This window comes from Sphingobacterium puteale (genome assembly GCF_050986225.1).
Lineage (GTDB): Bacteria > Bacteroidota > Bacteroidia > Sphingobacteriales > Sphingobacteriaceae > Sphingobacterium > Sphingobacterium puteale.
On the sequence record NZ_CP158959.1, the window covers coordinates 1845482 to 1960824 of the forward strand.

The window sequence follows — 115343 nt, forward strand, 5'->3', positions numbered from 1 at the left end:
TATCTATGGGAAGGATTATAAAGAGATCCACCAGCAATATATCGCATTGACTGGGAAACCGATCATGCCACCAAGGTGGGCGTTTGGTTTTGCGCAGAGTCGTGGACTTTATACACGGGAAGACCAGGCTTTGGAGATCGCTTCCGAATTTCGAAAGCGGGAAATTCCCTGTGATATCATCTATCAGGATATAGGCTGGACACAGGAACTGCAAGATTTCAACTGGCGTAAAGGAAATTATAAAGATCCCAAAGGAATGCTCAAAAAGCTGAATGATCAAGGATTTAAGATGATTCTCTCACAAGATCCAGTGGTGTCGCAAGCAAATAAAAGTCAGTGGCAGGAGGCCCATCAAAAAGGATATTTTGTCAAGGACCGCCGTACGGGTACATCTTATGATATGCCTTGGCCATGGGGTGGTAATTGTGGGGTCGTTGATTTTACAAATCCATCTGTGGCCGACTGGTGGGGGCAACTCCAGCAGAAACCTCTAGCCGATGGTGCGGGTGGTTTCTGGACAGATATGGGGGAGCCTGCCTGGAGCAATGAAGAGGATGTTGATCGGCTTCATATGCAACACCAGTTAGGCATGCATGCCGAGATCCACAACGTATACGGTCTTACCTGGGATAAGGTGGTGAAAGAGCAGTTTGACAAGCATAATCCCAACAAGCGGATCTTTCAGATGACACGCGCATCTTATGCCGGACTTCAGCGCTATACCTTTGGCTGGTCTGGCGATAGCGGCAGTGGGACCGAGGTGACCGAAGGCTGGAGCCAATTGGCCAATCAGGTTGCGGTCGGATTATCGGCGGGTCTTGGCGGTATTCCGTTTTGGACGACAGATATTTCAGGTTACTGTGGAGATATTACAGATTACCCTGCTATGGCAGAGCTGTATACACGTTGGATGCAATTTGGTATTTTTAATCCATTGAGCCGCGCCCATCACGAGGGCAACAATGCGGTCGAACCCTGGTTATTTGGTGAGGTCGCCGAAAAAAATGCCAAGACAGCCATTGAACTCAAATATCAACTGTTTCCATATCTCTATTCCTATGCGCACAAAGCGCATCAGACTGGTCTACCTATATTAAGGGGCTTGTTTATGGAATTTCCACAAGACGACCAGGTTATTGGGATCAATGATCAGTTTATGTTTGGACAGGAAATCCTTGTGGCCCCTGTGCTGAAAAAAGGCGAACGGGTCAAAAAACTCTATCTGCCCGATGGCGAATGGATTGATTTTAATGACAAAAAGACGGTATACCTTGGGGGGCAGCAGATTGCCTACCGCGCACCTCTAAACCGAATCCCGATGTTTGTCAAAAGAGGTGCTATCGTACCCATGATGCCGATCATGCAATATATCGGCCAGGATCCAATGCATCCGCTTTATATCCATATCTTCCCCAATTATGAGGGTGAGTCCGCTACATTTGAACTTTATGAAGACGATGGAGAGACACAGAATTATCTCAAAGGTATTGGTTCTACGACACGCTTTACCTGCACAACCCTGGCTGAAGGCGATTTTGAAACAGCTATTCAACCCCGGGATAAAGGATACACACCTGCCAAAGGAAGGCAGCTCTACTTATGCTATCATCTTGAAAGCAGGCCCAATGACGTCACCATTGATGGGAAGACCATATCCTATGCTGTTGTGGGCAATAATCGAACGTCAACGATAAAAAACAATGAACCGAGCTGGACATGGGATGCCCATCAGGGAAGCTGCATCATTAAACTGACGGATGATCGAAATGCGAAAAATATAAAAATCCACTAATTATCATAAAAAATGAAGAAAACTACACTCTTGATGAGTTTATTTTTAATCACTTTGGGACTTCGGGCCCAAGAGCTGCTTTCGCCTTCGGGAAAATTGAAACTTCAGTTTTCACTGGATGCATCAGGTGCGCCGACATATAGCTTGAGTTATAAAGGCCAAGCTGTCATCAAACCCAGCAAGTTAGGGTTGGAATTGACCGGCAATACCAAGAAAGTTGAATTTTCAGGGGCGGGAGAAGGTGATAGAGAATCGTTATCCAGTTCATTGTATGACCAGTTTGAACAGACGGCACAAGAAAGTAAACAGGTTGATGAACGCTGGAATCCTGTTTGGGGCGAAGAAAGTGAGATTCGAAACCATTACAACGAACTAACCGTTAGCTTGCAACAGAAAACGTCCAAAAGAAAACTTGTGGTCCGTTTCAGATTATTTGATCAAGGTTTAGGATTTCGCTACGAATTTCCCGAACAAAAAGAGATGACTTATCTCGTTGTAAAGGAGGAAAAAACACAATTTGCAATGAATGGCGATCATACAGCTTTTTGGATTCCCGGAGATTACGATACCCAGGAGTATGATTACACCAAGTCTCGTCTGTCTGAAATCAGAAGATTGATGGCCAAAGCGATTACGCCCAATGCCTCGCAGACCCCATTTTCGCCTACAGGGGTACAGACGGCTTTGATGATGAAAAGTGACGACGGGCTATATATCAATATCCACGAAGCGGCTTTAATCAATTATGCCTGTATGCATCTTCATCTGGATGACAAAAATTTTGTGTTTCAATCTTGGCTTACACCCGATGCCAATGGGACCAAAGGCAATTTGCAGACACCTGCCCGGAGCCCCTGGCGCACAATTATGGTGAGTGATGATGCCAGAGATATTTTGGCTTCCCGTATGACGCTCAACCTCAACGAACCCACTAAAATTAAAGATCCTTCGTGGATAAAGCCTACCAAATATGTAGGTGTATGGTGGGAGATGATTACCGGAAAGAGCGAGTGGTCCTATACCTATGACCTTCCTAGTGTACATCTAGGTGAAACTGACTATAGCAAAGTGAAGCCTCATGGCAAACATGGTGCTACGACGGCGAATGTAAAACGTTACATTGATTTCGCAGCAAAACACGGGTTTGATGGCGTGTTGGTTGAAGGCTGGAATATTGGCTGGGAAGATTGGTTTGGCAATGCCAAAGATCATGTGTTTGATTTTGTCACACCCTATCCCGATTTTGATCTGGTGAGCATCCGGGATTATGCCAAGCACAAGGGCGTCAAGATGATTATGCATCACGAGACCTCGGGAGCAGTCCGCAATTATGAGCGCTATTTGGATAGCGCTTATAGATTTATGAAAGATAATGGTTATGATGCTGTCAAAAGTGGGTATGTAGGCAATATTATTCCCAGAGGCGAATATCATTATAGTCAGTGGATCAATAACCATTATCAATATGCCTTGGAGAAAGCTGCTAAGTATAAGATCATGGTCAATGCGCATGAAGCCGTACGTCCGACAGGTTTATCGCGTACTTGGCCCAATCTGATCGGTAATGAGTCTGCACGTGGCACAGAGTATCAGGCATTCGGGGGGAACCATGCAAACCATGTTACCATTTTACCTTTTACACGGCTTATCGGAGGACCGATGGACTATACACCGGGCATCTTTGAGATGGACATCCAAAAGATCAATCCTAAGAATACATCCCATGTCAATTCTACCTTGGCCAACCAGCTGGCCTTGTATGTGACCATGTACAGTCCATTGCAGATGGCAGCCGACCTCCCTGAGAATTATGAGCGTTTTATGGATGCTTTTCAGTTTATCAAAGATGTTGCTGTAGATTGGGACAGTAGCCAATATATCGAAGCAGAACCGGGAGAATACCTAACGATAGCCCGTAAATCAAAAGGTAAAAATGAATGGTTTGTCGGGAATGTCAGCGGGGAGAAAGGACATGAATCTATCTTGGATTTTGGTTTTTTAACAACGGGCAAAAAATATGAAGCTACGATCTACGCTGATGCTCCAGATGCTCATTACAAAACCAATCCCCAGGCTTATGTGATAAAAAAGCTTAAAATAAATAATAAAAGTAAATTAAAACAAAGGTCTGCACCTGGCGGTGGCTTTGCTATTCGGATTGTGGAATTATAAAAATCAATGATCTAAAAACTAAAAGTTGTAGGTGGCAACTTGGTTATGGATTGTATGTAAGCGCCCCTTAATCAGTAATGATTAGGGGCGTACAAGTTAGGACTGAAATCAAAATCAAGGCTGGGATTACAGCTATCATTAAACCCCGCTTTCGAAACTCGCTTACGAGAAAACCCTGACCTCCCCCTTCAAAACAGGACATTTTAAAAATAGAGTTTCGGACGTATCGTTAAATATGCTTCGGCCAGTGCAACTAGTTTGATTTAAAAATCAAACCCCAATTCGGATAGCATTCGTTTGTGATTATTCATAAAATATTTCATCAGTTTATATTGTTCGGTATCCTGATATGCAATTAGCTTTATTCCATTTTCAGATACCTGCCATAGAACGAACCCCTTATAACGCCTGACCCATGTAGCGGTTTCGTGGCTTTTTGGGTTACGCTCCAAACTGCTTTAAATGGTGGTTGCAATGTTTGTATATGAACTGACCTAATTGCGCTCTGGACATTCTACCAAAGAACCAATGTACAAATGTATCTTTTTCAAATGTTCCATATTTCTCGATTAATAATTTCCAATTTCGTTTCTCCATTTCTAAATCATGTATGTCTTCATTTACGATAAATACAGCGGATGTGGGGGCGTTTTTGCCAAAACTTGTTGTTTCATCTTTCAATATCCCCTTTATCGCATTTTGACCAAACATTCGCCCTAAAAATGAACGCTTAACCTTTATGGATCCTTGGTAATATTGTTCACATAATATACAATGCCTGACCATTTGCGTTACTGTCATTTTCCCCCAAAGAGCATCGCTGTCCTCGTGTAATAAATTAATTCTTTCGATGACAGCTTCTCTTATTTTTTTCTCAAATATTGATTTCATATTAGGAACATTTATCCATTCTATCTGGATTTTGATGATTTGCAGTCTTACAAATCTAGGAGTTTTGTTCTTTGATCGACTTGACATAGGATAAGAAATAATCCATTCTTTTACAGAAACTTGAAAATTTATTTTTGCTCCACATACAGATGAATTAGGGGCTGTTGACAGCAGTTGACTCGTTGTGAGAACAAGATATATGAGTCGATTTTATTAATTTATTGAATAACTATTGATGAAAAAAATAGCTATCTTTTAAGCAAATACCAAATGGAATATTAAAAGTGAAAAGATGAGTTATCTCGAAACACTAAAATATTGGCGCAATTCATTGGCAGATGCGACCAGACCAGCTATTAGACTTGACGAAGGGAAAGTAAGTTATATTATAGAAGGAATAGAAGCTATTGATCTTTCAATCGGGAAGCTATTGCCTGACCTGGCCGAAAAGATCATTAACCGTGAGAGTGTCAAGCTAAATGATCAAAATGGCATAAAGGATCGCAAAGATTCTGAATGGGTTCAACTCAATCAAATATCAGTACTGATTAGTCCTTTCGTTATCAATAGTAAAGTGGGGCATGGTAAGAGTATTCAGGACGAAAATCTGATGCTCCCTTTTTTGATAAGAGCCAATTTGGATAACACTGGCGGTTTGTCCATACCAGACGAAACGATGCCATATGTTTGCCGGGACTATTTGGAGCCACTTCCTCCCCAGTCTCTGGATTATGTATTTTCCTCGGTCGATCAAGTGGATCAAGCATTTTCAGATGTTTTTGTCGGGACAGATTGGAAACAATATTACCGATATATTGCTGATCAGTTTTCTGCAATGACCGATCAGAATATCAATAGTTATATGGCTATTGATTATGAGAAATTTGAACGTTGTGTTCTGATCGTTGACGAATCGATCCAAATGGCGGCAGATGGTATTGTCAAGCTTTACGACCATCTTATTCATCTGAATATAGAGAAGCTCCCACTTTTAACAAATTTGACGCGGTTTGATTCCACCAGTCTCAGGCCGTTGATTCCTTATTCAGAATTCGTCCAGAGGAGTATCTCCCATCTCGGTCAAATGGGGTACGAATATCCACTTTCCGTTACGCAACGACAAAGTTTATACGAGATCAATCGGATGGAAGATGGAGAAGTTATTGCTGTAAATGGTCCTCCGGGAACGGGCAAGACAACGTTATTGCAGAGTGTGGTCGCCAACGAAATTGTGAAATCGGCGCTAAGGGGAGAAGAGCCTACGGTAATTTTAGCTTGTTCGACCAATAATCAGGCTGTTACGAATATTGTGGATAGTTTTCAGCATGTAAAAACAAAAAATGAACCGTTATATTCAAGATGGATTCCAGGTATCAACAGCTTCGCACTATATCTTCCCGGTAAAAAGAAAGAGGTGTCAGAGCAGATACCTTTTCAGAAATTAAATGGAGGAATAGCAGATCGTATTGAAAATGAGAATTTCTTATATAAGGCAAACCATACATTTATAGGCAATTTCCATCAACATTTTCCCAATCAGAACTTTATTAAAGCGCCCGAGGAAGTAGCTCGATTCCTGCGAACAGAACTTTTAGCTCGTGAAGATGCACTTAAGCAGGGAAGTAATTATTGGAAAGCATATATAGACATCCGGCAACTGTTGGGTGAATTAAAGTATAAAGAGGAAATTGATCTTGGACAGAAAGATTTTCATGCCCAAATCAGTAATATCGCCGATGAGCTTAAAGAAGGGGAGAAGATTAAAAATGATTATTTTTTAAGAGAAGCTTGGTGGATTAAAATTTTTATCTTTTTACCCTTTGTTGCTAGGATCCGGGAACAACAGCTTAAGGCTCTATTCCGTGGTTTTACATTTGATTTATCTACGGTTGATATGAAAAGGATTAAGGATATCGATCAGTTTTTTGAATCAAAGTTCGAGCTCCTGCGAAAAATAGAAGACCGGCTTCGCCAATGGAAAGCTTGGAAAGAGAAGAATAATATTTATTCAGATCCGCCTTTAAGTGAAAGTGATTATTTAGCTGTTGGAAATGATAAAAGATCATTTTTCTTTGACGAATTGGAAACGGGGCTGAAGAATGAAATGTTTTTCCTGGCAGTTCATTATTGGGAGGCGCGTTGGCTGTCCGAGATTGAACAGGCCCTTGATGAGAAAAGCCACTGGAAAACTGTGGATCACTTTGCTCTGGCGCGCTGGCGACGCTTTAGTATGCTTTTTCCATGTTTTGTATCTACTTTTTATATGGCCCCCAAATTTTTTCAGAAATTAAAGTTTGAGGGAATGGATGGCGATGGGAGGAAAAAATGGGATAGTGAGCCTTTGTATTCTGGTATCGATTATTTGATTGTCGATGAAGCCGGTCAAGTAACTCCTGAAGTAGGTGCTGCGACTTTTTCTCTCGCAAAGAGAAGTATAGTTGTCGGGGACATTCTTCAGATAGATCCCGTATGGAGCGTCAGCAAACCGGTTGATAAAGCAAATCTGTACAAGCATACATTGTTAAAAAATGAAGGTGACTATAGCGTATTGAGCGATGCAGGCTTTTTATGTAGCACGGGGTCGCTCATGAAATTGGCACAAAAGACTACACCTCATCACGAGAGAAAAAAGCTGTCGCGAGGTTTATGGTTGACAGAGCACCGTCGTTGTTATGATGAAATTATAGACTATTGTAATCAGTTGGCTTATAAAGGGCTTTTAGAGCCTAAGAAAGGAGCTGCACCAAGTAGTTTAGTACTACCACCGATGGCGTTTATCCATCATGATTTTGATACAGATCCATCTCCGGTCAGCAAGGCAAATCGAGAAGAGGCGTCGCTTGTAGCGAGATGGATTTCCGAGCACAGTATACAGATTCTGTCTTATTATCAACAATTGGAGGAAGCTGCCGCAGTCAAGGAGGATCGGAAGGTCAAACAATTGATTATAGGCGATCTGATTGCAGTGATCACACCGTTTGCAAGGCAAAAATCGGTTCTTAAATCAGTCTTACAAAAAGCAAATATTCCAATGAAGAATTTGACCATCGGTACTGTCCATGCATTGCAGGGCGCGGAAAGACCGATCATTCTATTTTCATCGGTTTATGGTCCAAATATGAAAAATACCAGCTTTTTCTTTGATATGGGACCTAATATGTTAAATGTTGCGGTATCAAGGGCAAAGGATTCATTTATTACGTTCGGTCACGATAATTTATACAAAAATAATGCGAATCGTAGCCCTTCATCCCTGTTATATAAGTATATGAATAGAGAAACAAGTTAACTTTCAATTCCTTACTTTTAAACGTGTCACTCTAGAAACTGATGTTAACTATAATCAAGTTGATGTAGTGTTTATTGATGCCTTTATGGATACTTGCCTATTGGTTTTTGACGAAGATGTTTCCAATGAATTTAGAACTATTGATTGCCTTGGCTCATCATGGCGACGTACTATTTCAATTTTTTAACGGCCTTACTTTCTACGAGCGACTTCATTTGTGTTACCGCTACTTTATTCAGTTGCATAAGCCGTTCATTTTGTGGTACTCCTTGGTGAATTAATAACGCGTTTATACTTTCCATGTTGCTTAGTACGACCAACTGTTCTATAAACGAGTAGTCTCGAATATTGCCCTTTTTATCAGGATTAGTATCTCGCCATTGTTTGGCTGTTATTCCAAATAGTGCGATATTCAGTATATCGGCTTCGTTGGCATAAACGGAATTTGACTGTTGTTTGGTGATTTCTGGCGGAATAAGATTTTCTTTGATAGCATCTGTATGGATTTGATAATTCACCTTAGCTAGCGTTCTATTTAAATCCCAATTTAATTTCAAACGATTGTTTTCATCGTCTTTTAAACGTTGAAACTCCTTTATTATATAAAGTTTAAACTCGATTGAAATCCAGGAAGCGAATTCTAGTGCTATGTCCTTATGAGCAAAAGTACCCCCGTACCTTCCAGCTTTAGAAATTATACCAATTGCGTTGGTATTTTCTATCCAACGTTTTGGGGTCATCACAAAACTATTGAGACCAGCTTGTTTTCTAAACCCCTCGAATTCGAGGGGTTTAAAATTAGGGTTGTAAATACTTTCCCAAAAACCTAAGAGTTCAATGGTATTGCGATTTCTCATCCAATTTTGGATAATGCTATCTATATGTGTCGAATCTTTGTGTCTTGCAATATCCGTAAGTGATATGTAATCACTTTGATGTTCTTGATATAGGAGAATATCTACTCCTTGTACATTAATTTTTTTATTCTTAGTCATGCTTTTAGATTTGATAAGTTCTTCCCGTCAGCTCGAGAAAACTAGACGGCATATTGGCTATTACAATTTTATTTTACTTTTTATGAAGATAAATATACTAAAAAAAATAGCAATATATGGATAGATATATAAAGATTTAGAATAAAACCTCAAGCCCTTCTTTATTTTACTTCGAATCCCCTGGTTTGATTGCTTGAATTGTTCCTATATAAAAAATGTTTTTATCTAAATTTTTGTCCGATACCAGACGGATGATGTTGAGTAATGAACATTCGGTATATTTATCAATAATATAGATTTAGTTCACAAATGAAAGCCTTATTAATTATAGATATGCAACTGGGCAGTTTTAGACCCTATACGCTACGACATGACACCAAAGGTGTCATTGATCGGATCAACGAACTTTCTCAACAGTTCAGAAAGAGCGGTGACCCGGTTATTTTTATACAACATGATGGCACAAAGGAGAACTGTTTCCTTCCTGGTACAGAAGATTGGTCTTTATTGCCTGAATTGATCAGAGGCCCTGAGGATATATTTCTTTCTAAGACAGCGAATGATTCATTTTATAAAACTGATCTTCAGACGATATTACAGCGTAGGGGAGTGAAGGAACTGATCGTGACGGGATGCGCTACCGATTTCTGTGTGGATGCTACGATAAAATCAGCTTTGACGAGAGACTATTCTATTACCGTGGTTGCTGATGGACATACCACCGCTGATCGACCCATGATCCCAGCTCGGCAAGTGATTCAGTATTTTAACTGGCTATGGTCAGAGATGACACCGATAGAAGGGGGGATTAAAGTCGAAACGTGTGATGCAATTTTATAATTTATATCAAAACAAGATAACACGTCTAACATATAGAGAAGACAACAACCCTTCAGTTATGGATTATATAGCAACAGGAATTGATACCGATATATTTTATTTAATTTTGAAATTTTTACAACAAAATAAGTGGAGATTAGATTTTGAATATGATGAAAAGATGTTTGATAAAGGAATAGATTTTGATCTTTATCAATTTAGTAAAGATGGCGAAATAATCCTACTGGCCTGGGACAACTGGTTTGAAGGAGAAATTAAAGCCAGCAAAAAAAGATTAGAAGAATTATCTGTTCATTTTAATTTTGAACTTTTTGATAAAGGAACAGCTTACCTTCATCAAACTGACTTAATGCAGAACATGAGCAAGCTAATTAAATTCTATTGATAAGTATTGTTACTGTTATAAATCTGATTAATCAAGCTTAAAAGTGTTATCCAAGTCATCACAGAGATCAAAGTAGGATGAACATCTTATGAAAAGAAGAATCATGCAAATGTTAAGGGGTGAGTCCGGTTTTTTAAAGTTTTGCTTTTCTAGTATTCTTTATTGTCTGCTTGCCTTGTTGCTTGTTAGCTTTATGGGAGGCTTAATTGCCCTTTTGCTAATTTGTTGCTAAGAAGAAAGCAATTTGTACCCTGTCTACTAATGGATTGAAAAGCTAAAATTGTTCAATTGGAGTGCGTAAACCTGTTCATGGTCGTTGAAATCTTGGATCGGTTAAAAAGTCTTTGTCTGTTAACGTTTTTAAAAAAGCTATAATTTTGCTTCTTTCACCAGCAGAAAGCGTAATGCCTATTTTGCCATTTTGCTGTAATTCTCCATCCAGATTAGAATTCTGCTTTATGCCTTCAGTATAATGGTCTAGCACCTCTTCCAGTGTCCCGAGTCTCCCATCATGCATGTAGGGCGCCGTGACTTCAATATTTCGGAGTGAGGGCACACGAAACTTTCCAATATCACTTGCCAAATGGGTCGAACTACTTTTTCCAGGGTCTCGCGATATGAGGTCTAGTCCGTTATTACGGTAACTCATATCTGTGAATAATGGCTCCTGATGGCATACGCTGCAATTTTTTTTAAATAAAGTATACCCTTGTTTCTCCGTATCCGTAAAGATGCCACCATTTTCATGTCTGGTATATTTGTCGTACCTTGAATTAGCAGATACGAGCATAGTCATGAACTGTGCAAGTGCGTTCAGCATTTTTGTCGAATCTATAGCTGTTGAACCAAAAGCAGCTTTAAAAAATCTCTTATAATTACTGTTCGATCGAAGTTTGTCAACTGCATCCGCCATGCTGTTGGCGATTTCACAAGGATTGGTAATGGCGTTGTGAGACGATAGTTGCAATTCTTTGATGCGTCCATCCCACATAAATTCCTTTTGCCAAGCAAGATTAAATAGTGCCGGAGCATTTCTTGTTCCGGTACATTGTTTCATACCTTGACTCAACGCCTTATTTTCGTCTGAAAAAGCTGCAGCTGCATGATGGCAGCTTGCGCACGAAATGGAATTGTTTAGGGAGAGCACCCGATCATAGAAGAGAAGCCTTCCAAGTTGGAACCCGGCTGGGGTTATCTGTTGTTGACCGAACGGAGCTTTTGGGGTAGGAAAGTTGGGCGGTACAGTAAAGTCTAGCTTTACGGATGCTGTATCATAATTTAAAGGAGAAGGTCGGATATGGTATCCCACAAAAATAATGATCAAATTTATGAAAGCTATACTAGCTACGATTATCGTTTTCTTATTCATTTAGCCTCCATGATAGGTTTAAGAATACGCCTGTCGATATAAAATGTACCAAATGGGATAAGGCACGCAAGTAATACTTTCCAAGTTATTTGTCTGAATTTCCAGTGCCTTTCGACCCCCACACTAAGTGTTGATATAACAAACCATAAAAAGAGCATACCATGGATTGGTCCAAGCGCTTTAACTAGCATGGGCTGTTGTCCCCAATATTTTAGTGGTACCGCAATAAAGACAAGGATAAGGAGCGAAATACCTTCCAGATAACTGAGCAGCCGCAGGCGGCCCAGCGATGTTTTAAAAATTTGACTTAACATTTGTACGTTGAAAATTAGTAGCGTATAACGAATTGATTTAGAATATGCGTAGATAGGGACGTGCTGCCAGGGGAGAAAACGGCCATGGAATCGCGATTAGTATAATAAGTAATGCTGCGGAAAACCACCATAGCATGGTTTGATATTTGGCTTGGTCTTCCTGCATACGTTTGGCTTTAGCTGAGCCGATCGTAATCAACACGATTGCCACTACCGCAAGCGAAATATGGATATATTTGAAGAAAACATGCGGATTAGCCATCGAACCCAACCCGTCAGTCGTTTTAGCTAGGACAATAGGGCTTTGGATATAAAGTGCCATTCCGATCAATAACTGAATATGGGCAATGGTTGCAGTCCAGTGACGAACAGCATTGGTCTTGGTACTGAATTTTTTTTTCAATCTCAATCCCCTGAACGCGGTAAATATGGCATAAACTAGGCTACCTAAGACAAACCATCGAATAGCTGAATGACAAACAAGAAAAAAGTAATACATAACATTTTTTATGGATAATAGATAAAAGATCAAGGGTTCTTATTTTGCTGACCGATGTTTATGGTCTTCTAGTCGTGTGACCAGATCCTCCCAGGATCCGCCGTTGTAAACATGCTTTAAACCTCTAGATTTCAATAAACCTACAGCTCTGATGCTCCTCACACCGTGTGAACAATAGGTTATGATGAGACGTGTAGAATCGAATTTATTCAAGGGGACAAATTCAATACTATCTATCGGTATATTGATCGCTTCCTCCATATGCCCTTTTTGAAATTCTGTAGGGCTGCGAACGTCCAGTATGATGGGATTACTAAGAAGTACGCGGTCTAATGTGCTGTCGGTTCTTGATGAACTGAATAACTTATAAAGGCCCAATAGGGCTACAAATAATAAGAGAAAAAAAATGCGGTATATCATATCAAAACAATACTTTATAAAAAGTACTAACTAGTATGTTTTTATCTAAATGCCTAAATGATGAAATTTCTAACTTAAAAATTGCTTCAATGTTGGGTAAATAAAATTACATACTAACTAGTATGTTTGCAAACATATTAAAAGAATCTAGTGTTTTGATTTTAATAGGGTCATTTTACCGTCAAAAACATTTTATATCCAATTAGCCCCGAATAGCTAAAGAATAAAGATGAAATGACTACTTCCTTTAATTTTTCAGTTTTACTTAAGAATGACAAGTGGGGGGGACAAGTGGTGCATTTGCTGTGTATATTTGCGACATACTAATTGGTATGTTTATGTCAAAAGCACAGGCAACAAGATCAGATATTCTCAGAAGAGCAATGGAGTTGATATACAAGCAGGGTTTTCAATCGACAAGTATTGATGACATCTTGGCTACAACACAAGTGACCAAAGGAGCCTTTTACTATCATTTCAAAAATAAAGAAGAGATGGGTATAGCGTTGATAGAAGAAGCTATGCATACGGAGATTTGGCCAGACATTCAAAATTCACTTTCATCAAGCTCAAATTTTCGAGATAACATCTATAAAATGATGGATAAACTTCTCTTTAAACATCCGTTTATGACGGTTGAGCATGGTTGTCCGGCTGTAAATCTTATTCAGGAGATGGCTCCGCTGAATGACGCATTTCGGTTAGCATTGAAAAAATCGTTGAATAAATGGGAGAGAGCGATCGAAGCTGAGATCATACGGGGGCAGGAGACAGGCCAGTTAGCGCGTTCGCATGATGCCAAACAGATAGCGCTTCATATCATAACATTATACCATGGTGTCAGAAATATGGGCAAGTTATTAGGTAAACCCTATTACGTATCATTTCTAATCGAATTTCGACAATACCTCGATTCATTGAAGTAAATTTTTTTTGATAAAAACATACTTATAGTATGTTTTGGTTGACTTATTAAAATTTAATTTTTACGTATTAAAACATACTAATTAGTATGTTTGAAAAATATCACACGCGATGAAAACTTTTTTATACTCAAAAACATACCGCTTAGTATGTTTTAATTGTTGGAATAAATGTTTATCCGTGCTTGCACGAATAACAGCTCAGTCATCAATCACAAAATATCTATAAAATAATGCCATACAAAAATTCTATATTACTTATCTGGGTACTCACCATTGTTATCAATGGTTTAATCCTGCTTACTTTTTTCATGCCAAAAGTAAGCTTGGTAGCAGGCTGTGATTATTCCAGCCTGCCCATGCTCAATGCAATTTTAAATGGTTTAACCTTCTTTTCGTTGCTATTTGCATTGTTTGCAGTTCGTCGTAAAGACATACTCCTGCATCGAAGTTCAATATTTCTTGCCTTCTCCTTTACCTCCTTATTCCTGTTTTCTTATTTGCTTTATCATTTCTCTATGCCCTCTACCAGTTATAAAGAAGATGGCATATTGCGAGAGGTTTACTATTTTATTTTGGTCACGCACGTTTTGCTGGCAGCCATTATTGTGCCCCTTGGCCTCTTAGCCATGGCTTTTGCGCTAAATAATCGAATTAACCAGCACCGCAAGATTGCCCGGTGGACTATGCCGATCTGGTTGTATGTCAGTTTTACTGGAGTGGTCGTATACTTACTGATTAATCCGTACTACCAGCACTGAATAACTCAAGAAATTCAGCATTCACTCATATTCTTACACATTTCTATTATATCAAATCAAATTTTTATGAAAAAAAATCTGTTACTCGGAATTGCAATTCCAGTTATCATATTTTCTTCCTGCAAACCAGGTCATCAACCTGTTCAGGAGCCCAGTGTTCCTGAGGTTCCAGTGCTGGTTTTAAACAAGACCGATACGGTGGTTTATACAGAATACCCGGCACAGCTGGAGGGGCTTACTGACGTCGAGATCCGCCCCCAGGTGAATGGAATCCTGGAAAGGGTTTTGGTTCAGGAAGGCGCCTATGTGGAAAAGGGCCAAGCACTCTTCCTGATCGATTCACGTCCATACCGGGAAGCATATAACGATGCGAAAGCACAGCTATCCATAGCGCAGGCAGAAGTACAGACCGCAAAAATTGAAGTCGAAAAGCTAAAAGCACTCGTGGATAATCGAGTTGTATCAAACTATCAGCTGAAAACAGCACAGGCTAGCTACGACGCAGCAGTAGCGGGTGAGCGAAAAGCGATGGCACAAATAGAAAATGCCAAAATCACCTTAAATTTTGCCACCATTAAAGCTCCTGTAAGTGGTTATATCGGCCGTATCGGAAAGAAAACAGGTAGTCTTGTTGCTCCATCCGATGCCCAGTCATTGACTTATCTTTCCGACAATAGGGAGGTTCACGCTTATTTTTCTGTTGGAGAAGCTGATTTTGTCGCTTTTAAGGATGGTCTGCAAGGTCTTTCAATCGACGAAAAATTAAAGAACAGCGCTGAGGTAAATCTGGTGCTTTCTGGTGGAGCTGATTATCCCGTAACAGGTCGGCTTGATATGGTTGATGCAGCATTCGATAGGTCTACTGGAGCAATCACCCTAAGGGCTACCTTTCCCAATAGGCAAGGTTTGCTTCGTTCAGGCAACTCAGGCCGTATTAGACTTGGCCTGAGGCAGCATGGTGTAGTTGCTGTACCCCAGGCAGCGACATTCGAAATGCAGGACAAGCTCTTTGCTTATGTCGTTGACCAGCAAAACAAAACCCGGCAGGTCGCATTAACGGTTACCGGAGCTGCCGGAAATAGCTATTACATTTCCAACGGCCTGGCTAGTGGGGACAGACTTATTTTAAAAGGTCTGGAGTCCCTTAAAGATGGAATGGCTGTTAAGCCCGAGATATCATCCGATAAAATGGCGAGCAACTAGTCACCTTATTTTACTTATGCTAAAGACTATTATACCATGTTAAAAATTTTTATTGATAAGCCAGTTATCGCTACTGTGGTTTCCATCATGCTGGTCATTCTTGGCGCAGTAGGTCTGATGGATCTACCTATACAACAGTTTCCGGATATAGCACCTCCAGTGGTTCAGGTTTCGGCCAATTATCCCGGTGCCAATGCCGAAACGATGGTGCGTGCGGTAGCACCACCGCTGGAGGAAGCCATTAATGGGGTTGAAAATATGACCTATATGAGTTCCACTTCGAGCAACGACGGTACACTCATCATATCCGTATACTTTAAGTTGGGCACAGATCCCGACCAGGCCGCTGTAAATGTACAGAATCGAGTTTCATCTGCTACGGGATTGCTTCCTCCAGAAGTTGTCCAGGCCGGTACTACCACCCAAAAGGTACAAAATTCGCTTATTATGGCGATTAATTTGATGAGTGATAAGCCCGAACTATACGATGCAACATATCTGACCAATTATGCTCAGATTAACATCATTCCGGAGTTAAAACGTATACAGGGCGTTGGCCAGGTCACTTTTTACGGCAGTAATAGAGATTATTCGATGCGGATATGGCTCAATCCGGCGCAAATGGCCGCTTATAACATTACACCGACAGAAGTGATGGCCGCTGTCAAAAGTAAAAATCAAGAAGCAGCACCGGGAAGGTTTGGTGAATCAAGCGATAGATCTTTCGAATATGTACTCAAATATGCGGGTAAGTATACCAGACCCGAGGACTATGGGAATATGATCATAAGAACGAATGGAGATGGCAGTATGCTCAAACTTAAAGATGTCGCCAAAGTGGAACTGGGCAGTTACACCTACAATTCATTAAATACCGTGCACGATAAAAAAAGTGTGCTATTCCAGGTGATACAGCTTCCTGGCACCAATTCGAGAGAAATACAGACGAAGGTGGCCGAATTTTTGAAAAAAGCTGAAAAAGATTTTCCTCCAGGGATCAAGCAGCAGATACTCTACAATACCAAGGATATGCTTGATCAATCCATTGATCAGGTAGAGCATACACTTCTGGAAGCCTTTATTCTTGTTTTTATAGTCGTATATCTATTCCTGCAGGATTTCCGGTCCACACTGATTCCGGCCATTGCAGTTCCCGTGGCGGTTATAGGTACGTTTTTCTTTATGTCTGTCTTCGGGTTCTCTATTAACCTGCTCACCCTATTTGCACTCGTACTGGCCATAGGTATAGTCGTAGACGATGCCATTGTCGTTGTTGAGGCTGTACATTCCAAACTGGAAAATAAAAATATGACAGCCAAAAAAGCAACGATGTCCGCGATGCACGAGATTACTGGTGCCATCATCTCGATTACTTTGGTCATGGCAGCAGTATTTCTTCCCGTTGGCTTTATGAAAGGGTCCGCAGGTGTGTTTTACCGTCAGTTTGCCTTTACTTTAGCTATTGCAATTGTTATTTCTGCATTGAATGCTTTGACCCTCAGTCCCGCATTATGTGCCTTATTGTTGAAAGATGTGAATCATGGTCATGCTGAAGGGCCTACTAATTTTAAACAGCGTTTTTTCTACGCTTTCAATAAAGGCTTTGAAAATGTAACAGCTAAGTATGTTGTCGCAGTGAAAAAGCTGATCAAGTTTAAATGGGCAAGTCTCACTGGGTTAGCGCTTGTTGTTGTAATTACTGGCTGGCTTATTCGTCGGACTCCGACAGGTTTTATCCCGTCAGAAGACCTGGGTTTTATTGCAATTTCGGTCAATCTTCCCCCGGGTTCCTCCATGAATAGGACGCAGGCAGTCCTTGATGAGGCGGCCGATAAGGTGCGGGATATGAAAGCGAAATTTGCATTCAATGAAGTAGCAGGTTTCAATGTGTTGACAAATTCCACCAGTCCCTCATCCGGAGTAGCTTTTTTCAGGATGAAAAAGGATGGTGAGCGCGGAGCGATGAACGATGTCACCGCTAACATTGCTGAAATTCAAAGACGGCTCAATACAATTAAGGGAGCCCAATGCTTTGTATTTTCTTTTCCTACCGTTCCTGGGTTCAGCAATGTGGATGCGCTGGATCTGGTCCTCGAAGACAAAGCCGGCGGCAAGCTGGATAAATTTGGTGGAATTGCCAACAGATTTATCGCCGAGTTGAGCAAACGCAAAGAAATAGCTGTTGCATTTACCACATTCCGCGCAGATTATCCACAATACGAGATGATTCTTGACCACGAAAAAATCGAACAATTGGAGGTGGATGAAAAAGATGTTTTAGCAACAATGCAGTCTTTCTTTGGTAGCGCGCAAGTTTCCGATTTCAATCGCTTTGGTAAGTATTATCGGGTTATGGTACAGGCTGACAAACAGGAACGTGCAGATCCGGCTTCGATGAACGAAGTCTATGTCAAGAACAGATCTGGCAAGATGGTTCCCATAAAAACAATGGTCAGTTTGAAAAGAGTCTTTGGCCCAGAGGTGATTACACGGTATAACCTTTTCAACTCGATCGGTGTCAATGCTGTGCCCAAAGCGGGCTTTAGTACCGGTGATGCTATCCTCGCTGTCCGGGAAGTCGCAGCTGATGTATTGCCATCAGGTTACTCGTATGAATTTTCGGGAATGACTAGGGAAGAGATCTCGTCCGGGGGCCAGTCCGTGATTATTTTTTCGCTCTCTCTACTGTTTGTTTACTTCCTGCTGTGTGCACAGTACAACAGCTATATACTTCCTTTGGCTGTGGTTTTTTCAGTTCCAACAGGTATCATTGGCGTTTTTGCAGCTATTGGCATGGCAGGTATTGACAATAATATCTATATCCAAGTAGCACTGATTATGCTGATCGGGCTACTGGCCAAAAATGCAATCCTGATCGTCGAATTTGCCGTACAGCGCAGACATGCAGGGCGCACATTACTGCAGTCGGCATTGGAGGCTGCCAAACTGCGTATCCGGCCCATTATTATGACCTCAATCGCATTCGTTGCTGGTATTACCCCTATGATGCGGGCCACTGGCCCATCAGCCATGGGAAACCATTCCATCAGTATAGGTGCTGCAGGCGGAATGATCAGTGGTGTCATTCTGGGATTGTTTATCATACCGGTGCTGTTCGTTGTGTTTCAGGCCCTGCAGGAGAAAATATCGGGTAGGAAAACGCAACCAAGACCAGCGATCCAACCTGCTATAGAAGCTTAAGACAAATAAAAGAGACAATTTATGAGCTATTTAACTAAAAACTATCGTCAAATTATTCTTATGACTGCATTACTAGGCACCTTGGTTGGCTGTGCAATCACTAAAGACGCCCAGTTGCCCAAGCCAGAACTTCCTGCGGCTTTCCGTGGAGAGACCGATAAAGATACGCTTGGTATCGCTATGCTGCCTTGGAAGAGTTTTTTCACGGATAAAGTGTTGCAGGTAATGATCGATAGTACCCTGAAGAAAAACTTGGACATGCAGGTCGCGCTGAAAAATATCGAATCGGCACATCTGCTTGTACGGCAGTCAAAATGGAACAATCTACCTGTTGTCAGTCTCAATGCAACGGGAAATACAAGTAATCCTTCTAATTACAGCCTCAACGGGATGACGGCAAGTCAGTTTTTAGGGGCCAATCATATCGAGGATTATTCCTTAGGAGCCAGTTTGACTTGGGAAGCTGATGTCTGGGGAAAGATCCGTAATTCCAACAAAGCCGTGCTTGCCGCTTATTTGCAAAGCGACGAGGCTCGTAAAACCTTGCAAACTGATCTTATTATAAGTGTTTCAAAAGGCTATTATAATCTTCTTATGCTAGATCAGCAGCGTCGTGTCGCAGTAGCGAATATGGCATTAAATGATAGTACTTTGCGTATTACAAATGTGCAGTATAGAATGGGGCAGGCAACCTATTTGGCGGTTCAGCAAGCTGAGGCACAGCGACTGGCAGTAGCGGAGCTGATCCCGCAACTCGAAAAGGAAATCATATTGCAGGAGAATGCGCTACATGTGCTTGCTGGTGAATTGCCCGGTATACAGCAGGGACGTACTATGCTCGAAGAGATTAAATTTCCAGAGCAGCTGTCGACTGGTGTTCCAATTGATATGGTCCGGCGACGGCCAGATGTTCGGAGCCGCGAGCTGGACCTGGTGATTGCGAATGCAAAAGTGGGCATCAGTAAAGCACAGATGTATCCTGCATTTCGCATTACTGCCACAGGGGGAGTGGGAGCACTGAAAGCAAGCGATTGGTTCAATATTCCCGGGGCACTCTTTGGTACTGTGGGTGGAACTATCTTACAGCCATTACTCCAGCATAAGGAACTTAGCACACAGTATAAGATAGCTGCTATTGAACGAGAGAAAACAATTGTTGCATTTCGAAAAACAGTCTTGGGAGCGGTTGGAGAGGTCTCCGATGCCATAGTAAAGATCGAGAAGCTGAAACAGCAGCAGTACATTACAGCCCAACGTGTCAATACACTGCAGCAGGCAACAGCAAACGCCAATACCCTTTTCGTAAATGGCATGGCAAACTATCTCGAAGTGATTACAGCACAGGTTAATGTATTGCAGAGCGAACTTGACCTCGCATCTGTCCGGCGTCAGAAGCTGTCTGCCATTGCCGACCTGTATCGCAGTCTGGGTGGCGGAGTAGAATGATAGGACAAAAATCACCTTTTTACAATAAAAAACAATAATGATGATACAAGAAGAATTAAGAAAACAAACCGCCTCACCGCACCAACAGCTAGAGAAATTGGTTGTCGCCAGATTAAAGTCGATCCGTAGCAATGCGGAATACGCAGATCTGTTAAAAATATTTTATGGCTATTTCAAGAATTTAGAAGAAGTCATTGCTCCATATATCACTGAGAATATATTGGCAGATTATCCCGAAAGGCGACATGCCGTTAGTCTCGCTGAGGATATCGTGGACTTAGGTGGAGACCTGAACGAACTTCCAGAAGTACATGTCCCTAACATCGACAGTACAGCAAAGGCGCTGGGGGCACTTTACGTCATGGAGGGGTCCGCGATGGGCGGGATGGTCATTGTTCAAATGCTTGGGAAATACGGAATAACTGAAGGAGTATCGTTCTTCTCCGGTTATGGTTCAGAAACAAGTCAGAAATGGAATGTCTTTATTGATGTTTTGCGTGCAAATATTTCGGAAGAACATGCTGCAGATGCCATTTATGCGGCACGAGAAACGTTTGCCCGATTTGCTGATGCATTTCAAATCTGATTATCTATGGTGTCCCCGTTGTTTTTTGGTGTCAGCGGGGCTCCATTTAAGTATTCTAAAAATATGTGTTATGATTGTTATGATTTTTTTCCAAAAGAGATTAAGCTTAAAAATAGAAACCCTTGGAAGCCTTGGTCATCTTTTCGACTGTTTTATTCTCGTTGGGAGTGATGTTGAGGTACTCGATGAGTTTGCTCTTTATCTGGAAAAGATGGATAAAACTGTTTATATCTGCTCCGAGATAGGTGAAGTGGCGCAACTAATCACAAAAGATGTAAAAAGCCTTATTTCTTAACAAATGGTAATGGTAGCTTGATGAGATCATCCGAACTTTATAAATAAAAGAAAATGAAAAATCAGCAAGTATTACTGACCGGAGTTACCGGTTTTTTAGGTGCACATACGGCCATTCAATTGCTCAATAAAGGCTATGAGGTGATAGGCACACTACGGAACAGAGATCGCATATCATCTATAAAAGAGGTGATTGGCCAGCATACCGATCATTTGGATAAGCTGCACTTTGCAGTCGCAGATTTAAGCGATTCAAGTATCTGGAACGATCTTGCAAAAGGAGTGGACTTTATCCAGCATGTTGCATCACCTTTCCCGGCAACACTGCCCAAGAATGAGGATGAATTAATCGTACCCGCAAAAAACGGTACGTTAAATATTTTGAGAGCCACCGTAGACAACAACGTTAAGCGGGTTGTGATGACCTCTTCTTTAGCCGCTGTAGCCTATGGCCAGCCAGCGAAAGATCCGAACCGAATTTTTACTGAAAACGATTGGACGGATATAGGCAGTAAGAGCGATCTGACACCCTATTATAAAAGTAAAACCATCGCCGAAAAAGCAGCCTGGGATTTTATCCAAAAGGACGCTAGCTCGCTGGAATTGGTTACGGTATGTCCCGGGGCTATTTTGGGGCCGGTGATCGAAAAAGATTATGGTACTTCTGCAGAGATCGTTGTCGCTTTGATGAACGGTAGTTATCCTGCTTTACCCAAGATCGGTTTTGATCTTGTCGATGTCCGTTCTGTTGCAGATCTCCTTATTTTGGCGATGGAAAGCCCTGTTGCAGCCGGCAATAGGTATATCGCTGCGACAGGTTATTTAACGCTCAAGGCTGTTGCGCTCATACTTAAAGATCATTTTCCGGGACATAAAATTCCTACAGCAGAATTTCCTAACTTTATAACAAGGATGCTGGCGCAATTTCGCCCCGAGCTCAAACCGGTTTTGTTGGAGATGGCTCGGAGGAAAACAGATATCAGTAAAGCACAGAGAGAACTGGGATGGAAGCCCATTCCTGTTAAAGAAGCTGTGATCTCCTGCGCAAACAGTCTATTGGAACTACAAATCGTAAAATAATGGAAAAACTTAAGGCTGCACTTGCTTTTGGAGGAATACTTGCGGCAAGCGATATTGATCTGCTTGCTGCGAGTTTTAAATTACGCCAGGTAAAAGCGGGTACCTATATCGAAGAACTCCATGAAGTAGCGTCTGAGATTCTCTTTGTTGAAAGCGGTATCTTACGTTTGCTGGGGGCGGATATATCAGGCAACGATGTTACGAAGTATTTTATCAAGGAGCACCAATTTTTTGCAAATCTTGAAAGTTACTATACTAGGCAGCCGGCGACAGAGGCTATTCAGACAGTTGTTGCCAGCAAGATCTATACGATAGCTTTTTCCGCTTTTGAACGTTATTTTCAGACTATTCCAAATCTATATGTTTATTTCAAAACCCTTAGTGAGGCCTCATTGCTTCAAAAAATAAAAGATAATGATTTTCTGAATTATGGCGATGCGAAAACGAAATACCTTGAGCTATTGAGACGTTACCCAGCGATCGTGCAACAGGTTCCACAGCAATATATCGCTTCTTATCTCAAGATAACCCCGCAGTCTTTGAGCAGAATAAGGAAAGAGCTCGCTTGAATATGATTAAACAATTTCATCCGTGCGATTTCTTAGAACAAGCCAGTCGAAATGTCGATTGCCAGCATTCGGTTTCTTGTTCTGGTATACGAATTGCTAACATGAGAAAATCGAGCAGCTTGAATTGGGAATGTCTAAATTGGTTGTAAATATTCTTGGATCATCTTATTCAATTGCGCAAAAGGAAGCAGACGCTACGGATACCATAAAAGTTATTTCCTAAAGGAATGTTCTCTTAAATAATTAGTAACATATAGCGAAGCATTTTTATAACTGGAAAACCCATGATAAAGTATATAAAAGAACAGCGAGTACCATTTTTTATTGCTTTGGCCTATGTCGGAATAGGTACCTTGTCTGTATGTTCGATTTTTCCTGATGATCCGTTTTATAACGAATGGTTTGTTGTCGGTACGGTATTTACATTTCCGGTATCGATTGTAAGTTTTGGATATCGTTATGCCGAAGGAGATCTACTTTACCCTGTATTTATCATTCAGGCAATTATGTTTGTGCTTACTTTTTTTATACTGAGTCATCTATTAAAGGTAAAAAACAAATAAAAAAGAGCGGTTGAAAATGAGGATGAAAAAGCGCTGATAATTCCTATAATAATACAATGTTTTTAATCTTAATGTATTGTTGGTGAGTTTTTTATGTTATTCCAGAAAGATCGTTTAATAAATAATTATGCAAACTTTCTCTAACAATACGTATACACGTATGATTTTCTATTTCAATTTTTTAACAGCCTTATTTTCTACGAGCGACTTCATTTGGGTTACCGCTACTTTGTTCAGTTGTATAAGTCTTTCATTTTGTGGTAGGCCTTGTTGGATCAGCAACGCATTTATACTTTCCATGTTGCTTAGCACGACCAACTGTTCTATAATCGCGTAGTCTCGAATATTGCCCTTTTTATCAGGATTAGTATCTCTCCACTGTTTGGCTATCATACCAAATAGTGCGACATTCAGTATATCGGCTTCGCTGGCATAAACGGAATTCGCTTGTTGCTTTTTGTCCATCCTTCGATAGTGGATGATGGTATCTGTATATTTTCCCTGGCGAACATCTGCTTCTGGCGGTAGAGCGGAAGGTGATCCATATATTTTGCAGTCAGGATCATCGCTAGTAGCCCCGCTCCGGGTATCCCTTTATCGATGACGCGCTCGGGAAGCCCTGCGATGGATACACCATCTCCGTTTTTAGCCGCATATTTATAACGGATGTAACGTTTGATATAGAACTTTGCAGGCTCGCACTCAAGCTCTTCGGTAATCTCTTTTCCAATACATACCATTTCCGATAGGTCTCCTTCGGGGTGGATCTCGACCTCTTCTACCGGTAGATGTTCAGGTAACTTCGCACGTCCTTTATGGTGAGGACGTTTACGGACATACTCGATCTTTTCCTTGATTTCCTCCTGTTGCTGTACAACTTCGGCCGGCTCTGCTTCAAAGGGGAGCATGGTCTGGTTTGGGTCTCCTTCGAAGCGTTCGCGACTCTGTCCGAACTGCATGCGCTTGTACATGGCAAGCTGTGACTTTAGATAATCTATCTCTTGATCACGGCTGGAAACAACCTTGATAAGGTCTTCTTTCGAGAGGTTTTCCAGCGCTTTTTCTATGCCATAAATATACGCATTTATTGCCTTAATACCATTAAAAAAGCTGTTTTTGAGGTAATAAATAACGTTTTTTCTGTATACTCTTCACAACATGTATACCCTCGACCATCAGTACCAGATCGCTCCAGGACAGCTCACCTTTCTTAAGTTCAGATGCACCAAAAGTTCCCTGCTCCAGACGTTTGTAGTAAAGTACAAAGCCACCACTTTCCCAGTGTAATAGTTTTATATGAGTGCGGCTACGGTTTAGAAATACAAAGACCTCTCCGCTGGTAGGCTTGCGTTGCATCACAGAAAGCACCAGTCCGCAAAGTCCATCAAAACTTTTTCGCATATCGCAGTAGCCGTCGTAAAGGTAGAATCTGTGGGAAGACCCAAGCGAAAACATATTAGTAAAGACGGATCAGCTGAGACAGAAGACCCAGATCGCTTTCCACTTTCAGAACAACCCCGTTGGGATAGATGATCTCTATCTCCTTACGGACAGATTTGTCAATCGGTGTGAAACTTCCACTAGCACCATCTTGCTCCCTGCTCCGAGAAAACCAATAATAAAACTTCGCCTCATTGATCCCCCTTGAATCACAGTACTGCTTCTTGCTCATACCGCTCTGCTGCCAATCTGCTATCATCGACAGCATCTGATCTCTTTTTTCCTTTGAACTCATTAAGCAAACCTCGGAATTATAAAGCGTTCATAAAATATGCACTTGGTCGGGCGGATACATAAATAATAGGATCACTTGGCTAGAATAACATAGATTACTATAACTTTAATAAAAGATGCCAATGTAAATACAGTCTTTTCTTGGTAGATGAGGCAATCAACGATGACATATAAAAATATTTTTATATGTCATCGTTGATTGATATAGGTTTTGCCCCATTTTTCTAAAGCTGTAAAAATCTCTTCTAATGATCTACCTAGATCTGTTAAACAATATTCGACTCTAGGTGGAATTTCTGGAAAAACTTCTCTTAAGATAAGATTGTCTTCCTCCATTTCACGCAGCTGAGCTGTTAATGTTTTATCTGATATGGGCTCCAATCTTTCTTTTATTTCAGTAAACCTTAGAGGCTGACCAGGCCTTAATACCTTATAGATTTTCAATTTCCATTTTCCTCCTAAAATTGATAAAGAGGCTTCAATAGTGCAATCAACATCTGGGTTATTTTCACAATTTATTGTTGTTCTTCTGCTGTAGCTCATTTTTTTTATTTTATTTTTTTGATTTAATGTGCTTTAAATCAATGATGCAAACCTTGGTTTTAGTTACTTACCTTTGTGTAAGTTATTGTTATTCAGATTTTTGTATATTAATTTTGTGCTGTCAAATTTAAATGTTATAACAATGAATAGTAAGATTTTAATTGCCGGTGGTTCATCCGGTATTGGCTATGGTATAGCCAAGCACTTTTATGAAAAAGGATGGGACGTCCTGATTACCGGTCGTAACAAAGATAAACTAAATTCGGTAAAAGTAGAGATGCCGCGTATTCAAACCTTGGTATATGATAGTGCGAACGAAAATCATCTAGTAGATCTGATCAATTTTATAGAGAACGATTGGGATGGGAAACTGAATATCCTCGTCAACAGCGCAGGGCATGTAGAGTTGGGAGGTTTAAAAGATATTTCAAAATCGTCATTGGAAGAAATGTATCAGGCACATTTGATCGGCCCCTCTTTACTTAGCTCAAAATGTTTGAAATTCTTGGCTATAACCAAAGGGCATATTTTAAATATCACGAGCAGTCATGGAATTAAAGTTTATGCTGACTTGAGTGCTTATGGTTCGGCAAAGGCCGGATTAAATATGTTAACAAAGATTTGGGCACTCGAATTGGCTGCTATGGGGATAAAAGTTAATGCTATTGCTCCCGGACCTACGAATACAGATATATTGAGATCAGCTGGATACGATGACCAGACTATTTTGGCCATTCAAGAGAGCGAAAAGAAACAAATTCCTTTACAACGTAGGGGAAATGTTGGAGATATTGTATCTGTTGCGGTATCCATTTTGGATTCTGAATGGACTACAGGGGTTATTTTGCCCGTAGATGGGGGAATTTCTATTTCTTAAACCAGTTTAAGTTTCTTTATTGATTTCATTATCAAATTTGTACAACAAATTAAACAAAACGAAGATGCAAAAAAGAATTAATATCAATTCAACTGAATCTGAAGTTTTGAAAACCATGATGGGTCTCGAAATCCTCCATTCCAGAGTAGAAATAGATTAAAAAGGGGGGGGGCAATTTTTTGCAAATGAATATTTATGCTTCAAGGGAGATTTTAAGATTAACTACATTGTACTTTTACTATATATGGTGATAAGTATAGCGGAATCATTTTATTTAGGGAGTTGTGGTAAAATGGATTTGTTTTATGTGTCTTATTTTCAGTTAATTGTAATTAATGGCATCTGAATTGAATTTATATGATCTGTACAAAAATGTTAAATTTAAACAAAACAAAAATGCAAAAACGAATTAATATCAATTCAGCTGAACCTGAAGCTTTGAAAGCTATGATGGGTCTGGAAACCTACCTTTCCAAAGTAGAAATTTCTAAATCCTTAAAAGAACTAATTAAAATCAGAGCGTCACAGATTAATGGTTGTGCTTATTGTATTGATATGCATACCAAAGATGCTTTGAAGAACGGGGAAACTGATCAACGTATTTTCCTTTTAAATGCTTGGCGTGAGGCGGGAACGATATTTTCAGAGGAAGAAAGGATCGTGTTGTCCGTTACAGAGGAAGTAACGCTTATCCATCAGCAGGGTTTAAGCGATGAGACCTACAGCAATGCGCTTAATTATTTCACGGAAAATCAAATTGCCCAAATTGTTGTTGCCGTTGTGACAATAAATGCATGGAACCGAATAGCTTTGAGCAGCCATCTTCAGGTGGGGAGCGCATTTGCCTAAACCGAGGAAAAGGATCAAGGAGTAGAATTTTCGATCCTTTTTCTATTAATCGTTGATGAGTGTATTAATACGATCAATATAAATATTATATCTCCCTGTTTTAAACTGATTGCAAATTTATTAACATTAATATATTCAATGACAATGTTTGATTTCATACAATATAGGACTTTATAATAAACAATATTTGGACTTCACAAAATAACGGGCAGCGTTTTGATCGACTAATTTTGTGTTTTATTTAAATTTTATCTTCTATGTGGACAAAAGACAATATTCCGGATTTATCGGGGCAGGTTGCTGTTGTGACTGGAGCAAACAGCGGCATTGGATATGAAACAGCAAAAGCGCTGTACGAAAAAGGAGCTGAAGTCGTCATTGCAGCAAGAAATTTGGAAAAGGCAAATAACGCTATAAGAAAAATCAAGCTTGAAAGCAAAGTTGAAGGAAGGCTGAGAGTTTGTCGGTTAGATCTTGCAAGTCTCAGCCAAATCAGTGAGTTTTCTAAAATATTTTTTAACGAATATGACCATTTAGATATCCTTATTAATAATGCTGGCGTAATGTGTCCTCCTGCGTCGAAAACACTGGACGGATTTGAACTTCAATTTGGTGTTAATTATTTGGGGCATTATGCACTAACTGGACACCTTTTACCTTTGCTTCGAAATTCAGATCAGGCAAGAATCGTTACGCTATCAAGTGGTGCAGCCACTTTGGTGGATGGAATCGATTTTGGGAACCTTCGTTTAGAAAAAAACTATGATCAATGGCGTGAATATGCGACGAGTAAATTAGCTAATATTCTTTTTACTTACGAACTCGACAGAAAATTGAAGAATACTAATTCTCCTATTATTTCTATAGCATCTCATCCCGGGGTTACGCGCACTGATTTACAGCGATATATACCTAGAGAGCAATTGGAAAATATGTTAAGCGAATTTGATCATGTGATGGAACCTTGGCAAGGGGCTCTGACTACGTTATTTGCTGCAACAGATAAGAACGTTAAGGGGGGACAATTTTTCGGACCAGATGGGGAAAAAGAATATACAGGTTTCCCGACGCTTTCTATGCACAGCTCAGCAGCAATGGAGAGTACTTATTTAGCCGAAGAATTATGGGGTTACGCTGAAAAGGTCACAAATGTAAAATTTAACTTTTAAAAGATGGTAGTTGTAGTAGGTGAAAAAACTAAAATAAATACAATTGAATTCGACTACTTATGCAAATAAATAGAATAACGGTTTTCTGTGGATCAAGTTCCGGATTTGAGATAATTTATGAGCGGCACGCGCAACTGTTAGGCGAAAAATTGGTCGCTCAAAAAATTGAGCTGATATACGGAGGTGCTGATGTTGGACTAATGGGAGTATTAGCTACCAGTGTCGTTAACAACGGAGGCAAAGTTATAGGTGTTTTGCCCCACTTTTTGAAAGATAAAGAAATCGCACATCGGAGATTGACAGAACTTATTTATGTCGATACCATGCATCAGCGGAAATTAATGATGAATGAGCTTTCTGATGGCATTATTGCTTTACCAGGAGGGTTTGGTACATTGGATGAACTCTTCGAGATGTTAACTTGGGCACAGTTAGGCTTACATCAAAAACCCATCGCTATTTTAAATATCGATGGGTTTTTTGATGATTTATTATTATTTATAGATACCATGATAAGAAAGGGCTTTCTCAAACAAATTAATAAGGAGTTATTATTGGTTGCAAATGATATTGACACTTTGTTTGAAAAATTATGTAACTATCAAGTGCCAAAGACTGATAAATGGATTAAAAAGGGGGATGTTTAGCTTTTTGTAAATGAATATTTCTGTTTCAAGTAAGATTTTAAGATTAACTACATTATACTTTTACTATATATGGTGACAGGTGTAGCGGAATCATTTTATTTAGGGAATTGTGATGATGGTGTTTTGTTTTATGTAGCTTATTTTCAGTCAATTGTGATTGATGGCATCTAGATTGAGTTTCTATGATTTATACAAAAATGTTAAATATAAAATATAAAAACATGAAAATTTTAATTATTGGAGGTACAGGATTGATCGGAACGAAAACTGTTGGTAAATTAAGAGCATTGGGACATGAGGTTATCGCAGCCTCGCCAAATACCGGTGTCAATACTATTACGGGCGAAGGCTTAGCGGAAGCTGTAGATGGAGCTGAAGTTGTGATTGATCTAGCCAATTCACCATCATTTGCAGATAAGGATGTCATGGAGTTTTTTGAGACTTCTGGAAAAAATTTGTTAGCCGCTGAGATAAATGCTGGAGTCAAGCATCATATTGCTTTGTCTGTTGTAGGAACAAGTCGTCTGCAGGCAAGCGGGTATTTTAGGGCAAAACAAGTACAAGAAGATCTTATTGTCAAATCAGGTATTCCTTACACAATCATTCATTCCACGCAATTTTTGGAATTTTTAGGAGGTATTGTTGCATCTGCACAAGATGGAAACGTTATTAATGTGTCGACAGCTAAGATACAACCTATTGCTGCAGAAGACGTTTCTTCATTTGTTGCTGAATTCGCACTTGGTCAACCAATCAACGGAATTGTAGAAATTGGGGGTCCCGAACAATTTGAACTAGCGGTTTTAGTAAAACAATATTTGATTAAAACGAAAAATTCCAAGGAAGTTGTTGGTGATAAGCACGCCTTATATTTTGGTTCGCCGTTAGATGAATTTACATTAGTGCCTGCTGAGGATGCGAAATTGGGTAAGCTGACTTTCGAAGAATGGTTTAGCCTGGGTATTCAAAAATAAATAAGCAGAATCTGATCCAAGGGTATGATTGACCCTTGGATCTCGAATCAAATTTTTTATTGATCCTATTTAAAGATTATAATTATGAACAGTTTCTATAAAACTTTTACGAGTTCTTTGGGCCGAAAATTTACCATGGCATTGAGCGGACTGTTCCTCATCAGTTTTTTGCTCGTACATATGTCTGTCAATGCACTCATATTCTATAATGATGGTGGAGTAACCTTTACCATCGGAGCGCATTTTATGGCCACAAATCCCGTGATCAGGACTTTGGAAATCGTTCTTATAGCTGGATTTGTGCTTCATATTGTACAAGGGCTTCTATTGTGGAAAAAAAACAGAGACGCGCGCCCCATAAAATATGCTTATCCACTAGCAACACCCAAAATAAAATGGTATAGTAAGAGCATGACTCTTTTAGGGACACTTTTGCTTCTTTTTTTAGTGATACACACGTCCAATTTTTGGATACCCAATCGTATTCACCAGTTTCGTTATGATGAGGAGCTGCCTCTTTATGATCTGATGCTGGAGAAATTTAGTAACCCTTTTGAAGTTTTGGTTTATTTATTTGGCTGTGTTTCCTTGTTTTGGCATCTATTGCATGGGTTTACTAGCGCATTTACTTCGCTAGGTATATCGCACCGACGATATAATGGTTTTATAAAATGGATGGGCACCAGCTTTTCAGTTATTGTGCCGCTTGTATTGTTCTTAATGCCACTGTCCATTTATTTTAAGTGGATAAATTGATTAACAGATTGTGTATATTCGAAGGATAGCCTAATTGTCAGTACATTAGTAATAATTGTAACCGTACCGCTGTACTATTATGTATAACATGAAAGCAAATAAAACAACCAATTCTAAAAATGATGTGTCCCAGCAGGGGATCGCATATTACCAAAAAGAACGAGAGATCTTGTTGGCATTGGGCAATGATTTGACTAAAGTTCGTGACAAGAATGATCTTATTCGGCTTTTTAAGAATGGTATAAAAGGCTTATATTTTATTACGCATACTATTGTCACCACTATCGATTATAAGGATGATACCTATCGTCCTTTCCTCCTTGACAATGATGGTTCTCCAATCCGGAACCACCCGCGTTACAGCGAAATGATAAAGGCACGTTTTCCCCTTAATGAACCATTTATTCAGGCTGTTTTGGATGCTGCGGAGCCTGTTTCATTTGTGTTATCGGATATCATGGACGATCCCAAAAGCCCAGAATTTCTACGCGTCAATTATGAAAAAGGCGTTCGGGAAATTTTAATGGCCAAATTGATGCGAGAGGGACGTGCTATTGGCTTCCTTCACATTTATACTGATCAAATAAATGGCTTTAGCCAAAATTTCAGAGATGTCATTGTCGGTATTATTCCCCAAATATCGAGTGCAGTTTCCAATATTGTAAAAAACGAAGAGCTACTTAAAAGGGAAAAGGAAAAGACTTTTTTACTCGAATTCAGTAGCCGAATGGCTGCTGTCCGAACAAAGGAAGAACTAACGGAGACTGTTCGGGATGTATTGAAGCAACTTAGTCCAAAGGGAAGTTTTGTTATTCGGCGAATCTCTGGCGATACGAAATCTCTCACAGAGCCCTACATTTATGATTTCGGTACCCATCCTGTACCGAAGGCCAAAGTGGATTGGTTTCAACAATTGCCCCTCAATGATGGTTTACAGAATCGTATTTTAGCGAGTGCTATTCCGTTGTTATTTAATGTAGACCGGGAGGTGCAGCGTGGTATTACTTCAGGTTATCTCCATTATTGGAGGTCATTGGGGATAGCGACATTTACAGGGATACGGTTGCGGAATGGTGAGACCAATCTAGGCCTGTTGCTATTGGAGACCGCCGAAATCAATATTCCTTTACTTCAGAGCATTTGTGCGCAGATCTCAACGGCTATTTCAAATACGCTGGCTAATGAACAGCTCGTTAAAAAGCAACAAGAGCAATCTTTTTTATTGGATTTCAGCAATGATATTACCCAGCTTAAAACAAAGCAGGACCTTCAGTCGGCTATTAGCAAGGTTTTGGATAAAACCCTATTCACGAGATTGTCTATGATCCGCGTGATCGAGGCAGATGGAATCCACTTATCTCCTTATATGTATGATGCAGCACTGTTTGCCAATGCACAAAACGATTTTAATAAATTGGCAAGCAACCTTATTACAATCGATGAATTATATACTGCTCAGGTGTTGTCCAGCAAGGAGGGACTTGTATTTAATGTTGAGGAGGAAATAAAAAAGGGAAACGATTATGCCCGATTATGGAAGACCACAGGGCGAAGAAACATGTATGGTCTGCCTTTGCGGATCGGTGATAAAAATATTGGTACGATATGGTTACTAGCAGATCAACTCAACAAAATGCTTATTAAAGGCATTTGTTCCCAGATTTCAATTGCCATCGATAATATTCGGGCAAACGAGCAATTATTAGCTTATAAAAAGAATCTAGAGATAGAGAATAATTATTTAAAAGAGCAAATCAAGACCATTTACAATTTTTCTGAAATTATTGGCAGTGGAGAGCCTATGCAGCAAGTGTATCACCTGATGTCGCTCGTGGCAAGTACTGGTACTAGCGTTTTGATTACAGGTGAAACCGGAACTGGAAAAGAATTGGTCGCCAGGGGCATACATACATCTTCGGATCGAAAAGATAAAGTCATGGTAAAAGTGAATTGTGCCGCTTTGCCCACCCACCTGATCGAAAGCGAATTATTTGGACATGAAAAAGGCGCATTTACAGGCGCCGTAGAACGCCGTATCGGCAAATTTGAATTGGCACACCAAAGTACACTTTTTTTGGATGAGATTGGTGAACTTCCGTTAGAAGCGCAATCGAAATTGTTGCGAATCATTCAAGAACGCGAGCTAGAAAGAATCGGTGGTCAGCAGACCATCAAAATTGATGTACGACTCATTGCTGCTACCAATCGAAATTTGGAAGAAGAGGTAAAAGCGGGACGTTTTCGGGCTGATCTATATTTCAGGCTGAATGTGTTTCCGATACATATACCGCCACTGCGTGAACGTCTCGAAGATATCGCACAACTTACCGATTTTTTTATACAAAAATATAGTCGCAATACGGGGCGTAAGATTAAGAAAATAATGCCGAAAGTAATTCTACAGTTGCGTGGTTATAGCTGGCCGGGAAACGTGCGTGAGCTGGAACACCTGATCGAACGATCTATTCTTTTGACCACAACAGAGATAATTGACCATATCGATCTTCCAAAGCCACATGTTGAGTCTGGGCAGGACGATCTACAGTTTCTAAACTGCTCACTTGACGAGCTGGAGCGCAATTATATTATTCAGGTGCTAAGGCGCTGTTCGGGGAAGATCTCCGGTCCGGGAAGCGCATCTGAAGTTCTTAAAATTCCCGGCAATACCTTGCACTCGAAAATTAAAAAACTACAAATTAACAAAAGCGAGTATTTTGCTTAAGATATTTTAAGTTTTATAAGACATGAAAGTATCTTAAACTATTGAAATCGTTGAGTTTGAGACATTGTAATTGAAATGAACTATTCTACCGAAGATAAGGATATTAAAAATGGAATTATTATTATCCCTGATATTAGTGGTTACACCCGCTTCGTCCACAATGTTGATCAGACAACAGGGAGGATAATAACTTATGAATTATTGTCCGCAATTATTTCAAATAATGAATTGTCGTTAAACGTATCTGAAATTGAAGGCGATGCCGTTCTTTTTTATAGATATGGGAACCAGCCCGTTCTCGAAGAATTGGTTAATCAATTTGAACGGATGCTTAATAGCTTTAATAAAAAAGTCCAAGAAATTTCTTTAAGGATGGGCAAGGGACTAAGTCTATCATTGAAAATGATTGTGCATTACGGCTCTTTTTCCGAATATAATATTAATGGTTTTACAAAGCTTTATGGTGAAACAGTGATTGAAGCTCATCGATTACTTAAAAATTCCATAAATAGCGATTGCTATTTATTGATAACAGATAAGCTCTTCGATAATTGTAATTTTTCGAAAGGCTTACATCCCAATGGGCTTCAAGCGATGCAACTTTGTGAAGTTTACGGTGAGCTTAGAAATATTTGCTATTGCTATTACGATTATCAAAATGATAGCATTCTACCAGAATAGCAGATCCTCAGTCATAATACCTCTAGCTTTTAACATCCTTTTTTTTGGCATTTTTCATGTCGAGGGTTATTGTTTAGTTTCTACCATTAGTATTTCCCAGTTTATAAAAGCTTTCAACCAACGGTTCCATTTAACGTTCTGGTAGGCTAGAATATTTATAAAATTTGAAATTGACAAAAATGTGTACCATGATAGGTACCAATAATAGGGGATGGTTGTATTATAGTTATCTAATGGATGTACCCTATAACACTGTAATTACATTATTAGCTTATGGAGATATCCAAAAGTTGACAGATTAAAATTAAATACATGAAATTAAAACATATCTTTTATCTATTATTATCATCATTGTTAATAATTAAGCCTTTTTTCTATATTAATGCTCAAACACTCAAATCTAGTCCGGACCTTATTCATGGTAAGCTTCCAAACGGCTTCAAGTACTATATTCATAAAAACACTAGGCCTCAAGCCCGTGCGACAATTTATCTAGTTGTTAAAGCGGGCTCAATATTAGAGAGCGAAAGAGAGCGCGGATTCGCTCACTTTATTGAACATATGAGTTTTAATGGGACAAAGAATTTTACAAAGGATAACTTGTTAGATTATATTAAGAAATGTGGTGTACGTTTCGGGTCGGATCTAAATGCTTATACGGGCTTTGAGGAAACGGTTTATCAATTACCAATACCAACAGACGACCCCGCATTTCTTGAGTTAGGTCTGAAAATCACGAGAGATTGGGCCGGAGAAGCGACATTGTCACCCAAAGAAACCAAGTCCGAGCGAGGTGTTGTAATTGAAGAAATGCGGCAGCGATTGAATGCATCCCAACGGCTTCAAGAACAGCGCTTCCCGATTTTATTGAATGGATCAAAATATGCCTCACGTCTGCCTATTGGAACTAAAAAAGTGATTGAGAACTTTTCACAGTCTGATCTCAGAGGATTTTACAATAAATGGTACAGGCCTAATTTGGAATCGGTTATCGTGGTGGGCGATATAGATGTAACTCAAACCCGTAAAATGATCATCTCACTATTTAGTTCGTTACGCAATCCTCCTTATACAGAAAAGCGGCCATCATATCATGTCGTTCTAGACGGGAAAAATCGGTTTCAAACTCTAGCTGATCCTGAACAGCCTCAAATAACTATTGATATAACAAGAAAACACTATTTGGCCAATGTTCGAAGTGAGCAAGATCTCGAAAAAAAAATTCAGCGGATGTTGTTTTCGACAATGCTATCAACGAGATTGGAAAATGACGGGCAAAATACTGAACGTCCATTGAGTCATATTGTTGGAGGATTCTCTCCTTTGATGGGCGGCATAGAAGCATTTTCTGTCCAGTTTTCTACGCATGACAATCAAATTGAATCGGGCTTTAAATATGCCTGGCATCTAATTTGGCAGATCAAGGAGAAAGGTTTTAGTGAAGATGAGTTAGCAAACGCAAAGAAAAAGCTCCGAGCTCAACTTTTAAGCTCACAGCGAGAAGGGTTTTCCAGAACTTCAAGTTACCTTGCCGACCGGTATAAACAGCAATTCCTGACAGGCGAGGTTTTTCCCGGAGTGAGTGTAGAAGATAGTATCTATAATTCTGCTCTTTCTACTACCGTTCTCGCTGATGTAAATAAAATAGCTGTAGAGACTCTAAGTGATTACAACCGGGATATTTATATTAGTGCACCTTCTAAATTTAGCAATAAACTGCCTCTATCAAGCGAAGTGGAAGATTGGATTGCCATGGCTCAAAAGATGGAAGTTAAAAGTCCGCAAACTGTTTTATTTCCACAGCATATTCAGTCTTCATTTTCCAATGCTGGCCAGATCGATTCCATTAAGAACTTAGGTTACCTCGGAGTATCAGAATGGTATCTCAGCAATGGTGCAAAAGTGGTTATTAAGCAAACATCTGATCCAAGTGACAAAATGTATTTTATGGCGATTAGTCCGGGCGGGACATCCCTATATAGTGATAAAGATTTTCAATCTGCGGCGAATAGCGCTAGCATCGTATCTAGTTTTGGCACTAAAAATCTGTCGGCGCCCTTATTGAAACAATTTATGGACGAACGACAGCTTAACCTTCAATCTTTTATTTCCGAACATCATGAAGGAATGCAAGGGAGTGCCCCAATATCGCAAATTTCTGATTTTCTTGAGCTCATTCATCAGCGATTTACCTCACCTGAAAAGGATCAATCAATTTTCAATAAGATTATTGATGATACGCGGCAGGGGATTTCTTTTCGGCATAGCAATCCCGATATTGTTTTTTCAGATACTATTTCGGCATACATAAGTGGAGGAAATAGTAGAAGAACAGCGCCGGATCTTCGAAAAGTTGGTGAGATAGATCTCGAGCGGGTTATGGATATCTATCGTGAGCGATTCGCAAATGCGGGTGATTTTACATTTATTTTCGTGGGTCGAATGGACACGCTCAAACTACGAAGTCTCTGCGAAAGATATTTAGCCTCGTTACCTGACCACGGTATACGTGAAAATGTAGTAGACATAGGTATACGCACACCTAAAGGACAAATAAGTCGTCTCGTGCGTGCTGGAATCACCCCAAAAGCTACTGTCAGGCTTATTTTGGGTGGGGATTATCAATATACGTTAAATGAAAGAATGAATGTTACTGCCCTACAGGAAATTCTTCAGTACCGTTTGCTGCGAAAGTTGAGGGAAGAGCAGGGAGGTGTTTATACACCACAAGTGATATCTAGTCAGCGTAAATATCCCAGTCCCAGATATAGCTTTACAATTAATTTTGGATGTGACCCTTCGCGAGTTGACGAACTTATATACCTCACTCAAGCAGAAATCCGGTCAATGTCCGAATCAATATCCCAAGATGATTTAGATCGGTTCAAAGCAGAACAACGGCGCCAAAATGAGCTAGCGTTACAGGATAATGGATTCTATCTAGGATATCTGAGCCTAGTTTATCAGGATAAGGAGAATTTAGATGTTTTTGAAAAACTTGTTGCAGAAATGGAATCGCTAAAAACTAGTACGCTTCAGGATGCAGCTGCGAGATTACTATCAGGTGAAAACTATTTACGTTTTGTTTTGCTTCCAGCTTCTTAAAAATATTTTTTATAAAAGGAGAATATGATAGGTACGTTTCATTTTGGTAGTTGTCTTTCCGAAAGATGAATGCTCATTACACCTATGAAAAGGAACCACTCGGGATGAACAAAGAAAATGTGTTTAAACAGGTCTTTGATCTTCTATTTGCTCCACTATGTTTTTATGCACAAAAAATCGTAGGATCGGTTGCGGAGGCAGAAGATCTTGTAGAAGATGTGTTTTTGCAGTGCTGGCAACGCTCTCAAGTATTTGAAGATACCGAACACGCTCGATTCTTTCTTTATCGAGCAGTTCGTAATGCAGCTTTGAATGTTGTCAAAGCGAAATTGCGCTTGGAACAAAAGCATCACCTGGCTGGAATGCTTCAAGAAAAAAATGAACAAAGTCATTTAGAAAGCATTATTCATACCGAGCTTATCAGCGAAATTTATAACGAGATAGCAACGCTGCCTAAACAGCAGCGCAAAGTAATGCTAATGAGCTTAGAGGAGGGAAAAAAGCTTCAGGACATAGCGGATGAATTGAATCTCTCCCTTCAAACTGTTAAAAACTGCAAGTCTAGAGCTATGGCCCGATTGCGTATTCAATTAAGTAAGGAAAATTGGGTCTTGTTACTTGCATTAATAGAACTCATTCTTTCAGATTGAATAAAAAACATACAACGGAATAGGTACCATTTCAATCCCTAGGTGTATTACAAATAATGATGGACCAAAATAGTTATGAAAGTGAAAAGCAAGCGCGCCGTATGGCTTTTTTGCTTGCAGCGTATTTACGGAAAGAGGCTAGTGAAGTTGAAATTCAAGAACTTCTAACTTGGCGCAAGGAGAGCGAAAGAAACGAAACACTTTTTGAAGCACTATCTGATAGCAAAAATATCAAAAAGGATTTATTTGAATATGCCGGATATGGCTCGGCCTTAAGCTATAGGAGGTTGGCCCAGCGAATAACGGCAGAAAAATATAATAAGAATAGAAATAGCGAAAGCTTGTTAAAACGGAAAATTATTGTGGTAGCCGCCATCTTTATTGCTTTGCTAGGTATTATCTTCTTTGTTTATCAACAGACATCCCCTGATGCTGTCCGCACACGATCCGATCAAGTAAGGCTTGTACTTTCTGGTGGGGCTACGATCATGTTGGACAGTATTAATGGAACACTTAATGTTCAAAAAAATAATATTGTAGATCAACAAGGAAGGGAGCTTTTTGCCAATACGGGAGAGACTTCTGATCTGGTGTATTTGGAAGTTCCTGCAGGTCGTCGGCAAGAGATTATCCTCTCCGATGGATCGTGTGTTTGGTTGAATTCTTTATCATCCTTAAAATTTCCAATCGAATTTGCTAAGAATGTCCGAAAAGTAGAATTGAAAGGTGAAGGATATTTCAAAATAAAACACGAAAAAGATAGATCATTTGAAGTAAATAGCCGATCGCAACGTATCGTCGTATTAGGTACAGAATTCAATCTTCGTGCATTTCCGGGAGAAGAAATGCGTACAACACTAGTTAGGGGAAGGGTGAGTATAGAGAACAACAAGAAAAATAAATCTCTTTTTCTTGATCCTGGAGAGCAAAGTATAATGAGAGAAGATGGGACAACCTATAAAAGGTCAGTTGATGTTGATGCTGAGATTGCATGGAAATATGGTGCTATCAGCTTTAATGGAAAAACCTTCGCTCAGAATATGGACGAGATTGCTAGGGCTTATGGTCTTGAATTACAGTATTACGGGCCAATTCCAAATCATAACCTGTCAGGAAGCATTCATACTGGTGCAAATCCGGCAGTCATAGAAGCTTTATTACGTTCCATTGGTGTTGACTTTACCATCAATGGGAAGCGACTTATTATCAGCAATAGAAAGGAGGTAGATACAAGCGAATAGCATATACTATGAAAAGAAAAAAACAAATAAATGTTACTTGGATATTTCAGTGAGAATATCACTGTTATCAAAACATAACAAACCAAACTAACTATGAATTATCAAATTAAATTACCCAGCACATGCCTAAGCTTAAATTATTAATATTGATAATGCTGATAAGTAATGCAGCCTTTTCGCAACGCATTACCTTAAAGACTGATAGTCTTTCAGTTTCAGAGGTATTTTTCGCTGTACAAAAACAGACAGGTTTTCGGACTTCAGGCAAACTTGAACTTTTCGATTTATCTAAGCCAGTAAAAGTTAATGTAAAGGACATGCCGCTTTCCGACTTTCTAAAAACAATTTCAAATGATCAACCATTTGTTTGCACAATAGTCGACCGGAACATAATTATTTCTGCTAAAGTAAAGGCTCCAAAAAATGAGAAGGCATCGGTAGTACAGATGCAATCTGCCCGCATTGGTACAGCGATTTTTAAAGGGAAAATAATCGATGAAGAAGGGAAGCCTATTAGTGGTGTAAATATATCATTGATTCACAACAACAAAATTATAAGCTTCAGTGATACATATGGTAAGTTTTCTATAGCTGGAGATAAAGGCACCCTACTACGGATCAGTCACGTTTCATTTGTTCCACGTGAGCTTGCAATAACAACTGATTTAATACAAGATCCCAATATACGTTTAATTAGACAAGAGCAAAAGCTTTCTGAAGTACCGGTCAACAAGGGATATTATTCAACTACGCGGACGCTCAATACCGGTAATGTGGTATCTGTCACCGCACAGGATATTGAAAAACAGCCCGTTTCTAATCTGTTGGAAGCACTTCAAAGCAGGGTTCCGGGGCTTACCATTGTTCAGCAGAGCGGTAACCCTGGTAGCAATTTTACAATTGAACTAAGGGGCAGGAATAGTCTAAACCAAAGCAATCCTTTGTTTATTATAGATGGCATTCCATTCAGTGCGGCCTCTATGGGGCAGATTGCAGGCAATGTCAATGGCTTTTTGGGTGGTATAGGGACAACAGGAGAATCTTCGGCAGCCGGCGCTGGTGGACTAAGTCCACTTAATAGTATCAGCCCTGGAGATATCGAGCGTATTGATATTTTAAAGGATGCAGATGCTACTGCAATTTACGGATCTCTGGGTGCAAATGGAGTTATTCTCATCACGACTAAAAGAGGAAAAGCAGGTCCGATGCAAATCAATGGGCGTTTTAGTGTAGGCTTTAGTAACCCCTCGCGGATGCCAAAATTTCTTAATACGAGAGAATATCTACGGTATCGTAAAACTGTATTTAAGAACGACGCAAAAAATCCCGGACCAACTGATTACGATCTTAATGGGACTTGGGATACATCAAGATATACACAATGGGGTAGAGAACTCATCGGTCGCAAAACTGTCAATACAAATAGCTCCATTTCACTATCGGGGGGGAGCAACCAGCTGAGTTATAGTTTAAATCTAGCACACAGTGAGATCAGTCCCCCATATGATGGAGATTTTGCTGATAAAAGAACCACCCTTGGCTTTAACATTAACTCATCTTCCGTTGATAACCGCTTCCGACTAGTTTTTAGTGGAAATTATGGGCACGATTCAAATACTCTTCCAGGATTGGATATATCAAGCTTTTTAAGTTTACCTCCAAATGCTCCCGAACTTTTAACAGAGGATGGGAGACTCAATTGGTGGAATCCAACTGCAACAAATCCATATGCATCTCTTAGGCAACGGTACGATGCGCTCACAAGAAATATATTATTTAATGCGAATCTTTCATATGAACTTTTTAAAAATTTATATCTAAGGGCTAGTTTTGGTTACTCCGATATTGCTTTCAATGAACAACGTCTTAATCCGCTTTCCAGCTTCAATCCCGGTATTGCTGGGCTTTCCGCAAATTCCTTAAATGGTAACAACAAAAATAATTCTTGGATAATTGAACCACAGATAGAGTATAATAAAGAAATTGGTGAGGGAAAGATTACGTTTTTGGCTGGTACCACTTTCCAACAGTTAGAGTCCACTGGCACTACAATTAACGCCCTTGGATTTGCAAGTGATGCTATGCTTGGAGATCTAAGTGCAGCAGCCAGGTTTAGTACGCGTAATCGTTATAGTAAGTATAGGTATAATGCTGTATTTGGCCGCTTCAATTATGTTATTTTGGACCGTTATGTGATTAATTTAACTGGACGCCGGGATGGGAGTAGCCGTTTTGCCCCTGGAAAACAATTTGGAAATTTTGGGGCATTGGGTGTAGCTTGGGTATTTGGAAAAGAACCTTGGATTACACAAAAGTTACCAGCAATTAGTTTCGGAAAATTACGAATGTCTTATGGCATTACAGGTAACGACCAGATCGGAGATTATCGATACCTGGATTCCTACCTGGCCAATAATGGTATAACGTATTTAGGTATGACCGGCTTGTTTCCAAGCAGGGTGTTTAATGACGAATACCATTGGGAGAGCAACCATAAGCTTGAAGCGGCAGTCGAACTAGGATTTTTTGATGATCGGCTTATGTTAAATACAGCGTGGTACAGAAATCGCTCTTCCAATCAGTTGGTAAATCTACCTTTAGCACCAACTACTGGGAATACCAATGTACAGGCGAATCTAGCGGCCTTAATTCAAAATAAAGGATTTGAATTTGAGATTTCCAGTACAAACTTCAAGATGAATGATTTTGCTTGGAGAACATCATTAAACCTGACAATTGATCGCAATAAACTTTTAGATTTTCCGGATTTAGCCCTTTCACCTTACCGTACGCAATACGTAGTGGGAAAAGCTATAAATATCAGCGAGCCCCTTTTTCAATTAAATGGTGTCAATCCACAGACTGGGCTTTACGAATTCATTGCTGCCGATGGTCAGATCACTTCATCTCCTAACCATGTAAACGATGTAACTCAACGCAAAGAATTGAGACCATTGTATTATGGAGGGCTGGGCAATAACTTTCGGTATCGTAATTTAGAATTGGATTTTCAGCTGCAGTTTGTAAAGCAAGAGGGTAGAAATATGTTGTTTAACACTTTAGGCAGCCTACCTTTTTCCACCCCCACCAATTTACCTGAATATTTTTTGGATAATATTTGGCTCCAACCAGGGGATAATGCCAGTCTACAGCGACTCAGTGCGGGAGGTTTAGCACCAGGAGCGGCAGCAGTCATCACCGCATACAATGCCGCGAAACAGAGCGATGGAGCATATTCAGATGCTTCTTATCTAAGATTGAAAAATGTTTCATTTTCGTACAAATTTGGAGATCATTTTTTGCAGAAAATAAAGATGAAACAATTTCGAATTTTTGTTCAGGCACAGAATCTTTTGACAATTACTAATTATAAAGGATTTGATCCAGAAAGTCAAGGATCTATGCTCCCTCCATTGCGTACTGTTGTGATAGGTACACAAATTACCCTATAAAAATCAAAAAAATGAAAAGCCTATTTTTTATACGTTTCTATTTATCATTGATCATGATTACACTAGTTGTGAGCTGTAAAAAATTTCTAGATGTGGGTAGTCCACTTACAGAGACATCTTCAAAAGATATTTTTGCCAGTGATAATAGTGCCACAGCGGCTATGCTCGGCGTTTACGGCGAATTTATGAAAACAGCAAATTTGAGTATTGGAGCTTCAATGTTTCTCGGACAGTCTGCCGACGAATTCAAAAGCTATGCCGTAGCACCGTATTCTAATTATTATACCAATAACTTAAATGCAATAGATAACAACGATTTCTGGACTGCCTATTACGGAAGTATATATCGTTGTAATGCTGTTTTGGAAGGAGTGTCAAGATCGTCCGCAATAAGTTCAGAAGTCAGCAAACAACTTCGAGGAGAAGCACTTTTCATGAGAGCTTTTCTCCATTTCTACTTAGTCAATATTTTTGGCGATGTACCCTATGTTGAAACAACTAATTACAGAGAAAACAACCTTGCTCCTAGAGAATCCATCGAGGCGGTTTACAAAAAGATGATTGCGGATCTTCAAGAAGCTAAAACATTATTGAGTGATACATTTCCTGATGCGACAAATAAGCCTTCAGCAGAACGGGTTAGACCAAATAGGACTGCTGCTGAGTCCATGCTCGCTCGTGTTTATCTTTATATTGGCGAGTGGGAAAAGTCGGAGGAGGCAGCCAATGCCGTTCTTTTGAAAGAGAATGATTATGAGTTAGTTAATAATCTTAATGATGTTTTTAAGAAAAATAGTAGAGAAGCTATTTGGCAGATGATGCCAAGTGATGCCATAAATACGAATGGTTTTGAAGGATACACTTATATTCTTCTTTCTCCACCAGGGGCTTTAGGGAGATTTACTTTTGCGCTCAATGAACCTTTGCTGGATGCGTTTGAAAATGGAGACAAGCGCAGGAATAATTGGATTGGAACATTTCTTTCATTTTTTTATCCATTTAAATATAAGATTGGAGCCCTTTCGCAACCCACTTCTGAGTATTCTATGGTTATTCGGCTCGCCGAGGTCCTATTAATTCGGGCCGAAGCCAGAGCTATGCAGGGAAAATTGGAGGAAAGTATTTCAGATTTAGATAATATTAGACGGCGAGCAGGCTTGCCGATGATTGCTCACATAAGTCCTATGATCAATAAACAGAAATTGTTAGAAACGATCTGGCACGAACGCCAGGTAGAGCTTTTCAGCGAATGGGGACATCGTTGGTTTGATCTCAAGAGAACCGGAAGGGTCGATGCTATTTTGGCTCCAATCAAAGGCGATAATTGGCAGTCTACTGATAAGCTTTTTCCTATTCCTAAAATACAGATTGATTATTCTCCGGCGTATATTGACGCACAAAATCCTGGATACAATTAATTATTATAAAAAATAAAATTTGTCATATGAATAAAATATTATTAATACTAGTCTATTTGATACCATTCGTAAGCCTAGCACAAGGGAGTTTTCATATTAGTGGTCATTTTAAAAATGACAAATCCCAAGGCAGGGTCTATGTTGCGTATTCAACTCCTCAGTTTGAAATAGATTCTGTTGATGTCACAAACGGTCATTTTCGACTTGATAGCAAAGAAGTGCCAGAGTTTCCTGTTATGGTTACCTTGAGTTACTCGAAATATAGTAAAGGAGCGCGGAGTATGGGAAATTCAACGATGTTTCTATTTTTGGATGATGAAAAATTGCAGATGGAAATTGACGAAGATTTCAAAAAGGCAAAAATTACTGGATCAAAAATATATGATCAGATGTGCCAATATGTCGATTATATCAAAGTACCCGGAGAACCGTTGGGTATTTTACCGGTAAATGGTATTATTACTTTTGGGGCTTTGCGTTCGGGGTCAATAAATCCTCCTGGCCAACAAATTGAATCAGCCCCATTGACTAAAGCCGATAGCGTTTTGGCGGAACGAGGACGGATGGAACGTATCGCTAATGAAGATAGAAACACCAGGCTCGAAGTAAGAAAGATGCTTCAGATAAAATATATAGAAAATTTTCCTGATTCCTATTTCTGTTTAGTTGCACTCAAAGAGATTGCCGGTGTATATATGAATGTGGATGAAGTGGAACCGTTATTTCTTAAGCTTTCACCGCGCTTACGTAATACTCCAAGTGGATTGGCATTTGCAGCACGTATTGAAGCCGAAAAAGTAAACCCTACCCCCAGAGTGGATATAGGAGCTGAAATAAGGAAAGCACTTTCAAAAAGTAAAGAGGGACCTCGTACTAAATTCAATATAGGTGAAGTAGCTCCTGATTTTAGCCTGCCAAATACCGATTCTAAAATGATAAAACTCAGCGATTTTCGTGGAAAGTACGTTTTGGTAGATTTTTGGGCAAGTTGGTGTGTTCCTTGCAGAAAGGAAAATCCAAATCTAGTTGAGGCGTATAAAAGGTATAAGAAAAAAGGATTCGAGGTGCTTGGTATTGCTTTGGAACGACCAGAAGACAAACAAAAATGGTTTGATGCGATAAAGGAAGATAAATTGAAGTGGACACAGCTGTCCGATTTAAACACCTTTGAATCACCTGTGGTTAAACTCTATGGAATTCAGGCGATTCCACAAAATTACCTCATTAATCCTGAAGGGAAGATTGTTGCTGTAAATTTGCGTGCAGAATCATTACTAGAAAAACTTGCAGAAATATTTGCCAGAAAGTAGTTTATGAAATTAAAATCTAAAATTGCAATTATAATGTTGTTTGTGGTTACTGTTGGTGCTTTAAGGGCACAACAGGCCACATCATTCGCTTTTGAGAAAAATCGAGAGCTACTAAAAAACGTTATTAATATTGTTAAATCCGAACACTACGCTCCGAAATCTATTGATGATAATTTTTCTTTGAAGCTGTATCAGGCAACTATTGAAAACTTAGATCCTCTGGGTCAATTATTTTTAAAATCAGACCTTAAAAAACTAGACAGGTATAAATATATGCTTGATGAGGAGATTAATGAGTTCAAAGCTTTTGCATTCTTACCTCAGCTTTTAGCTATCTATATGAACAGATTAAATGATCTAGAAAAGGACTATGCTGAAATCCTTGCGCAGCCTATGGATTTTATGATCAATGAAGATACTGGACCAATGGGACGGACGACGATAGGCATAGCCAAAAATCTACTACAGATAAAAGAGTCTAGAAGAAAACGTATTAAATATCTCATCATACAACAGTATTATGCACTTAGGCAAAATAACCCTACAAACCGAGATCTTGCCGGTCTAGAAATACGTGCGAGGTCTACAGTAAAGTTGCGTATACAAAGATCAATCGAACGTATGAGACTCTTATCAAATCCGACACAACAGTTTGAAGCTTATGTAGATCGTATACTCAAGATAATGGATCCGCATAGTAGCTATCTATCTGCTCGGGCAGAACGTGAATTCTCAGAATTGATGGACAATAACTATGGTGGATTAGGTCTTACGCTTGATGGCGAAACTTCTCCTCTTGGTGTCAGAATTAGTGGTTTAGATATAAATGGTAGTGCTTATAGGAGTGGTCAAGTAATGATTGGCGATATTATTCTAGCGATTGGTGAAGGGGCAAAAGGAGATTTCAGAGAGGTAGCAGGCATGACAAGTGGAGAAGTCGCTGCTTTGATCCGTGGCCAGCTTGGCACTTCTTTGCAGCTGATATTGCTACGAGGAGCTGAAGATAATCGACATACTGTAACGCTAACTCGAGAGGCTAACCAGGGGAATGGCTCTCAGACCAGAACTGCAATTATCGAATATGGAGGAATTCAAACGGGCTATATTACTTTTCCGTTTTTTTATGAATCTCTCAATAATCTAAGTAGCAGACACTGCTCATTAGATGTTGAACAAGCTATCTTTGATCTTCAAAAAGAACAGGTACAGGGGATTATTGTTGATCTAAGGGGTAATGGCGGTGGTTCTTTAAGAGAAGCCGTCAGGATGGCCACACTTTTTTTAGGCCAAAGCCCTATTGTACATATTAAAGACAACAAAGGTTATCCGATTGCGAGGACTGCCAATGATATGGATATGATGATGCCTACAGGTAAACCTTTTTTTCAACAGGTTTACCAAGGCCCTCTAATTGTTTTAGTAGACGAGTTAAGTGCATCGGCCTCTGAAATTTTTTCCGCTGCAATGCAAGACTATGGTCGTGGTTTGATCATTGGAAGTAGTACAAGTTTTGGAAAGGGAAGTGTACAGAAACTTATAAGGCTAGCTCCCCCCCTGGAAGGTTCTCTCCAATTGACCTATGCACAGTTTTATAGGGTTAGTGGCTCATCCACTCAGCTCAAAGGTGTTACTCCTGATATCGTGATACCAGATCTGAACGAATATGCCGGCATCCGCGAGAGAGATCTTCCCGATCCATTACCATGGGATATGATTTCACCTTCGCATGAGATTTTGGAGAAAGATCTTTCGCTTAAAAAACTCATTGCAGATGCACAATACCGTATTTCTGCAGATAGCTCCTTAATGGACATATATGACCGATCAAAAGAAATCTCTTTTCTTAAAAAATCAAAGGTGAGCTTACAATACGACTCTTACAATATTATGGCCAAGCGACTCAATAAGCTTTCTCGTCTATCACCAACTAAAGTCAATAATGATAAATTAAGGATACGTTCGATGTTTGAGGAAAAAGACGATTACAATCTCAGATTTATAGAAAAATTACAGTCAGATAATGTTATTAATCAAGCTATCTTAACGATGAATGACTTAGCAAAATAGGGACTTTAAAGAGTTATTATTAGCCACGCCAGGCCGATATTATCGGCCTGGCGTAATAAAGGCGGCAGATCTACCAACTCCCGCAAAGATAAAGGCCAATCCCGTAATCGTTGTTAATGGCAGCCATTTTAAAATAGGAGTACAGATTAAAATGAGTGCCAAAATTAAACTTATAACATTGGCAACGAATAAACTTTGTCTTTTTATGCTACTACTAGAATTGAAAAAATATGAAAAATTGATCGCTCGTAAAGCTTGTATCGAAAGAATGAAGCCAATTATAAACGGTAATGTAGGAACAACTATTTCTGCCCGAGATAAAAGAATTGAGCCGATAAGAGTGTTGATAAGACCACTTATAATCATGTAAATCAGATCTTTTTCCTGAATTTTATTCTTAATTGAAAAACAAATTTCAAAAATACCGCATACTAAAAATGAAATAGCTATTAAAGAGCAAAATTCTCCGTAGATCTCAGTAGGTATTATAATAATGTAAGAGCCAATCAATATCGAGGTAATGCTTGGTATCACCTCCGTAATCCTCAGTCTTACATCCGCAATGCATTTTTTTAAAAACAGGTTCATAATATAGCTGCTTCGTGTTTTTTTAATTAATCACTATTAATTGTCTATTTTTTATCTAGGTTATGGTTAAAAAAACTAAACTTAATGGATAATGTAACATTTAAGGATGATATCGTGTATTTTTTTATCAATTGTTTTATAATAAATTTGAAATTATATACATTACGGAGCAAAAAGTTAGGATGCACGAGATTCAAGTTTAGTTTTCTCTGGCTGTTTTAAATTTTATGATAACTGCAAAACAGCATAATAGAATTATTACTATTGCGGCTACTATTGCACCTATCATAAATATTGAGCGTATGGCAAGTAATTGACTTTGCATTGCGGAGGATTTTGAAAGTAGCATATTGGAAATCCCTATTGCTTCACTTTTCCCTAAACCCTTTGAAGAAAGTAAGTTTTGATATAGACTTTGGCGCTGTGCCAATGTTTCATTATCTATTGTAAGTTTGCCTAGAAATTGGTACTTATAATTTTGGGTATAATAGAGTTGTAAGGTATATAAACCACTCATCGAAATTAATGTCGAACAGAACCTTGTATAAGCGCAGATAATTATCGCCGTCATTCCCGTGCTTTTTGGTACACTTGCCGAGCAGAATATAGTGATAGGAACAAATAGGAAACCACAGGCAAGCCCCTGGACGAAAATAGGCAAGCATAGCTCATTAAAGGAGAGGTCCGGCGTCAGGTGAAAATAAAGCCAGAGGTGATAAAGGCACAATAACGAAAAACCTACGAGTAGTAGTTTCGGTAAATTTTCTTTTTTTCTTAATATTAACCCTATGGCGATAAGTGTTGCTACGATGACCCCCAATATATTAAATAGTCCAGATTGGACAACATCAACAGCGTCCCAGCCAAGTACGGAAGCTGCATATCCATAGATCAGATTTATACTATCTTTCACACACCAGAATACAAGCATCAGACCAATGGCAAAAATAAACTTCGGATATTTAAAAACATTCATATCAATCAGTGGATGCCTGATTGTTGTCTTTCGATAAAAATATAAAGATAAAGCTGAAATAGAAAAAAAGGAAGCATACTGTACTGTTTGGTCTGACAACCAATATCTTTTAGGGCCATAAATAAAAATATATACCGCCGTCACTACTCCAAACGCAAATAATAGGCCGCCGATCCAGTCTATTTGATACAGAGGTAATGGTTTGCGGTCTATTGTGAGTTTAAAGAGAAGAATACAAATAACCATTGCAACTATTTGCAGCCCAATCAGCGCATAATAAAAAACGGTCCAATCCCATCTTACCACGATCCACGAAGCGCCTATTCCGACAATAATGCCACAGGTTAACACCAATGAGAAAAAGATAGATACCCCGATCAAGGTGGCTTTTTCGATTGGCAGTGTAGAGAATAGAATAATCAATATACAGGCAGCTATTGTACAGGTAACTGCCCCCATAAAAAAACGTAGGACGGAAAATAATACGAGATTCTGCGTTACCATGCATCCAAGGTTCAAAAATATTCCTATTAAAAATGCAATGATAAGGTAGTTTCTTGTATTAAAGTATCGTTGCGTCCTGAATTGTATTGGTAAAAACGAAATGATACCTGCGTAAGATATCTGAAAGGCGAACGAAATATCCTCGGACTGTGCTCCATAGAAAGATATGACATGAGCCTGTATGAGTCCGAAAGAGGCAAATTGTGCCATTCCAGCAAATAAAATCAAAATCAAACAAATTCTTGTCAATCCAGGGTATTTGTTAATCCATGTTTTAAAATAAATATTTGACCTCATGAGTTATAAAGTTCTAATTTTTTGCCTTCACCCTTACCTTGACATTCATACCTGCTTTAAGTACATCTGTATCCTGATCAGGTGCAAATTTTATTTTTACAGGAATTCGTTGGATAATCTTTACAAAATTTCCCGTTGAATTGTCTGCAGGCAATAAAGAAAACTTTGAACCAGTGGATGCCGATATGGCTTCGATTTTTCCTTTGAATATCTTGTTGCCTATCGCATCTACTTCAATTTCGACAGTCTGCCCCACATACATTCCGTTAACTTGAGTTTCTTTAAAATTAGCGATTATCCATTTATCGTGCGTATTTACGATAGATACCAGCGGTTGTCCAGCTTGTACCTGTTGTCCTTCTAAAATATTTTTTCTTCCGGTGTATCCGCTATATGGAGATGTAATGACCGTATAGCTCATATTGAGTTTGGCCAGATCTAACAATGCCTCGGCACGCTTCTTTGCAGCGAAAAGAGAACTGTATTTTGCTTGCAATTCGTTTACTTTCATATGACCTGTTTTTAGCCCGTTTACTGTGGCATTATAACTATTCTCGGCTACATCATATCGCGTTTTAACTTGCTCATAATCCGCCACCGTTACAGCATCTTCATTCAATAAATTTCTAAAACGTTTGACGTCCTGTTCTTGCTGCCACAGGGTAGCTTTTGCTACTTTGATCTGGTCCTGATTGATTAAAGTCGATGCTTGGGCTGAATTAATGCTAGCGGCTAAGATTTCCTGTTGTGCCTTGGTATCTTCCAACATTGCCTCTGCCTCTTTAACTTTTTGTGCGTATTCTCTGTCATCCAGTATTACAAGTGTATCTCCCTTTTCAACCTTCTGATGTTCTTCGAAGAGTACATTTTTTATAAATCCTCCCGCCCTCGCAGATACAGGATTAATAAATGATTCTATCTGCGCATCATTTGTATCTTCGTAGCGATTCGAGTACGTGATGTATTTTATGAAATAGACCACAGCAACGACTGATAAGATTAATACAGTGCAAGTAGTCATGATACCCATTATGGTAGCCGTTCTTGAATTTTTATTTTTTGGTTTCACGATTTTTTCTGTTTTAAATTTTTCCTGTTAAAAAAAGTAATCTGTAGTATATCGAAAGCGCGGCAATATTTGCCTGTATATGATTAAATTTAGCCTCATATAAGAGGTTGTCGGCTTCAAGTAGATCCGTCAGCAAACTTAGCTGATTGGAATATTTTGCATTTTGTATTTTATAATTAGCTTCGGCCTGTATAATAGATTTTTCGATAACTGATATCCTGTCAATGGATTCAGTATATTTAATAAATAAAGTTGCTGCCTCTTGTTTTACATTCTCTTCAATCCATTCTTTCTGTTGTTTAAGCCCGTTTTCTCTCGTCATCGATGCGTACACTTTATTTTTGTTTTGATATAATGAAGATATATTATAGGATGCTTTTATGCCAACAAGTCCTACCGCCACAGTCTGTGGTTTAGGTGGAAACACAAAGGTATTGGGATAATTTAATCCGTAACCACCGAATAGACTAACGTTCGGAAGGTTGAATGATTTTACAATTTTGGTGCGGTTCCCCTGCAATTGAATGTTTTTCTGTATCTTCAAAATAGAGAATGCTTCTGCATAATTGCCGGTCATTTTTTTTACATCAATCAAATCAGGAAGCTCGAGAGAGGCTGTATCTGTAATTAAGACATTTGCAGTGTCTTCCAAATTGAGTAAAAGTTTTAGCCGTTTTATCCCGATTTGGTAATCATTTTTATTTGTCTTTTGACTCAAATGTATATTCGATAATGCCACATCTGCACGCAGTAAATCACTTCTTGTTACTTTTCCGTTGGCATAGAAGGCATTAATATTTTTAAATCGGGTCTGGGCTCTTATCGTTTGTTCCTTTAATAATTTTTCCTGATAATAATTACGTATTAAATCCAAATACTGTAGAGCAGTTTGTAAGCCAATTGATGCCTTCTGTTCATTGTGGTTTATAGCGGCTAGCTCATTTTTATGCTGTGCGTCATGAATGGTGAATGTTTGCCGCCCGCCGGTATATAGGTTAAATGAAGCTTCGATGCCTAGGGTGCCAGCATTGGCATTTGGAGGTTTTGGAATTGAGGTTGATTCGCCTAGCACTCCATCAAAAACGGTGATATCGCTATACCGCTGGTAGGATGCATTTGTAGCGACATGAGGCAATATTGCTATTTTTGCATCTTTTAAGTCAGCTAGACTAGCGGTTATTTCATTTTTGGACACCCCTAATAGTTTGTTAAAATCCTTCGACCTGTTCACAGCTTCAACAAATGATAATCTGATCATTGTACTGTCTAAAACCTGTGATTTAAGAACTCTTGGGATACATATCAAAAAGAAGAGTAGTATCGTGAATTTTGATTGTTTTACTTTGTGTATCATTTTTAGTTTCTATTTCCGTATGCCAGCTAGGGAGTTATCCCAAAATCATTGCTAAAAAAATCTTGACAAATTTACCTGCAGTTAATGTTAAAAAAGTATATATTTCCCCTTATTTGGTGGACAAAACACTTTTATGTTTATGGGAATTGAAAATTGGGGTTTGAGTAAAATCAGTATATCACTATTTTTAAGTACTGATATTATCAGTGCTAGATTTTATAGTGTTGTAGGAACTTGGAATTTTTGAGCAAGGTCTATTCTGTGAAGGCTATTTTAAGGAATGCTTTGTTAGATCGATTTCAGTGGGGGTGGAGGAGACAGATTATTCCATAGCCTTCAATTTTATTCTGCTTGTTTACCGAAAGCTTTAAAGTCCTTTCGAAATTGGCCGGGTGAGATCTTGGCCAACTTGCTAAAAATTCTGTTGAAATATTTAGGATCATCATAGCCCATCTCAATGGATATTTCTTTGATTGTGAGATCTGTATAACAAAGTAGGCGCTGGCTTTCCCTCAGTATTTCCTGCTGGATAAAGTAAGTCGCTTTGAAACCTGTCACCGCTTTTATCGTATCACTTAGGTAGGTAGTTGAATAATTCATTAATTCGGCATATTCGCTGGTTTTTTTTAGATCATGGTAATGTTTCCTTACCAGTCTTTTATACTTTTTTGTTAATTCCGATTTTCCTCGTGAGTGCTGTTTTGAAAAATATTCCGCAGTAGCCTGAAAGGAAGCAGCAATCTTATATATTCCAGGTCGTATTAAAGAATCGACTGCAGCCTTGTGAAAGCTCCTTAATGTACAGTCATTGTAAGTTGTAAAAAGGAGCTGGAAATAACGCTGATACCACTCAAAATCAGTCGATGAGAGGGAGAGTACAGGTTCCGAAAAAGAGGCGTCTTCAATTGTAAGGCGCACATGTTCATCAATGATCTTATTGTCCACAAAAAGTAACCAGCCCTGGCTATCGCTGTCAAAACTTATTGCACGTTGAATCTGACCGGGAAAGAGAAAAGCCAATTTTGTTTGTGTGACTTCTATTTTTTTAAAATCAATTAAAAGTTTCGCTTGGCCCCTCGTCAAAAAAAGGCATACAAAATGGTCATTACGGTGCAGCTTACTTATACTTTCTATAAATGACGAAATAAAAGCGTTATTGATCATCTCAATGCGTACGCCAGATATATTGTCTTTTAATTGCCATACAGGAATAGTACGTTTCATAGACTACTAATTTGATGTCACAAAATAATCAGTTTTTCAATATAAATCAATTGTTGCTTGCATATTGGAGATTTCGGACAATGATGGCACAAAGGAGAACTGTTTTCTTCCCGGTACAGAAGATTGGGCTTTATTGCCCGAATTGGTCAGAGGTTCTGAAGATATATTTGTTTCTAAGACAGCGAATGATTCATTTTATAAAACTGATCTTCAGATGATATTACAGCGTAAGGGAGAGAAGGAACTGATTGTGACTGGATGTGCTACAGATTTCTGTGTGGATGCTACGATAAAATCAGCGATAACAAGAGATTATTGTATCACCATAGTTTCGGATGGGCATACCACAGCTGACAGACCAATGATCCCTGCTAAGCAGGTGATAACCTATTTCAATTGGTTATGGTCTGAAATGACAGCGACGCAAGGGATGATCAACGTTGAACCCTGTCAAGCTATTTTAGAGACTTAAGTATTGAGTGAAGATAGGTCCTGATTTTTTCAAGTTTTTCTTTTCTTGCGTCCTTTATTGCCTGCTTGCATTATTGCTTGTTAGCTTTATCGGTGGATTAATTGTTATTTTACTAATTTGTTGTTATACTGTATGTTTTGATGCTATTGACCATCCGGATTCGAAAACGGATGACCAGTAGATAGGGAAGATTATTTAATCGTACTAAGCTTGCCAAGTACCCTCATATTTAACCACCTTCCATTTGCCTTTTGTTTTTTCGAGAATAAAATACCATCCTTCGCCACACCATCCACCACATAGATAATCCAGGGATACAAATGCTTTTTGGCGGTCATGCGTCAGGATCGGTAAGTGGAAAACCATCTTTGTGAAAAAACGTTCCTCAGCGATCAATTTATTGCTGTCTTTGACTCTGAATTTGCGGGCTATCGCCGAAGGAATATAGACTGTATCCCTGTCTCTTGTCTGATTTAGGAAACCAATAAAGTCCTGTGGGCTATCGCCGAGATGGTGAAATAATTCCCTGATTCCAATTTCATCTCCTGGGGGGGGATCCCCCTTATAAGACGTGCTTATGGAATCTTTGGTAAATATGGATTCGATATACGTTTTAGGTTCTTCAGATTTGATCGTTCCATTTATATAAGAGTTATAGGTAAGTATTGCTTCTAGTATTTCCGCATAGTCTTTTTCAACTTTAGAATAATCAAAGCGTTTTTCTGGCATTCTTGCTTTAGGTGCTTTTTTAGTGGAGCTTTGACAAGCTACAACAAGAAATAAGAAGGGTATTAAGAAGTATACTTTCATAAAATAGGGCGAATGATTTTAAAAATGATTTCAAAAAGTCTTCTTTTCCATAATGCAATTTACTAAATTCATACATCACGTTTTTATTTATGATACTGTTGGAGGAGAAATTCAAAATTGTATCTTTTTAGATTGAGGTTAAGATCGTAAGATCTCAGTGAAGTAACTAACACTTCTAACATATAGAGAAGACAATCTTAAATTATGGATTATAGAGCGACAGGAATTGATACTGTTATATTTTATTCAATGATCCACCGTCAACTAATTGGTAAGTTCATTCCATTGGGGTATACCAATAAACATATCATTTACAAATTTTTCTGTATACCGCTGCATTCCAGTTTCCTCCTTATCAAAGTAGGTCTTTATTTTTGAACAGACTTTAGGATTGTAGCATAACTTGACCCGGAAGTTTTCGATCCACTCAGCCCGTATAACAATAGTAATTAATCTTTTCGTATCTCTGGACATGCCGATTACGGTGATAGCTTGGCACATACCGGCATACCAATCGATAATATACACTTTGGTGCCCGGGCTAAACTGTTTCGTGCTATAGCGAGTTTCTATTTTCCCTTGCCCACAGCTAATTTCCTGTTTGATGTTAGCTACCAATGTCCATAATGGTATAGGTTCTAAATGATCCATATTTATTCAGCGCTATTGTAGATATGACGCCATCGGTGTCTGTCGAAATGTTTTAGTTTTCAATGATAGTGACGTCAAGTCATCAATAATGATTTCATCTATTTGAAAATCGGTGATTATTTTTTCTTGAATGTTTGCATAATCTAGGGAGTCAATTATTTCGCCTGAGAGGATATCGAAAATATATAATGTACCTCCTGCGTACGCATTTTGGTCACTTTCAGGCATAAATCCATGAATACAACCCAAATTGCTCTTAGTTGTTATGATATTGTAACACCAAATTCTATTATCTTTTTTAAATTTGGAAAAATTTATTGACCATATCGGTTTCACCATGTTGTCGTGTGTAAAGCAGTGCAATGAATTTTTTTTGTCACTTATCAATAAACAGGCTTGGGTATTATCAAATTTGATCCAACTCGTACCGCCTACATTTTCAAGTTTTATTTCATCGAAATAGTGATTGTCAAAGTGATACCTCAAAATAGATTTTTTCTCTGTTGGAATATAAATAATATTGCTTTTAAGGTGTAAATCTGCATTGTACAGACTTTTGTCGACTTTATCTTTTTTGAAAACTACCTCACCGTTTTTAATATTTAGACAACATAATCCACGATAATATTCAAGTAAAAAAAAGTTAGATGATTTATCTATTATGCTTCTATATCCCAGGAACTTTTCTGTAGAAAAGAGTTGTTGTTTAGTCTCAATGTCAAAAGCTGTAATTGTCGTTTTATTTGCATTTCGTATTGTTAGCCAATTTTTGGAATTCAAAAGTATAATATGGCCATTAGGGGCAAAATCTAAGAGGCGGAATTCTTCGAAACCAAGATTATTTAAAATATTTAGGTTTGAATCTGTCAAGATTAAACCTTTTTTATCATCCTCTATAATAGCCTTATTAATCTGTCTTCTATTAATAACTCTTTTATTTTCGATTCTCATATTGTAATGCGCTAAGAGCCCTTTTTGTTATATTTTTAATATTTGAGATTCTTACATGACATGTTTTGTCAATTCCTGATTTGAACTTATTAGTTTGGTATAACTAGATTAGCTTGTGAAAAGTCAATGGCTTTGTACCTATCTTTCATTTTCTTGTCGAGTATGACCTTGTCATCCGTGAATGAAACAGGAGGGGTTTTAAAATGCCAGGTTCCTAGATAGTTTAATGAGTTTTCTGTAATCTTAAAAGTAAAGCGTTCTAATTCATCTATATTTATCAGGCCAGCATTTACTTTATCTTCAAAACCATCCGTTGTATCCGTATTCTTAAAAATATACTCTGTATACATTTTGCCACCATACCACTTACTATTGGTCCACCAATAATTTAGAATAGCGTAGTTACCCGGCTCAATGGTATATATGAAGATATTTTCCTTTGATGATTTGAATGTCGGCTTCACTCTAAATGAAAAAATCTCCTTTGTTTCTGTATTGATCAAACGTATGTCCTGCGGAAAACCTCCACTGCTGAATCCTAATCGCTGGATGAAATTACCATAGATAATTGCTTTTCCACGAGGTATGCCGTCGTTACTTGCGACATCATCAAGGTGTTTAAGATCTTGTGCATTAATCTGCATTGATAAAAAAACTAAGAATACTGTTATTATACGTTTCATTTCTAAAGCTGATATTGGCTAAAAAATATTTCTTGCCGACTTTAATTTAGATTAACTAGCTAGCCATAAAACTATAATAAATACCCCATATTTTATGTATCAATTATGAAATTAACGATTATATAACACACCTATTTTCCCAAGGAGTTCTTTGCATTTACTTTTGTCATCCATTTAGTTTGATTTAAAAATCGAATCCCAATTCGGATAAAATCCGTTCGTGATTATTCATAAAATACTTCATCAATTTATATTGTTCAGTATCCTGGTATGCAATTAACTTTGTTCCATTTTCTCCGACGATAAAGGTCACAGGGTTCCGAAATTTTAGTTCGTCAAACTCTTCTACGGTAAAATCAAGCGTAATTATGTTCGTGTCAACTTTTACGTTTGGTTGTGGATGTCCTGCATAAAAGCCATCTTTTCCATTTGCAAGTTTTTCCCAATAATGGATGTCTGAAAGATCACCACAACATTGTGGAAAATATTTGTCCTGATGGTCAATTCGAAGAACATAACCTCCAAAAAACGCACTTGCTTGTTCTCGTTCGTATGTTCCTGCCCTCATTTCGTGTGTATGGTCAACTACAAGCTTTAAATTGCTCTCTGTGATTTCAGAAATTCTGTAAAATGATGATCCTGCTAGATAGGGATTTAAATCGTCTTTAAAACCCGCTTTTTTATAGCTTTCAGCATGATATTTATCCCATAAATAGGTCAGCTTAATGAAATTATTTCTTAAATTAGCTATATGGAGAATAATTTAATAGCCATTTTAAGTCTTTTAATTGTGGTATTATCTTCTTGTTCTGGTACACGAATTGCCACAATGAGAAAATCGAAAATGGAGCAGCTTGAATTGGGAATGTCTAAATTGCAAGTTGTTAATACTCTTGGATCATCCTATTCAATTGCGCAAAAGGAAGTAAACGCTACGGATACTATAGAAGTTATTTCCTACAGGAATGTTCCTTTTGATGATGAATTCTATTTATTTAGGTTTAAGAATAATAAATTGGAGAAATGGCATCGCGAATTCCAGCCAATATACAAAGAAGTAAAGCCGTAGATTTAATTGATAGCTGATTGGCCACAGAGCGGAAAGAGCAAGAAAGCCACCTTTCTTTATTGGTTTTCGCGCAGTAACGAAAATGAAACTACCCGTGGTAACTTTATAACAATCAATAAGACGACCAGAAGGAACGATGTTGAGATAATTTATCGATTAGATCTCCGTTTGTTAATTCTTTTTGAAGCCGATGATAGGATTTAAGACTTTAACAGCGAGAACATTTTTTCCATTTATGCTGATTTGCGGTCTGGTTCAACGATTTTCAGGTTTATTTCTATTACGTATCTTATTGGCATTGAACCGCGTTCTTATATTTTTAATCAAGCTAATTAGGTATTTAATGATACGGTAAACACCATATCCAAGCAATATGAGGATTGAAATTGTCAAAGTATAGTCCAACCATTTTGGTAAGGATCCCCTCAGTACAAAATAGCATGTTAACAATATATATATGCCAATGTATAGTAATATCCTAAATGCTCTTTTCCAGCCAAACCAGACTGCTAGATAAAGATAGCTGCTTAAGACTCCAATACAAGGAAATATATACACGAGATTGGTTCCTTGCAGTTTTGGCTCATAGGGTGCATAAAATAACCTGCCGATTACAACGAGGATCGCTAGGTTAAACAATAGCTTAAAAATCCAACGGATATCAATTATGAACATAATTTGCGGTTTTATTCCATGTAATCAATTGAAGCAAAATACACCTGCCTATTAAATGATTAATATGCATAGAAATTTAATGATCAATCAGTTAAATGATTTGGTCTATTACTTTACAGTAAAGATAATAATAAAATTTGAAGTTGCTATATTTGACTGGATATGCCCACTTTATTCCCAACCTGTTAAACTATTCGGATTTTCCGAACAGTTGACTCAACTTAAAAAAAATCTTTTTCAATTCGGCGTTGCGTTCACTCCGAAATCATAAATATCTAAGTTGATAGGTGGCTCTGCCGTCATTACAAGAGGGGACACTTTTCATCTGACGTTAGTTACCACAAATAGGCCGACAAGCTTAAACTATCAACGGCTTGTCAGGCTCAGCTTATTTCCCATATCTTTTATCTCCCATATTCAAAATTGCGTTGAAAATTGTACCCTCCTTGGGAGTTTAGCTAAGTTTTGCCTCTCTTGTTAGTTTACTTTTGTCTATCCCTAAATCATTACTGAATAAATCAACCAGTATTTTTTCAATTTCGCTTTTATTAAAAGTGCTCGGGTTGCGCCTAGATTTGAAATAACTTTCACTTGTCATTTTTTTTGCTAATTGTCCAACTGTTTGCAGGGTAAGTATGTTGCCGAATTTTTTTGCAAACCAAAGTCCGGCATTTGAAAAAGCAAGTCCTGCAAGTCCGATCTGCCAATTAAAGAATAGTGCAGCGCAAGATGTAACTAGTAAAATCGCAAGTGTCACGGATGCCCAGTAGGGCGGTCGTAGGATATGAAGTTTAAAACCCAAATGCACTTCCAATTTTTTTACCAGAGAACGTCTGCTTTGTTTTGGCAGAAGGCCTAAGAGAGCAGAGCTGGTCGTGATTGTTTTGTAGTCTATTTGAAGTATCGATGCCATTGCATCACGCAGTTTATAAAAAGCCTGTTGGCTTGTGCAGTCGTTCGAATGCTCCAGTTGGATTTTATTGGCGATGTGATCACATAATTCACCAAAAGTGATAATGTTCATCAGTTCGGTGCTCTCAAACTTCATGTCAAATGACCTTTCAACTTTAACGAGTAAATCGCTAATGTCGTCTGGATCTACATTCTCTAGTTCGTCGTCTGCCATCATATTACTATTAACAGTTGGTTACAAAATACGAATATGCTGTAAAAATAGCATTTAGTATTATTTTTTTAATTTTTTAATACACAATTGAAAATACTCTTTTCATTTAAAAATCCGATAATCTATTCAAGCCGTGTTGGCGACTACTTCATGTTGCTATTGATATTAAGCTATCCAAGTGCCCTCATATTTTACAACCTTCCATTTGCCTTTTATTTTTTCAAGAATAAAATACCATCCCTGGCCACACAATCCACCACATATATGATCTACGGACACAAATGCTTTTTGGCCGTCATATGTCAGAATAGGTAAGTGGAAGACCAGCTTTGTTAAAAAACGTTCTTCCATAGTCAATCTATTGCTGTCTTTAACCATATACTTATGAACGATTGCTTGCGGAATATGAACCGTATCCCTGGCTCTTGTCTGATTGAGAAAACCGATGGAATCCTGCTTGCTATAATTAAGATGCCTAAACAATTCCCTGATTCCAATAGCATCTCCCAGAGGATAATCCTCCTTGTAAGTCGTATGTATCAGATCTTTGATAAATTTGTTTTCAATATAAGTTTCAGGTTTTTCAGTTATGATCAATCGACTGATATAAGTGTCATGGGTAATTATTGCATCCAGTATTTCTGCATAGTCTTTTTGAAAGGCAGAATAATTAAAAGTTTTTTCCGGCGTTTTTGCCTTAGGTGTTTTTTTAGCAGCGTTTTGACAAGCTACGATAAGAAATAAAATTGGGACTAGGAGAAATACTTTCATAAAATAGAGCGAATGATTTAAAGGATGATGCCAAAATGTTTTCTTTTCCATAATTCAATTCACCATATTCATGTATTAAGTTATTATTTGTCGTTCAGTATCTAATGGATGATTAAATCAAAACTAGACTCGACTAGGGAAGTCTGTGGAAGCTGCTACTAATTTAAGATTCCACAAAGGTTGCATCGTATTTCCATTCATTTAAGTAAATTATTAAATAAGAAAGCAGCAATTTTTTGATTATGTTACTAGTCTTTTGTAGCTACTCTAGTAGCGAAATGATAGGAACTTATTGCCCTTCTGCCCATTATTTCGTTTTAAAGTCCGTAAACCTATTTCCATTATAACGATGCACTCCATTTAAAGTACCAAACCATATGCTGCCATCATTAGCTTCGGTTATTCCAAAAATCAGGGCTTCCCCCGATCTGATTATCTCAGGAGGCGTAGAGGGATCCGATAACGATTTAGAATTGTAACGGGAGAGAATCCAGCTTTTTGTTTGGGTGGGAGGTTGTGAGACATGTTTGAAATCCCTATTGACAACACTATCCGAACTAGTCCAGATATTCCCATTTTTATCTTCGTAGATATAGCCAACAAACTGACTTGTATAATTTCTAAATATAGTACCGTCATAGCGCCATAGTCCGTCATTTCCTCCAAGCCAGATATTCCCATTTTTATCCGCTATTATAGAGCGGACATTTTTGAAAGGTTTACCTTCATGCCTGAGGATCGTATATTTTTTGCCATCATAGACACAGGCATAATCAGCTGTCCCAAACCATAGCTTTCCTGTTTTGTCCTCTGTAATCGAGTTGACACTGTTGCTGGAAAGTCCGTCTTTTGTTGTAAAATTTTTAAAAGACTTTCCATCATAGCGGCTCACCCCAGCATCTGTGCAGAACCAAATATGACCCGCCTTATCCGCATAGATTTCAGTGACCTGGTTACCTGCAAGGCCGTCTTTTGTTGTAAAATTGTGAAAGGATTTTCCATCATAATAATACACGCCTGAACCGATCGAGGCCAACCAAAAGTTTCCTTTTTTATCTTCCAATACTCCGAAAAAACGGGCAGTACTGACTTCAGCTGTTACATTGCTGAACGATTTTCCATCGTATCGGAAAACGCCCTTCCATGAAGCAATCCAAATATTGCCCTTTCGGTCTTGCTTTACCGTACGGACGATTCCACTAGGGCCATGTGCGGCGCTTGGATAATGGGATAAAACTATTGGATTGTTTAACCGCTGTTGCTTATGGTTATTATCGCCGCAGGAATTGATTAAAAAAGAGAGCAGCAGTAAAATGGAAATGTTCATTGTATTGTTCATATGCTATCAAAGTTGGTTGAGCGAAAATACTTTGATATCTTTATAGTTGACCGTTCAGGATTGTAAATTAAATTGTAAACTTTGTAAATAATGTCCGCTTATGCGATTTGATTTCAAAAATCTTCCTAGTAGAAAACGTAGATACATTATTGGACTAACATTGGTATTTCTATCTATAACATTGATCGGCCTGGCATTCGGTAGGGAGGAGAGGAGTAGCTTTGATGCAGCCAAAACAGAAATTTTACTCCGTAAACTTGGCCACCAACTGCTTTTACAGTCGGGAGATAGTTCATCGAGGGTGCTCCCTATAGAAAGGATTACAGCAGATGAATATCGGATTAGGTTTGAACAGCATCTTACCTTTCAACCTGATTCTCTCTTAAATACGACGAAAGATCTGTTGGCCAAAGATCCGTTCAATCGCGATTATATTGTCAACGTCCTAAACTGTGGTACCAGTACTGTAGCTTATGGATTTGCTATCGCTGGAGAAAAAGAAGATGATATTGTACCCTGCTTAGGAAGAGAGCAACCTAGTGAGTGTTATATCATTGACATCAAATTCAAACCCATAGAACATGAAGCCAAAAATGTCTATATCTTGGGGAGTCTGTCCGCATTGGCTTTTATCTGTTTTGCTGTTTTTAGACCACGTGCATTACAAAGAGCGCCCAAAGTGGATCAGCCTGCAGAAGTATTCCATTTTGGTTCGGTCCAGTTTGATCCCCATGAAAAGCAATTGAGGATAAATAATGAATGTATAGATTTGACTCTGACCGAAGCAAGACTAATGAATATTTTTGCACTGTCCCCTAATGAGACAATAACTAGGAGTCGGTTGCAAAAAGAGATATGGGAAGATGAGGGGGTGATTGTGGGGCGCAGTTTGGATATGTTTATTTCGAAACTCAGGAAAAAATTGGAAACAGTTCCCGATATCAACATTATTGTGGTTCGAGGCAAGGGCTATAAGCTTGAAGTTAGGGGTTAAAGAAAGTTTTTTTACACTTGATTATACGTAGATCAATCCAGAATCCTGCATTATTTTTTCGAATAGTAATATCGTTAGTTATAGGTCGGTTTTAAAGCGATAAGAGTAGCTATTCGCCTAATATGTTAGAAAACTTCTGAGGGTTTCTTTATTTATATTTTTAGACAAGGCTTTGATTAATTTTCCTTTGCTATCCAATAATATAAATGCAGGTATATCTTTCGAGCTCAGATATCGCTGCTGAATTTTTTGGCTACGTTGACCTATGGTTATATTGCCAGTGCTGTATTCGTCCTTTTTAAGATTTGGTATTTCATCCATCCTGGTTTTGTCATCAATGTACAAAATGACAAACAAGAATTCATGAAGAAGTTTTGTATTGAGTTTCTTATCGTCAAACAAAGAAACTTCGAGTTTTCTGCTATCTATATGGTTCCAGCCCGTAAAATAGATAACAACATTCCTATTGAGGCTGTCAGCTTCCAGAAAAATTTCCGCTAACGTCATAGTATTATACTTCCCCCTGAATAGTGCATCTTCAATATTGCGTGGCGAATCGTTTTTCTTTCCTTCCATCCCCAAATCTTTGCTTGTTTGTTGCTGTTTCGTTGCAAGACTTTTAAAAATTCCCCAGGCATCAAAATAAGTATAATCTTTCGAGGGATTGGCCTTTAGGTAGTTATAAAAGTCTTCTACCTCGTTAGAATCTAGTGGGATTTGCAAGAGCAACTTGCTATCTGCTACCCAATTTTTAAGGTCTACGTTTTTATTTTTAAGCGCTTTGGTTGCATCATGTGACCGTTTTAAGAAGGGAAACTCGTCTGAATTTTGAAATTCTATAATTTTGTCAAAGATATGCTGGTAAGTTACATTTTTTTCTTGCCATAATCCATGAACGGTATAATTAACGTCGCAAAAAGTGGGGGATCACTGATTATTTCAAGTGCATTGCTGTCGAGACCGCATGCTTTTAACTGTGTAAAATCTTTAAAAATACGCTCAATTTTGCCACTATCTAAATCTTGAAAGCTTATTTTCTTTTTCAGAAGTTGTTTGCAATTTACCTGCGCATTCACAAAGTTGATGCTGGAGATTGCTATCAGAATTGCTAGGGTAATAATGTGGTATATTTTTTCCATTTATTAAAATAGAGGGCTCTATCAAATATAAGAATTTGGAACTGAAATTACATCCAAATAGTGCAACATTCAATATATCGGCTTCGCTGGCATAAATAGAATTTGATTGTTATCGTCGCCTTTTTGCAACCATTGCCCATCATGATCCTTGATAAAGGAAGTATGCTCATCTTTTTAGACCAAGAAATTTCCTTTCTCTCTATCATATGCAATTAGCTTTATTCCATTTTCAGATACCTGCCATAGAACGAACCCCTTATAACGCCTGATCCATGTAGCGGTTTCGTGGCTTTTTGGGTTACGCTCCAAACTGCTTTAAATGGTGGTTGCAATGCTTGTATATGAACTGACCTAATTGGGCTCTGGACATTCTACCAAAGAACCAATGTACAAATGTATCTTTTTCAAATGTTTCATATTTCTCGATTAATAATTTCCAATTTCGTTTCTCCATTTCTAAATCATGTATGTCTTCATTTACGATAAATACAGAGGATGTGGGTGCGTTTTTGCCAAAACTTGTTGTTTCATCTTTCAATATCCCCTTTATCGCATTTTGACCAAACATTCGCCCTAAAAATGAACGCTTAAGCTATTTGTACAAGAGTAACTGAGAATATTAAAAATAATAAATGATAGAAATTTGAAAGGTGGCATGCATTGAATTAATAAAAAAGATAAATATAAAAAAATACCAGATTAAGATAGTTTAACTGGCATTCTTTTGAATTGGGCCATCAACTATTTGTGTTGTTTAACTGTCAGATTAAGTCTTAACTTTTACACTTTATAACTTAAAAGTTCCTTTCAAAGTTGTTCTGCTGCCATTTTCATTAGCGATCGAGAATTCTATTGTTCCAGAACCTTTGATATTTTCTTTCAAACCGCTATCATCAAAATGTGTAAATGAAATATATCCAGTACCGTAATGATAAGTTTTGTAATCTTCGGTATACCGAATATAAGCCAAATCTTTTTCATGTTCCCAGATCTTTCCATCTTTCTCGATGTTAAATATCTCCTTTCCATTAATTGGCTTAATTTCATATTTTTTGTTTAAGCTAACACCACCCTCGACAGGAAAGTATATAGAGAAGGTGAATGCTGTATTATTTCGATTTCCTTTTTTGTAAGGCGAGGATGTAAATCGGATGCTTTCTTTAATTCCACTTGGATTAGTCGTAGATGGAGTGTTATATATAAGTCTGGGGCCATCATATGCTCCTGGTGGAAGAATAATTGATCTTTCATCGACATAGTTTACGCCATCTTTTTGAATCTCTAGTTTTTTGTCACTCGGTATTGGCCCTCCTTCTTTGTCACAAGAAAAAAATAGAAAGGACATTACCCCTAATAGTAGTAATGCTTTTTTCATAATTATAGTGTTGTATTGTTTATTAAACGCTATACTGCAACAGGATGCTACAGTTATTAATTTATTGATTAATTAATTGTTTTTTTGCATTAGCGAGTTCCTATCGTACTTCGCGATAATAAGATACAAAATTATATAAGGATATAGAGTGTTGTGTAGAAAACATCAAAGTCAAAAATACCACTTGGGATAATCACCAATAATACTTTTCACCCATTCACAAAATATTTATTATTTTTAAATTATTGTTAAGCCCATTTATGAAATATATCCTTGTATTTTTGATAAACCTGATGATCATATTGACAGCCTCAGGTGACAATGATCAGTCGTCGGATGTTAATTTCCAACATCAAGAAAATAATGAGGTTTCCAGCGCTGATCAGGATACAATTCTTCCCACTGGTTGGTACTTTGTTCTGGAAGAGGGTGCCCCGAATGCTATCGCAAAGCAGCTGGATAAATCCACCGCAATCTTATTTCTACACCCCGTTCCTATTCTGACAGTTTCAAATTTTGAATCTGTCACGATAAGTGAAAATGCTACAAAAGATAAAACCATTGCTATGCAATTTGATGAAATTGGGACTCTGAAATGGGCGGCGGCAACAGAAAAAGCGAGTCGAAACAGGGGCCGTATAGCTTTTATCGCGGATAATGTACTTTTAGACGCACCATTTGTAAATGCGCGGATACCCAATGGTGTATCAGCAGTCAGTTGTGGTGGATACTATTCTGAAAATGAACTCGAACAATTTAAAAAAAGAATCGAGAATGAGATGTCAGCAAAAAGTAATCGAAATACTAATTTATCAGAAATAGATAATGAAGATACCAATTAAATTAGGAACATACTTTGTTATCAATTTAGGCGATTATTATGTATTTGGACGAATCATCGAAGGTTATATTTTTGTTTTCATCAAAGGAAGATATTGACTTGGATATGCTATTAGAACAGAATATTCTTTTTTCAATTCATGTTGGTTGGGCTGCTATTACCTCTAAAAGATGGAAGGTTTTGGCAATAAAGCCTCTCGAAGAAAAATTTAGAGCTGTAGTCCCTTTTTTCGTACAGGAAATAGGCAATGATGACTTATGTTGGATCGATTATGATGGTGAAAGAATTCAAGTTTCTAAAATTGAATGTATTGGGTTTGAAAGATTGGCGACTTGGAATGCGATCCATGTTGAGCAACGTATCAGGGATCATTACGATGGAAAACCTAATATGTATCTTTTGGGGTTGAGGTTGAGATAGGATTTATTTTCCTTATATGGAGAGTACAAATACCTATGTTATATTTAGAAGACTGGGCTCTATTTAAAGATTCCAGAAGAAATTACATATGTAAAATATTTAAAGATGAGATTCAAAATTATTAGACCTATTTTATTTGTTGCTATCGGCAGCGCTGTATTGATGGCATGCCAGTCACCGTCAGTAAAAGATAAAATTGAAAATGATGAAGTCATTGGTTTCCGCTCTGACGATGAAGCTATGAATGCAGCTATAGCAAAGGCAAAAAACTCGCTCGATCTATTTGTGCAGGCGTTTCAGAAACCACAAGAAGGATATGAAGGTTTTGCCCTCAAACTAGCATATCATACACCTGACCAAAGTTTGGAGCACATTTGGATTGGTAATCTCACTTATATAAATAACCAATTTACAGGTGTTGTCCATAATAGCCCTGTCTCAACGAAAGAGGTCGCCCTTGGTGACACCGTACTGATCGATAAACAAAAAATATCAGATTGGATGTATTTGGATAAAGGTATATTGAGAGGTGGTTATACGATTCGTGCGATGCGTGATCAGCTGTCGGAACCGGAAAAAGAAGAATTTAACAAATCGATCGATTTTACGATAGAAGATTAGGTCTTAATTCAGGTCCGATAACATCAAAAATGCAGATTGGACAATGATCTTCTGTTATTTATTCAAAAATAGCCATATATTATAATTATATTAAAGACTAATCAAGCTTGCAATGAACCAAGAACTGTTGGATTCTCTGAAAACTCACCTAGATTTAGAAGAATCTTTGGATAATGGGCAGTTTGCTATTTATTCTGACTACAGGGAAAGGGATGATGTATACTTCATTAAAGCGAATAAAGAAGGACTAAAACTGTTCGCCTATCAGCTATTATGCGCCGCCAAAGATTTAGAGGACCAGGAGAAAAAGCAGGTATTTCAAAAGATTATATTGGATGAAACTCCATGGGTGCTTAAAGATTCAGAAATTGTTTTAAAACATATTGAAGATCCTTCGATGATTAATGTCAGTGAAACGGGAATCGCTCAATCGAGCTGAAAAGATCGATCTGTGACCATAGGCTGCTTTATTGTACTTGCTTTTCTTTTGATTTCTCTGGTGGTGGGTGTTTACACCGTTATTGATTCTATTTTATAAGTTATACATACTTTTTCTTTAATTTCTGAAGCGTTGGGATTTGCAGAAGCGACCTACAAAGCGTCTCCTCACAAATATACTGCTGCAGGAATGATTCAGGAAGAGTATAGAGATGATATAAATCGATAATTTTTATATTTGAATTCAAGATATGTGGAATTGGCAGAGGGGGGAAAATGATTAAGTTGTCCTAATATAAAAGTATGAAAGGTAAAAATCTGTTTATTAATGAGTTGGTTGAGTTGTTTCCAAGCTTAGAGGAGGAACTTTTAGATGAAGACAATAGCGATTCTATTACATTTCAAATGGGGACTTTCAGACGGTTTATGCAGGCGGCTATAGATGAAAATGACCGGAGCAAGTTTAATTCCATGGTATATTTTTTAACGAAGAATTTGCCTTTGGTTGATAAGCGAATTCAGAATGCCATTTATATAAACTTTTTAGGCAAATTAGATTTTTCTAAAAACCCCAGTTTAAGAAAGTTGTTAGGGGGGAGTTTAGGGAAAGCCTATTCTGATATTGAAAATTATCATAATTATCGCCCATATTGACTTTTCGGTATCTCTCCGATACCGCTTAAATATAGCTTCTTTTCCTCAGATACCGCTATTGACAAACCTACTTTTGCTATACACTTTAAAAGAAAAAGAAATATGGCAAATCAATTTTTAATTAAGAACAGCATGCAAGAGATGAGGGAACTCTCCGCAAGTGAGATCGCAGGATTGCAGGGAGAAAATCCAGTCTATTCTGGAATACAATTAATGGGGTATTACAAGCAAGGGGATACTCCAGCCCCGATTATCTATTATCCAACCATCAGATCTTTAGTGGATAATGGTGGGTCATTTATTGTAATTCAGAATATCAAGTTAGAATCAATATTTAAGGAAGGTATTGACGCTTCTTATTTTGGCTATAAGTGTGATTATATTAATGGGGTAGGGACAGATAATGTTGTTGTACTCGCTAAACTTTATGAGGCGTGCAAACTTTATAAATGTAAAATGATCATTCCTGTAGGCGATTCACTTACAAGTAGATTTGGAAGGTTCAATGATATCGATGTGGAGGGATACGGTGCACATGTCCATCTTAAAAATGTAAATACACCCACGATGGTGCAATTTGGTTCGAATTCAAAAGTAGAAGGGATTAAATTCCACTCTACCGAACCTGATCTTAATTTTAGCAGAAGTGGTATAGAACAAGCCGAAAATTCCTACATCCGCCATTGCGGGTTTTATAATTTTAAGAATCCTACCAATTCCAATTCCTGGGGTATTTTTGTAAATAATGTGATTAATGTAACAATCGACTCCTGTGATTTTTCAAATAATACACAATCTGATATTGCAATCGTTGACAATTGTGAAAATGTCACTATTATCAGTCCTACTAATCTAACCGAAGACGGAGTCTATTTAAATATAGAACCAAATGGTAATTTAACCAATCGTGGCATTAACGTGATAGGAGGTATATATAGGAAAATGAGCCTTTTGTTAAATACATTTACAGCAGATACAATAAAATCTTGTAATGTTGTTGGTGCAGTTATTCGCAGACTTAGGTATAAGGGGGCAGATGTAATTTTTAATAATACCATCATTAATACTATTGAAACTGCGGGAGCAGAGATGCTAGGAAGCTTAAGTATAAGTCTGAATATGGGAGATAATTTATTGGCTGATCCTTATATCTATGATACCCACGTTGCTGATACCACAAGACATTGGGTTTCCGCTTTCGGAACCTATCGGGTAGATCGGGTCGGAAAAGATTATTCCACAATTAACTTTGAAAATGCAGCACAAACCTCCAATTTGACAACCCCATATTATCTTAGTGGAACTGATACTGAACTTTTTCTTATTTCCATACATGGGCAGGCGCACTATCTACAAGACAGTTCCCAAATTTCCCGAAATATTGATATAAGATGTTATAACGATTCTAATACATTATTATCGACTATTACCATGTCGTGCTTTCGATTTATCGCAGGTGTGGTAGGTAAAACAGGGTTTATAAACCAGTCTTGTTTTTTTAGACTTGTACCCGGTTCTACAAAATTCAAAATATATTTAGGGAATAATAGTCCTTCTTCGAAATCCCTAGATATTAAATTTATATCAATTAATAGAGTTTTGTCAATTGGAAATGGTGTGGATCTAAATGCATATATCGCTGAGAATATGCCTAAAAATAGATATAAGATTTCCTCTGCTTTAGTTGCGCCTGGTTTTCAGGGAGCAGGAGGTAGGATTGGGGATATAGTAGAGCTATTTACTCCAATTGTTGGGAAAGTCAACTCATGGGTATGCACTACAGAAGATAGACCTTCTATATATGTTCCGATCACTGTCCCGAATAATGATCTCGCAGCTTTGAAGGTCGGTACGACTGCACAACGGCCAGACGTGATTTCAATAAATACTAATTTCATATATTATAACACGGAGAAACAGATACATGAAATTTCAAATGGAATCGCATTTGTTCCTATGTCCCCTATTGCTACAGATACCGTAGAAGGCACAGTAAAAAGATCTATTGCAGTAGATAATTGCATATTAAATGACGCTAATGATTTGTCATCAGCGATATCTTTGGTAAATAATTTGAAAGCACAGTTCAACGCCAAACTTACTGCGGATCGTAATAGCGGGCAGCAATCATCGTAATACCTTTTGATCTCACCGGACCAATTGTGTTTATCTTTTTTGCAAACCATTTGGCAGCTCCATTAAAAGTATAGAACGAATTAAAGATGATAAAACCTATTTCCGTTTCGAAGAAAAATGGGGCAAGAAATATCCTCTTGCTGCCAAATCCTGGATGGATAATTGGACCAATCTTTCTACTTTCTTTGAGTACGAGGATCAGGTTCGCAAGATTATATACACCACAAATCCGGTCGAGGGAATGCACCGTCAGATACGAAAAATCATTAAGTCTAAAGGAGCCTTCAGCTCCGAACAGGCACTAATGAAATTGATGTATCTGATCATAAAGGATATCGCAAAAAAAATGGACGATGCCAATGCATAACTGGAGCTTGATCATATCCCAACTTTATATAGATTTTGGGATAGGCTCAAACTCGAAAGAGGTTTTTAAGTTTTAATCCTATGACACAGTTGGTGTTACACTCCCGTTAGATCCCAATTATAAATCAAAAATATTTTCATTTAGAAAGTCATAGCAATTGGTATAATATTTATATCATGCTCTGTTCTGTACGGTGTTAAAAAGCCCGAGCAAAGAATTACTAATTTTCAAGGTATTGCATTGTGATGCGTTTTTCGGGATTGAAAAAGTTGTTATTACACTTCCCATAAACTTGCTGATATCTTACTTTTTCTTCAGCCTCTTCACCTCTTCCGCTAAATCGGCAACTACTTTTGACAAATCCAAAATTGCTTGAGTTTTAACAGCGTCGTCTTGAACGAGTTTTTCTAAAAGTGAAGTTAATTTGGAAGTTTCATTGAAAATTGGTTGGTGATTTTGATGTGCGACAGCATGATCTTTAAAATCATGATTATGTTGGATATTATATATTGCATTATCATCATTAAAATTTTTGATGAATTCGACAGTAACACCCAAAGCTATAGCTAATTCTTCAAGAGTGGGCTCTTCAATAACGATTTGACTTTCAATCTCTGATATTTTCTGTTGAGAAAAATTGCTTGGACACATTTTACCTAATGCCTCTTGCTTAATTCCTTGCATCCTACGAAGCTTTGCTATGACTTCACCTTGTTTAATTTTTCTTTCATCTTGAAATACAACACTCATAATTTACCTGATTAAAATAAGTCCGTAAAATACGGGTAAGTTACCCGTTTGCTACCAAAATCTAATTTGGTACCTTTGATATAAAGGTACGATTATTTGTCGATAAAATCAGTCTTAAGAGCATTTAAAGCCACTTTTAAAGCAAATAATTTGTCTTTGGTATATTAAAACAATACATTTGCACCATCTTAATAGGTGGTAGCACTTATGAGTCTTGTCTACGAAACCTGAGAAATTTCAAATGGAACAAGGCGATAAGTGGATCAAAACGCCCGTCGGTAATGGCGCGGCGTCCGCTTACTCGTTCCATAGGCTTCTCAGGGCCGCGTAGACAGTAGGTTGGATGCCGCGCCATTGTTGGTTTCTACACTTGCCGCAAGACTCGTTTCAATAAACAAACGAGTTATGAACAGAAAACAAATCACTAAAAACAAAATCAGGCCAGCGGAGTAGCTCTGCAAGCAAAGTCATATAATGACTTCCTCTAATCTTGAAGAGCGTAGCGACCCTATTATTTACCTAGAAAATCTCAATCAAACGCTCTTAGGTTGCAATTTATCAATCATTTTTTATTTGTGACCTAAGCTAGGCTTAGGAGCAAAGGCGATGCGTTTGTAAGTATCACAGGAAATTCTAATCCAAGCAGGTCACAGCCCTATTAACACCTTTAAAAATGAATCATTTTTACAAGGGTGGGAGTGAACTGCCTATTGGTACACAATGCTCCTGCCCAGAACAAACTAAATCGAACTGCTTAAAATTGTCAGTCCTCTTCTTGAGTATTGTAATGTTTTCTATGTTTAGTTTATCAGCTCAGACGCCCCGCAAGGACAGCGGGGCCGACGGGCTGAAGAAGGAACTATTACGTGGTACGGTGGTTTCATCCCTCGATGGGGAACCTTTAGTCGGCGTATCGGTACGCATACCGGGCGAAAAAGGTAACGCCAAAACTGATAAAAATGGGAATTTTACAATTCCGGTTTCAAGCCGTAAAGGAGCGGTAGCACTTTCTCATATCGGCTATAACGACCAATTAGTCGATTATCAAGTAGATATCAAGCTCAGCATCACCCTTTTTCTCAAAGAGAATACCTTGGATGAGGTGGAAGTGGTGAGTACCGGATTACAGCAGATTCCCAAGGAAAGGTCTGCGGGTAGTTTTGAGTTTGTAGATAATAAGCTGCTGAACCGAAAAGTATCCATGGATTTTATCTCACGGCTGGAAGATGTCGTGCCCAGTATCTCGACGGTAAAAATGCTCGATGAGAACCGGGGTAAATTTCCCAATATCAATGTCAGGGGGCGGAGCTCGATCAGCTCTAACATCTGGCCTCTGATCGTAGTAGACGGGTTTCCTTATAGCGGTAATTTCAATAATATCAACCCCAATGATATTGAAAACATCTCTATTTTAAAAGATGCTTCTGCCTCATCCATTTGGGGTGCACAGTCGGGAAATGGTGTGATTATCATCACCACCAAGAAAGCAAAACGAAATGAACCTTTTAGGGTATCCGTCAATGCAAATACAACCGTTGAAAATAAACCCGACCTCTACTATTTCCCGCAGATGAGTACCTCGGATTTCATTGATGTGGAGCTGATGCTTTTTGAAAAGGGATTTTACAACAGCCGTATGTATGACCGAATGTATACGATGACCCCTGTGGTGCAGCTGCTCAAAGATCGTCAGGAAGGCAAGTTGACGGATGCTCAGCTGACCGATAAAATAAATGCGCTGCGGTCGATAGATATGCGGGATGATTTTTCCAAGTACATCTATCGCAAAGCCGTAAAACAACAGTATAATGTGCAGCTCGCAGGTGGTGGACAAAAACTGAGCAATATTTTCTCGGCGGGTTTTGATAAAAACCGAGGGGCGGTGGTTACCAATTCGTCCGATAGACTGTCTTTCCGTAACCAGACGGCTTACAGACCCATTAATCGCCTGGAGCTAAACCTGAGCACACAGTACACACAGTATACCACCAAGGATGCCATGGTGCCGATCAAATACAATGAAATGGGAGCGGGCTATGGCAACTATCCCTATATGCGCCTGGCAGATGAAAACGGTAATCCACTAGAGGTAGAGACTGTGGGACTGAGCCGCGACTTTAGGGATACCGTGGCTGGCGGAAGACTGCTCGACTGGAATTACAGGCCGCTTGCCGAACTGTACGAAACACAGATCAAGGATAATACAAAGGAGATCATGTTTTCATTTGGAGCAAACTATCAGATACTGCCCGAGCTAAGGCTTTCGCTGCTCTATAATTTTAGAAAAGCGGATAGCAAACAAGAAAATTGGCGGGGGATTGGTAGTATGCACCAACGCGATGAGATCAACTATTTCGCATCATGGGACAAGCAGTCCGTCACATGGAACTATCCGGTCGGCGACTACCTCTATATCTTAAATGGTAGCAGCGATGCACAGCAGGGGAGGGTACAGCTGGACTACAACCGTAAATTTACGGACGCCCACGAAGTTAATGTATTGCTGGGCGGCGAGATCCGTCAGGATCATTCGACAGCCCACTCATCGGTATTCTTTGGCTATGACCCTACGACGCTGTCCTATCAGGAAGCGGACCTTGTGCATGATCACCCTTATCTTAATGGGATCCTGGGTGTCCGTAAAATCAATAATTACCCGCAGTTAGCTGAGGTAACCAATCGCTTTACATCTTACTTTGCCAATGCTTCTTATACCTTTAAACAACGGTATATCTTTAATTCCAGCATGCGCAAGGATGCCTCCAACTTGTTTGGCGTCAGTGCCAATGATCGGGGCAAGCCATTTTGGTCCATAGGTGCCGCGTGGTTACTTTCCAATGAAAGCTTTATGACCGATGGCCCCTTTTCAACGCTCAAGTTGCGCATGACCTATGGTAAAAATGGGAATGTAAACAATGCCACATCGGCTTATCCGATTATGCTACGGTCTACCCAAAATCACTTTTTGACGGGATTGCCATATGCAAGTATGCAAAGCCCGCCAAATCCCGATCTGAGATGGGAGACGGTGGGGATGTTTAACTTAGGGATGGATTTTAGTCTTAAGGGTGGCCGCCTGAGCGGTTCGGCAGAATTTTATATCAAAACGCCAAAAGATCTGATTTCGGCTACGCAGATAGACCCGACTACAGGTTTTGCATCGCTTAATGTGAACAGTGCCAATCTCAAAGCCAAAGGGATAGATCTTTCTATCCATTCAGTAAATATCAGTGCTACAGATTTTTCGTGGCGCTCGGATCTTGCTTTTTCCTATAACCGGACCAAGGTGACAAAATCGTATCTGGCCGATCAGCTTGGGCGCTACTACCGCTCGGGGGCGTATTCTATGAATGTCACACCGATCGAAGGGGCTGACCTCAATAGCATCATCAGTTACAAATGGGCGGGGCTGGATCCACAGACGGGCAAGCCGCGGGGCTATGAAAACGGAGAGATTTCCACCAATTATACGTCCATCGTAAATGGTACATTGCTGGCAGATATGCAGAATTCAGGTTCGGCATTGCCGCTTTACTTTGGATCATTGCGGAATAGCTTTACATACAAAAACTGGGACTGTTCGTTCAACATAAGCTTTCAGTTGGGGCACAAGTTTATGCGCAAGTCTATTAACTATTCCACCTTGGTGGCCAACAATGTAGGGCATGCTGACTATGCCAGGCGATGGCAGAAACCCGGGGACGAAAAAATAACGGATGTACCTGTGTTTACCTATCCGGCCAATGCGCAGGAGGCGAATTTCTATATGTATTCTGCCGCCCTGGTGTCGCCGGCAGATCAGATCAAATGGCGCGATATTCAGATCGGCTATTCACCCAAAAACCGCTGGCTAAAAGATCTGCGGGTGTATGCCTACGCGGCCAATATCATGTCCATATGGCGGGCAAACAAATTGGGAATAGACCCGGAATTTGGGAATAATCCACCCGACCCCTTTGCCGGATCATTAGGACTTAGTTTTTCTTTTTAACACGATTATATGAAAACTTATATCATACTTACCATAGGCCTATTAATGGCCTCCTGCTCAGATTTTCTAGAGCTCAAGCCTGATCGGAAAATGGACATTCCGAGTACGCTTGCTGACTGCGAACTCTTGTTGAATGAATATGCTGTACTTAACAGCAGTTTTGCAGCAGCAAATCTAATCGCAGGGGAAGAGTTTTACCTGAATGGCGAAGACTGGAGTTCCATATCGGATCCGGATGAGCGCAATGCCTACATCTGGTCGGATGAGCCCACGATCAATGCCGCTGCATGGCAAGGGCCCTATAAGGCGGTTTTCTATGCAAACCAGATATTAAGTGTAGTGGAAGCACTTTCGGCGCAGGAGAAGGAGAGTCAGCAAGCAAAGGAGATTGTGGGTAACGCTCATTTCTTTCGGGCTTTTGCCTATCAGCAGTTGCTCGAGCTCTATTGTCTGCCCTTTAATAAAAATACGGCTGCTGCGGAACTGGGGCTACCCCTGAAATTTACACCGGATCTTGAGTTGCCCAAGGGAAGGGCAAGCCTATTGGATACCTATCAGCAGATTGTGTCGGACTATCAGATGGCCGCAGATAAGCTGCCGCTAACGGCTATTGCTCGGAGCAGACCCAATAAAACGGCTGCCTATGCCGGATTGGCACGACTGTATCTTGATATGCAGGACTACGCGGGTGCTTTTCGCTATGCAGATTCTGCATGGAAAGCACAGCCAAATTTGTTAGACTACAATACACTGGATATATACGATGAAATGAGTATCCCCAAGAACAATGCGGAGATCATATTTACGGCGCAAACATTTTATTCGGAAACATTAACACCTTATGCCGCACGGATAAATCCGGACTTGATGGCGCTTTATGCGAATCATGATCTGCGTAAACTGATCTACTTTCAATACAATGATTTTGATCCCGGAACCTATGGTTACAAGACCAATTACGACCAGAGCGCTATTGGAGCATTCATAGGCTTTACTTCCAGTGAGATGTTACTGATCCGTGCGGAGGCTGCAGCCCGTTTGAGCAAAAACATGGATGCTCTGGCTGATATCAACCTGCTGCGTAAGAACAGGTTCGCAAATGGAAAATTCGTGCCCGTCGATTGGGGGAATGATATGCTGCTATCCGAGATATTGAAAGAACGACGACGCGAATTGGTATTTAGGGGAAGACGCTGGGCCGACACGAAACGATTGAATCAAACAGGTGTAACACAGGTCGTTCCTCGGCGCGAGGTCAATGGGACGAATTATCAGCTTGTGGTCGGCAGTCCTAAATATGCTTTTTTAATCCCCCGTGCAGTAGTAGACCTAAATCCAACAATTGAACAGAACAAACGATAATATATACAAATAGAAAGATGAGAAAATTAATAATGACATTAGGTTTATTGATAGCCTTTCAGATTAGCTTTGGTCAACATAATGCAAATGTAGATTTAAGTAACCAGTTGAAAATTAGCGCTGCGGTACCGGATATGCCTGCCATGGAAATACTGAATTTCTCAGGGACAAAGGTCGACCTGGATGACTATAAAGACAAGGTATTGATCCTGGATTTTTGGGATACCAGCTGTGCTACCTGTATCCAGCTGATGCCCCATGTCAAGGAAGTGCAAAAGGAAGTGGGGGACAAAGCCCAGATCTTTGCGGTGACTTGGCAGTCCAAAGAGCTGATCACGGAATTTTATAAAAAGAATAAATACCTCAAAGAGAAAAATGCGTATTTGCCCACCATTGTGTCGGACTCGCTATTAAAAAAATATTTTCCGTATCAGGGGGTACCACACACGGTGTTTATTTATAAGGGTAAGGTAAAAGCTATTACCTATCCGGATTATATCAAATCAAAGTTTATCGATGAACTTATTGCGAACGAAAAATTGGATATCCCGGTAAAGGACGATTTTAATACCAAGACAGTGATACATGATTCGGCCGATGCTAACCTGAAGGGAAAGGTCCTGATCACAGGATATCGAGACGATCTGCAGTTTAAGGGCGGACTACCAATCGAAAAGGATTCGGTAACGGGCATGTATGTGACGAGCTTGATCAATACCAGTATTTTTAATGCCTTTAAACGACTATATAATTTCATTGACCCGCCAAATTTTCTCTGGATTCCGGGTAGAGTAGAATGGAACGTGAAGGATCCATCCATGTATGAGTATCAGTCTAACACGATCGGACCAAGGATATGGGATACGAAATATGCGATCTGCTATCAACGTTTTAGTCAGGATACTTTGTCTAAAAAGGAGATGGCAAAATTGGTGATGAACGACCTTGTTTCATTTCTGGGGGTAAGTGCATCTATTGAAAAGAAAGAAAAAGACGTAATCATTATTAGAAAGACCGATAAATCACAGGAAAATGCTGTTAAGCCAACGGATGGTCGGCGAGTGGAAGGTGCAGATAATCTTGCTTTTTTACTCGATGTAAGCGAACTCTATCCACCAGCATTTGATGAATCGGGCTTTAAAGAAATTATAGAGATCCCAGATTATAGCTCCTTGGAAAAACTAAATGAACAGATACTTTATTACGGCTTGGAAGCAGTCCGTGAAAAGAAGGTGATCGAGATTATGATCATTAAGGAAAGAGGGCATTAATCAAGGATAATTCCTACCCTTGATTGATTTTCGGAATAATTAAGGAATCGACCGTAAGTGAACATTTGCCGTATTCATTTGCGTATTGAGTGCATGAGTCATTTCATTTCTCAGTGGAGTGGTGAATACAGGCTTATTGTTTGCATTTGCACTTGTCTGAATTGCGCAGATGTATCCAACACCCGTACAGGACGGTTTACCCGTTATAATCCAGTCGTTGGGATCTGCAGGATCACCACCAGCTACTAATTGAAACCAAGGCATAATTTTTAGATTTAAAAGTGAAACATTTGATTTTCAGAAAGGGCGCCATATGAGCGCCCTTTGAAATAAGGTGCAATACCTTATTTACGGATTTGTTCTTAACTGAACGTTTGTGCTACTGGAGTTTGTATTCAACGCTGTAATCATCTCGTTCCTTAGGGAAGTAGTGAATACAGGCTTGTTGTTTACATCTGGACTTGTCTGAATTGCACAGATATGATTCGCACCACTACAGCCGGGTGAAGTCACTTGATTGTAGTCGTTTGGATCTGTTGCATCTCCATTAGCAAGTAATTGAAACCATGCCATAATTGTATGATTTAAATTGCCTAACTTAGATTTATGAATTGATCACAATGTCGCTGTTCATATCGGTCAAAAAAGTTGGACAGCACATTGGCCCCGAGTCCGCACATAGCGAATTCTTTGGTCTGGCGCTGGGACTCCTTATTCTGCCAGACCAATCCTTCCTCTACCGCCTATGCGGGAAAGTCGTATATCTACGGCCGTGTCGATCTCTGACCGGCCCGGCACAACAACAATTTCCCAGCGGGATTCGATGATCCCCTGCCATGACCCTGACATTCTCCTGCAGCAATGCTGGATGGCCCTGCTTCGGATTGCTCACCGTCGAGCAGATCGGGCTCATCTCCGAGATATGCCTGTTGGTCTGTCCTTTGCCGTTTGACTGTTGTTGCTTCATTACTGTAATTTAATGCTCTGTATTTTTTCTTCTTTCGTTAATTCAAAGATATTACAGAGGTTTTGGCCGAAACGAGGACACCAAGTGGCCTAAAAATTACTTTCGTCGTACATGTAGTCGTTTAGCACGCCGAATAGTTCGCACCGACATATGTAATAACCGAGCCTGCTGCGTTTGCGTAAGTGCATGACAGAGCTGCGGCAAATGATCCGCAAAATAGAAGTAACGATCTGTGGATATAAGCAATGAATCCATTACCCGGAGATGATCAAGCTGGTATTTTTTCTTATTGACCAAGAGATCAATCAACGTGTCGATAGCTTTTTCCTGATTACGATAGGGTGCTATAGCTTTATATGGGATCTTTAAGACTAGCCCCGATTTTAAACAAACTATATCACCCAAAGCAGGACTTTTGCTAAAAAAATGCATGGTCGTAAAGAATCCCATATGGGGTAGGGCTACGGTCATGATCAGTTGTTCATCCCGATCAGGGCAATAACGCTCTTTGGCCAATATGCCTACTAATACAATGTAGAGCGCGGATTGCATATGCGGCATTTCCGATAGGATCTGACCTCTTTTCATCGGTATAATCTCACCATTTTTCAATAGCCAGCGCTTATGGAAATCTTCAAGGTCGGGATATAATTTTTCCCAATAGCTGTAAAATGTCACAAGCGAATCGTTTCCTGAATAGTATGTTCCCATTTGGTTAAATCGTTATTTTAGTATGGCATAGCATATTCAATAGTAGGCCATTGCTCATAAGGTTTATATATGTTTTCGGTATTCAACTAGAATGAATTTCGAATAAAGTAAATTTAGGTCCTAAGAGGTTCATTCAAAAGGTAATTGTTTTACTTGAGAGTCTGCGTTAAGGTAAATATATTACCTATGTTGAACCTGTTTAATTAATATATTTACAGTCAATTATTTGCTCAGTTATGATTAAGACGAAAAGTAAGCCTAGGTGGTATGATTATGTTATTTGCATTGTTGCCGGTATTTTTGTGGTGGCTATCTGTAATTTTGCGGCCTATATCCCTGCGCTCCGGTCTTTACCCGAGCAGCTTTATGATAAAATGATTGTAGACCGAATTATCTGGTCTCTATCGTCGGCAACTTTTTATGTGTTTTGGTTTTCTGTTGTTATGCTCTTCGTGCAATCAGATTTTAAATATAGACCTCCCCATAATCTGGTATTATGGTCGGTCTTACCTTTCACGTTAACCAACTTACTTTTCGGATATGCCATCTTTAATGCAAGACGGAATAGCAGCGCACTGGACGAAGCTTTAGATGTAGTGCCTATGTCGAGGGACGAATCAGAAATCCTGGCCTTTTATCAACAGGCCGATTTAAAATATTACTTATCCGCAGTAATAATTGGCTATTTGGTATTGATCTTCTTCAAAGGATATCAAAAACGAATGCTTGCAATTTTGAGTGCTGAGTCTAAAAATCCAACTAAAAAAACTAGGTCAAAAGATGTTGAAGAAAAAAGGTTATTAGACGAAGCACAAAAGCTTGCCAATACATTTGCTGATACAGACAAAATTAAATCTACTGATCCAGATAGCGAGGTTTTAGATGTGGACTTTTTCGCGTTTATATATGGGGAAGGTTTTGATTATGTTATCATTAACGAAGGTTATGCGATCCCTTTTGCAGCTGATGACGATGAACCAATTGATACTATTTTTGAAGGAATTTTTATACAGATCAACAGCACGCTGTATATTCGTGCTGACCATATTATGTTATTTGATCTGGAAAAGCACTATATTATTATATCTCCTGCCCTCGAAGAGCTGTTTGAAAAGATCAACAGAAAAAGTGTTCAAAGTAAACTTTATTCTTACCGCTGTCAGCATAAGCCTGCAAGCTATTACCAGATAGAACCTACGCTGGTAGACAAAATAAAAAGTACATTCAAAATGGATTAGCAAAAGATTAACCTTTTTAGTTGCTTATCGGTAAAAATTTTACCGTTAGATAAACCGTTTGGTAAAATAACTGTTTCATGTGGGATTTTATTTTTAATTAATTAAGGTTTGTAATATATTTAAAGTCTATTATTTTAAATAATTAACTTTAGCGTTATCCAATTTATGCAGTCCGATATTGATATACAAATTACTCTATTTCAGATTATCGAAGAAAAAATAAAAGACCCTGATCGAACGACAGCAGAAATGATGGAATTGCTTTGCATCGAAAAACGTTCCTTGCGAAATCGGCAAAGGGGGACTACATATTTGACTGGTCCCGAATTTTACCGGCTTGCCCGCCATTTCGATATCCGTTTGTACGATATCGAACTACAGCTGCAACAGCAAGCCGCAGCAGAAGGCAGACCTGAAAAATCACCGGGCCGGGCACCACAAACTGTATTGTCAATCGACTCCAATTATATGCCCTTATTGCGCCTCGAATTCACCGACCTTCAACAATATATCGACGCGCTGTGCGAGGAAATGGAAATCTTGGCCAGCAAGGATAGTCCCTGGATAAAAATGGTATGCTCCGAAGTGCCGCTATTTCATCTGGTGGGCTTTGAACAACTGGCCTTTTTTAAGATTTTTATGTACTATCATCATATTGTGGACGAAAAACTCACCTTTGAAGAGTTTCTGAGAAAAATAAAGCGCTTTGACCTTTCATCACGCTTTCGAACCATATTTGAAAGCTATGCTGCCATTGACAGTGAAGAAATCTGGGATAGGCATACTTTTGAAAAACTGCTGCGGCTCATTCATGAGTGCAATGTATATGGTAAGTTTGAGCAGCAAAAGACTGTTGAAGGATTGTTGGCGGAGGTCGATGAGCTCGTGAAATACCTCAATCCCATCATTCTGGAAGGTAAAAAAATAAAAGGAGCATGGATCGAACTCTATGATTATGAATCGGTCATGCGCGAGGGGATTACACTGATAGGAGTGGGGAATAAGCCTACAAAAGCATTTTTTACCTTATTTATGCTGCAAAATGTCAGCACCACCCATACGGAAATCCTGTCCTTTCTGAAGCTGGCATTTCACGCAATTTTAAGGCGGTCTAATCTGATAGTCAAAAGCTCAAATAGGCTCAAAAGCACATTTCTCAATTTACTTTCTGAACAGGCTATGCAATACCGAAATAAAATCCTTAAAATTCATGAATAAACGTGATAATGTACCTTGTGCCGGTATGAAAATCTTCAATTATTATAAACCCGATCAATTGGTTTTCCAACAATGGAAGGGGAGGGCGATTGATCCTAAATCCCAATCTATGAATAAATTTATACATTGTGAAGGCTGTTTTGACATTTCTGCGAAGCCAAAAGAATGTCGGCAGCCCTGCTTACACGACGCATTCAGGTATCTTGTTGACAGGATCACGGATTCATCCGAGCAGATTAAAACGTTGATTCTCCGAAAACTGCCCGATCCACCGCTGGTGCTGGTGCATAGCAAAGAAGTATACCGCTATGTGGGCATTGTTTCAAAAACACTATACCGCTGTGAAAAACAGGGCTTAATACTCCCATTCAAAAAAGACCATACCGGCAAATATTTTTTGCATGCAGATATGGTGGACTTTAAAAAGAAATATCACCACCTCCCGGATTGATTTCCCTAGAATCCGAACTTTCTATTTTCTTCTTTCGTTTTGTTTCGATTTTTTGAACAGCTTTCTTCTTTCAATTTTCGGCACTCATTCAAAGCTTCTTCGCTTCTGCTTCATACCATATTCGCAATCACTGCGATATTCCGCTACATATCCTCCACTAATTCCCTACTAAAAGAGTAGGAAAACAGTAGGGAATAAGTAGACAGGCCGGATAGAAATGCCAAACCTGATACGGGCCAATCCCGAAGCGGGATTGAAGCAACATCGGGATGATGCCTGATGGACAAGGTTACAAAGATCTTTTTGCCCCGGACAGTAAACGGACAATTGTACGCGCTGTGAATCCCTTGGAAAATAGGGCCAGGACAGCGATCGGACTATCCGATTTCCTACCTTGAATTTGCCAATTATCGATTTTATGTTTGTTGCTGTAAAGCATGATATACCGGTATAAATCAAGTTTTTACATGTGTTAAACTTTTAAAAAATAATAACATGGGAACAATTAGAAAAGGTGCAAATGGTGGATTTAGCGGTAAGGCTGGATCCGTAATAGGAGCTAGCTGGAAAAGCATTGATTATATCCGTGGGCTTTCAAAAAAGAGCAACAAGCCCGCAACAGAAGAGCAACTGATACAGCAGGCGCGCTTCTATACCATTGCCAAATTTATTATGCCTATCGCACCTTTTGTGCAGGTAGGTTTTTCGCAGATCAATGCGGATACGATGACGCCGACAAATGCAGCGTTGCAGGCCAATATCAAGACTGCTGTGGTGGGTACGTACCCCAACTTTATGCTTGATTATGCTAAGGTACAAATTTCGCAGGGAAGTCTGCAGCCCGGCGGTAAGGTGAAAGCGGAGGTCGCTGCTGGAATGTTGATGATCAGCTGGACAAATAAGGCGATTGCTATTCAAAAGGGGCAATTGGACGATAATGTTTACATCTTACTCTACCATCCGGAGCTGGACGAATTCCTGACGGCTCCCGAGCCTCCAACGCGGGGCTTGGGAACGGTAGATATCGAACTGCCAGAACACTTTTTAGGCGGTAAAGGACAGCTGTGGCTCTTCTTTGCGGATCGAAAGAACAAGCGAATCAGTCGGACAAACTATTTAGGTGAGTTAGACCTGGTTTAAAAAACGATAGGTTATGGCCGGTACCAGGTACCGGTCATACTATAGTACATTGTGATGATTTAAGCTTGTATAAAAAGGGACTAATAATATATAAAATGAAAATACTAACGAAACAAAAGGAAAGAAGGGCTTTTGTTGCGAATGGAACAGAAACCGTTCGCATGAAATTCACCAAAGCAAGAAAATTTCTCAACCCAGTGAATTATATCCTACAGATGGGTTATACATCGCGAAAGAATAAAAATAGAAAGACGCCTATCGGCAGGGCGATGTCCGCAATATTACAGGGGGCCATGGTCGGTACGTACCCCAATATTGAAGTTGACCCTGCAAAAGCGAAACTGAGTGCTGGCGTGAAGACTCCTCTGAGGGTCTATTCCGTTGAGCGTCTGGGAGCAGCTATTCTGCTCGCTTGGGATCCGGTAACGGACAAGGTCAGATGCGATGAATGGGATGACAGTATTATTCTATGTGCTTATGCTATAATGCATGAACTGGCGGCGATCAATGAAGAACCAGTGCTTCGGCATCAGGGGAAACTACAAATGGAACTACCGGAAGGAATGGAAGAACTGCCGGTACATCTGTACCTGATTGTACATGATAGGGACAAAACCAATTTTTCCAATAGTCAATACTTAGGGCTATTTGAATAGCTGCTAGCCATAGAATTATAGATGAACTTATTTAAATAATCAATGAAAATAATACAAAAACAACTGGCCTCCGATATCGAGGATATCTATTGGCCGCTAACAAATAGACAGCTGCTCGGCATTGTGCTGGCTGGTCTGCTTGTATTTTTTATTTCAGCAGGTCTTTTGCTCCAGGCAATAGATCCGACTGCGGGTGTATTGGATATTGGCATATTGTCCGTGCTGCTATTCGGAATTTTGGCGGGGTTGCTCGCAATCTACTGCTGCTACTGGCTACAAGAAATTCTTTGGCAGCCTTTTAAGTTCTTTCGTCAGGATATTTCTTATCACTTTAATCAATTGACATCATGGCAACAATGTATTCTTTATTTTTCGGTGTTCTTTTTGTCGCTGTTCTTTTTCTTGGCGGTATTGGCAATTCTGCTATAGAGCGAGAAGTGGCAGAAGATCAACCCAGATCTATGGCTATGGGGGCCAGACCTGGGCAGGCGGATCGAACAGAAAATTTTCGCGAAAACATTGTGAATATTGCTATTCAGGAGATCGGAGTCAGCGAAGCAACGGGCCACAATGATGGTAAGCGTGTCGAGGAATACCTTGCTTATACCGGCCTCGGAAAAGGCTATGCTTGGTGTGCGGCATTTGTCTCATGGTGTTACGGCAAAGCAGGCCGTTCGGTACCGCGCAATGCTTGGAGTCCGGCCCTATTTCCGAAGGCCCGACGTTATAGTCAGCGGCAGATACAGGAGGATGCTATCCGGCCAGCGGACCTCTTTGGGATCTACAATAGGCAGCTTGCACGCATTGACCATGTGGGCATCGTCCGTGAGAAACAGGGGCACTGGATACTGACCGTGGAGGGAAACGTGGCGGATCGGGTCGTATCCAAGCGACGCGCTGTATCGGCTATTTACGCGTTTTCAAATTGGCTGGATTGAAAGGATGGTGATTATGGAAATAAAGCGAATCAAAATTTTATGTGTCTCTATTGGGCTGCTTATCCTGATTTCCTGCAAGCTATATGAGCATAAAAAGCGCGATAAACGAGAAGAAGTTGAAATAGACTGGCAGCATACCGAACTGCGCCAACGGCTGTATACCTTCCGGCAGGATACGCTTTCTCGCCGCTGGTATTTTTGGACGGACAGTGCTTTTCGCTTCCATCCGGATAGCGGGCTGCTCGCTCAGTCGGGGATTTTACTGGGACAGGAGTCGAAAAGGAATATTGACAAACAGATGCAGGATCTGACCACAAAAAATAAACAGGGAAAACAAAAGGAGGTCAAACATGACCAAAGTATCAACAGGATGATATCCGTTAAGTACTTTTGGTTTGTAGGCTTCGCTGTGGTGCTGCTTGTTCTTTGGAAATGGAGCCGATCTCGTCTGTTGGTATAAGGGGGGCACAGGTTTGCGATTCATGATATCCTCGGAAAGTGCTCAGGCTGTTTGAATACAATGGAGATTGATCAATCTCCATTGTTAAGTTCCAACAAAAGTGCCTGTTTAAATATGTTTTTTTGAGACTTTCGAAAATCTCTTGAAAACATCTCCTGATTTAGGGCAAAACGTCACCCTATTTCAATAATTAATGCATCATATCCAGTAAGTGGCACGCTTAGTTCAATTCGTCCACTATAGTATTTCCCAATCTTCTTTTTTTGGTTTTCCCTTGACAAATAGATCGTTCCCTGTTGTGGTAACTGATAATCTTTTGCATCCAGGATAAAATCAACAGTGGTTTGTCCTTTGGCAATATTGACAATGGGTATTCCCAATATACCATCGGATGATCGCCATGCGCCGACCAGCACCGTATGGACGGATTTGTGAAACGTTTTCACATGTTCATTCTGGCCTGCGTAGATGGACAGTTTGGATAGAGCTATGGACATTTTGTTTTGCTGTTCGACAGGTACCGGAGGGCGGTAAAATTCTCCATCCTGTAGATATTTTAATTGCTCATAGCGTAGCTTAGCCAAACGGAGAATAAAGTCCATTTCGGGTTTCCGACTGTGCATCAATGTTTCATGATAGTTTGCAAGCATAGGTTGCATACCCCAAACGAACGAGCGTGCCTGCTCCAGCATAAATTGTTGATGGTAAATACCATCTAAAGTATCTGATGTTGAAGGCCTGTACCTTTCTGGCCATAATTCATCATAGGGGGGAGTCAACAAAGAAGAATAGCTTCCATAGCTTAGGGCATATTCATGGTAAACAGCCTGAAATAGCGGAATAGGATCCCAGCCATCAACTCCCGAATATCTCTCCCGGCTTACTTGCAGTGACAGAAAAAGATCAAGGGAGGGGATCCAGGCTTCACATGATCCTTCTCCTGATAAAACGATAGGGCCATCAGTACTTGATCTCACATCCTCGGTCAGCTGCTTTGAAAATTGTGCCCAAAAATTACCCCCGCCGATGGGATGACCGTGGCTTGGATCATAACAAGTTCTCTGTATACAAGCTTGATCCATATATATACCACTAATGCCATAATCTTTTAACAGTGTGCCTGCTGTTATTTTGTATTTATTTCGCCAGAATTCTGTTCCTACACACATATTGGTCAGCGGTTTGTTTGTGAAAATGTTATACACATGGGTCAGCGGTTCTCCTTGCCGGTCCTTGATGGCATACCGATATGCATTTTCGGTCAACCAGCTGGCTGTACTGTCTCCCCATTGAAGGGCGTTCATATAAGCCAAGGCATGTACGCCCTTTGTTTTCGCTTTTGAAATGTGATCTATAAAGCTGTTTACTCCTTCTCTTGGCGGTAGGTACTCGGGGAAGCTGTCATCATAGGAACCATGATGCCACCAGTGCCATAAAACACTTATTGGGAAATCTGAATGATCTTTTAACGCCATTGCTGGTGCCAGTACTTGATCTGATTTACCTCTGTTCCATACCCAGAGTCCGGTGTTACGTATCCAGTCAGGAACCAATCCATTTTTCAATCGGCTCTGTTTTACCCAGTCTTGTTCAACTGCCCAGGACTTATAAATACGGCTCGCTGTCATCCAGTCACCCTGATATGCCCCAATAACGACTTGATACGGCAGCGTATATTCATGCCGGTCTATTAAGGAGGGCGTATGTGCTATTTGCAAAGACAGCCCTTGATTGATGTCATGGCGAAGTGAAAACTCTTTCTGCTGCATGTGCTGATCATTGCATGCCATGTAAAGTCCGTGTGTGTCATACAATGTCATAAATTGCATGGCAAGTAGGCCGGGGTAGGTCCAGCTAAACTGCGATTTTTTTTCGGCAGAAGCCAATAGATGCTGTTTGGGTGCATTCATGATTTCTCCCATCCAGTGCGGGACAGCAAATGTGCCGTTTTCAATTGGTTTTAATCCACCTATTGCAGGAAAGATGACTCGGTGGAGCAGTTTTTTTTCCAGGCCTTTTACCCGGATATTCCAATAGGAGAGGTCAGTTGTGGATTGCATTTTAATATCGACTTCAACAGCAAGGGATTGCCCAGCTTGTCTTTTGTAAGATTGCCATACCAGCTTCATCGAGTCGTTCGAAAGTTTTTGAACGCTAAAATCAGCAAAATCATCTGCTAGTAGTTCTACTGTCTGTCCTGCATCTGTCAATGATAAAGTCCAGAGCTGATTGTTAGCCGGCTCCATGTTTTTTACGACCGAACCTTTATTTTTATAACGTATTTCACGGAGGATACCATTGTGGCTATCGATAGCTATCTCCATATTCTTGCATTTTAAATGTACCAGTTGGTCGGGGAGGGATTTCGCATAGGCACTGTTAATGGCTAAGCCATGTTGTACAGGGCTTAGTATAAGCAGAATGACGATTAAAAATATATTTCTTAAAACAGTGTTATTCATATTCTTTTTGGTTCTGTATTTACCATTTGACCGGCTTGAATCGACCGTTTTGAATCGCTGGTATGGCCTGTAATTTTATTTTTGATTACCGTTACCTGACCATATTGACAAGCAGTTCATCACACATGATCAACGTATCTTGTTCGCCTTCTACTTCTACTTTAATATAGCGTGCCGTTTTTGCGATATTTTCCACAAATGCCATATCTATCCAGCAATCATGCTGGTCATTTTTGGATATTTCGATCGATACGGTTTTTATCTTTTCAAAATTTTTACCATCCGTTGAGCGGGAAAAAGTCACTGTTGAGGGCAGTACAATATTTTCTTTACGATAATGCAAAAACCTGGCAGCGAGATTGGTGATGGATATGGATTCATTTAGATCGATCACGGCAGTCATCTTTCCATTTTTAAAAGCAGTCCATCGTTGATCTTTTGTATCCTCCTGACCGTACAGACCGTCGACGAGGCTCCCCTGCTTGTATGTTGTCAGCGTAGATGTCTTCAGTTCGACTTTTTTTCCGGCAGCCTCATGTTTAGCGGATCCTTTGAAAGTCGCTTCAAGCCATGGCCATCGGCCTTTACCGGCGCGCCAGTCCATGTAATCCATATAAGCCTTGGCAGTGCCGTAAGGCTGCCCGATAGGCATGTCAGAATTTGGCTTATCATAGATGCCGTACATTGCAAAGCTGACTATTTCCTTTGCTCCGGCCTGTGTGGCGCCGGTTATTTGAGAAAGATAGCGGGGGAAAGCAGCGGGAATTAATGCTGATTCAATGGAATTGGTCCCCTTTTCCCAGGTAAAAGATTCGACGTTTGTCCAAAATGCAATTGCCGTTCCCTCGTGTATTTTGCCTAATGTCTTCAGATGCTGTTTCACTTTTTTGATGGGAAGCGGTTCTCTCACGCAGCCAACCTCATCCTGATAAGCAACAATGTCGACTTTTAGTTTTCGGATCTGGGTTGCAAATTTTTCGCTGTCTACTTCGGCCATCCATAGACCGTATGGTGAAATCATGACACGTGCCGACGGTACGAGACGTTTCCCTTCAGCTGTTAGTGTATTGGTAAATTCTACGGCCTCGTCGGACAGGAAAGGAAATAAACCGTCTTCTATAGGGAGATACCAGCCGTAAAATGATTTTTGCTTTCCAAATTTGGCAGCAATCTCCCGCATAATACGCTGTTGAAGTAAAGGTATTTCGGCGCTAGTACGGTCATCATACTGATTGATGGCCCAGCCGCAGCTCATAAATACCTTCATACCTAAACTGTCAGCTGTGCGCATAATGGCTTCGACCGGGCTCTCCCGGTCTGCCGGATAGGCAGCTTGCATGAAATCGGAGGGATAATATGATTTTCGCTCGTTGGCCACGGCCATAATAATCAGATATGATATGCCCATTTCGGAATATTCTTTAATTTTTTGATTCCAAAAGTTGGGACTGGTATAGTCCACGTGGGCGGGATTGGTATATTTATTTCTTACATCTTGATAAGCTAGATTGATCCATGTTCCCTTTACGGCCTTGGTTTGGGCGGTCACAGAAAAAAATGTCAAAATGCTTGTAAATAGGATTAAAAAGGTATATTTCATCTTTTTATAATATCATTAATAGTGAAGGATGATAGTCATCGTTAATACAATTGATTCGTATTGTGCTTATAGCCGTTCATGCCATAGAAAATCAAGTAGCTGTAACAGCAGAGAACGGGTATAAAGCCCCAGCCCCATGAATATTGATCAACTATTACACCACATACATAGGGTATAATGGCTCCGCCTGCGATCGCCGTCGACAGGAGACCGGAAGCACGTGTCGTGTACTTACCCAGATCCTGTATGGATAAAGAAAAAACAATAGCAAACATAGTCGCATTGCAAATACCGAGAGCGATGAGAGACCAAGCTGCCAGCATACCGCTGGTCAAGATGGAAGTAAGTATAAGCGCACAAGCTATTATTGCTGCGGATATGAGCATGCGCTGCGGCTGAACTGATTTTAATAAGATTGAACCCGCAAGCCGCCCCAAGAGCATGCCACCCCAATAAAATGCAACATAACTATTGGCCTGATGTTCCTGAATAGCTAAAAGATCGGCAATATAATTGGTCAGAAAAGTACCAATGGTGACTTCGGCACCTACATACATGAATATGGCTAGCGTACCGAATCTCAAATTCCGGAAGGAAAGCAAAGTTTTTCCGCCTTGATCCATATTCCGCTTCGCTCCGGTGACTATATTCGGAAGAGCGATCAAGGAAACAATCACCGCGACGAGAAGAAGGGAAATACCGATTCCGATATAGGGTATTGTTAAAGCTCCGGCCGCATGTCTTGTCCCGATATGGGACAAGATGACATGGGCACCAAAAAGAGGTGCTATTGTAGTTCCCAGAGATCCTATTCCTTGGATCAACGCCAGCCGAGCGGAGGCAGTCTCAGGTTTACCTAATAATGTGGCGTAAGGATTCGCAGCTACCTGTAACAGCACAATGCCAAGTGCAAGAATAAACAAGGCTCCTAAGAATATTTCATATTGGTGAAACAGTGATGCGGGCAAAAAGAGAAAAGAACCAAAACTTGCAATGCCAAAACCCAGTACCATCCCTTTTTTATACCCGGTTTTCTCGACAATTCTTCCTGCGGGAATGGACATAATGGCATAAGTCACAAAAAAATAAAATTGTACAAGGGAAGATTCTGCATAATTTAAATCAAAACCGGATTTAAAAAAGGGGACGAGTGAATCATTGAGACAGGTGATGAAGCCCATCATGAAATAAAGTCCCGCAAGCAATACCAGAGCGGTTTTCTGTGACTTAAGATCCTGAGCATGTAGGTCAAAATCTGTGTTGATCGAAGTAAAAGCCATATCCTATTGAGCAGTTAAAAGGTTAATTCCCTGTTTTTGTTCAATAGCTTCCATGGTTTTCCAGAGTTGATATAGCCCTCTCGGTACGTGAAAGCAACCCTTCCATTTTCCACCTTTTAGAGATAAAAGAGGTGTGCCATATCGGTTTAAATATCCAAACCATTCTCCATATTCCGGATCGGGAAAATGACTCCAGGTATATTCCTGCAATCTGTTAAACCATTCTGCGCACTTTTTGTCACCGGTGAGCAGATAGCCTTTTGCTAAACTGATCATCGTTTCAATATGAACCCACCAGAGTTTCTGATCCCATTCAAGCTGCTGTACGGGCCGCTTGAGTACATCCATGAAATAGAAGATACCTCCGTGTTTTTTATCCCAGCCATATTCAACCAGCTGAAGTGTGATCGCTGTAGCCCGGCGTATCAATTCGATATCATTGTTTCGTTTTGCCAGATCCATGATAAACCACATGGCTTCCAGACCGTGGCCGGGGTTGATGAGTCTACCGTCAAAGGAGTCGGAAAAACTGCCATCCCGCAGGATATTTTCCAGTATAACTCCCTTATCAGCATGGTAAAATTTATTCATCACAGTACTGATACCCATTTCAATGGTTTTTTCTACCAATGCTGGATCCAGAAGTGATTCCAATTCAAGGACCAGGTTACATAGGATCATTGGTAATGCAAAATTTTCCATCTCCCGGGTGCCGGTAACTGTTTTGGTATACATGCCCTTCGGACTGTGCTGCCGTTCCAGAATATGATTAAAAGTAGTTTGAGCTATAGTTGCGTACTCTCTATTACCAGTAGCTTGATACAGTTTGCCAAAAGCCATGGCGGCGAAACAATCTGAAAATATATTGTAAGGCTGTATGAGTGCCTGTCCCGCCCTTGTTAATGAGAAGTACCAGTGGCCATTTTTATCCATACCATGTTGCAATAAAAATGAAGCCCCTGCCTCGGCCATAGTCAGCCACTCTTCTCGTTGTTCGACTTCGAGGTATAACATGGAAAAAGTCCATACTTGACGAGCCTGAAGCCAGACAAATTTGTCGGTATCAAATAGCTGGCCATCTCTTTCTAAACAGGTGAAATATCCACCGTATTCCTTGTCTAAGGAGTTTTTTAACCAGAAAGGTATGACATCGTTGAGTAGGTTTGTTTTATATAGTTCGGCTAATTTAGTTGCATCAATCATTTGCGTAATTTTTTAAAGTTTAAATAATTATTGTTCATCATGTCCACGGTTGCTATAGGGTGGGTATACCTAATTTTTGTCTTCGTGTAACTGTTTCACTTAGGCGTTTATACATGACCTTATGTAGGGGATCTGTAGAACTCCATAATTTCAGAATTGTATTCTCAGATTGGTAGTAAGTCAATTTTTTGGTGTCAAAGACATTGTTTTGGCCAAATACGTCGAAGTATTGGTTAAATTTTGTGCGATATGGGTCAAAATAAAGGACGTTGTCATCAAATTCCATTTCTAGTCCCAGGCCATAGGTATTTGCAGCGTTACAGGCATCCTGGAGCCGACTGACGGGAACATTGTAGAAGAAGTAATTGGGTTGCAGATACGTGTCTGAAAAGCCCAGGGCTCCGGGATTGGTATAGCCAGGAGATTGCCACCAAGGTATCCAGTTGAAGCTTAGGTTGTAACCACTCAGATAAGTTCCTATTGCTGAAATGGTGCTTGCATTGTCTTCCACTGACTCGCCGATCCAATAGAATCCATCTAACGTAAGATGGCGGAAAGCGGCGCTGCTGAAACGCGCACGTACCTCATCAATAAACCATTTGCAGGCCATGGTTTTGTGGCTGGGATTCTGGAAATTTAACCAGATTCCTTCGGCCATCCCCCAGTTGTTGGCAACAGCGGTTAAGGGTTCGGGAATCCCGATGACAATTTTCCTTTTGGATGGAGGCTGACCGGCACTCCATGTCGCATCGTCTATCGCCTGGTCCAACTCATGTAGGGAGCGCCCGGTTTCAAAATATTTATCGATCAGTGTAGCCCAGTTCGCTTTCTGAGCAGGTTTATTGGGGTCTCCATGTCCTAATGTGAAGGAATAATTCCAGTCATCACTGAGTTCGAGAAATAGAAAACCATCAAACATCCATTCATAAACCTGCTGATCGGTTTTATAGACCACATAGGGGTGGAAGGAATAAAAATCCCAGTCCTGTCCCTTCTCCGTGCCCCCACCATAGATCAATACCATATCCCTAATCTTGTTATTGGTGGCAAGGGTCGATGTTTGTGCATTTTGAGCGCTTGCTTTCAGTTTATTTTTCATCGGTGCTTTGTCATTAATCTCATTTTTTTTGCACGATGACAGGATGCCAAAACAAAGGCACACTCCGGTAATTAAAGACAATAAAAGTCCCTTTCCGTGTAAATTCATACTTATACAGATTAAATAGTTAAATAAATAGCCGCTTAGGCCAATGTTAAATTCTTAAATGGCTACACCATTCTTACTGGGTTTAATTTTTTAAATAAGGTGGATTTTCGGCCTTTTGTCGTTTACTAACGATCTCGCTCAGCCGTTTATATAGCGCTTTGTCTGCAGGATCGACAGATCGATATAATTTTAATAAGGTATTGACTGACTGATAATAAGCTAGTTTCTTTGTTTCATAGATCTGATTTTCTTCAAAAACATCGAGATAATCGTTTAATTTGCTTCCATTTCCGCCTAATACTGACTCATCAAATTCTATCTCCAGATCGATGCCGTGTGTTTTTGCCTCAATACAAGCCTCCTGCAACCTAGACAATGGTTCTTTGTCAAAGAAATAATTGGGCTGTAGATAAACCTCTGTAAAACCGTATTGTTTACCATTATCGTAGCCCGGAGACTTCCACCATGGAATCCAGACAAACGTCATTTTTTTATCTTTTAGGTAGCTTCCGATCGGGGACATGATGGTAGCAGTATGATCCATTTCCTCGGCAATCCAGTAAAATCCCTCCAGCTCAAGATGTTTAAATTTTGATTCTGCAAATTTATTGATCACATTGTCGATAAACCATTTACAACCCTCGATGCGATGCTCATCTTTGGAGAAGTCCAAGATTTTGCCATTCACTTCTCCCCATTCAACGGCACCGCGCATAGGCTCAGGTATACCAATGACAACTTTTCGTTTAGGGACTGCTCCGCTGATCTTTTGAGCGGCTTTTTCTAGCCGTTCATCTAATGCGGTAATGGATTGACCCGCTTCGAAATAGTTCTTAATCAGCGCTTCCCACTGTGTTTTTAAAGCTGGATTTGGTGCATGCCCCGTCGTATAAGCATTTCCATTCCCATCATTCAGTTCTAAAAAAAGAAAACCGTCAAACATCCATTCTTCTTGTTGTCCGTTATTATAGGATACATAGGGAACAAAGGATTGGTCGGTCCACTTGTCGCCCACAGTTGTCCCAGCACCATAGATCAAAACAAGATCCCTTATGGTAGACCGTTTGCCTATGGAGTCAGTGGGTGGCTCTATTTCTTCTTTGGTTTCTTCGCCGGTATAGTCCGGGTACATATAGTCCCGTCCACACGATAAAGAGCTGATTCCCATCATCAGCCAAATCAATATGTTTTTATATGTCCTGTTCATTGGATCCTTTTTAAGTATTAATTTTTTGAGGATTTTTATAGTCCCTATTCCGTTAGATAGTCCATGCGGTATTTTCGGATTCCTGCATTTTGACTAGACTGATTCGATATTGCAGTGACAGCAAGATAGATATCAGCCTGTGAGCCGTTGACTTTGACATGTATGTCGCCCGAACTCATATCGGTACTGATTCCCAGTGGGCTTGACTCAAAAACTTTTAGATCTTCAAATCCCGGCTGGTCGGGAGCAATAGCCAACTTGCTTTTGTCTGTAATTTCAAAAACCACTAAGCGGGCTTCGCTATCCGCTTGTTTACCTTGCGTCAGCAGGGCGACAAAGTGATCATTGTTTATCGAGAATACATCAAAAGCGAGTATTTTATAAGCGTGATTCTTAGGATTTAACTGATAGGTTACCCCAGATGATTCCTGTATTTCAAATCGGCTGCCTTTACCATCATTTTCATTTGCACCTTCATTATACCATGACACATAAAGATCTGCATTTGCTGCTGTAGATGCTCTTTTGACCATTGCGATATCCCAGCTACCGCCAGTTTTGCTGATATCATATTTTATTGCTTTAGGGCTGGCGCTCAATGGTACGCCGTTGTTTAATTCCCAGGTATAGTAATATCCATTGGGCATGGTTGTATAGACATAAGATTTCCCGTTTCGGATATTACCAGTGATGGATGTTTTGCGGATACCAAATTGATCAACCATGAGTGGATCCCAGGAAGTGAATGTGAACAGCTTGTCGAAACCTGTGTTTGTTTCGCCGTATCGCCAGAACTCATATCCCTTACCAAAATCATTCTTAGTGGTTACAGCTATATTTCCGCTTCCATCACTCGTAATTTGGGCGGCAAAGGTAGTCGGTTGGTCAATCTTGGTTGTTGGCTGGCCATTGTCTGCATTGAAAACGTGAATTTTGCCCAGGCTCCAATCTTCAAATTCACCAATATAAAAGCTATTATTTCCTAGTGCGAAGCTTTTGATATTAGTTCGTGTCAATCCTAGATTTTCAGCGCTTCTAAACCAAAGCTGCGTAAATTTAGTCTTATTGAATTTTGTTGGCCGAATCTGAATGACATGTGTTCTTTCTGTGCCTTTACCATCGGTAACCTTAATCATGACAGGTTTGGTAAAATCTACTGTTGTTCCATTGATATTGGGCGAAATGCTACAGGTAGGCTGTAGTTTTATACGAACCTGAAGCTTCGTCAGATCCAGCGGATCTTTGGTTGTATTTGGCACATCTATGGTAATTGTATCGCCGTCATTATAGGGAGAAACCTGAGCTGACTGATATTCCACCGGACTTTTTATCTTACTCACAGCAAACTCCAGCAGGCCAATCGTATAATTCATGCCTGTTTTCTTGACTGTGATGTGATAATCTTGCATCGTTCCATCAGCAGCTTTTAGGGTAATAGTCGTAGGCTTGGAAAGATCTTTGATTCCGCCCAATCCTGATGTAATTACTGCACCGATCGGGAGCGAAGCTACCAGTTCCATCCGGGATAAATCGTTTTCAATAAGCTCGCCTACGTCAGATGCGTAAATCGGGACTTCAAAGGAAATTTTATTGCCCGAAATCTCACCTTGATAATACTTTTCGGTACCGACAAAACGGGCGCTGATTGAGTTTATTGTTACTTCGGAACTATACGTGTGCTCCTCAATTTTTTTGCATGCACATATCTGATATATGATGAAAATACCTAATAAAAGTTGTATTATTTTTTTCATGTTAATAGCGCTTATAGGTTATTGCCATAATGGATCTTGTAGACATGCCGTATTATTGCGAATTTCAAATTCAGGTATAGGTACCGTATAATAACGTTCTGGAAAATAATGATTCGCTTTATCACAGTCAACAAGTTTATAATTTAGTATGTCTTCTTTTTTTGTAATCTCAATTCCGTGCATGCGTTTACCATCGAGTGTGGCCTGGGCGATCTTCCAGCGTCGTAGATCCCAATAGCGTTGCCCTTCAAAAGCAAATTCACAGACTTTTTCTTTTTGTAGGTCATTGAGATAGGTGACCCAGGTGCTTTTGATTGGTAAATTGGGCAAGCCCACGCTAGGGCGATTTCTTATTTTGTTCAGATAGTTATATGCTAATCCGTAATCTCCCTTTTTTGCATAGGCTTCGGATAAAATCAGTAATATTTCAGCATAGCGCATTTCAATCCAGTATTGATCACTTCTTTCCTGCACAAAATCTTTTGGGCTACTGTCCAGGTATTTTCGGATGAAGTATCCCGTTACAGTACGATTTCGGGCATTCCCATCGAAGTATTCGATGTAACCATCCTTACCGCCGATAAAAGTTTCGACCTGTCTTCCTTTCCAGCCAGCACCATTATACAGTATGGTACTATAAAACCGGGGATCGCGTTGCTGATAGGGATTGGCACTATGCAAAGGATCGGTCCAGTCAAAGGGCTGCCATTGACCATTGATTTGGATATCGAATTTTTCGACCAGTTCTTCAGTAGGAGATGCGCTTCCCCCGTAACGTTCGAGATCACCAGTAGGACTAAACAATTGATCGAATGTATGGGTAAGTGTTGGTCTTTTGTAGTAAGCTGCTAGAATTATCTCTTTATTGTGCGGCGAATAAAAAATATCATCGAAGTTATTCATCAATTGATAAAGTCCTTTTCCGGTTGCAAGTTCCTCTACTTTTCTTGCAGCTAAAATTGCTTCATCCCATTTCTCGGCATACAAAGCTGATCTGGCCATCATACCATAGGCAGCGGCTCGTGTAATTCGTCCGGTATTGGCTGCGTCCCAAGCTTCGGGAAGCATTTCTGCTACTGTTTTCAGCTCGGTAATCACCCAGTTCCAGGATTCCTCCCGTGAGGATCTTTTTTTATTTTTTTCAGCTGGACCATCTAGTTTTTCATTATCCACCCGCATCACCACTCCGCCATGCCGGACAATCAGCTTATGATATAAGAAAGCTCTGAGAAAGCGAATTTCAGCAAGACGTATCTGCAGCTGTTTGGCATCAATTTTATTTCCGTATTTCGAAGCATTGATAATAAACTCATTCAGGGCTTTAATCTGCCCATAGCTTTTAGCCCAGGGACTTAATACTTCGGCAGATGCAGGACTTAAATAGTTGGGACGCAAGTTCATTCGATTATGCTCAGGTTCCATATTGGTCTGTGCATATTTTAAGAGATCAGTATACCCATCAGTTAAATTGAAACCTCCGATCTCAGAGTAAGTATAAAGAGCATCATATAGGCTATTAATATAGAGATCCAGATTTTCGATATTTTTCCAAACAGCATCATTGGAATATTTGTCTCTGGGATCTACATCCAGTGATTTATTACATCCGGTGATACAGCATATTAGGCATAGTATGATGTGTATTTTTGTTTTTAACGATTTCATGATCAGAAGGTTAAGTTGGTTCCAAAAGTAAAGATGCGCTGTTGTGGGTAGTATCCGTTCTGTACGCTGGGGCTTTCCGGATCCAGGTATTTGAATTTTGCAAATGTCAATAGATTTGCACCGGAAATGAAAATCCGCATCGATTTGATGTTGGCTCTTTTCAATGTGGCCTCTGGCAACGTATATCCCAATGAAGCATTTTTTAGGCGTATAAAGGCGCCATTTTCTATCCACCAGGAAGAATCAAGTGAATTCCCACCGCTTGGGACCAGAGAAAGCCGTGGATAACGGGCATTGGTATGTTCGGGTGTCCATGAATCTTCCAATAGGTATCTTGGGCTATTGTAGCCGTTACCATAAAAAGCGGTTGTAAAAATGGTGTTGTCGGGAATACCATGATCATACATACCACTGAGCAAAATGTCGTTCAGCGCACTGCCTTGCCACATCATCGAAAAGTCAAAAGCTTTGTATTGTAAGTCAACATTGAACGCATACATGAGTTCCGGCATGTCCGGACGGGTTCCGACAGCCATATCATCCTGTCTGGTTAATTTTCCGTCTCCATTGAGATCTTTATACATGATATCCCCAAGGCGTTTATAGCCACCTCCCGGAGGTGCGGGAGAATTAGCGAGCTGCTCCGCGGTCTGGTATAGGCCAGTAGCGATATAGGTGGATCGCTGACCGATGGATTTGCCTAACATGCTCTGCCAGGGGTGAATATTTTCGGTTTCTACAATTGATAAAATTCTATTCTTGGCATAACTTAAATTACCGCCGAGGTTATAGTGAAGATCACCTATTCTGTTGCGGTACTTCAGTTGTAATTCAAGGCCTTTTACATCTACTGAACCACTATTTTCGATGGTGGGGTAATTACCGCCTAAGGATGAAGGATAAACATTACCAATATTTTGCAGGATGTCGTATGTATATTTATAAAATCCATCTACCTCTATATTGAGCTTGTTATTCCAGAGGCCTAGTTCAGCTCCGATATTGTACGTCCTGGTTTTCTCCCAGGTCAGATCCACACTTGGGTATGAGCTTGTAGAAACCAGCCCGAATTCTGGTGTCAGCTGATTACCTAGGGCGATAACGGGCGATGTTGACAAACTGAATAACTGCTTGTATAAAAATGGGCTGACATTATCTTGTCCGAGTAATCCAGCGGAGCCTCGGATTTTCAAATAATGATTTTCCCCGATGTTTTCTTTCCAGAATTTTTCATTGGAAACAATCCAGCCCAACGATAAGGAGGGAAAGAATCCCCAACGGGAGTGTTGTGGAAACTTATACGATCCATCCCTTCTAAAGGCGACTTCGGCAAGATACCGTGAATCGTAGGCATAATTTAATCGTCCGACATATCCTGCACGTACCGATTCATCGGACATCCCTGCATTAGGCGTTGGCGGAAATATTTGTCCTAACGAGAGCTCAGGTAAATCATGGATGGGAAATCCCCAGCGTGAAGCGTATAATGTATTGGAGTCGCCACGTTGCCATTCAAATAATAAAAGTCCTTCGATGTCATGTTTGCCAATTTTTTTTGTGTAGCGTAGCGAGGGGCGAACCAAAGCTTGTGTAAAATTATCACTGTTTTGAAATAAGCTCCCTTTAGCCAGAAAACCGTCAGACATGACTTTTGAATAAGTCCCCGTTTCAGCTATAAACGTATTGACTGTATACGGAGTCGAGAATGTTTTCGCATTCACATATTTTTTGTCATAACTTCCAAAGAGGGCGAGCGTCAGGCCTTTGAGGTATTTGGGGGAATAAGACAACTGTGCTGAAGTTTCAAACAGCGTCTGTTTGCTTTCCTGAAAACCGCTTAATTCTGCCGCAGCAAAAGGGTTTAAAGTCATATAGGAAGAGCCCGTCGGTAATCCCTTATATTCAAAGGGCAAGAAAGGATACATATATAAAGCCTGTGAGATCGGATTGTATCCAACTTGTTTGCCGTAGGAGATAGAACCCGGGTTATGCGAGTTTTCGAGCCTACCAGCCAAAGAAACCGATAGTAACCAATCTGGACTCGGATTCATATCGATATTCGTTCGTACATTATATCGTTCAAAACGCATATCTTTGACAATACCGTCTTGAAGCATTCCACCGATACTGGAGAAATAGCGTATATTTTCGTTTCCGCCGTTGACTGATATGTTATGTTGTGTTGCGGGAGCAAGATGTCCTAAAAATTCTTTTTGCCAGTCCGTGTTTTCCAATCCATCTGAAGCGTCTCCATTACTCATCATGGCTATCTGCTCTTCACTAAACCAAGGCTTATTGCCGTCCATTATATTTGCTTTATTATGCCAGTTTGCATATTCAGTTCCTGTGAGGAATTTAGGAAGCTGTGTGTTTTGTGAAGCAGTTGCGGAACCGTTGTAAGTAAAAGTTGGTTTTATACCGCTTTTACCGCGTTTAGTCGTTACTAAAATTACTCCATGAGCACCTTTGACCCCATATACAGCGGCGGTAGCAGCATCTTTCAATACAGATATACTCTCAACGTCATTTGGGTCAATGTTTTGGAAAGAGCGTTCAATACCATCGACGAGGATTAGTGGACTAGAGTTGTTGTACGTTCCGTATCCCCTGACCAACATCGAGGATCCGTCAGCGCCCGGTTGGCCACTTGTCTGCTTAAATACCACGCCGGGTAAACGGCCGACCAAAGCTTGACTAATATTTGCCATCGGCACTTTCAGTAGCTCTTTGGAAGATACCTGTACAACTGAACCCGTGACGTGCGTCTTTTTTTGCTGACCATAACCTACTGAGACCACAACCTCGTCAATATTTAAATGTAATGCTGCCAGTGTAATATCAATTTTTCGCGATGAGCCAACGCTAATTTCTTTGGTCTTGAAACCAACGAATGTAAATAACAGGACATCGTTTTCTTTAGCTAATAGGGCATATTTTCCCTGATTATCAGTTTTCGTTTGTCTTGTTCCACCTTTGATTAAAACACTTGCCCCGACGAGAATTTGACCATTTTCGCCGGTAACCTGTCCCGATATTGGTTGTTCTTGCTGTTTTTTTAATTTTTCAGTCGCCCCTAGGTTTGTTTCATCTACTTTGCTGATAATAATAGAATTTTTTACTATTTCATAGGAAAGGCCATGAGCCAAAAGAATAATTGATAGTCCCTCTGACAAGGGCTTATTATTAATTTCTATATCAATAGGAGGGGTTTGCTTTATAATTTCGGCGTTACAGATAACCGTATAACCGGTTTGTTTCTTTATCTCCCTAAATAGATGAATAAGGGATATTTTCGTCCCTTTAATATGCAGTGTTTGACCAATTACACCTGCCTTAGCTTGGTATAGTGTGATCAACAGGAACAGAATGATCATTTTCATAACAATCAGGTATTTAAAAATAGGACGTATAAGTGCACGTCCCAATGATACTATGTAATTTTTCATTACCTTTGATTGGTTTTAGTTAATAAAATAAATACTACACTATTTCTTTACGAGCTTGGCCATCCGTCGGGGAAGCTCCACCTTTCCCGGCATTTCTTAAATTCCAATGATCGTATATGGTTAATCCAATCATTTCATAATGATTACCCTCCTTCCGTTCATCGTGTATTTTATGCGTTTGTCGGTTTTCTTAATAACTTCCATTACTGTTTCAAAATTTTCATACCGCGACACTGATCCCCAGATCATCAGGTCTTTGAGTTCTGGGGCCAACACGACATTAATATCATACCAGCGCTCCAGTTTTTTCATGACACTTTCGAGACTTTCATTGTTGAACATAAATTCACCATTTTTCCAGGCGAGACATTCATTCTGATCCACGGGGTTAATTGTTATAGTCCCAGCTTTTACAGATGATTGCTGACCAGGCTGTAATATTTTTGCTTGTTGTCCAGGGATCGATATTCTGACGCTGCCTTCCAGCAATGCTACCTGTGAATACGGCTCTTCTTTATATGAATTAACATTAAAATGGGTGCCCAGTACTTCCACTTTTTCTTTACCTGTCTGTACGATAAATGGTTTATGTTTATTGGGGGCGACTTCAAAATAAGCTTCTCCTTCCAGTTCCACCGCCCGTTTGTCAGCGCTGAATCTGGCAGGATATTTCAATTTGGTTTCAGCGTTTAGCCAGACCTTCGTTCCGTCAGCAAGAACAACATGATATTGTCCCCCCCGAGGCGTAGCGAGGTAAAGCATACTATTGGCAGCGACCGCAGCTTGATCCAGGATAACTTTTCCATCATCGTATGCAATGTGGTCATTCATGACAATCCCTTTATACTGTGAACTTAGGGTTAATTGCTTTCCGTCCCCTGTAGTCAACACAGCTTGGTCGCTGCCCGGTATGATAGCGTTTTCGGTAGCGACCAATGGCATTTTTTGTCCATTGTTGTACTGGTTAAATGTAAACCATCCAATGGATAGGAAAACAATAATTGAGGCGACAGTTGCATAAATAGGCCAAATACGGCGACGGGAAAAATCGCCTTCCTCCGTCAGTATCGTTGCTTTGATCCGCCTCAAATTCTCCTGTTCGCGGATCGTATAGGTTGAGTCAAACAGATATTCATATTCTTGCAATGCAGCTTGGAGCCCTTCTTCGGTATTTAACGAATTGGTTATATTTTGCAGCTCCGGATATTGTGTAAAGAGTTCCAGTAGTTCGTTGCTTGTTTCTGGAGTTATAGTCCCGCACAAATAATCCTGTAAGAGTTTTCTAATATCATGCATAGCTTATAATTGTGTTCTATTAGTAGAAACACAAATTTTTTATAAACCTGACGATAAATTATAATTTATTTTTTTAAATAAAGTAATCTGTTGGTTTTCAGTTGAATAAATAGAGGTTTGTTATTGTTGAGCGACGAGCACACAAAATAATGTCGATATAAACAGCGAGTTCTTTAACTTAAGCTGATTTCGAAGAATTGCTAATGCGCGGGAGCGATTGGCGTAGACAACATCGACACTAACTGCCAGACGTTTACTGATTTCTTCGACTGTAAGCCCTTCGAAAAAACTCATTTCAAAAACTTCCCGTTGTCTCGTGGATAATCTTGCAACTTCTTCATTGATCATCATAATTAATTCTGCATGAATTATCTTGGTATAGGCATCAACATCTTTACTCAGTGCGAAATCAGTATTTTCGATAATTTCCAGGGGATCCAGTAAGGCAGGTTTTCTTAAATGGTTCAGGCAGGCATTTTTTGTACATATATAGAGAAAGGCCTGCAACTTTTCGTCTGTATCAAAAGATAATCTATTCCGCCACATTTTAACGAAAGTATCAGAAACGATCTCTTCCGCGATTTCCCTATTTTTGAGGTATCGCATTGCAAAAAGGAGTAGTTTTTTATTATATTGTCGATAGGCTGTTGTAAGTCCCTGCTCTTGGTTCTTCCTAAGTCCATCAATCAGAATAGAGTGGGTTTTCATTATACAAAGTAAGTCTAAAAAATAAAATAATTGGTTGGTGTTAAAAAAACAGCAATTTTTGTTTAGATGTCTATCCAAAATAGAGAAGAAAAAGTGAAAAAACAAAATATTATTCTCGCTTTCGTGATTTTATGCTGAATTTCAGATTCTTTCCTTATTAACAATTTGAGATAAAGGTAGGTTGTTTTAGATTACTGTGACCATGAAGATTATAGCAATAATTATTAAAGCATATTTTAAGTGAATAAAAAAATCGAACGTGGCGACTATGTGAAGCTTACGGACAAAAAGGCAAGTTGACGTAAATTGATATTCGACAACTACCTGTCATTTGGAAACGGAGCATATCCTGTCTGTTGGTCTAGCAGTAGTTATCTCCTTTTTATGGTAAAACAGGTCAACTTTAGGGTAATATAATTTCATGAAGTTGGAATAATGATTTAAATTTGAGCGGAATAAGTCAGCCAAACGCATTACAGCATTCATATTACTATTTATAATGGAAGGTAAACAGTGTCATGTATTCAGGAGAATAACGCTCTTGATGTTAATCGTATTAAATTTTTCATGTTTCTCTCCTGATCATAAAAGTGATGCCGATGCTGGATTACAGGATACCGCATTAGTGAATAGGCTCAACTTGAAGGCTTATGCGCATTGGTCCAGTTCTCCGGATTCGACCATGATACTGGGCAGGAGAGCGCTTGCGCTGAGTGACAGCATCAGATACAGGACCGGAAAAATAGATGCATTCCGAAATCTTGGGATCGGGGCCTATGAGAAGGGGATGTACAGTGAAGCCATTGCGTATTATAATCAGGCCATATCGATTGCCACAGAGGAGGACGACCATGGCCGGAAAGCCAAAATATTAAGTAATCTGGCAATGCCTTATATTGCCCTGGGTGTCCATACCGAGGCACTCAAACAGTTAAACCTGGCTATCGAACTGGCCGATAGCTACCATTTGCCCTTGATAAAGGCGCACGCTATTCATAATATGGGAATGGTCTACCATTACCAGCACAAGGATGATAACGCTATTTTATATTATAGGGAGAGTCTCAGGCTGTACGAGTCATTGGGCGACTCCTCCCGGTCAACCTTTATTCTCGGAAATATCGGCCATCTCTATTTACATAAAAATGATCTGCAACATGCCAAAGAGCTGTATGATCAATCTTTAAACCTGGCTGAAAAAAATAAGAATTACAAAGCCATCGGAAACGCGCTCCAGTCATTGGGGTCTTTATATATGGAAAAGAAAGATTGGGATCATGCGTTGTCTTACTACCTGAAGGCCAAAGCCACCCTTGAATCCACGGGCGAGCAGACCGAATATTTGAGATTGCTGGACAATCTTGCCACATGCTATCTGCGTATGGACCATGTGGATGCGGCCATCCATTATTCAGAATTATGTTATGAATTGGCCAAGCAGAATAAACAGTTGTATTATATACAAAGCGCTGCGAACCGGCTTGGTACGATGCTGGAAAAAAAACAGGAACTATCCAGGGCAATTTTCTTTTATAAAGAATATAAATCCGCATCGGACTCGCTCTATAGAGCCGATAACAAAGAACAGCTGGTACGGAATGAAGAGGAATTTAAGTTTAAAAAGCAACAAAATGAGCTAGAATCCCTGTATCGTGCCAAAGTTTTGCGACGGAATTACATTTTGCTGGTGGCCACCGTGCTGATTGTTTCGTTGTTGGTCATTGCTGTTCTGTTGGTGAAAAATGTGAAAGACAAAAGGAAAGCCAACGAGGCGCTCCGCAATACAAATGAATTTATTGAAGAGCAGCATGCCTTATTGGAAGAATCGGATAATTTCAAAAAGTCTCTTTTAGCGTTGGTGACGCATGATGTGCGCGCTCCGATCAATAATTTAAACCGTATCCTCATGCTGATCAGGGATGGACTTGTGCCGCCGGAGGAAATTAAAAAATTACTTTCCTCCAATAGTGAGGAATTTGATTCCACGATCAATCTAATTGAAAACTTGCTGCTCTGGGTCAATCAACATCTGCACGCATCGGATCTGGTCATAAGAGAATTTGATGTCATGGATATTTTTCGGCAGATTCATGGTATATACATAAAACGTCTGGAGGAAAAGAAAATTAAATTGCTGATGGAATGTGACGAGGGCCTGAAGGCGCTGGCTGATGCCGAGGTCGTCATGATTATTCTTCGCAATCTGGTTGACAATGCGATCAAATTCTGTAAACCGGATAATCAGATCACGTTAAGGGCAGCGGTAAACGATCAGAACAATCGTATTACGTTTAGTGTCATTGATACGGGGGTGGGGATGTCCCGACAGGTGCAGGAAAATTTATCCACTGTCACTGAACCTGTCAGCCACCGGGGAACAAAAAATGAAAAAGGGTATGGTATCGGACTGCAGCTCTGCCGTTATTATCTGGGACTAAGTCACAGTGAACTTTTAATCGAGAGCCGGGAAGGGCAGGGATCCATTGTCCGATTTGAACTGGACCGGCCTACCGATGGACGACATATACAAGATATTAGATCACTTCGTGTTCCCGGGCAAATGTAATTAATTGTGTGATGGACTGGCAGTTTATCTTGGCCATCATTTTCCTTCTGTGGGCCACGACGGTGTGGGAACTCAAAAATAATTTTTCGGCTGTTTTGGCAATGGTATCTCCACGGGCGAAATGTTTTAAAAGTTCAATTTCGCGCGGTGTAAATCTGACCGCGGTGGACTGATGGTTTTCAAGCAGTTTTTCAAAAAACGGATCAACAAAATGCTGATCTAAGCGGACCGAAGCAAGGCATGATTTTAAGGTGTCAAGATTGCAGGACTTACTTAAAATTCCATCGGGATTATAATTTTTCAATGTTTGAATAAGCAGTGGCGAGAGTGCGCTGGTCAAAAAAATCGTCTTCGCATTTTTATTCAACCGGTCTATTTCAGGCAAGAGGGAAAGCCCAGTTTCTTCTGATAGGTAGTAATCTAAAAAAATATAGATTTTTTGGGTACCTGATGATGCTAAAAACCGCAGGAAGTCATCCTTACGGTCAAATGATTTTACAAAATGAAAGAGCCCGTACTTTTCTAAAAGTAAGGAAAAAGATGTGGCAAATAGACCATGATCATCTAAGATAACAGCAAGTTGTGAATCATTTGTCAACATAGCGCATTTTGAGTTCAGGAATCCAAAGTTACCTATTTAATTGACATTTTTTTTTATTTACTGCTGATTTATCGTGTTGTTTTCGTAGCAAAAATTTGTTATATGGTTCTAAAAGCATAGCAAAAATTTGCTATCCGACCACCTGTTAATTGATAATCGCATTTGTTTGTAGTTGATTTGCGGCAAATTCCCGGACATCTCTTTACGTACGGTTGACGCATAGAATAAGTAGAAAAGTAAATAGTCTCAAATCAATGTTAATTAACATGAAATCGAAATTTAGAAGTATTGGCAGCGTGGGAATGTTGTCCTTTGCAGCCTTAGCCTGTACAACCATTTATTCCTGTAAAGAAAGCAAGGACAGTGTAGCGGCAAGCGGCAAAGCCAGCGTGAGTATTCAGTTACTCGGCGTAGAAAACCCTGTCGTCACCACCAAAAAAGCAGGTAAGGGTGGCAGCGCTGCGTCCGCCCAGACGGTAGTGATCCCCTTGACAAATTCAAGTTCTTTTGAAGCCACATTGACCAGCGAGCCGTCCGTGACAAATGGCAGCCTGTTGCGGGCATCGTCCGGTAGCCGTGCTGCGGCGACCGAAGAGCGGACACCATTGGCAGATAACATCAAGTATAAAGTCGTGGTGTACAACGCCGCAGGTGATTATGTGACCGAAAAGACCTATACCAATTCAGTCGACAATACGGCTGCGATCGCGTTGGATGCAGAACAGACCTATACTTTTGTGGCTTATTCGGTCAATAGTACCGCGACAGTTCCTGCGGTAACAGCACAGGCAGATCTTGCCAATGCAAGCTTGGACAACGTCAGTGCCGATCTGATGTATTTCAGGAAAGATCTAACGGTCCACTCAGGTGATAACAACCTGGATGTGATCCTCAAACATAAGTACAGTGAAGTCACGACCAACCTGAGCATGGCGACTGAAATGACGGGGGCCATTACCGCTCTGGGAACGACGACGATTGACCCCACACATCCAGGCGCAAATCTAAAACTGGCTGACGGCACAATTACCTACAATGGATCCACCACGACGGCTAATGTTGTATTCCCCACATTGGGTGCCGGCCTACGTACTGTCTCCAGTACACCGACACTGTTGATCCATCCGGGGGCAACAAACGGAGTCTTTAAGTTTGGATCGATTACCATTGATGGCGAAACGAAAAACAATGTATCTGTGGGAGGTTTGAACATCGTACCGGGCCAGCGGTATAACCTCAACCTGAACTTCAAAACCTGTACACAACCAGTGACTGGCGGAGCTGATCTAAACTGGACCTATCCGGCTTCGGGATCAGGTGCCATTGTCGATGGAGTGACGCGGCCAGCCGGATATGTAGTGACCAAAGAGTTAACTGCGCCCGGTGCTGATTATGGATTTGTGTTTGATATTCAGCAACTGGATAATTCCTTTAATATGGAAGTAAATGGCCAAAAATTGGCGACACAGGAGATTCAGTTTGAGGCAGGCATTGCCATTGCACCGCGTAATGTACGTTTTGCGGACGGAAGTCTTTATGGTGGAACCAATACGGAAGGAGGCACAGTGCCCCAGGTCTACAGCTTGACCGGTACTGCAGCCAATCCGGTTATCCGCGTGGTCATAAGCCGCTCCGGTGAGGTATCCATGTATGGCAGCAAAAGCAATGGCGGAGCATTATATCCGTTGGAGCTGACACTGGGTTCTTTCAACACCGTGCCATGGAACTCTACATCCAATACGGTAAAAATTACGCAGATAGTACAGGGAGCGACGAAAATGGTCGGCGCCGGAAGCGGTAGAAAAAAGATTGCTTGTCCATAACTCCCGATAGAATTAAGTCCGTTAGTAAAAACAATGAAAAATTGATCATATCATGAAAAATATAGAACGAAAAATTTATATAAGTCCACGCATTGAAACAATGGAAGTAATATTGGAGCAGGGCATCGCCGCAGGTTCGGCGGCAAACACGACCAACGATCCGCAGGAATCCTGGGATAAAGCCGATGACGACAATCGACTGATCAACTGGTAATGTTGGTGTAGCGCTATGGTTCTGAAGACTGGCCCGGTATTTTGCGGGGCCAGTCTTTTTTTTAATGTTGGTTTCCTGTAGTTAAACAAAGTTTATATAGCTCATGATTATGCCATTATCTATTGCGAAAGCTGGCCATAGTCCCGAGGGTTTCAATGTTTAGCTCCGCATAAGCCCATTCTTTTCCGATAACAGCTTTTATATTACCAGCAATAGCTTGGTATATTTTGTCGGTTGTTTTCATTCCAATGATTAGTTCGTAAAGCTTTTCTTGACCTACTATAATTGTAGCAATTTTTCCAGGTCATCGTTGTTCACTAAGCTAATTGGTGTAAGTGCTTTGCGTAGATTGATGAAAGATTGCGCCCCTCATGTGATTCCGGCTTCGGGTAAATCTTGACTTTAGGAGTTAGGGGGACGAAAAAGTATTTATTCTTAAAAAAATAAAACTATTTTGATCCTGATCGTGTCCATTGATTGGATATGTATAAAGAATGATAAGGTATACGTAGGATTAAAGGAAAGTTTTTTTGAAGGTCGGAACAGCAATTGATCCGGCCTTTTTTGTTGTTTTTAATTGCTAAACTATAACTCACTTAGCAGGCAATCCCAATCTTCTTTGATGGTATTGCTATTTTATCCATTAATATTAATGATAGGGTTTTTAGTTTTGACAAAGCTTATGATTGTAGCTGGTATATTAACCCGCGACTATAAATATTATGGACCTCCGTAATATCAGCGCGACATCGCAGCCTTAATCGGTGGATTAAGGCTGCTCATAAAACGGTAATTTAAATGTCGCCGAAATATCCTTATATTCAGTAAATCCGCAATCTTTTAGTAAATAAAATGTACCGGTTACCGTTCCTGCGATGTAATCATCGTCAGACTCCGTGATCGTTACTTTGCCGCTGAATTGCTCGGCCCCGGTGCAGGGCCTATAAAAGTTCCACAACATGACCCGGGGATTACCTTCACTGAATGTCATGTAAAATTCTCCTGGCCCGCGGCCGGCAGGGTAGGTCTTGCCTGTTAAACCGTTGCAATAAATATGGACACTTTTACCTGCTTTCACATCTACGCCTTCCAACAATAAGGATAAGTCTCTTACCCGTACCCCCATTTTGCTGCTCTCAAAAGGCTGCCCGCCCACGGTCCCTTTGAAGTAGGCGTCTGCTGTCAGTTGGAGCGGGGTAAGAAAAATCATTTTACCTATTGGTCGCTTACCACCCGGATACCGCGGGTCGGGTAGGCTACCTTTAGCAGTGATCTCCACCTGCACCGTGACCGTCCTGGAAACAGGGACTGATTCTGGCGCAATATAGACTGCTTTTGCGGGCAGGCCGTGTACATTTTTCTTGATTTCGAGCTTGCCCGGCCCCTCAACGATCTTCCATGTGATGGATGCTGCAGTCTTAGGATGTAGATCCTCAAGCGCGCTGAGCGGCCATTGATCGACGTCTTTGGTACCCAATGGAGCCAATCGGCTGGTCTGAAAAAGATCCAGTGTCACCCGGTCATTTTTTTCGATTATTTCGCGGTCTTTCCGAAGGGTTATTTCTTCAAAGAAAATCCAGTCACTGAAATGGTCACTTGTAACAGAGAGCGTACCCGCCTGTTGGTCCAGCATAGTGGGCAAAGCACACCAGACCCCATCTTCGCGCTGGTAGGCGATGAGCAATCCTTTCTCGGCCCCTTCCGTAACCTTCATTTCTGCATAACGGAAGCTGATCGTCACCGGTTTCGAAAAACGGATTCCTTCCGGTAAAATCCGGAAGGCAGGTCGATCGATTCCTTCCTCCAGCGTATTCGTTATCGGAAGGATGCTGATCTCGGTGGGGACTTCAATGCTTCCCTCAGGTATGGTGATACGCACGGCTTTATCGGTGGTTTCGATCACGCCTCCATTTTTGCCTATCATTTTGACTACGGGAGCTCCGGCTGGTGTACCCTTTGGTTTTACAGCTGGGATTCCTGTTCCGTCATCCGAACGTCCGTCGATTTCTTTCGGCCCTTTGCTGCAGCAGATGCCGAGCAGCAAAAGGGGGATGGCCCAAATTAAAAGTATTCTTCTTTTCATTGCATCAGTATTGTTTAGGTGAATATTGGTCGAGTGTTGTTAAAAGTTCGTTCAGGTCGGGTGCTGACAAGCCTCCACCGTCGGTCATCTTCCAGAATGCCAATTGGATGGCGTTGTAAGGTTTCATCCATTCGGGTTCTACGTAGTCTTCGTCAAAAGCATCCCAGGGGTTTTGATGTTGAACAAGTTTCAGACCTGGCCTGTCATTGAGCAGCGAAATGAATTTTAACACTTCGGGCTCAGTAGTGACAACCGAGGGCCGGTACTTGCCTTTACCGATCACGTAGTTCTTTGTGTCATCAGCGAAGTTATCTTCCCACGGAAAGCCCCGGGTGGCATTCATACATGCAACACCTAAATATACAGTCGTCGTGTCTCCTTCGGTATCATGTATATTTGGCGGTACATTAATACATACCCTGCCCATAAGCATGCCGTTTTGTATACCACTGGGGGAAATATTTAACATGATGAGTCCCGCGGGGAATTCAACATGTCCGCCATCCCAGGTAGGATCGCTGACTATATTAATGTCAGCATAGAAGGTATTCATGTTGCCAAATAGCCGCTCGATCGAGGGATCGAACGGATAGCTGTCCCGCGAGACAAACCTGAGTCCTTTCGGTAGCTGAAAAGGGATACCTTCCGGATTCCCTTCCTGCTTACCAAAGCCCGCAACAGACTGGACACTGCCTATCTGCTCAATAGGCAAGCTATCTCCCTTAGGCTTGTTTCCCTTGTCACAGCTCATCAAAACAACGTGGAGGAGCCCTATAAAGGCTATGCCTCTTAAACGATTCCGATTGTTCATAAATATTTTTCCTTTTTAATTAAATCGCTAGTTTGAACGGTAGTAAGTTATGGTATCCCATAACAATTAAAGTACCTTCGACAGTGCTATGCAGGAGGATATTTATCGTGATATTGGTATACCTGTGGTACACGAGTGCCATCATGATACCCCAGCAAAAACTGGAAATAATCCCATTGACTGCCAGGTGACCGGAAAGCATACAATAAAGTAGGGCGCTAATGCTGATAAAAATCCATTTTCCCTTGATGCCGGCCCGTTGCAATTGCGTATAGACAAAGGATCTGAAGTATAATTCCTCGCCTATGGCGGTGATAACTGCAGTCTGGAACAACAGCGTGATTAATTCAGTCCTGTCGCCGGATAGCGGTATGGTCAAAGTGTATTTTAGCTGTTTTTCCACTAGCCAGGTATTGTCTATGGACTGTAGCGCTCCCATGATGCAGACGGCGAAAAAGTAAATCAACATCGTTCTGTTGATATCCAGCAGCGAGGCGAGTCTGAAATTCACGGTCTGAAAAGCTCCTTTTTGCAGGTTTAGACCGGCTACAACGATTAAGGTGACCAAGAGCGTCGACTGCCAATACGGGAGATAGGGATTAAACATGAGTGCATTTGCAAATAATAGGAGTACGATTGGGCTAAGCTTACTTAGGGGCTTACTACCGCATGTCGCTGATGTGATGAATTTCATTGATGTCTGCTCAGTTCATTTCAATATTTAGAGGCACTTCTTTCCAGTTGCCAAACCAGACCAGACACTCGGGATCGCCGGGAATAAAGGTAAATTCTGCTTTTCGCAATGCTTGCTTCGGCGTCAGGCCAAATTCATCTTTCAGGTTGATTCCTTCCTTCATGAAAATGGGCGCTCCGTCGCCGGTTTCTATTTCGATCGAGTAACGTCCCAGGGGAATGTTATTGATGTAAAGCTCACTGTTCAGTACCTGTTTTTTGATGACGAATGTGACCTTTTCGTCTGCATGTACCAGGTCGATCGGGGTCAATTTGACGACAATGACGGTGCCGATGGGGAAACTTCCCGGCAGCGGTAGGGTCTCTGTTCGCAGGCTATAGGAGAGGTGCACAGAGCCTCCCATATAGCTCGAGGGCCATTGGGGCGATTCGGCGATCTGATCGGGCCTGCCTTCGCCATATGGGAGCAGGGCAAAATTCTTTACAGCCCCGCTGCTGGAGGCAAACTCATTCAACGTACTGTCGGCAGGAAATAGCGAGACAAATGCCCGGCCACCCTCATGCAGCATATTTATTTTGGCTCCCCAGATTTCGGTATGGCCAACGGGAATCTTTATTTCGTAGTAGCCTTTGGAATCACTTTTGGCAGTGGCCGAGCTGTAAAGTCCCCCAGCAATAGAGGAGCGGACGCCGATCTCCGCGTCGGGGACTGGACGGCCAAAGACATCTTTTACATATCCGCGCAGTATGCCCGGTTTCACGTCCAGGGGCGCGAACTTTGGTAATTTGGGGCGTTGTTTTTCCATAACGTTGACATACCGCCGGTTTCCGGGAACATTTATGCTCTTGGTCCGTGCGGGAAGCTGCGAAAAGGGCAGCTGCGGTCTTATTTCTTCTTGAGGATGGGGATCCTCGCCGGCATTGGGCGAGTTATTGCCTTTTGAACAGGCCGAAACCATTAGACAGCTGAAAAATAGAGAGGCCATCCGTACGGTTTTTCTAGGGTTGATAAGTTTGTTCATAGCTAATTTTTTTGCTAAGTTATCCAGCGAACCTTTAGGGCGGTACCTTTTTCGATGAATGGCGCATTACAGGTGCCGAGCGGCGTAAAATAAGGGTAAACGAAATTCACCGTATCAGTTCAGGGGTCAGAATATACCGTTTGTCTCCCTGACAGGCTGTTCATCGTTTATTGGGATAAGGTATTGCTGACCGGGCGATCTTTGAAAAAAATAACGACATGAAAATAATCAGATTAAACGTATTCATTCTTTCGCTGGGCCTATTGGCCCTGTTGAGCGGGGCATGCCAAGCCAGTGGGGGCGACCGTCCGAACAGCACCTCTTTTGTAGGCAAAAAATGGCAGATGGAAAAATTCACGGTATCGCCAAGTATTGATTGGGATCTTGATGGCAGCAAGGACACTGACATCTTTGCGTTGCTCGAACCCTGCGACAAAGACGACTTTTTGATCCTGCGGGAGGACGGCATTGTCATCCGCGAAGGGGGAGCAGAAAAATGTGACGAGGACGAAGACCTGCAGTGGGAAGATGGCACCTGGAAGTATGATGGGGCGACCAGCATGCTGACCTTCTTAAAGGAAGGAAAGCAGGAGGTATCAAAAGTTCTTAAATCAAATTCGGAAAGCCTTATTCTGGAACATCATTTCAAAAGCACCAAAGGCGAGGAACATGTGCTGACTGCTGTCTATCGGGTTAAAAGATAAGGTGTTTAATGGTGGGGAGATAACTTCTCCCTACGGTGAGTTCTGTGCCGTTGTCCATGAGAAGAAAAGTTTTTCCGATATCCCGGTAGAGTTCCGAAATGTGCTGCACATTGACTGCAACGGATCGGTGGATACGGAGGAACTTTTCTGGATCAAGTCTCGATGCCAGCGAGCTGATACCTGACGAACTCAGGTACATCTCGGATGAGGTATGTAGTTCGGTGTAGTCTCCGAATGCCCGGAGGAAAATAATAGTGGACACATCGATGTTGCGGTATCTTTTCTTGAACTCCACAAGGATCCTTTCGGGAAAGGCTGATTTTTTTCCGAATGTTTCTCCCAGCATGAAAGAAGATTGTACCGCGTTGGTATGTAGCTTTTCCATGGTCCTTTCAAACCGTTCCTTGGTATATGGCTTTAGGAGGTAATCGGTCGCATTCGTTTCAAACGCCTGAAGGGCATATTTGTCGTATGCAGTGGTAAAGATTACCTGCGGCACATGGTCGATCTTCTG

104 protein-coding genes and 2 pseudogenes (2 of these 106 running past the window's edge) are annotated in these 115343 nt (G+C 40.1%); 55 read left to right on the forward strand and 51 right to left on the reverse strand.

The features are described from left to right. Both ABTV71_RS07580 and ABTV71_RS07585 read left to right on the forward strand, forming a co-directional pair. Positions 1-1792: the 3' portion of a glycoside hydrolase family 31 protein gene (locus tag ABTV71_RS07580; protein ID WP_433902751.1), read on the forward strand. 713 nt of this gene lie to the left of the window's left edge; only the last 1792 of its 2505 coding nucleotides appear in the window; the start codon falls outside the window, past its left edge; its stop codon occupies positions 1790-1792. A gap of 12 nt (positions 1793-1804) precedes the next feature. Then, positions 1805-3964, forward strand: a complete 2160-nt coding sequence (locus ABTV71_RS07585) for a glycoside hydrolase family 97 protein (protein WP_433902752.1) — start codon at positions 1805-1807, stop codon at positions 3962-3964. 441 nt (positions 3965-4405) lie between these two features. On the opposite strand, the gene ABTV71_RS07590 is transcribed toward ABTV71_RS07585, so the two are convergent. Next, on the reverse strand, positions 4406-4855 hold the full coding sequence (locus tag ABTV71_RS07590) for a DUF1569 domain-containing protein (RefSeq protein WP_433902753.1): 450 nt from the start codon (positions 4853-4855) through the stop codon (positions 4406-4408). Positions 4856-5147: 292 nt separating this feature from the next. On the opposite strand from ABTV71_RS07590, the gene ABTV71_RS07595 reads away from it, so the two are divergent. After that, positions 5148-8144, forward strand: coding sequence for a DEAD/DEAH box helicase (locus ABTV71_RS07595; RefSeq protein ID WP_433902754.1), 2997 nt, complete (start codon positions 5148-5150; stop codon positions 8142-8144). 170 nt (positions 8145-8314) lie between these two features. On the opposite strand, the gene ABTV71_RS07600 is transcribed toward ABTV71_RS07595, so the two are convergent. After that, a complete protein-coding gene (locus ABTV71_RS07600) occupies positions 8315-9139 on the reverse strand; it encodes a KilA-N domain-containing protein (RefSeq protein WP_433902755.1) in 825 nt (274 codons plus the stop codon). Between the two features lie 309 nt (positions 9140-9448). Between ABTV71_RS07600 and ABTV71_RS07605 the strand changes: the two genes are divergently transcribed. Both ABTV71_RS07605 and ABTV71_RS07610 read left to right on the forward strand, forming a co-directional pair. After that, on the forward strand, positions 9449-9979 hold the full coding sequence (locus ABTV71_RS07605; protein ID WP_433902756.1) for a cysteine hydrolase family protein: 531 nt from the start codon (positions 9449-9451) through the stop codon (positions 9977-9979). 58 nt (positions 9980-10037) lie between these two features. Then, entirely contained in the window at positions 10038-10364 is a 327-nt protein-coding gene (locus ABTV71_RS07610; RefSeq protein ID WP_433902757.1) for a hypothetical protein, read from the forward strand. A 307-nt stretch (positions 10365-10671) separates the two neighbouring features. On the opposite strand, the gene ABTV71_RS07615 is transcribed toward ABTV71_RS07610, so the two are convergent. Genes ABTV71_RS07615 through ABTV71_RS07630 form a run of 4 tightly spaced genes read right to left on the reverse strand, consistent with a single transcriptional unit; the run spans position 10672 to position 12966 of the window. Further along, positions 10672-11733: a cytochrome-c peroxidase gene (locus ABTV71_RS07615; protein ID WP_433902758.1), complete on the reverse strand. Its 1062-nt coding sequence runs from the start codon at positions 11731-11733 to the stop codon at positions 10672-10674. After that, positions 11730-12047, reverse strand: a complete 318-nt coding sequence (locus tag ABTV71_RS07620; RefSeq protein ID WP_433902759.1) for a DUF3817 domain-containing protein — start codon at positions 12045-12047, stop codon at positions 11730-11732. The genes ABTV71_RS07615 and ABTV71_RS07620 overlap by 4 nt, the downstream gene beginning before the upstream one ends. Positions 12048-12084: 37 nt before the next feature. Then, entirely contained in the window at positions 12085-12546 is a 462-nt protein-coding gene (locus ABTV71_RS07625; protein WP_433902760.1) for a hypothetical protein, read from the reverse strand. 39 nt (positions 12547-12585) lie between these two features. Continuing rightward, the gene (locus tag ABTV71_RS07630) at positions 12586-12966 is read right to left on the reverse strand and encodes a rhodanese-like domain-containing protein (RefSeq protein ID WP_433902761.1); all 381 of its coding nucleotides are present in this window, start codon (positions 12964-12966) and stop codon (positions 12586-12588) included. 338 nt (positions 12967-13304) lie between these two features. Here ABTV71_RS07630 and ABTV71_RS07635 point away from each other — a divergent pair, with 338 nt between their 5' ends. From ABTV71_RS07635 to ABTV71_RS07680, 10 genes are all read left to right on the forward strand, one after another. Then, a complete protein-coding gene (locus tag ABTV71_RS07635) occupies positions 13305-13892 on the forward strand; it encodes a TetR/AcrR family transcriptional regulator (protein ID WP_433902762.1) in 588 nt (195 codons plus the stop codon). A gap of 230 nt (positions 13893-14122) precedes the next feature. Further along, positions 14123-14650, forward strand: a complete 528-nt coding sequence (locus tag ABTV71_RS07640; protein WP_433902763.1) for a DUF420 domain-containing protein — start codon at positions 14123-14125, stop codon at positions 14648-14650. A 66-nt stretch (positions 14651-14716) separates the two neighbouring features. Further along, complete coding sequence (locus tag ABTV71_RS07645) at positions 14717-15853, forward strand: efflux RND transporter periplasmic adaptor subunit (protein ID WP_433902764.1); 1137 nt, start codon at positions 14717-14719, stop codon at positions 15851-15853. A 36-nt stretch (positions 15854-15889) separates the two neighbouring features. Beyond that, positions 15890-19054, forward strand: a complete 3165-nt coding sequence (locus tag ABTV71_RS07650) for an efflux RND transporter permease subunit (protein WP_433902765.1) — start codon at positions 15890-15892, stop codon at positions 19052-19054. A 21-nt stretch (positions 19055-19075) separates the two neighbouring features. Further along, positions 19076-20500: an efflux transporter outer membrane subunit gene (locus ABTV71_RS07655; RefSeq protein ID WP_433902766.1), complete on the forward strand. Its 1425-nt coding sequence runs from the start codon at positions 19076-19078 to the stop codon at positions 20498-20500. A 37-nt stretch (positions 20501-20537) separates the two neighbouring features. Further along, positions 20538-21086, forward strand: coding sequence for a biliverdin-producing heme oxygenase (locus tag ABTV71_RS07660; RefSeq protein ID WP_433902767.1), 549 nt, complete (start codon positions 20538-20540; stop codon positions 21084-21086). A 70-nt stretch (positions 21087-21156) separates the two neighbouring features. Further along, entirely contained in the window at positions 21157-21381 is a 225-nt protein-coding gene (locus ABTV71_RS07665; protein WP_433902768.1) for a hypothetical protein, read from the forward strand. Positions 21382-21434: 53 nt separating this feature from the next. Then, positions 21435-22460: an SDR family oxidoreductase gene (locus tag ABTV71_RS07670; protein ID WP_433902769.1), complete on the forward strand. Its 1026-nt coding sequence runs from the start codon at positions 21435-21437 to the stop codon at positions 22458-22460. Then, a complete protein-coding gene (locus tag ABTV71_RS07675; RefSeq protein ID WP_433902770.1) occupies positions 22460-23029 on the forward strand; it encodes a Crp/Fnr family transcriptional regulator in 570 nt (189 codons plus the stop codon). The genes ABTV71_RS07670 and ABTV71_RS07675 overlap by 1 nt, the downstream gene beginning before the upstream one ends. A gap of 284 nt (positions 23030-23313) precedes the next feature. Beyond that, positions 23314-23592 (forward strand): hypothetical protein, encoded by a 279-nt coding sequence (locus tag ABTV71_RS07680; RefSeq protein ID WP_433902771.1) that lies wholly within the window; start codon positions 23314-23316, stop codon positions 23590-23592. Between the two features lie 168 nt (positions 23593-23760). On the opposite strand, the gene ABTV71_RS07685 is transcribed toward ABTV71_RS07680, so the two are convergent. From ABTV71_RS07685 to ABTV71_RS07705, 5 genes and pseudogenes are all read right to left on the reverse strand, one after another. Beyond that, complete coding sequence (locus tag ABTV71_RS07685; protein WP_433902772.1) at positions 23761-23985, reverse strand: hypothetical protein; 225 nt, start codon at positions 23983-23985, stop codon at positions 23761-23763. 47 nt (positions 23986-24032) lie between these two features. Next, positions 24033-24620 (reverse strand): annotated as a pseudogene (locus ABTV71_RS07690) (transposase); the annotation flags it as partial. Positions 24621-24693: 73 nt separating this feature from the next. Then, positions 24694-25047, reverse strand: coding sequence for an IS66 family insertion sequence element accessory protein TnpB (tnpB, locus tag ABTV71_RS07695; protein ID WP_433902773.1), 354 nt, complete (start codon positions 25045-25047; stop codon positions 24694-24696). A 1-nt stretch (position 25048) separates the two neighbouring features. Further along, a complete protein-coding gene (gene tnpA, locus ABTV71_RS07700; RefSeq protein ID WP_433902774.1) occupies positions 25049-25327 on the reverse strand; it encodes an IS66 family insertion sequence element accessory protein TnpA in 279 nt (92 codons plus the stop codon). Positions 25328-25515: 188 nt separating this feature from the next. Next, positions 25516-25869, reverse strand: coding sequence for a winged helix-turn-helix transcriptional regulator (locus ABTV71_RS07705; protein ID WP_286592533.1), 354 nt, complete (start codon positions 25867-25869; stop codon positions 25516-25518). Positions 25870-26011: 142 nt separating this feature from the next. Here ABTV71_RS07705 and ABTV71_RS07710 point away from each other — a divergent pair, with 142 nt between their 5' ends. From ABTV71_RS07710 to ABTV71_RS07780, 15 genes are all read left to right on the forward strand, one after another. Further along, positions 26012-26746 carry an SDR family NAD(P)-dependent oxidoreductase gene (locus ABTV71_RS07710; protein ID WP_433902775.1) on the forward strand — a complete coding sequence of 245 codons (735 nt, stop codon included), beginning with the start codon at positions 26012-26014 and terminating at the stop codon, positions 26744-26746. Between the two features lie 396 nt (positions 26747-27142). Beyond that, positions 27143-27595: a carboxymuconolactone decarboxylase family protein gene (locus tag ABTV71_RS07715; protein WP_433902776.1), complete on the forward strand. Its 453-nt coding sequence runs from the start codon at positions 27143-27145 to the stop codon at positions 27593-27595. Between the two features lie 257 nt (positions 27596-27852). Beyond that, the gene (locus tag ABTV71_RS07720; RefSeq protein ID WP_433902777.1) at positions 27853-28764 is read left to right on the forward strand and encodes an oxidoreductase; all 912 of its coding nucleotides are present in this window, start codon (positions 27853-27855) and stop codon (positions 28762-28764) included. A 59-nt stretch (positions 28765-28823) separates the two neighbouring features. Continuing rightward, positions 28824-29411: a TIGR00730 family Rossman fold protein gene (locus ABTV71_RS07725; protein WP_433902778.1), complete on the forward strand. Its 588-nt coding sequence runs from the start codon at positions 28824-28826 to the stop codon at positions 29409-29411. Between the two features lie 221 nt (positions 29412-29632). Then, on the forward strand, positions 29633-30385 hold the full coding sequence (locus ABTV71_RS07730; protein ID WP_286592538.1) for an SDR family oxidoreductase: 753 nt from the start codon (positions 29633-29635) through the stop codon (positions 30383-30385). 84 nt (positions 30386-30469) lie between these two features. Beyond that, complete coding sequence (locus ABTV71_RS07735) at positions 30470-31141, forward strand: succinate dehydrogenase cytochrome b subunit (protein WP_286592539.1); 672 nt, start codon at positions 30470-30472, stop codon at positions 31139-31141. An 88-nt stretch (positions 31142-31229) separates the two neighbouring features. After that, on the forward strand, positions 31230-33863 hold the full coding sequence (locus ABTV71_RS07740) for a sigma-54-dependent Fis family transcriptional regulator (protein ID WP_286592540.1): 2634 nt from the start codon (positions 31230-31232) through the stop codon (positions 33861-33863). 75 nt (positions 33864-33938) lie between these two features. Then, positions 33939-34544 carry a DUF2652 domain-containing protein gene (locus ABTV71_RS07745; protein WP_433902779.1) on the forward strand — a complete coding sequence of 202 codons (606 nt, stop codon included), beginning with the start codon at positions 33939-33941 and terminating at the stop codon, positions 34542-34544. Positions 34545-34856: 312 nt separating this feature from the next. Next, positions 34857-37649: a M16 family metallopeptidase gene (locus ABTV71_RS07750; protein WP_433902780.1), complete on the forward strand. Its 2793-nt coding sequence runs from the start codon at positions 34857-34859 to the stop codon at positions 37647-37649. A gap of 104 nt (positions 37650-37753) precedes the next feature. Beyond that, entirely contained in the window at positions 37754-38299 is a 546-nt protein-coding gene (locus tag ABTV71_RS07755) for an RNA polymerase sigma-70 factor (RefSeq protein ID WP_433902781.1), read from the forward strand. Between the two features lie 56 nt (positions 38300-38355). After that, positions 38356-39540 carry a FecR family protein gene (locus tag ABTV71_RS07760; RefSeq protein ID WP_433902782.1) on the forward strand — a complete coding sequence of 395 codons (1185 nt, stop codon included), beginning with the start codon at positions 38356-38358 and terminating at the stop codon, positions 39538-39540. 152 nt (positions 39541-39692) lie between these two features. Further along, positions 39693-42992, forward strand: coding sequence for a SusC/RagA family TonB-linked outer membrane protein (locus ABTV71_RS07765; protein ID WP_433902783.1), 3300 nt, complete (start codon positions 39693-39695; stop codon positions 42990-42992). Between the two features lie 11 nt (positions 42993-43003). After that, positions 43004-44410: a RagB/SusD family nutrient uptake outer membrane protein gene (locus ABTV71_RS07770; RefSeq protein ID WP_433902784.1), complete on the forward strand. Its 1407-nt coding sequence runs from the start codon at positions 43004-43006 to the stop codon at positions 44408-44410. A gap of 26 nt (positions 44411-44436) precedes the next feature. Next, entirely contained in the window at positions 44437-45720 is a 1284-nt protein-coding gene (locus tag ABTV71_RS07775; RefSeq protein ID WP_424541372.1) for a redoxin domain-containing protein, read from the forward strand. Between the two features lie 3 nt (positions 45721-45723). After that, complete coding sequence (locus ABTV71_RS07780) at positions 45724-47787, forward strand: carboxy terminal-processing peptidase (protein WP_433902785.1); 2064 nt, start codon at positions 45724-45726, stop codon at positions 47785-47787. Between the two features lie 39 nt (positions 47788-47826). Here ABTV71_RS07780 and ABTV71_RS07785 read toward each other — a convergent pair whose 3' ends face one another. The 5 genes from ABTV71_RS07785 to ABTV71_RS07805 all read right to left on the reverse strand — a co-directional run bounded on the left by ABTV71_RS07785 (position 47827) and on the right by ABTV71_RS07805 (position 53799). Next, positions 47827-48375, reverse strand: a complete 549-nt coding sequence (locus ABTV71_RS07785; protein ID WP_433902786.1) for a DUF308 domain-containing protein — start codon at positions 48373-48375, stop codon at positions 47827-47829. 199 nt (positions 48376-48574) lie between these two features. Further along, positions 48575-50152 (reverse strand): MFS transporter, encoded by a 1578-nt coding sequence (locus ABTV71_RS07790; RefSeq protein WP_433902787.1) that lies wholly within the window; start codon positions 50150-50152, stop codon positions 48575-48577. 13 nt (positions 50153-50165) lie between these two features. After that, complete coding sequence (locus tag ABTV71_RS07795) at positions 50166-51221, reverse strand: HlyD family secretion protein (RefSeq protein WP_433902788.1); 1056 nt, start codon at positions 51219-51221, stop codon at positions 50166-50168. Positions 51222-51234: 13 nt separating this feature from the next. Further along, complete coding sequence (locus ABTV71_RS07800; protein WP_433902789.1) at positions 51235-52479, reverse strand: TolC family protein; 1245 nt, start codon at positions 52477-52479, stop codon at positions 51235-51237. Positions 52480-52917: 438 nt separating this feature from the next. Further along, positions 52918-53799, reverse strand: a complete 882-nt coding sequence (locus ABTV71_RS07805; RefSeq protein WP_433902790.1) for a helix-turn-helix domain-containing protein — start codon at positions 53797-53799, stop codon at positions 52918-52920. Between the two features lie 64 nt (positions 53800-53863). On the opposite strand from ABTV71_RS07805, the gene ABTV71_RS07810 reads away from it, so the two are divergent. Further along, positions 53864-54271 (forward strand): isochorismatase family protein, encoded by a 408-nt coding sequence (locus tag ABTV71_RS07810; protein WP_433902791.1) that lies wholly within the window; start codon positions 53864-53866, stop codon positions 54269-54271. A gap of 204 nt (positions 54272-54475) precedes the next feature. Here the strand turns inward: ABTV71_RS07810 and ABTV71_RS07815 are convergent, their stop codons facing one another. From ABTV71_RS07815 to ABTV71_RS07835, 5 genes are all read right to left on the reverse strand, one after another. Then, positions 54476-55000, reverse strand: coding sequence for a hypothetical protein (locus ABTV71_RS07815; RefSeq protein WP_433902792.1), 525 nt, complete (start codon positions 54998-55000; stop codon positions 54476-54478). Positions 55001-55345: 345 nt separating this feature from the next. Continuing rightward, complete coding sequence (locus ABTV71_RS07820; protein ID WP_433902793.1) at positions 55346-55732, reverse strand: hypothetical protein; 387 nt, start codon at positions 55730-55732, stop codon at positions 55346-55348. 12 nt (positions 55733-55744) lie between these two features. Further along, on the reverse strand, positions 55745-56683 hold the full coding sequence (locus tag ABTV71_RS07825; RefSeq protein WP_433902794.1) for a hypothetical protein: 939 nt from the start codon (positions 56681-56683) through the stop codon (positions 55745-55747). A gap of 89 nt (positions 56684-56772) precedes the next feature. Beyond that, on the reverse strand, positions 56773-57366 hold the full coding sequence (locus ABTV71_RS07830) for a hypothetical protein (RefSeq protein ID WP_433902795.1): 594 nt from the start codon (positions 57364-57366) through the stop codon (positions 56773-56775). A 184-nt stretch (positions 57367-57550) separates the two neighbouring features. Further along, the gene (locus tag ABTV71_RS07835) at positions 57551-57934 is read right to left on the reverse strand and encodes a hypothetical protein (protein ID WP_433902796.1); all 384 of its coding nucleotides are present in this window, start codon (positions 57932-57934) and stop codon (positions 57551-57553) included. Positions 57935-58117: 183 nt separating this feature from the next. Here ABTV71_RS07835 and ABTV71_RS07840 point away from each other — a divergent pair, with 183 nt between their 5' ends. Beyond that, positions 58118-58435 (forward strand): hypothetical protein, encoded by a 318-nt coding sequence (locus tag ABTV71_RS07840; protein WP_433902797.1) that lies wholly within the window; start codon positions 58118-58120, stop codon positions 58433-58435. Positions 58436-59564: 1129 nt separating this feature from the next. Here the strand turns inward: ABTV71_RS07840 and ABTV71_RS07845 are convergent. The 3 genes from ABTV71_RS07845 to ABTV71_RS07855 all read right to left on the reverse strand — a co-directional run bounded on the left by ABTV71_RS07845 (position 59565) and on the right by ABTV71_RS07855 (position 62346). Beyond that, the gene (locus ABTV71_RS07845) at positions 59565-60239 is read right to left on the reverse strand and encodes a hypothetical protein (RefSeq protein WP_433902798.1); all 675 of its coding nucleotides are present in this window, start codon (positions 60237-60239) and stop codon (positions 59565-59567) included. 162 nt (positions 60240-60401) lie between these two features. Next, a complete protein-coding gene (locus ABTV71_RS07850) occupies positions 60402-61058 on the reverse strand; it encodes a hypothetical protein (protein WP_433902799.1) in 657 nt (218 codons plus the stop codon). Between the two features lie 256 nt (positions 61059-61314). Further along, positions 61315-62346, reverse strand: a complete 1032-nt coding sequence (locus ABTV71_RS07855; RefSeq protein ID WP_433902800.1) for a ligand-binding sensor domain-containing protein — start codon at positions 62344-62346, stop codon at positions 61315-61317. Between the two features lie 100 nt (positions 62347-62446). Between ABTV71_RS07855 and ABTV71_RS07860 the strand changes: the two genes are divergently transcribed. Further along, on the forward strand, positions 62447-63340 hold the full coding sequence (locus tag ABTV71_RS07860) for a winged helix-turn-helix domain-containing protein (protein WP_433902801.1): 894 nt from the start codon (positions 62447-62449) through the stop codon (positions 63338-63340). A 117-nt stretch (positions 63341-63457) separates the two neighbouring features. Here ABTV71_RS07860 and ABTV71_RS07865 read toward each other — a convergent pair whose 3' ends face one another. The 4 genes from ABTV71_RS07865 to ABTV71_RS07880 all read right to left on the reverse strand — a co-directional run bounded on the left by ABTV71_RS07865 (position 63458) and on the right by ABTV71_RS07880 (position 65854). Further along, positions 63458-64063 carry a hypothetical protein gene (locus ABTV71_RS07865; RefSeq protein WP_433902802.1) on the reverse strand — a complete coding sequence of 202 codons (606 nt, stop codon included), beginning with the start codon at positions 64061-64063 and terminating at the stop codon, positions 63458-63460. 143 nt (positions 64064-64206) lie between these two features. Further along, positions 64207-64479, reverse strand: coding sequence for a hypothetical protein (locus ABTV71_RS07870; RefSeq protein WP_433902803.1), 273 nt, complete (start codon positions 64477-64479; stop codon positions 64207-64209). Between the two features lie 298 nt (positions 64480-64777). After that, positions 64778-65047 carry a DUF1569 domain-containing protein gene (locus ABTV71_RS07875; protein ID WP_433902804.1) on the reverse strand — a complete coding sequence of 90 codons (270 nt, stop codon included), beginning with the start codon at positions 65045-65047 and terminating at the stop codon, positions 64778-64780. 219 nt (positions 65048-65266) lie between these two features. Then, entirely contained in the window at positions 65267-65854 is a 588-nt protein-coding gene (locus ABTV71_RS07880) for a hypothetical protein (protein WP_433902805.1), read from the reverse strand. A 260-nt stretch (positions 65855-66114) separates the two neighbouring features. Here ABTV71_RS07880 and ABTV71_RS07885 point away from each other — a divergent pair, with 260 nt between their 5' ends. The 7 genes and pseudogenes from ABTV71_RS07885 to ABTV71_RS07915 all read left to right on the forward strand — a co-directional run. Then, the gene (locus tag ABTV71_RS07885; protein ID WP_433902806.1) at positions 66115-66696 is read left to right on the forward strand and encodes a hypothetical protein; all 582 of its coding nucleotides are present in this window, start codon (positions 66115-66117) and stop codon (positions 66694-66696) included. Positions 66697-66734: 38 nt separating this feature from the next. After that, the gene (locus ABTV71_RS07890; RefSeq protein WP_433902807.1) at positions 66735-67115 is read left to right on the forward strand and encodes a hypothetical protein; all 381 of its coding nucleotides are present in this window, start codon (positions 66735-66737) and stop codon (positions 67113-67115) included. 105 nt (positions 67116-67220) lie between these two features. Further along, entirely contained in the window at positions 67221-67736 is a 516-nt protein-coding gene (locus ABTV71_RS07895) for a YegJ family protein (protein ID WP_433902808.1), read from the forward strand. Between the two features lie 112 nt (positions 67737-67848). Next, positions 67849-68175, forward strand: a complete 327-nt coding sequence (locus tag ABTV71_RS07900) for a hypothetical protein (RefSeq protein ID WP_433902809.1) — start codon at positions 67849-67851, stop codon at positions 68173-68175. A gap of 302 nt (positions 68176-68477) precedes the next feature. Beyond that, positions 68478-68828: a DUF7674 family protein gene (locus ABTV71_RS07905; RefSeq protein ID WP_433902810.1), complete on the forward strand. Its 351-nt coding sequence runs from the start codon at positions 68478-68480 to the stop codon at positions 68826-68828. Positions 68829-68930: 102 nt separating this feature from the next. Continuing rightward, on the forward strand, positions 68931-70964 hold the full coding sequence (locus tag ABTV71_RS07910) for a hypothetical protein (RefSeq protein WP_433902811.1): 2034 nt from the start codon (positions 68931-68933) through the stop codon (positions 70962-70964). Positions 70965-71070: 106 nt separating this feature from the next. Next, positions 71071-71407 (forward strand): annotated as a pseudogene (locus ABTV71_RS07915) (transposase); the annotation flags it as partial. Between the two features lie 227 nt (positions 71408-71634). On the opposite strand, the gene ABTV71_RS07920 reads toward ABTV71_RS07915, so the two are convergent. Continuing rightward, entirely contained in the window at positions 71635-72081 is a 447-nt protein-coding gene (locus tag ABTV71_RS07920; protein WP_433902812.1) for a helix-turn-helix domain-containing protein, read from the reverse strand. Positions 72082-72877: 796 nt separating this feature from the next. On the opposite strand from ABTV71_RS07920, the gene ABTV71_RS07925 reads away from it, so the two are divergent. Genes ABTV71_RS07925 through ABTV71_RS07935 form a run of 3 tightly spaced genes read left to right on the forward strand, consistent with a single transcriptional unit; the run spans position 72878 to position 78705 of the window. After that, positions 72878-76072, forward strand: a complete 3195-nt coding sequence (locus ABTV71_RS07925) for a SusC/RagA family TonB-linked outer membrane protein (protein ID WP_433902813.1) — start codon at positions 72878-72880, stop codon at positions 76070-76072. Positions 76073-76081: 9 nt separating this feature from the next. Continuing rightward, a complete protein-coding gene (locus ABTV71_RS07930; RefSeq protein WP_121126846.1) occupies positions 76082-77434 on the forward strand; it encodes a RagB/SusD family nutrient uptake outer membrane protein in 1353 nt (450 codons plus the stop codon). Between the two features lie 17 nt (positions 77435-77451). Further along, positions 77452-78705, forward strand: a complete 1254-nt coding sequence (locus tag ABTV71_RS07935; RefSeq protein ID WP_433902814.1) for a TlpA family protein disulfide reductase — start codon at positions 77452-77454, stop codon at positions 78703-78705. A gap of 39 nt (positions 78706-78744) precedes the next feature. Here ABTV71_RS07935 and ABTV71_RS07940 read toward each other — a convergent pair whose 3' ends face one another. From ABTV71_RS07940 to ABTV71_RS07955, 4 genes are all read right to left on the reverse strand, one after another. Continuing rightward, positions 78745-78969 carry a hypothetical protein gene (locus ABTV71_RS07940; protein ID WP_121126844.1) on the reverse strand — a complete coding sequence of 75 codons (225 nt, stop codon included), beginning with the start codon at positions 78967-78969 and terminating at the stop codon, positions 78745-78747. An 84-nt stretch (positions 78970-79053) separates the two neighbouring features. Next, complete coding sequence (locus ABTV71_RS07945; RefSeq protein ID WP_147430542.1) at positions 79054-79278, reverse strand: hypothetical protein; 225 nt, start codon at positions 79276-79278, stop codon at positions 79054-79056. A 138-nt stretch (positions 79279-79416) separates the two neighbouring features. Then, positions 79417-79554: a hypothetical protein gene (locus ABTV71_RS07950; protein ID WP_165306104.1), complete on the reverse strand. Its 138-nt coding sequence runs from the start codon at positions 79552-79554 to the stop codon at positions 79417-79419. A 214-nt stretch (positions 79555-79768) separates the two neighbouring features. After that, the gene (locus tag ABTV71_RS07955; RefSeq protein ID WP_433902815.1) at positions 79769-80383 is read right to left on the reverse strand and encodes a hypothetical protein; all 615 of its coding nucleotides are present in this window, start codon (positions 80381-80383) and stop codon (positions 79769-79771) included. A 236-nt stretch (positions 80384-80619) separates the two neighbouring features. Between ABTV71_RS07955 and ABTV71_RS07960 the strand changes: the two genes are divergently transcribed. From ABTV71_RS07960 to ABTV71_RS07995, 8 genes are all read left to right on the forward strand, one after another. After that, positions 80620-81621 (forward strand): hypothetical protein, encoded by a 1002-nt coding sequence (locus ABTV71_RS07960; RefSeq protein WP_433902816.1) that lies wholly within the window; start codon positions 80620-80622, stop codon positions 81619-81621. A gap of 165 nt (positions 81622-81786) precedes the next feature. Continuing rightward, positions 81787-82839: a hypothetical protein gene (locus tag ABTV71_RS07965; protein ID WP_433902817.1), complete on the forward strand. Its 1053-nt coding sequence runs from the start codon at positions 81787-81789 to the stop codon at positions 82837-82839. Further along, entirely contained in the window at positions 82832-83290 is a 459-nt protein-coding gene (locus ABTV71_RS07970; protein ID WP_433902818.1) for a hypothetical protein, read from the forward strand. Before ABTV71_RS07965 ends, ABTV71_RS07970 begins: the two co-directional genes overlap by 8 nt. Before the next feature lie 495 nt (positions 83291-83785). Then, entirely contained in the window at positions 83786-84430 is a 645-nt protein-coding gene (locus ABTV71_RS07975) for a DUF6266 family protein (protein WP_108632572.1), read from the forward strand. A gap of 95 nt (positions 84431-84525) precedes the next feature. Next, positions 84526-85086: a DUF6266 family protein gene (locus tag ABTV71_RS07980; RefSeq protein ID WP_108632571.1), complete on the forward strand. Its 561-nt coding sequence runs from the start codon at positions 84526-84528 to the stop codon at positions 85084-85086. A 42-nt stretch (positions 85087-85128) separates the two neighbouring features. After that, on the forward strand, positions 85129-85515 hold the full coding sequence (locus tag ABTV71_RS07985) for a hypothetical protein (RefSeq protein ID WP_121126840.1): 387 nt from the start codon (positions 85129-85131) through the stop codon (positions 85513-85515). Further along, positions 85434-86024: a CHAP domain-containing protein gene (locus tag ABTV71_RS07990; RefSeq protein WP_433902819.1), complete on the forward strand. Its 591-nt coding sequence runs from the start codon at positions 85434-85436 to the stop codon at positions 86022-86024. The genes ABTV71_RS07985 and ABTV71_RS07990 overlap by 82 nt, the downstream gene beginning before the upstream one ends. A 13-nt stretch (positions 86025-86037) precedes the next feature. Further along, positions 86038-86484, forward strand: a complete 447-nt coding sequence (locus ABTV71_RS07995) for a hypothetical protein (RefSeq protein ID WP_433902820.1) — start codon at positions 86038-86040, stop codon at positions 86482-86484. Between the two features lie 173 nt (positions 86485-86657). Here ABTV71_RS07995 and ABTV71_RS08000 read toward each other — a convergent pair whose 3' ends face one another. From ABTV71_RS08000 to ABTV71_RS08050, 11 genes are all read right to left on the reverse strand, one after another. Next, positions 86658-88808, reverse strand: a complete 2151-nt coding sequence (locus ABTV71_RS08000; protein ID WP_433902821.1) for a DUF6259 domain-containing protein — start codon at positions 88806-88808, stop codon at positions 86658-86660. A gap of 229 nt (positions 88809-89037) precedes the next feature. Continuing rightward, positions 89038-90546 (reverse strand): DUF4434 domain-containing protein, encoded by a 1509-nt coding sequence (locus tag ABTV71_RS08005; protein ID WP_433902822.1) that lies wholly within the window; start codon positions 90544-90546, stop codon positions 89038-89040. Positions 90547-90587: 41 nt separating this feature from the next. Next, the gene (locus tag ABTV71_RS08010; RefSeq protein WP_433902823.1) at positions 90588-91826 is read right to left on the reverse strand and encodes a sugar MFS transporter; all 1239 of its coding nucleotides are present in this window, start codon (positions 91824-91826) and stop codon (positions 90588-90590) included. A 3-nt stretch (positions 91827-91829) separates the two neighbouring features. Then, positions 91830-93029 (reverse strand): AGE family epimerase/isomerase, encoded by a 1200-nt coding sequence (locus ABTV71_RS08015; protein WP_433902824.1) that lies wholly within the window; start codon positions 93027-93029, stop codon positions 91830-91832. A gap of 52 nt (positions 93030-93081) precedes the next feature. After that, positions 93082-94128: a DUF4855 domain-containing protein gene (locus ABTV71_RS08020; protein WP_433902825.1), complete on the reverse strand. Its 1047-nt coding sequence runs from the start codon at positions 94126-94128 to the stop codon at positions 93082-93084. 190 nt (positions 94129-94318) lie between these two features. Next, the gene (locus ABTV71_RS08025) at positions 94319-95443 is read right to left on the reverse strand and encodes a DUF4855 domain-containing protein (protein WP_433902826.1); all 1125 of its coding nucleotides are present in this window, start codon (positions 95441-95443) and stop codon (positions 94319-94321) included. 44 nt (positions 95444-95487) lie between these two features. Continuing rightward, positions 95488-97197, reverse strand: a complete 1710-nt coding sequence (locus ABTV71_RS08030) for a DUF5018 domain-containing protein (protein WP_433902827.1) — start codon at positions 97195-97197, stop codon at positions 95488-95490. Positions 97198-97215: 18 nt separating this feature from the next. Further along, entirely contained in the window at positions 97216-98862 is a 1647-nt protein-coding gene (locus tag ABTV71_RS08035; protein WP_433902828.1) for a RagB/SusD family nutrient uptake outer membrane protein, read from the reverse strand. A gap of 2 nt (positions 98863-98864) precedes the next feature. Next, on the reverse strand, positions 98865-102308 hold the full coding sequence (locus tag ABTV71_RS08040; RefSeq protein WP_433902829.1) for a TonB-dependent receptor: 3444 nt from the start codon (positions 102306-102308) through the stop codon (positions 98865-98867). Positions 102309-102437: 129 nt separating this feature from the next. After that, entirely contained in the window at positions 102438-103604 is a 1167-nt protein-coding gene (locus tag ABTV71_RS08045; RefSeq protein WP_433902830.1) for a FecR family protein, read from the reverse strand. Positions 103605-103724: 120 nt separating this feature from the next. Then, entirely contained in the window at positions 103725-104312 is a 588-nt protein-coding gene (locus ABTV71_RS08050) for an RNA polymerase sigma factor (RefSeq protein WP_433902831.1), read from the reverse strand. Positions 104313-104856: 544 nt separating this feature from the next. Here ABTV71_RS08050 and ABTV71_RS08055 point away from each other — a divergent pair. Next, entirely contained in the window at positions 104857-106878 is a 2022-nt protein-coding gene (locus ABTV71_RS08055; RefSeq protein WP_433902832.1) for a tetratricopeptide repeat-containing sensor histidine kinase, read from the forward strand. Here ABTV71_RS08055 and ABTV71_RS08060 read toward each other — a convergent pair. Further along, a complete protein-coding gene (locus tag ABTV71_RS08060) occupies positions 106847-107479 on the reverse strand; it encodes a LuxR C-terminal-related transcriptional regulator (protein ID WP_433902833.1) in 633 nt (210 codons plus the stop codon). The two genes, ABTV71_RS08055 and ABTV71_RS08060, sit on opposite strands and share 32 nt — an antisense overlap. A gap of 266 nt (positions 107480-107745) precedes the next feature. On the opposite strand from ABTV71_RS08060, the gene ABTV71_RS08065 reads away from it, so the two are divergent. Together ABTV71_RS08065 and ABTV71_RS08070 are read left to right on the forward strand one after the other, a co-directional pair. Next, the gene (locus ABTV71_RS08065; protein ID WP_433902834.1) at positions 107746-109302 is read left to right on the forward strand and encodes a fimbrillin family protein; all 1557 of its coding nucleotides are present in this window, start codon (positions 107746-107748) and stop codon (positions 109300-109302) included. 52 nt (positions 109303-109354) lie between these two features. Next, a complete protein-coding gene (locus ABTV71_RS08070; protein ID WP_165306116.1) occupies positions 109355-109516 on the forward strand; it encodes a hypothetical protein in 162 nt (53 codons plus the stop codon). A gap of 115 nt (positions 109517-109631) precedes the next feature. Here the strand turns inward: ABTV71_RS08070 and ABTV71_RS08075 are convergent, their stop codons facing one another. The 5 genes from ABTV71_RS08075 to ABTV71_RS08095 form a co-directional block, all read right to left on the reverse strand. Beyond that, the gene (locus tag ABTV71_RS08075; RefSeq protein WP_433902835.1) at positions 109632-109760 is read right to left on the reverse strand and encodes a hypothetical protein; all 129 of its coding nucleotides are present in this window, start codon (positions 109758-109760) and stop codon (positions 109632-109634) included. A gap of 525 nt (positions 109761-110285) precedes the next feature. Beyond that, on the reverse strand, positions 110286-111599 hold the full coding sequence (locus ABTV71_RS08080; RefSeq protein WP_433902836.1) for a DUF6252 family protein: 1314 nt from the start codon (positions 111597-111599) through the stop codon (positions 110286-110288). 4 nt (positions 111600-111603) lie between these two features. Beyond that, entirely contained in the window at positions 111604-112410 is an 807-nt protein-coding gene (locus tag ABTV71_RS08085) for a hypothetical protein (RefSeq protein WP_433902837.1), read from the reverse strand. Positions 112411-112429: 19 nt separating this feature from the next. Beyond that, entirely contained in the window at positions 112430-113104 is a 675-nt protein-coding gene (locus tag ABTV71_RS08090) for a CPBP family intramembrane glutamic endopeptidase (protein WP_433902838.1), read from the reverse strand. Between the two features lie 10 nt (positions 113105-113114). Then, a complete protein-coding gene (locus ABTV71_RS08095) occupies positions 113115-114125 on the reverse strand; it encodes an Ig-like domain-containing protein (protein WP_433902839.1) in 1011 nt (336 codons plus the stop codon). A gap of 218 nt (positions 114126-114343) precedes the next feature. Between ABTV71_RS08095 and ABTV71_RS08100 the strand changes: the two genes are divergently transcribed. Continuing rightward, positions 114344-114829, forward strand: a complete 486-nt coding sequence (locus ABTV71_RS08100) for a hypothetical protein (protein ID WP_433902840.1) — start codon at positions 114344-114346, stop codon at positions 114827-114829. Here the strand turns inward: ABTV71_RS08100 and ABTV71_RS08105 are convergent. Next, positions 114819-115343 carry the 3' portion of a LytR/AlgR family response regulator transcription factor gene (locus ABTV71_RS08105; RefSeq protein ID WP_433902841.1) on the reverse strand. Its footprint extends 204 nt past the window's final position, so 525 of the gene's 729 nt are visible here — the last part of the coding sequence; its start codon lies off the right edge, out of view; its stop codon occupies positions 114819-114821. The genes ABTV71_RS08100 and ABTV71_RS08105 overlap by 11 nt on opposite strands.

Bases quoted from the DNA above. Each gene is read 5' to 3' on its own strand.
- ABTV71_RS07585 (WP_433902752.1), top strand. From the start codon at position 1,805: ATGAAGAAAACTACACTCTTGATGAGTTTATTTTTAATCACTTTGGGA.
- ABTV71_RS07590 (WP_433902753.1), bottom strand. From the start codon at position 4,855: ATGAAATCAATATTTGAGAAAAAAATAAGAGAAGCTGTCATCGAAAGA.
- ABTV71_RS07595 (WP_433902754.1), top strand. From the start codon at position 5,148: ATGAGTTATCTCGAAACACTAAAATATTGGCGCAATTCATTGGCAGAT.
- ABTV71_RS07600 (WP_433902755.1), bottom strand. From the start codon at position 9,139: ATGACTAAGAATAAAAAAATTAATGTACAAGGAGTAGATATTCTCCTA.
- ABTV71_RS07605 (WP_433902756.1), top strand. From the start codon at position 9,449: ATGAAAGCCTTATTAATTATAGATATGCAACTGGGCAGTTTTAGACCC.
- ABTV71_RS07610 (WP_433902757.1), top strand. From the start codon at position 10,038: ATGGATTATATAGCAACAGGAATTGATACCGATATATTTTATTTAATT.
- ABTV71_RS07615 (WP_433902758.1), bottom strand. From the start codon at position 11,733: ATGAATAAGAAAACGATAATCGTAGCTAGTATAGCTTTCATAAATTTG.
- ABTV71_RS07620 (WP_433902759.1), bottom strand. From the start codon at position 12,047: ATGTTAAGTCAAATTTTTAAAACATCGCTGGGCCGCCTGCGGCTGCTC.
- ABTV71_RS07625 (WP_433902760.1), bottom strand. From the start codon at position 12,546: ATGTATTACTTTTTTCTTGTTTGTCATTCAGCTATTCGATGGTTTGTC.
- ABTV71_RS07630 (WP_433902761.1), bottom strand. From the start codon at position 12,966: ATGATATACCGCATTTTTTTTCTCTTATTATTTGTAGCCCTATTGGGC.
- ABTV71_RS07635 (WP_433902762.1), top strand. From the start codon at position 13,305: ATGTCAAAAGCACAGGCAACAAGATCAGATATTCTCAGAAGAGCAATG.
- ABTV71_RS07640 (WP_433902763.1), top strand. From the start codon at position 14,123: ATGCCATACAAAAATTCTATATTACTTATCTGGGTACTCACCATTGTT.
- ABTV71_RS07645 (WP_433902764.1), top strand. From the start codon at position 14,717: ATGAAAAAAAATCTGTTACTCGGAATTGCAATTCCAGTTATCATATTT.
- ABTV71_RS07650 (WP_433902765.1), top strand. From the start codon at position 15,890: ATGTTAAAAATTTTTATTGATAAGCCAGTTATCGCTACTGTGGTTTCC.
- ABTV71_RS07655 (WP_433902766.1), top strand. From the start codon at position 19,076: ATGAGCTATTTAACTAAAAACTATCGTCAAATTATTCTTATGACTGCA.
- ABTV71_RS07660 (WP_433902767.1), top strand. From the start codon at position 20,538: ATGATGATACAAGAAGAATTAAGAAAACAAACCGCCTCACCGCACCAA.
- ABTV71_RS07665 (WP_433902768.1), top strand. From the start codon at position 21,157: ATGATTGTTATGATTTTTTTCCAAAAGAGATTAAGCTTAAAAATAGAA.
- ABTV71_RS07670 (WP_433902769.1), top strand. From the start codon at position 21,435: ATGAAAAATCAGCAAGTATTACTGACCGGAGTTACCGGTTTTTTAGGT.
- ABTV71_RS07675 (WP_433902770.1), top strand. From the start codon at position 22,460: ATGGAAAAACTTAAGGCTGCACTTGCTTTTGGAGGAATACTTGCGGCA.
- ABTV71_RS07680 (WP_433902771.1), top strand. From the start codon at position 23,314: ATGATAAAGTATATAAAAGAACAGCGAGTACCATTTTTTATTGCTTTG.
- ABTV71_RS07685 (WP_433902772.1), bottom strand. From the start codon at position 23,985: ATGATAGCCAAACAGTGGAGAGATACTAATCCTGATAAAAAGGGCAAT.
- tnpB (WP_433902773.1), bottom strand. From the start codon at position 25,047: ATGTTTTCGCTTGGGTCTTCCCACAGATTCTACCTTTACGACGGCTAC.
- tnpA (WP_433902774.1), bottom strand. From the start codon at position 25,327: ATGAGTTCAAAGGAAAAAAGAGATCAGATGCTGTCGATGATAGCAGAT.
- ABTV71_RS07705 (WP_286592533.1), bottom strand. From the start codon at position 25,869: ATGAGCTACAGCAGAAGAACAACAATAAATTGTGAAAATAACCCAGAT.
- ABTV71_RS07710 (WP_433902775.1), top strand. From the start codon at position 26,012: ATGAATAGTAAGATTTTAATTGCCGGTGGTTCATCCGGTATTGGCTAT.
- ABTV71_RS07715 (WP_433902776.1), top strand. From the start codon at position 27,143: ATGCAAAAACGAATTAATATCAATTCAGCTGAACCTGAAGCTTTGAAA.
- ABTV71_RS07720 (WP_433902777.1), top strand. From the start codon at position 27,853: ATGTGGACAAAAGACAATATTCCGGATTTATCGGGGCAGGTTGCTGTT.
- ABTV71_RS07725 (WP_433902778.1), top strand. From the start codon at position 28,824: ATGCAAATAAATAGAATAACGGTTTTCTGTGGATCAAGTTCCGGATTT.
- ABTV71_RS07730 (WP_286592538.1), top strand. From the start codon at position 29,633: ATGAAAATTTTAATTATTGGAGGTACAGGATTGATCGGAACGAAAACT.
- ABTV71_RS07735 (WP_286592539.1), top strand. From the start codon at position 30,470: ATGAACAGTTTCTATAAAACTTTTACGAGTTCTTTGGGCCGAAAATTT.
- ABTV71_RS07740 (WP_286592540.1), top strand. From the start codon at position 31,230: ATGAAAGCAAATAAAACAACCAATTCTAAAAATGATGTGTCCCAGCAG.
- ABTV71_RS07745 (WP_433902779.1), top strand. From the start codon at position 33,939: ATGAACTATTCTACCGAAGATAAGGATATTAAAAATGGAATTATTATT.
- ABTV71_RS07750 (WP_433902780.1), top strand. From the start codon at position 34,857: ATGAAATTAAAACATATCTTTTATCTATTATTATCATCATTGTTAATA.
- ABTV71_RS07755 (WP_433902781.1), top strand. From the start codon at position 37,754: ATGAACAAAGAAAATGTGTTTAAACAGGTCTTTGATCTTCTATTTGCT.
- ABTV71_RS07760 (WP_433902782.1), top strand. From the start codon at position 38,356: ATGATGGACCAAAATAGTTATGAAAGTGAAAAGCAAGCGCGCCGTATG.
- ABTV71_RS07765 (WP_433902783.1), top strand. From the start codon at position 39,693: ATGCTGATAAGTAATGCAGCCTTTTCGCAACGCATTACCTTAAAGACT.
- ABTV71_RS07770 (WP_433902784.1), top strand. From the start codon at position 43,004: ATGAAAAGCCTATTTTTTATACGTTTCTATTTATCATTGATCATGATT.
- ABTV71_RS07775 (WP_424541372.1), top strand. From the start codon at position 44,437: ATGAATAAAATATTATTAATACTAGTCTATTTGATACCATTCGTAAGC.
- ABTV71_RS07780 (WP_433902785.1), top strand. From the start codon at position 45,724: ATGAAATTAAAATCTAAAATTGCAATTATAATGTTGTTTGTGGTTACT.
- ABTV71_RS07785 (WP_433902786.1), bottom strand. From the start codon at position 48,375: ATGAACCTGTTTTTAAAAAAATGCATTGCGGATGTAAGACTGAGGATT.
- ABTV71_RS07790 (WP_433902787.1), bottom strand. From the start codon at position 50,152: ATGAGGTCAAATATTTATTTTAAAACATGGATTAACAAATACCCTGGA.
- ABTV71_RS07800 (WP_433902789.1), bottom strand. From the start codon at position 52,479: ATGATCAGATTATCATTTGTTGAAGCTGTGAACAGGTCGAAGGATTTT.
- ABTV71_RS07805 (WP_433902790.1), bottom strand. From the start codon at position 53,799: ATGAAACGTACTATTCCTGTATGGCAATTAAAAGACAATATATCTGGC.
- ABTV71_RS07815 (WP_433902792.1), bottom strand. From the start codon at position 55,000: ATGCCAGAAAAACGCTTTGATTATTCTAAAGTTGAAAAAGACTATGCG.
- ABTV71_RS07820 (WP_433902793.1), bottom strand. From the start codon at position 55,732: ATGGATCATTTAGAACCTATACCATTATGGACATTGGTAGCTAACATC.
- ABTV71_RS07825 (WP_433902794.1), bottom strand. From the start codon at position 56,683: ATGAGAATCGAAAATAAAAGAGTTATTAATAGAAGACAGATTAATAAG.
- ABTV71_RS07830 (WP_433902795.1), bottom strand. From the start codon at position 57,366: ATGAAACGTATAATAACAGTATTCTTAGTTTTTTTATCAATGCAGATT.
- ABTV71_RS07835 (WP_433902796.1), bottom strand. From the start codon at position 57,934: ATGAGGGCAGGAACATACGAACGAGAACAAGCAAGTGCGTTTTTTGGA.
- ABTV71_RS07840 (WP_433902797.1), top strand. From the start codon at position 58,118: ATGGAGAATAATTTAATAGCCATTTTAAGTCTTTTAATTGTGGTATTA.
- ABTV71_RS07845 (WP_433902798.1), bottom strand. From the start codon at position 60,239: ATGATGGCAGACGACGAACTAGAGAATGTAGATCCAGACGACATTAGC.
- ABTV71_RS07850 (WP_433902799.1), bottom strand. From the start codon at position 61,058: ATGGAAAAGAAAACATTTTGGCATCATCCTTTAAATCATTCGCTCTAT.
- ABTV71_RS07855 (WP_433902800.1), bottom strand. From the start codon at position 62,346: ATGAACAATACAATGAACATTTCCATTTTACTGCTGCTCTCTTTTTTA.
- ABTV71_RS07860 (WP_433902801.1), top strand. From the start codon at position 62,447: ATGCGATTTGATTTCAAAAATCTTCCTAGTAGAAAACGTAGATACATT.
- ABTV71_RS07870 (WP_433902803.1), bottom strand. From the start codon at position 64,479: ATGGAAAAAATATACCACATTATTACCCTAGCAATTCTGATAGCAATC.
- ABTV71_RS07875 (WP_433902804.1), bottom strand. From the start codon at position 65,047: ATGTTTGGTCAAAATGCGATAAAGGGGATATTGAAAGATGAAACAACA.
- ABTV71_RS07880 (WP_433902805.1), bottom strand. From the start codon at position 65,854: ATGAAAAAAGCATTACTACTATTAGGGGTAATGTCCTTTCTATTTTTT.
- ABTV71_RS07885 (WP_433902806.1), top strand. From the start codon at position 66,115: ATGAAATATATCCTTGTATTTTTGATAAACCTGATGATCATATTGACA.
- ABTV71_RS07890 (WP_433902807.1), top strand. From the start codon at position 66,735: ATGTATTTGGACGAATCATCGAAGGTTATATTTTTGTTTTCATCAAAG.
- ABTV71_RS07895 (WP_433902808.1), top strand. From the start codon at position 67,221: ATGAGATTCAAAATTATTAGACCTATTTTATTTGTTGCTATCGGCAGC.
- ABTV71_RS07900 (WP_433902809.1), top strand. From the start codon at position 67,849: ATGAACCAAGAACTGTTGGATTCTCTGAAAACTCACCTAGATTTAGAA.
- ABTV71_RS07905 (WP_433902810.1), top strand. From the start codon at position 68,478: ATGAAAGGTAAAAATCTGTTTATTAATGAGTTGGTTGAGTTGTTTCCA.
- ABTV71_RS07910 (WP_433902811.1), top strand. From the start codon at position 68,931: ATGGCAAATCAATTTTTAATTAAGAACAGCATGCAAGAGATGAGGGAA.
- ABTV71_RS07920 (WP_433902812.1), bottom strand. From the start codon at position 72,081: ATGAGTGTTGTATTTCAAGATGAAAGAAAAATTAAACAAGGTGAAGTC.
- ABTV71_RS07925 (WP_433902813.1), top strand. From the start codon at position 72,878: ATGTTTAGTTTATCAGCTCAGACGCCCCGCAAGGACAGCGGGGCCGAC.
- ABTV71_RS07930 (WP_121126846.1), top strand. From the start codon at position 76,082: ATGAAAACTTATATCATACTTACCATAGGCCTATTAATGGCCTCCTGC.
- ABTV71_RS07935 (WP_433902814.1), top strand. From the start codon at position 77,452: ATGAGAAAATTAATAATGACATTAGGTTTATTGATAGCCTTTCAGATT.
- ABTV71_RS07940 (WP_121126844.1), bottom strand. From the start codon at position 78,969: ATGCCTTGGTTTCAATTAGTAGCTGGTGGTGATCCTGCAGATCCCAAC.
- ABTV71_RS07945 (WP_147430542.1), bottom strand. From the start codon at position 79,278: ATGGCATGGTTTCAATTACTTGCTAATGGAGATGCAACAGATCCAAAC.
- ABTV71_RS07950 (WP_165306104.1), bottom strand. From the start codon at position 79,554: ATGTCAGGGTCATGGCAGGGGATCATCGAATCCCGCTGGGAAATTGTT.
- ABTV71_RS07955 (WP_433902815.1), bottom strand. From the start codon at position 80,383: ATGGGAACATACTATTCAGGAAACGATTCGCTTGTGACATTTTACAGC.
- ABTV71_RS07960 (WP_433902816.1), top strand. From the start codon at position 80,620: ATGATTAAGACGAAAAGTAAGCCTAGGTGGTATGATTATGTTATTTGC.
- ABTV71_RS07965 (WP_433902817.1), top strand. From the start codon at position 81,787: ATGCAGTCCGATATTGATATACAAATTACTCTATTTCAGATTATCGAA.
- ABTV71_RS07970 (WP_433902818.1), top strand. From the start codon at position 82,832: ATGAATAAACGTGATAATGTACCTTGTGCCGGTATGAAAATCTTCAAT.
- ABTV71_RS07975 (WP_108632572.1), top strand. From the start codon at position 83,786: ATGGGAACAATTAGAAAAGGTGCAAATGGTGGATTTAGCGGTAAGGCT.
- ABTV71_RS07980 (WP_108632571.1), top strand. From the start codon at position 84,526: ATGAAAATACTAACGAAACAAAAGGAAAGAAGGGCTTTTGTTGCGAAT.
- ABTV71_RS07985 (WP_121126840.1), top strand. From the start codon at position 85,129: ATGAAAATAATACAAAAACAACTGGCCTCCGATATCGAGGATATCTAT.
- ABTV71_RS07990 (WP_433902819.1), top strand. From the start codon at position 85,434: ATGGCAACAATGTATTCTTTATTTTTCGGTGTTCTTTTTGTCGCTGTT.
- ABTV71_RS07995 (WP_433902820.1), top strand. From the start codon at position 86,038: ATGGAAATAAAGCGAATCAAAATTTTATGTGTCTCTATTGGGCTGCTT.
- ABTV71_RS08000 (WP_433902821.1), bottom strand. From the start codon at position 88,808: ATGGAGATAGCTATCGATAGCCACAATGGTATCCTCCGTGAAATACGT.
- ABTV71_RS08005 (WP_433902822.1), bottom strand. From the start codon at position 90,546: ATGAAATATACCTTTTTAATCCTATTTACAAGCATTTTGACATTTTTT.
- ABTV71_RS08010 (WP_433902823.1), bottom strand. From the start codon at position 91,826: ATGGCTTTTACTTCGATCAACACAGATTTTGACCTACATGCTCAGGAT.
- ABTV71_RS08015 (WP_433902824.1), bottom strand. From the start codon at position 93,029: ATGATTGATGCAACTAAATTAGCCGAACTATATAAAACAAACCTACTC.
- ABTV71_RS08020 (WP_433902825.1), bottom strand. From the start codon at position 94,128: ATGAAAAATAAACTGAAAGCAAGCGCTCAAAATGCACAAACATCGACC.
- ABTV71_RS08025 (WP_433902826.1), bottom strand. From the start codon at position 95,443: ATGAACAGGACATATAAAAACATATTGATTTGGCTGATGATGGGAATC.
- ABTV71_RS08030 (WP_433902827.1), bottom strand. From the start codon at position 97,197: ATGAAAAAAATAATACAACTTTTATTAGGTATTTTCATCATATATCAG.
- ABTV71_RS08035 (WP_433902828.1), bottom strand. From the start codon at position 98,862: ATGAAATCGTTAAAAACAAAAATACACATCATACTATGCCTAATATGC.
- ABTV71_RS08040 (WP_433902829.1), bottom strand. From the start codon at position 102,308: ATGAAAAATTACATAGTATCATTGGGACGTGCACTTATACGTCCTATT.
- ABTV71_RS08045 (WP_433902830.1), bottom strand. From the start codon at position 103,604: ATGCATGATATTAGAAAACTCTTACAGGATTATTTGTGCGGGACTATA.
- ABTV71_RS08050 (WP_433902831.1), bottom strand. From the start codon at position 104,312: ATGAAAACCCACTCTATTCTGATTGATGGACTTAGGAAGAACCAAGAG.
- ABTV71_RS08055 (WP_433902832.1), top strand. From the start codon at position 104,857: ATGTTAATCGTATTAAATTTTTCATGTTTCTCTCCTGATCATAAAAGT.
- ABTV71_RS08060 (WP_433902833.1), bottom strand. From the start codon at position 107,479: ATGTTGACAAATGATTCACAACTTGCTGTTATCTTAGATGATCATGGT.
- ABTV71_RS08065 (WP_433902834.1), top strand. From the start codon at position 107,746: ATGAAATCGAAATTTAGAAGTATTGGCAGCGTGGGAATGTTGTCCTTT.
- ABTV71_RS08070 (WP_165306116.1), top strand. From the start codon at position 109,355: ATGAAAAATATAGAACGAAAAATTTATATAAGTCCACGCATTGAAACA.
- ABTV71_RS08075 (WP_433902835.1), bottom strand. From the start codon at position 109,760: ATGAAAACAACCGACAAAATATACCAAGCTATTGCTGGTAATATAAAA.
- ABTV71_RS08080 (WP_433902836.1), bottom strand. From the start codon at position 111,599: ATGAAAAGAAGAATACTTTTAATTTGGGCCATCCCCCTTTTGCTGCTC.
- ABTV71_RS08085 (WP_433902837.1), bottom strand. From the start codon at position 112,410: ATGAACAATCGGAATCGTTTAAGAGGCATAGCCTTTATAGGGCTCCTC.
- ABTV71_RS08090 (WP_433902838.1), bottom strand. From the start codon at position 113,104: ATGAAATTCATCACATCAGCGACATGCGGTAGTAAGCCCCTAAGTAAG.
- ABTV71_RS08095 (WP_433902839.1), bottom strand. From the start codon at position 114,125: ATGAACAAACTTATCAACCCTAGAAAAACCGTACGGATGGCCTCTCTA.
- ABTV71_RS08100 (WP_433902840.1), top strand. From the start codon at position 114,344: ATGAAAATAATCAGATTAAACGTATTCATTCTTTCGCTGGGCCTATTG.